This window comes from Methyloversatilis universalis EHg5, from assembly GCF_000378945.1.
In the GTDB taxonomy this organism is placed as follows: Bacteria; Pseudomonadota; Gammaproteobacteria; order Burkholderiales; family Rhodocyclaceae; genus Methyloversatilis; species Methyloversatilis universalis_A.
In genome coordinates this window covers 1,404,527-1,518,580 of record NZ_KB900539.1, presented here as the reverse complement: position 1 = coordinate 1,518,580, position 114,054 = coordinate 1,404,527, and the positions used below count along the sequence as shown (strand labels likewise).

Sequence of the window (114,054 nt, the reverse complement as noted above, 5' to 3'; positions counted from 1 at the left end):
CCTTCGTCACCGACCGTGGTCGGGTAGCCCTTCTTGTCGGTGAGCTTCTTCAGCGCGTGGAACACTTCGGCGCCCATGCGCAGCGCTTCGCGGAAGCTGGTCACGCCGACCGGCATGATCATGCATTCCTGGAAGTCCAGGCTGTTGTTGGCGTGTGCGCCGCCGTTGATCACGTTCATCATCGGCACCGGCATGGCCATGCCGCCCGAGCCGCCGAAGTAGCGGTACAGCGGCAGACCGGCCTCTTCAGCCGCCGCCTTGGCGACAGCCATCGACACCGCCAGCGTGGCGTTGGCGCCGAGGCGCGACTTGTTCTCGGTGCCGTCGAGCTCGATCAGGGTCTTGTCGATGAAGGCCTGCTCTTCGGCGTCGAGGCCGATGATGGCTTCGGAAATTTCGGTATTGACGTTCTCGACCGCGGCCAGAACGCCCTTGCCGAGGTAGCGGCCCTTGTCGCCGTCGCGCAGCTCGATGGCTTCGCGCGAACCGGTCGACGCGCCGGACGGCACGGCAGCGCGGCCCATGATGCCCGATTCGAGCAGCACGTCCGCTTCAACGGTGGGATTGCCGCGCGAATCCAGTATCTCGCGCGCGACGACATCGACGATTGCACTCATGGTCGCTCCAAGGTCCTCAGTAAATTATTGCGTTTGAATTGTTATACCGTCCTGCACCTTCACGCGAAGGCGGATTCGAGGAATCCGTGCTTCTTGGTGACGGCGTCAAGATCGCGCAGCTGGGTCAGCAGCGCTTCCATCATCGGCAGCGGCCATGCGTTGGGGCCGTCCGACATCGCTTTTTCGGGATTCGGATGGCTTTCCATGAACAGGCCTGCGATACCCACGGCCACCGCGGCTCGCGCCAGCACCGGCACGAACTCGCGCTGACCACCCGAACAGCTGCCCTGCCCGCCCGGCAGCTGCACCGAATGCGTTGCGTCAAACACCACCGGGCAATCGGTGTTGCGCATGATGGCCAGCGAACGCATGTCGGACACGAGATTGTTGTAGCCGAAGGAGGCGCCACGCTCGCACACCATGATGGTGTCGGCGCCGCCATTCGCTTCCTTCGCCTTGTCGACCACGTTCTTCATGTCGCCCGGCGCCATGAACTGGCCCTTCTTGATGTTCACCGGCTTGCCGGTGGCTGCGCAGGCGTGAATGAAGTCGGTCTGGCGGCAAAGAAAGGCCGGCGTCTGCAGCACATCGACGTACTGCGCGACGATGGGCGCCTCTTCCGCGGTGTGCACGTCGGTCAGCACCGGCACGTTCAGCTCGCGCTTCACGTCGGCCAGGATTTCCAGGCCCTTTTCCATGCCGGGACCACGGTAGCTCTTGCCCGAGCTGCGGTTGGCCTTGTCGAAGGACGACTTGTAGATGAAGGGAATGCCCAGGCGGGCGGTGATTTCCTTCAGCTTGCCGGCCGTATCGAAGGCCATGTCACGCGACTCGATCACGCAGGGGCCGGCGATCAGGAAGAAAGGCTTGTCGAGACCGACATCGAATCCGCACAGCTTCATGGTGTGTCTCCTCAGCTCGCGACCTTGCGCGACGAACGCTTCACCGCACCGCGGGCGTCCTGGCGTGCGATGGCAGCGCGGGCGAAGGCGGAGAACAGCGGATGGCCGGCGCGCGGCGTCGAGGTGAATTCGGGGTGGAACTGGCAGGCGACGAACCACGGGTGGTCCGGCAGCTCGATCATTTCGCACAGCGGATCGGTCGCGTCCTGCGAACGGCCGGACACGCGCAGACCCACCTTTTCCAGCTGGGCGAGGTACTGGTTGTTCACCTCGTAGCGGTGACGGTGCCGTTCGACAATGGTGGCCGCGCCGTAGATGTCGCGCGCCAGGCTGCCTTCCGCCAGATTGCAGTTCTGACCGCCCAGACGCATGGTGCCGCCGATGTCGGACGATTCGTCGCGGCGCTCCACCTTGCCTTCGGCGCTCAGCCATTCAGTGATCAGACCGATCACCGGGTACGGCGAATTGCGTTCGAACTCGGTGCTGTGCGCGCCGGTCAGACCGGCCACGTTGCGGGCGTACTCGACCACCGCCAGCTGCATGCCCAGACAGATGCCCAGATAGGGCACGCCGTTCTCGCGTGCAAAACGGATGGCCGCGATCTTGCCCTCGACGCCGCGGCGGCCGAAACCGCCGGGCACCAGAATGGCGTCCATCGGGTCGAGCAGCGAGCGGCCGCCGTCGCTGGCGCGCTCGATCGCTTCCGAGTCGATGTAGTGAATGTTGATGCGCGAGCGGGTGTGGATGCCGGCATGCACCAGCGCTTCCGACAGCGACTTGTAGGATTCGGTCAGATCGACATACTTGCCGACGAAGGCGATATCGACATCGCGCTCCGGGTGTTCCAGCGCGTCGATCAGTCGGGTCCAGGCGCTCAGGTCGGCCGCGCGGGCCAGAATGTTGAGCTTGTGGCAGACGATTTCGTCCAGCATCTGGTCGTGCAGCATGCCGGGGATCTTGTAGATGCTGTCAGCGTCGGTGACCGAAATGACCGCTTCCGGCTGCACATTGGTGAACAGCGCGATCTTGCGGCGCTCGTCATCCGGCACCACGCGGTCGGAGCGGCACAGCAGCACGTCCGGCTGGATGCCGATTTCGCGCAGTTCCTTGACCGAATGCTGGGTCGGCTTGGTTTTCAGTTCGCCAGCGGTGGCGATGTAGGGCACCAGCGTGAGGTGCATGAAGCAGGTGTTGCCGCGGCCTTCTTCGATGCCCATCTGGCGGATGGCTTCGAGGAAGGGCAGCGATTCGATGTCGCCTACCGTGCCGCCCACTTCGACGATGGCCACGTCAGCGCCTTCGGCGCCGCGTTTCACGTAGGCCTTGATTTCGTCGGTGATGTGCGGAATGACCTGCACCGTCTTGCCCAGATACTCGCCGCGGCGCTCCTTCTTGATCACCGCCTCGTAGATCTGGCCGGTGGTGAAGTTGTTGCGCTTGCCCATCTTGGCGCTGGTGAAGCGCTCGTAGTGGCCGAGGTCGAGATCGGTTTCGGCCCCGTCTTCGGTCACGAAGACCTCACCGTGCTGAAACGGGCTCATCGTGCCCGGATCGACGTTGATGTAGGGGTCGAGCTTGAGGTGGGTGACGCGGATGGAGCGCGATTCCAGGATCGCGCCCAGCGAGGCGGCTGCAATGCCCTTGCCGAGTGAGGACACCACACCGCCGGTGACGAATACGTACTTGGTCATGTATTGCGCTGCAGCGGGAAATGCGCAGTTTACCGGAAAAGCGGCGCACCATGAACACCGGCGTAAGCGGCGGGCGTCAGTCCGCCTCGTCTATCCAGGCCTGCTGGATCGCTTCCAGAATGCGCTCGCCGCAGCGCTTGGGATCGTCGTCAAAGCCGGGCAGCGCCATCACCCACTCCATCAGGTCGGTGAAGCGCACATAGTGCGGATCGACCTCCGGCTTCGCCTCGGTCAGGGCAATCGCGATGTCCAGCGTATCGGTCCATTTCATCGTGTGTCCCCTTACTTCCGGCCGCCGCCTTCGCCGACCATGTTGATCGTGTATTTCGGAATCTCGACCACCAGCGGCGTGCCGGCCACCAGCGCCTGACAGGACAGGCGGGAGTTCGGCTCCAGGCCCCAGGCCTTGTCGAGCATGTCCTCTTCCAGCTCCTCGGCCGGCTCAAGGCTGCCAAAGCCTTCGCGCACGACGACGTGACAGGTGGTGCAGGCACATGATTTTTCGCAGGCGTGCTCGATATCGATTTCGTGAGCCAGCAGCGCGTCGCAGATGGAGGTGCCGGGTTCAGCGTCGATCACGGCGCCATCCGGGCACAGTTCGACGTGGGGAAGAACAACGATCTGGGTCATGCGTATCTCGGTAGACAGTTCTTTTTACAGGGATTCGACGCTGCGGCCAGCCAGCGCGCGCTGGATGCTGCGGTTCATGCGGCGGGCGGCGAATTCGTCGGTGACCCGGCTCAGCGCATCCAGCGCCTTCTTGATCGCAGCGACGTCCTCACCACCGGCAGCGGTCGCGAGGTCGGCCAGCACCGCGTCAATTTCGGCGCGTTCGGCGCCGTCCAGCAGGTCACCGTCGGCGGCCAGCGCGGCACGGGTGGCTTCGCCCAGCCGCTGGGCTTCGACCCGCTGTTCGGCCAACGCACGCGCGCCCATGTCTTCGGTTGCGTGCTCGAAGCCGTCCTTCAGCATGCGTGCGACTTCGTCGTCACCGAGGCCATAGCTCGGCTTGACCTCGATGCGCGACTCGATGCCGGTGCCCAGTTCGCGGGCACTGACGCTCAGCAGGCCGTCGGCATCGACCTGGAAGCTCACGCGGATGCGCGCCGCCCCGGCCACCATGGGCGGAATGCCGCGCAGTTCGAAGCGGGCGAGCGAGCGGCAGTCGCTCACCCGTTCGCGTTCGCCCTGCACCACGTGGATGGCCATCGCGGTCTGGCCGTCCCTGAAGGTGGTGAATTCCTGGGCGCGTGCGGTCGGAATCGTGGAATTGCGCGGAATGACTTTCTCAACCAGTCCGCCCATGGTTTCCAGGCCGAGCGACAGCGGAATCACGTCCAGCAGCAGCCAGTCGTCGCCGGCAGCGCGGTTGCCCGCCAGCACATTGGCCTGGATGGCGGCACCGATGGCCACCACCTTGTCCGGATCCAGATTGGTCAGCGGTTCCTGGCCGAAAAATTCGCCCACTGCGTGCTGTACGTGCGGCATGCGGGTCGCGCCGCCCACCATCACCACGCCCTTCACGTCCTCCGGTGCCAGACCGGCGTCACGCAAGGCCTTGCGGGTGGGCACCAGCGTCTTGTCCACCAGCTTCTTCGTCATGTCGGCAAAGGCGTCTCGCGTCAGCGTGACATCGATTTCCTCGCCGCCCGACAGTTTCAGACCGATATGCACCGCGTCCTGCGCGCTGAGCACTTCCTTCGCGCGCCGCGCTTCCATATACAGCGTGCGCATGTCTTCCAGCCCGGGCGGGCCGATGCGCGAGGCCTCGATCAGCCAGCAATAGACGCGATGATCGAAATCGTCGCCGCCCAGCGCGGCATCACCGCTGGTCGCCAGCACTTCGAATACGCCGCGCGACAGCTTCAGGATGGAAATATCGAAGGTGCCGCCACCCAGGTCATACACCGCGTAAATGCCTTCGGACGCGTTGTCCAGGCCGTAGGCGATGGCGGCGGCGGTCGGTTCGTTCAGCAGGCGCAGCACGTCGAGGCCGGCCAGTTTCGCCGCGTCCTTGGTGGCCTGACGCTGGGCGTCATCGAAGTAGGCAGGCACCGTGATGACCGCGCCGGTCAGCTCGCCGCCCAGACTGGCTTCGGCGCGCACGCGCAGCGTGCGCAGGATGTCGGCCGACACCTCGACCGGGCTTTTCGCACCCTGCGCGGTGCGCAGGCGCACCATGCCCGGCGCGTCCTCGAACACATAGGACATGGATTCGACATGCGCCACGTCAGCCAGACCGCGTCCCATGAAGCGCTTGACCGACGCGACCGTATTGCGCGGATCCTGCGCCTGCGCGGCCTGCGCAGCGTGACCGACCACGGTCGTGCCATCGGCCAGGTAACGCACTACCGACGGCAGCAGCGCCCGGCCCTTTTCGTCGTTCAGCACCACCGGCACGCTGTTGCGCACGGTAGCGACCAGTGAATTCGTGGTGCCCAGGTCTATGCCCACAGCCAGCCGGTGCTGGTGCGGCGCGGTGGATTCGCCCGGTTCGGCGATCTGCAGCAGGGCCATCAGTTTTCCAGTGTTTCGTGTGCTTCGGCGATGTCCTCGCCCAGACGGGCGATGAACATCATGCGGCGCACCGTCGCAGCAGCGGCCGCGGTGTCGTGCGCCTCATCGAGTTCGTGCGCGAGCAGCGCCTCGGCTTCGCGCCGGGCCGCACGCAGATTGCGGGCAAGACTGTCGAGTGCCGCCGGGTCGCGCGCGTCACGCGCCTCGTCCAGCGCCTCGCGCCATTCCATCTGCTGCATCAGGAAGTCGGCCGGCATCGCGGTGTTGTTCTCCGCACCGACATCGACACCCGACAGTTCGAGCAGATAGCGTGCGCGGGTCAGCGGCGCACGCAGCAAGCGGTAGCCTTCGTTGATGCGGGTGGCCCACTGCATGGACAGCCGGCGCTCCTGTTCGGGGCGATGCGCGTGGCGGTCCGGGTGGGCCGCCGACTGCAGCTCGTGGTAGCGCGACTCCAGCGCCCGCTCGTCGATCGCGAAGCGGCGCGGCAGGCCGAACAGTGCGAAGTGGTCGCGGCTGAACAGGTCTGCGTCCGGCAGCGTGCCGGCAGGCTCAGACATTGAAGCTTTCGCCGCAGCCGCACTCGTCCTTCACATTGGGGTTGTTGAACTTGAACCCCTCGTTCAGGCCTTCGCGAACGAAATCCAGCTCGGTGCCTTCCAGATAGGGCAGGCTTTTCGGGTCGATAAGCACCTTGACGCCGTGACTTTCGAACACGAGATCGTCAGTCGCCATTTCGTCGGCGAATTCGAGCTTGTAGGCCATGCCCGAACAGCCGCTGGTGCGCACGCCCAGGCGCAGACCGACACCGCGGCCGCGCTTGGCGATGTAGTTGGCCACATGCCTGGCCGCCTTTTCGCTCAGAGTGACACCCATTCGCGCTCTCCTCAGTTATCCATCGCGCCACGCCCGGCCCGCCGCGCCGGCCCGGAGGCGGCGCACGCGGCAGGCGTAGCGGCTTTCATGTCAGGCTGCGTCGGCCGACGAGGTCGTGCCGTGCTTCTTGCGGTAATCCTCGACCGCCGCCTTGATCGCGTCTTCGGCCAGGATGGAGCAGTGAATCTTCACCGGCGGCAGCGCCAGTTCTTCGGCGATGGCGGTGTTCTTGATTTCCATCGCCTGGTCGAGCGTCTTGCCCTTGACCCATTCGGTCACCAGCGAGCTCGACGCGATGGCCGAGCCGCAACCGTAGGTCTTGAACTTCGCGTCCTCGATGACGCCATCCGCACCCACCTTGATCTGCAGCTTCATCACGTCGCCGCAGGCCGGTGCGCCCACCATGCCGGTACCGACGTCGCCGTCATCCTTGCCGAACGAACCGACGTTGCGCGGGTTCTCGTAGTGGTCGAGCAGTTTGTCGCTGTAGGCCATGTCTTTCTCCTTGTCTTCCTGTCTGTCCCGGATGCGCTCACCTGTTGGCGCATCCGTGGAGTGCCCTTGTTCTCAGTGGTGAGCCCACTGCACGGTGTTCAGATCGATGCCTTCCTTCACCATTTCCCACAGCGGCGACAGTTCGCGCAGCTTGCCGATCTTGCGATGGAGCAGATCGATGGTGAAGTCGACTTCCTCTTCGGTGGTGAAGCGGCCGATCGAGAAGCGGATCGAGCTGTGCGCCAGTTCATCCTCGCGACCGAGCGCGCGCAGCACGTAGGACGGCTCCAGACTGGCCGAGGTACAGGCCGAGCCGGAAGACACCGCCACTTCCTTGATCGCCATGATCAGCGACTCGCCTTCGACATAGGCGAAGCTGATGTTCAGGTTGTGCGGCACGCGCGCTTCCAGGTCACCGTTCACATAGGTCGCCTCGATGTCCTGCAGGCCCTTGAGCAGACGGTCGCGCAGCATGCGCACGCGCTCGTTCTCGGCGCCCATCTCTTCGCGGGCGATGCGGAAAGCTTCGCCCATGCCGACGATCTGGTGCGTCGCCAGCGTGCCCGAGCGCAGGCCGCGCTCATGACCGCCACCGTGCATCTGCGCTTCGAGGCGGATGCGCGGCTTGCGCCGCACGTACAGCGCGCCGATGCCCTTGGGGCCGTAGGTCTTATGCGCCGAAAAGCTCATCAGATCGACCTTGAGCTTGTCCAGGTCGATCGCCACTTTGCCGGTCGCCTGCGCCGCATCGACGTGGAAGATGATGCCTTTCTCGCGGCAGATCTCACCGATCTCGGCGATCGGCTGGATGACGCCGATCTCGTTGTTCACGAACATGATGGACACCAGCACCGTGTCCGGCCGCAGCGCGGCGCGGAAGGCATCGAGGTCGATCAGGCCGTCTTCTTTCGGATCGAGGTAGGTGGCTTCGAAACCTTCGCGCTCCAGTTCGCGGAAGGTGTCGAGCACCGCCTTGTGTTCGGTGCGCAGCGTGATGATGTGTTTGCCCTTGCCCGAGTAGAAATGGGCCGCGCCCTTGATCGCCAGATTGTTCGACTCGGTCGCACCCGAGGTCCAGACGATTTCCTTCGGGTCGGCATTGACCAGCTTGGCCACCTGTTCGCGCGCTTCCTCGACCGCGGCTTCCGCCTCCCAGCCGTAGGCATGGCTGCGCGACGCCGGGTTGCCGAACTGTTCGGTCAGCCACGGAATCATCTTGGCCGCCACACGCGGATCGACCGGCGTGGTGGCCGAATAGTCGAGGTAGATCGGGAATTTCAGCATGTCATCGGCTCCATCAGGTCCTTGTTCGTTCGGTCACGCCGCGGCCATCGCACGCAGGCCGCGGAGCTCGTCCGCCACCCGCGCCAGTGCGCCGCAAAATTCATTCACATCCTGCATCGTGGTCGAGGCGCCCACGCTCACCCGTACCGCACCGCGCGCCAGATCGGCTGCCACACCCATCGCGGTCAGCGTGCGCGACGGTTCGGGCGAGGCGCTGGAACAGGCGGCGCCGCTGGCCACTGCGAAACCGGCGCGGTCCAGCTTGCCGACCAGGGTTTCGCCATCAATGCCGGGCAGCGCGAAATAGCAGGTATTGGGCAGGCGCTCCGCACCGGCGCCGAACACGCTGCCGCCCTGCTCCGCCACGCAGCGTTCGATCAGCGCGCGCTGCGCCTGCATCGCCTCGCGACGCGCGCCGAGCGCAGCCACCGCCTCTTCGCAGGCCACGCCGAAACCGACGATGGCCGCGATGTTCTCGGTGCCTGAACGCAGGCCGCGCTCATGGCCACCACCGGCAATCAGCGGTTCCAGATCGACCCGCTTGTCCAGCACCAGCGCACCCGCACCCTGCGGGCCGCCGATCTTGTGCGCCGACAGCGTCATCGCCGCCACGCCCAGTGCGCGGAAATCCAGCGGAATCTTGCCCAGCGCCTGCACCGCATCGGTGTGCAGCCAGGCGCCCAGCCGCTTCGCCGCAGCGGCGAAGGCGGGAATGTCCTGCAGCACACCGGTTTCGTTGTTCGCGGTCATGACCGACACCAGCTGCGCGCGGGCATCCAGTGCATCCACCTGCACCCGGCCTTCGGCATCGGCCGGCAGTTCGGCCAGCGTCCAGCCGGCACGCACCAGCTGGCGGGCCGGTTCGCGCACACAGGGGTGCTCGATCGCGGACACCTGCACCAGGCCAGGCTTCATGCGGGCCGCCGCGCCCTTGACGAACAGGTTGTTCGCCTCCGAACCACCGCTGGTAAACACCACTTCGGTCGGGTGCGCACCGACCGCGGCCGCCACCTGCGCGCGCGCGTCATCGATCGCACGCCGCGCTGCACGGCCGTATTCGTGCCGGCTCGACGCATTGCCGAAGCGTGCGCCCAGCCAGGGCAGCATCGCCTCGCGCACTGCATCGAGCAGCGGCGCGCTGGCGTTGTGGTCTAGGTAAACCGGGGCAAACATGGGAATCAGACCTGAACCGACACCTGCTCGCTCGAACAGGTACGCGCAACAACGGTGTCGTGCAGCACCACCTTGTGGCTGTTGCGCGCGCGCTGCTGCACCACCAGGTCGTGCAGATGGATGGAATCCAGATAGTCATGCATGTGACGGCTGAGGTTGGACCACAGGTCGTGCGTCATGCAGCGGTGTTCGTCGTGGCAGTTTTCCTTGCCGCCACACTGGGTGGCGTCCAGCGGCTCGTCGACCGCCAGGATGATCTGCGCCACCGAAATGTCGCGCGCGTCGCGCGCAAGACAGTAGCCGCCGCCGGGGCCGCGCACGCTGGCCACCAGTTCCTGCCGGCGCAGCTTGCCGAACAGCTGTTCAAGGTAGGACAGGCTGATGCGCTGGCGCTCGGCCACGCCGGACAGCGTCACCGGGCCGTTTTCCTGGCGCAGGGCGAGGTCGAGCATCGCGGTGACGGCGAAGCGGCCCTTGGTGGTCAGTCTCATGGCGTGAACTCCCGGAAAGCGGTCGGAAACCGGCACGCAGACGCAGGCCGATTCAATTCCCGATCATTTTTGTCGACTTTATAATTCCCGACAAGTTCAGTCAACAATTCGACCGGATCCGCCCGAGGTCCACATGGGCGTGGTCGGCAATCTCTTCCTTCGCCTCGTCGTCCAGCCGGATGCCGGCGCGCTCCAGTTTCTGCAGCAGGCACTCCAGCCGGCGATCGCTTTCCAGCGCGTGATCGACCAGCGCGGTCAGCGCCTTGGACACCGGGTCTTCCATGTCGCGGGTGATGCCGTAGGCGGTGAAGCCGGCCTGTTCGGCCCGCCGACGCCGCTCTTCCTCGGCCCCGCCTCCACCCGCCTCGATGATGCGCGCCGGGTTGCCGACCGCGGTCGCACCGGCCGGCACCGGCTTCACCACCACCGCACAGGAGCCAACCTTGGCACCATCACCCACCTCGAACCCGCCGAGAATCTGCGCACCGGCGCCCACCACCACGCCGCGGCCCAGGGTCGGATGGCGCTTGGCGCCACGGTAGAGCGAGGTCCCGCCCAGCGTGACCGCCTGATAGATGGTGCATTCATCGCCCACCACCGCGGTTTCGCCGATCACCACACCCATGCCGTGGTCGATGAACACGCGCCGGCCCATGGTGGCGCCCGGGTGGATTTCGATGCCGGTCAGCACGCGGCCGATGTGCGACAGGAAACGCCCCAGCCACAGGAAGCCGCGCCGCCAGCAGGCGTTGGCCATGCGGTGGATGAACAGCGCATGGATGCCGGGATAGCAGGTGAGCACCTCGAAGGCCGAGCGCGCGGCCGGATCGCGGTCGAGCACGCTGGCGACGTCTTCGCGCAGGCGTTGGAACATCGTTTTCTTTCCTTGTGGGAAGCCGGCTACGTTGCCGGATCGTTTAAACCCGAGAATTTTAGTCGGTTTTTGTGCACCTGCGAAGGCGCCACCCCGCCCGCTCAGGCGCCGCCGCGCGGCTTGCGTCCGCCGATGGCCTTCAATGCGCCCATCAGCAGATGGAGTTCTTCCGCCTCGACGCCGGCACGACCGAACAGCCGGCGCAGCCGCGGCATCGCCCGGCCCGGATTCACCCGGTCGAGGAAGCCGGACTCGGCCATCAGGTCCTCGAACAGCGCGTACAGGCTTTCCAGCCCCTCGTGCGGCGCAAGTTCGGCCGGTGGCTCGACCGGCATCACCGCGCCGCCGACCGCCACCCGCAGTTCGTGGCACATGATCTGGGCCGCCGCCGCCACATTGAGCGAGCGGTAGGTGTCGCTGGTCGAAATGGTGACCGGCAGCGAGCACATCGCCACTTCCTCATTGGTCAGCCCGGAACTTTCGGTGCCGAACACCAGCGCGACCTCGGCGTCGCCACCGGCCAGCACGCCCGCCAGTTCGACCGCCGCCGAGCGCACGTCGCGCACCGGCAGCGCCATTTCGCGCCGGCGCGCGGTCAGCGCCGCCTGCGCCACGGTGCCGGCGAGCGCCGCCTCGATGCTGTCCACCACCACCGCGCTGTCCAGCACGTCGGTGGCGCCGGAACTCATGGCCACCGCCTCTTCGTGCGGAAAGTGCTTCGGATTGACCAGATAGAGCCGCGACAGCCCCATGACTTTCATCGCGCGCGCACAGGCGCCGATATTGCCCGGATGGGTGGTGTGCGACATGACCACGCGCACGCGGTCGAGGGAAGCGAACGGGTTCATATTAGAATGCAGGGTTTTCCTGCCGAGATGCGGGCCACAAGGTCCGCGTACAGAGACATTCATGCATCCGACGCTCACCACCGCCGTCAAGGCCGCCCGCCGCGCGGGCCAGATCATCACCCGTGCCAGCGAAGATGTGGATCTGCTGAAAGTCAGCAGCAAGCGCCAGAACGATTTCGTGACCGAGGTCGACCGTGCCGCCGAGGACGCCATCATCGGCATCCTGCGCGAGGCCTACCCGGACCACGCCATTCTAGCCGAGGAGAGCGGCGAGTCCGGTTCGAGCTCCGACTACCGCTGGATCATCGACCCGCTGGACGGCACCACCAACTTCATCCACGGCACGCCGCAGTACGCGGTGTCGATCGCGCTGGAGCACCGTGGCCAGATGCAGTCGGCGGTGGTGTTCGATCCGCTGCGCAATGAAATGTTTACCGCCAGCCGCGGCCGTGGCGCCTTCCTGAACGACCGCCGCATCCGCGTGTCGCGTCGTGCCAAGCTGGGCGAAGCGCTGATCGGCACCGGTTTCCCCTACCGCGTGTGGGACCACGTCGACGCCTACCTCGGCATGTTCAAGGACATGATGCAGAAGACCGCCGGCCTGCGCCGCCCGGGCGCTGCCGCGCTGGATCTGGCCTGGGTGGCCTGCGGCCGCTTCGACGGTTTCTTCGAGATCGGCCTGTCGCCGTGGGACATCGCCGCCGGCAGCCTGCTGGTGAGCGAAGCAGGCGGCCTGGTCGGCAACCTGCTGGGCGAAACCGGCTATATGGAAAGCGGCAATCTGGTCGCCGCCACGCCGCGCATCTACCCGGCCCTGCTGCAGACCATCGAACCCCACCTGACCGAAGCGCTGCGCGCCTGACCCGGCCCGGAGCTTCACGACGAGGATGACGAGCGCCGACCTGTCGCAGCACACCCCCATGATGCAACAGTATCTGGGGTTCAAAAGACAGCACCCCGATCTGCTGGTGTTCTACCGGATGGGGGATTTCTACGAGCTGTTCTTCGAGGACGCGATCCGCGTCGCGCGGCTGCTCGACATCACCCAGACCCACCGCGGTCAGTCCGCCGGCCAGCCCATCCCGATGGCCGGCGTGCCTTTTCACGCGGTCGAGCAGTATCTGGCCCGGCTGGTGAAGATGGGCGAGTCGGTGGTCATCGTCGAACAGGTCGGCGACCCCGCCACCTCCAAGAGCCCGGTCGAGCGCGCGATTTCGCGCATCGTCACGCCGGGCACGCTGACCGACGCCAGCCTGCTGGACGAACGCGCCGACTCGCTGCTGATGGCGCTGCACGTCGAGCGTGCCCGCGCCGGCGTGGCCTGGCTCAACCTGGCCAGCGGCGACCTGAAGCTGACCGAGGTCGCCGCCAACGTGCTTCCATCGCTGCTCGACCGGCTGCGTCCGGCCGAACTGCTGGTGGCGGACGTCGATGGCGCACCCGAAGGCAGCTGGGCGCTCACGCCGCGCAGCGCGTGGCAGTTCGACGCGACCGAAGCCACCCGCCTGCTCACCGCCCATTTCGGCAGCCGTGACCTGTCGGCCTTCGACGTGGCCGAGGTGCCGATCGCGCTGGCCGCCTGCGGCGCGCTGTTCAGCTATGCCCAGGCCACGCAGCAGCGTGCGCTGGCGCACGTGACCACGCTGGCGGTCGAGCATGACTCGAACTGGCTGCGCATGGACGCCGCCACCCGGCGCAATCTGGAACTGACCGAAACCCTGCGCGGCGAGGCCTCGCCCACGTTGCTGTCGCTGCTCGACACCTGCGCCAGTTCGATGGGCTCGCGCTGGCTGCGCCGCGCGCTGCATCATCCGCTGCGCGAACGTGCCCGCGCCGACGCGCGGCAGGAGGCGGTGGCCGCACTGCGCGACACCGACCGCGCCGACCTCGTGCACGACGCGCTGCGCGGCATCGCCGACATCGAGCGCATCGCCGCCCGCGTGGCGCTGCGCACCGCCCGGCCGCGCGACCTCTCAAGCCTGCGCGACTCGCTGACGAAACTGCCGGCCATCGCCGACGCGATTCCGCTGGACCGCGGCCTGCTCGACCAGGCGCGCGCCACGCTGGCCCAGCCACCCGCTGCCGCCGGGCTGCTGGCACAGGCGGTGATGGACGAACCGGCGGCCCAGCTGCGGGACGGCCGGGTGATCCGCGCCGGCTTCGATGCCGAACTGGACGAACTGCGCGGCCTGCAGGACAACTGCGGCGAATTCCTGCTGGCGCTGGAAGCGCGCGAACGCGAACGCACCGGCATTGCCAACCTGAAGGTCGAGTACAACCGGGTGCATGGCTTCTACATCGAAGTCACCAACGCCAACGCCGGCCGTGTGCCGGACGACTACCGCCGCCGGCAGACGCTGAAGAACGCCGAACGCTACATCACGCCCGAACTGAAGGCCTTCGAGGACCGCGCGCTGTCCGCCGCCGAGCGCGCCACTTCGCGCGAGAAATTCCTGTACGAACAGCTGCTCGACGCGCTGGCGCCGGAGCTGCCGCAGCTGGGCGACATCGCGCGCGCGCTGTCCGAACTGGACGGCCTGATCGCCTTCGCGCGCGCCGCCCAGCGCCACGACTACTGCCGCCCGCAGTTCGTGGACGAGCCGGAAATCACGATAGAGCGCGGCCGCCATCCGGTGGTCGAACAGCAGGTCGACAGCTTCATCGCCAACGACACGGTGATGCATGACGCACGCCGCATGCTGCTCATCACCGGCCCGAACATGGGCGGCAAATCGACCTATATGCGGCAGGTGGCGCTGATCGCGCTGATGGCGCACTGCGGCTGCCCGGTGCCGGCACGCGCGGCGCGGCTCGGCCCGCTGGACGCCATCCACACCCGCATCGGCGCCTCCGACGACCTGGCGTCCGGCCGCTCCACCTTCATGGTCGAAATGACCGAGGCGGCAGCCATCCTGCATGGCGCGACCGAGCGCAGCCTGGTGCTGATGGACGAAATCGGCCGCGGTACCTCGACCTTCGACGGCGTGGCGCTGGCGCAGTCCATCGCCCGCCATCTGCTGACGCGCAACCGCAGCTGGACGCTGTTCGCCACCCACTACTTCGAACTGACCCAGCTCGCCGCGACACATCCGGTGTGCGCCAACATGCATCTGGACGCGGTCGAGCACGGCAACCGCATCGTGTTCCTGCACGCGATCGAGGACGGCCCGGCTTCGCAGTCCTACGGGATCGAAGTGGCCGCGCTGGCCGGCGTGCCGGGCACGGTGATCCGCGACGCGCGGCGCGCGCTGCAGCAGCTCGAAGCCAGCCGCGTCAATGCCGGCCCGCAGGCCGACCTGTTCGCACCGCCCCCGCCGCCGCCCGAACCGGTGACGCACGCGGCGGTCGACGCCCTCGGCGCGCTCGACCCGGACAGTCTCAGTCCGCGCGAGGCGCTGGACGCGCTGTATGCGCTGAAAAAGCTGCTCTGAGGAGACCGCAATGGCTCACGCCATCATCTGGATCATCGTTGCACTGATGTTCGGCCTGTGGACGCTGATCGCCTGGACCGCCGACAGCGTGCTCGGCTGGCCGGGCTGGAGTGCGCACACGCTGGCGGAATGGCCGCTCTGGCTGGACAGCCTGCATCCGCCCACCTGGCTGGCGCCCTGGGTGCCTGAAGCCTGGCTGGACGATGCCCGCGCCTGGCTGCTGGATGCCGGCCCGGAAATCGAGGAAGCGCTGCGCGCAACACCGGACCTGCGCGACATCGCCGGCTTCATCGTATGGAGCGCCTGGGCCATCGGCACCGGCTCGCTGCTGCTGATGGGCATCGCCGGCAGCGCGGTGGTGAAGATGTTCGGACCGAAAAAGGCCACCTGAGCCGCTGCCGCCCGTCGCAGATTTCGCCTGCAATGCACGCCCGGGCAGGCCATCACGCCTGATGCGCGGCCCCTGCGCAGGCCGGGCTCATTCCCGCAAGACCCGCGCAGGCTTTCCGGCGCCTTGCAGACGTCCGGCCGCTGGGGGCAGCGAGCCGGCCGCGCAATGACACAACCCTTCCCGGACGAGCGGCCCTGCCCCGGCAATCAGGCCGGCATCAGCTTGCGGTTGCCCGCGCCCGGCAGCACCTTCAGCGCCGGACCGTTCTGCAGCACGTAGCTGCGGCTCTTCACCGTGCTGACAAAGCGCCAGTCGCAGCGGCAGGCATCCTCGGTCACCGTGACCACCATGAAGCCACGGCGGGCGGTATCGGCGTACTGCAGCGGGCCGATGATCTGGGTCAGGCCGGCGGCCACCGCCAGCGGGTTCTCGCTCGGGAAATACTCTTCCAGCCCGGGCGAGGTGACCCCCGGCGTCGCGAATTCAACGCCCACCTGGCGGCCGGCGTAATCGGCGAGATCGCTGGCCCAGGCGTTGTGCGTATCGCCGGCCAGCACCACCAGATTCCTGTCCAGTGCGCGGGCGGTGCCGAGCAGTGTCTCGCGGGCGGCGGCGTAGCCGTCCCAGGCGTCGAGGTTGTACGGGATGGCCGGCTGTGCGAGCACCGCGCGCTCCTGCGGCGTCAGCGTGGCCGGTGCGGTCTGCGCCTTCATCACCAACGCGCTGTAGGCCGAGAAGCTGATCTGGCCCAGCACCAGCGGCGCCGGAATGTTCATGCGGCCCATCAGCACCTGCTGTCCCAGCACATCCCAGGTGGTGTCCGACTGCGCCAGCTGCAGGCCCAGCCAGTCCTGCTGTTCGGCGCCCAGCAGCGTACGGTTCGGGTCGGCCATGTCGGCAGCAAAGCGGGCGGCGTCGAAACCGCTGGCGCCGAAGTAGTTCGGGTAGTCCAGCTGCAGGTCGCGGCCGATCACGCGGGTGTCCAGCATGTGCAGCGACAGCAGGCTGCCGAAACGGAAGCTGCGGTAGATGCGCTCCGGGTGCGCCGGATCGGCCACGCGGGTAGGCATCCACTCGTGGTAGGCACGGATGGCCGCGGCGCGGCGGTCAGCGAACGCACCTTCCACGCCCTCGGTGTGGTTTTCCGCGCCTTCGCGCCAGGCGTCATTGGCGATTTCGTGGTCGTCCCACACCGCGATGACCGGCAGCGCCGCGTGCAGGGCCTGCAGGTCGGCGTCGGTGCGGTACTGCGCATAGCGGGTGCGGTAGTCGCCCAGCGTCAGGATTTCGCCAGCCGGCTGGGCCAGCCGGCCCATCGCCGCCGCGTCGCCCGAGGCATAGCCGCCACGCGGGTATTCGTAGATGTAGTCGCCGAGATGGATGGCGACATCGAGGTCGCCCATCTTGGCCGCTTCGGCATACACGTTGAAGTAGCCGGCCGGGTAGTTGGAACAGGAGAACACCGCCAGCTTCACCTGGCCGACCGCGCCGGCGGCCAGCGTGCGGGTGCGGCCGACCGGCGACAGCTGGCCGTCGGCGCGGAAGCGGTAATACAGGCGGGCGGACGCCGGCAGGCCCAGCACATCGGCCTTCACCGTGTAGTCGATGTCTTCGCCGGTGAGCACGCGGCCACGCCGGATGATGCGGCTGAAGCGCTCGTCCAGCGCCACTTCCCACAGCACCGCCACGGTGCCCGGCCGGGTCGGCGACACGCGGGTCCAGATGATGACGCGGTCGGCCAGCGGGTCTCCGCTCGCCACGCCGTGCTGGAACAGGCTGTCGCCGGCGGCCAGCGCGCCAGCCGAACGCACCACGGCCGAACCGGCCAGCGCACCGGCGCCTACGGTGCGGATGAATTCGCGGCGGGAAAACAGGGGACGGGACATCGCGGACTCCGTGCAGTCATTGAACTGGCGCGGAGTGTGGTCAGTGCCGGTGACAGGTGGATGACGGATTGTTGAAGCGGCGGTCGTCCGGCCGACATGCAGACGTCACACAGGCCGCCTATCGTGCGGCGCAGTCAATGCATTCCGGAGTTCGCCATGAAGAACACCCTGCTCGCGCTGAGCGCCGCAATCGGCGCGCTGTGCACCGCCCTGCCCGCCCACGCGGTCACGCTGGAATCGGCCACGCTGAACGGCAATCTGCTGGACAGCTCGTTCAGCACGCCGTCACTGATCGCGCTGGATCTGACGATGGAGAATCACGCTTCGCTCCGCTTCACTTTCACGGTCGACGCTGGCGACATCGCGGCCGGCAGTGCGGCATTCAATTCAGTGCTGCGCGACGTGAGCGGCCTCGGCTTCGGCTCGCTGACCATCGATTACGACCGGGTCAGCCTGATCATCCCGCCCGGTTCGTTGCGGGCAAGCACGGTCGACGGTGATCTGCTGGAATCCAACCACTTCGCCGGTGCGACGGTGACCGAGTTCTATTTCGGCAATCCGTTCGAGGAAGACGGCGTGAGCGACTGGGTCATCGGCTTTGCCGGCCTGAACGCCGGCGACCGCTTCACGCTGGGCATCGCCACCACGCCCGCGGTGCCGGAACCGGACGACTGGGCCATGATGCTGGCCGGCCTGGGCATGATCGCGCTGAGCGCGGCCCGCCGAATCGGCCGCTGAAAAACCTCCGCCCATCCTGAGCACGGCGGGAAGGCTGCCACCACCGGAATCGGCGCGGCATGTCACCGGCCCGGTGGGAGCGGCGCCCTCGCTGCGATGCGGCGTTTGAACAGCGAGGGCGCCAGTCTGAAGGTCTGAATCGCGGCGAGGCGCCGCTCCCACAGCCCTGGCCCGGCCAGTCGCACCGGACCCGTGGCAGCGGCGCCTCGCCGCGATGACAGTGGTCGCAGAACCGGTCAGCCGCGCCCCAGCCACTGTTTCAGCAGATCGCGGGCCGCGACGCTGGTGCGCGTGGCGGCGGTGACCTTCGCCTGATCGGCCGACGGCGCATCCAGCCGCAGACGGAACTTCATCAGTTCGTCCCGGCGGAAAGCATGCACCTTCACCTCGTCGTCCGGCTGGCGACGCCTGAGCAGCGCATCGAGCGAAGCCGGCGTGACCCGCAGTCCGTCGAAAGCCACCAGCACGTCGCCGGCTGACAACCCCGCACGCTGGGCGGCACCGTGGTCCAGCACCTGGGTGAGCTTCACGCTGTCGCCGTCGTTCGCGGTCTTCGCGCCCAGCACCGGCACGGTTCCGGCCGCGTCGAATGACAGATCCAGTCCGACCGCGTGCAGCAGCCGCTCCAGCGGCAGGTCTTCGGTGCCCTCGGTCGCTTCGTCGAAGAAACGCTTCAGCTTGAGCCCGCTCACTGCCTCGGCCGCACGCCGTATGCCGTCCTCCGGCACGCCCTGGCCGGTCTGGCCGTAATCCGCCCACAGCCGGCGCATCACGTCGTCCAGCGTCACCGCGCCGCGGGTCTTGGTGCGCAGCGTGAGATCCAGCGCCAGCGCGACCAGCGCGCCCTTGGCGTAATAGCTCACCACTGCGTTGGGCGCGTTCTCGTCCTGCCGGTAGTACTTGATCCAGGCGTCGAAGGACGATTCGGCCACGCTCTGCTTGAGCCGTCCGCTGCCGCGCATGACCTGGGTGACGGTCTTGCCCAGCAGCTTCAGGTAATCGTCCTGGGTGATGACGCCGGAGCGCACCAGCGCCAGGTCGTCGTAATAGGAGGTGAAGCCTTCGAACGCCCACAGCAGACGGGTGTAGTTCTCGACCGTCAGGTCGTAGGGTACGAAGGCGGCCGGCTTGATGCGCTTCACGTTCCACGAGTGGAAATACTCGTGGCTGCACAGGCCGAGGAAGCCGCGGTAGGCATCGCTCATCGCGGTCGCACCGGGCGCCGGCAGGTCGTTGCGCGAGCACAGCAGCGCAGTGCTCGCGCGGTGTTCCAGTCCGCCGTAACCGTCGCCGACCGCCATCACCAGGAAGACGTAGCGCTCGAACGGTGCCGGTTCGCCGAACAGCCGGATCTGCCATTCGCACACCCGCTTCAGGTCGGCGCACAGGCGCGCGGCATCCAGATCGTGGCGGCCGGTCACCACGACTTCGTGCGGCACGCCGCAGGCCTTGAATTCGTACAGCGCGAATTCGCCCATCTCGACCGGGTGGTCGATCAGTTCGTCGTAGTCCGCCGCGCGATAGACGCCAAAACCGTGTCGCTTGGCGCCCGACTTGCCCGTACCCTCGGGCAGCGTTGTGGCCACGCGCCATTCCTTGTAGGCGCGGCCGGCCGGCGGGCGGATATCGACCTCGCAGGCCTGACCCTCATGCCCGTGCACCTTCAGGAACACGCTGCTGCCGTTGAAGAAGCCGTGCGTGGTATCGAGATGGGCGGCGCGTACCGACAGGTCCCAGGCATACACCTCGTAACGCACGCGCAGCGCGCCGTCGCAGGGCGCGGCGCGCCAGGTGTGCTTGTCCAGCTTGGTCAGCGGCACCGCGCGCACGCCGTCGCGCGCATCGATGCGCACGATGTGGCGGGCGAACTCGCGAATCATGTAGCTGCCGGGTATCCAGGCTGGCAGCGACAGCAGCTGACCGTCGGCCGCGGGCGTGTCGATGTCGATCTCGACCTCGAACAGATGGGCTTCGGGATGGATGGGCGTAATGCGGTAGCGGACGGCGCTCATGTCGGTGACGGGCGTGATGGCAGCGTGGAGACAGCCTCGATTTCACCACAGGCCGGGGGCTGCGCGTCACCGCATCCGGTCCGTCTTGTCCTACATGCGACACGGACGGCGCCGACATCGGCTGTCATGCGGAATGGCTACAGTGAGCACATGGCCATCGCGCCCCCACATCGCACAAGGAGCCTGACCATGCGACACACCACCCTGCCCCGTCCTTTCATTCTCGCTTCGGCCGCCGCACTGGGCCTGCTGCTGGCCGCCTGCAACGACACGCCGCCGCCGCAGGACGCCACGCTGGGCCAGAAGCTGGACAGCGCCATCGCCCGCACCGAACGCAAGGCGGACGAACTGGGCGCACGCGCCGAAAACGCGCTGGACAGCGCCCAGGTCCGCGCGGAACACGCCACCGCCGACGCGAAGGCCGCGGTCGAATCAGCCACTGAAAAGATGGCCGACCGGATCGACGACGCCACCATCACCGCCCATGTATCGGCGCGGCTGGCCGGTGACCCCGAACTGAGCGCGCTGAAGATCGACGTGAGCACGCACGACGGCCGGGTGACGCTGAGCGGCCCGGCACCGTCCGAAGCGGCGCGCGCCCGTGCGGCCGAACTGGCGGTATCGGTAAAGGGCGTGACCGGCATCGACAATCAGCTGAAGGTGAAGGCCGGCTGACGAAGAGCAGCAGACGAAAGGGCAGGCGGTCCTGCGGTCGGATATATAATCCCGGCTGATGAAAGGACCGTCATGCCAAACAAAAAGACTGATCAATTATTCGAAGCCAACCGCCTGTGGGCCGATCGCATGCGGGCCGACGACCCGCAGTTCTTCGAGCGCCTGGCTACGCTGCAGTCGCCGGAATATCTCTGGATAGGCTGTTCCGACAGCCGGGTGCCGGCCAACCAGATCGTCGGTCTCATTCCGGGCGAGGTGTTCGTACACCGCAACGTCGCCAATGTCGTGGTGCAGACCGACCTGAACTGCCTGTCGGTCATGCAGTACGCGGTGGACGTGCTGAAGGTGAAACACATCCTGGTGGTCGGCCATTACGGCTGCGGCGGCGTGCGCGCCGCGCTGCACGACATGCGCTTCGGTCTGATCGACAACTGGCTGCGCAACGTGCAGGACGTGCGCAACAAGCACCGCGGCCTGCTCGAAGCGGTGGCCGAGGGCGAAGTGCGCGAAGACAGGCTGTGCGAACTGAACGTGATCGAGCAGGCGATGAATGTCTGTGAAACCACGGTCATCCGCGACGCCTGGGCACGCGGCCAGGACGTGCGCGTACACGGCTGGATCTACGGCCTGAAAGACGGCCTGGTGCGCAATCTGCGCATGGAAGCCAGCGGCGAGAACGAACTGGAACAGGCTTACGACAGCGCCCTGAGTTCGCTCACCTGACGTTCGCTCACCGGCCGCCCTGACCCAGGGCGCCGGGAACCGGGTCCGGGCACCTCTGCCCGGACCCGGTTCCAGCTTTCCGGCCCGCTGCCGGTTCGACGCCCCCCTCCCCGCCGCCCGGTCACGATTCGTGTCGCAGTGCTCGATGCGCCCGCCACGCGCAGGTCTTGCCGCCTGCTCCGGCAAGCCCGGCGCAAGGCCGTTTTCCGGCCCTGACCACCGCTGAAATAGTCCGTTCGGACTATCGCCGGCTCCGCTCCCTCTTCTTATCCCTGTCAGAAACGCATCGCAGACTGCGCGCGAACGATTGGCGTGCAAACCATGGCGCCGACGTCCCCGACCACGTCCCCGCAAGGAGCTTCCATGTCTTCGATGCTGCACCCCGACAACGACCAGACGATCAACCCGTCCGGCAACGAATCCATCCGCGACGTGATGGAACAGTTCACCGGCCGCCGCAACTTCATGAAGGGTTCGCTGGCCACCGCCACCCTGGCTACGCTGGGCGGCTTCAGCATGGAATCGCTGGCCGGCGGTTACCCCGGCTACGCCGGCAGCCCGGCCCCGAGCGGCAGCATCGGCTTCACCGGCGTGCCGGCCAACGTCGTTCCGATGACCGACGGCATCACCGTGCCGGCCGGCTACACCGCCCGCGTGCTGATCGCCTGGGGTGACGCCATCGGCAAGACCGGCCCGGACGCGAACACGCACTGGGACCCGGCCACCGAAATGACCACCGCCCGCCAGCTCACCACCTGGGGCGCGCACAACGACGGCATGCACCTGTTCCCCTTCCCGGGCAACGGTGCCGGCAATCTGGCCAATGACCGCGGCCTGCTGGTGTCCAACCACGAGTACGTCGATCCGGCCCAGTTCGTGAACATCACCACGCCCTACACCGGCATCACCATGACCAAGGCCATGGTCGACGCCCAGGTGGCCGGCCACGGCGTGAGCGTGGTCGAAGTGCGCAAGGTGAATGGCGAAATGAAGGTGCAGCGTCCGTCCGCCTTCGCCCGCCGCATCACCGGCGCCACCCCGTGCAAGCTGAGCGGCCCGGCCGCCGGCCACGCGCTGGTGAAGACTGCCGCCGACCCGTCCGGCACCACCGTGCTCGGCACGCTGAACAACTGCGCCAACGGCTACACGCCGTGGGGCACCTATCTCACCTGTGAAGAGAACTTCAACGGCTACTTCGGCTCCACCACCGCCAAGCTGGCCGCCCAGCCGCTGACCGCGCACGAGAACCGCTACGGCCTGGCCGCGGTGGGCTTCGGCTACCGCTGGCACGAAGCCGATGCGCGCTTCGACTTCCGTGACACCCCGAACGAAGCGAACCGCTTCGGCTGGGTGGTCGAGATCGACCCGTGGAATCCGAACTCGGTGCCGGTCAAGCGCACCGCGCTCGGCCGCTTCAAGCACGAAAGCGCGGAAACCGTGGTCGGCGCCGACAACAAGGTCGCGGTGTACATGGGCGACGACGAGCGCAACGACTACGTCTACAAGTTCGTGTGCTCGAAGAAGCTGGACACCAAGAACCGCGCCGCCAACCGCGACCTGCTGGACGCCGGCACGCTGTATGTGGCCAAGTTCAACGCGGACGGCACCGGCAGCTGGCTGCCGCTGGTGTGGGGCCAGAACGGCCTGACGCCGGAAAACGGTTTCGCCGACCAGGGTGAAGTGCTGATCAAGACCCGTCAGGCCGCCGACCGTCTGGGCGCCACGATGATGGACCGCCCGGAGTGGATCACCCACCACCCGGTCACCCGCGAAATCTATCTGACGCTGACCAACAACAACCGTCGCGGCACCACGCCGGCCTCGTCGAACAAGGCTGACGGCACGACGGTCGCCGCGTCGGCCCGCCCGCCGGTCGACGCCGCCAACCCGCGTCGCGACAACCGTTACGGCCACATCATCCGCTGGACCGAAAACGGCAACGACGTGGCTGCCACCGGCTTCCAGTGGGACATCTTCGTCGAGTGCGGTGACAAGCTGAACGCCAACGCCCACCTGCAGGGCAACATCATCGGCGACGACCTGGGCGCCCCGGACGGCCTGTGGTTCGACAAGGACGGTCGCCTGTGGATCCAGACCGACCAGGTCGGCAACGCCACCGGCGACTTCGCCAACATCGGCGGCAACGCCATGTTCTGCGCCGACCCGGCCAGCCGCCGCATCACCCGTTTCCTGACCAGCCCGAAGAACTGCGAAGTCACCGGCATCGCCAGCACGCCGGACGGCAAGACCCTGTTCATCAACATCCAGCACCCGGGCGAAGACTGGAGCGGCAGCTTCACCGCCAACAGCACCTGGCCGGACAGCGGCTTCAACGGCCCGACCACCCAGAGCGGCAAGGCGGTGGTCAAGCCGCGCTCGGCCACCGTGGTCATCACCAAGGACGACGGCGGCGTGATCGGCAGCTGATCGCCTCCCGCGTCCTCTTAACCCTGTCTCATCCACGTCATGGGCGCGACATCGCGTCGTGCCCATGACCGCACCCTTCCGGAAAGGATTCATGATGAAACTGAAACTTGCCGCACTGACCCTGGCACTCGCCGCCGCCCTGCCGGCCCAGGCCGCGCTGACCCATAACGAAGCCGACATCACGAACGCGCTGGTGGCCGATTTCGAAAACTTCGACGGCTTCCTGACCACCGGTCCGGAAACCGTGGTGCCGGGCATCATCTACACCAGCGATGCAGGTTCGGAACTGGGCGCCTACATACGCGACCTGGGCAGCAATGGCGTGTGGGGCGTGGGCAACCACTTCGCCGCCTCCGGCGCGATCGGCGAACTGCGCTTCACCTTCGCCGACCTGACCACCGGCGCCGGTGCCTTCGTGAACCACTTCGCCTCCAGCGTGTTCCCGTTCTCGGTGGTGGTGTCGGTCTATGGCGACAACAACCAGATCCTGGAATCGCACACGCTGTCCATCGACACCGATGAATACGGCTACAACGAAGGCCAGTTCCTCGGCATCACCCGCACGACCGCCGACATCCGCTCGATCTCGTTCAAGGGCAACGGCGTGGTGGTGGACAACCTGGCGGTGTCGCAGCCGGTGCCGGAACCGGAAACCTACGCGATGCTGCTGGCCGGCCTCGGCCTGATCGGCATGGCCGCCCGCCGCCGCGGCTGATCCCCTCCGCTGCACACGCATCGGGTAAGCCCGGCCTCGGCCGGGCTTTTTTTCGCCCAGCCCGGCCGGCCTTCACCGCGACGCATCAGGCGGTCAGACGGCGGGCCAGCCTGCGCACGCCGTACAGCGGCAGCAGCGTGGCCAGGCCGGCGACACAGGCGGCCAGCCATTGAGCGGCCGGCAGCGGCGCGAAGCCGAACCAGGCGGCCGGCGCCGGCAGCACGGTCACCGCCAGCAGCGCCGCCAGCGTGCCGCCGATCACCGCGAGCGCCACCCGGTTGCGCGCCGTGCCAACGGTGCCCGGCGTGCACGCGACGAACACCAGCGCGATGCCGCTGGCCACCAGCGCGACGAATACCACGGTGCGTGCCGCCTCGGCCGGCTGGCCAGACGCGAGCAGCCCGACATGCAGCGCGACCAGCAGCAGCGACACCACCGCACCGTAGAGCAGGCTCAGCGCGAGCCTCGCCGGTGGCAGCAGCACCGCGCCGCGCGGCCGCGGCGGCTCGCGCATCAGACCGGCGTCGGCTGCGTCCGCCTCGAACACGATGGAACAGGTCGGGTCGATCACCAGTTCCAGGAAGGCGATGTGCACCGGCGCCAGCAGCACCGGCAGGCCGAACAGCACCGGTGCGCCGACCAGCGCGATGATGGGCACATGCACCGCCAGCGTGTAGATCATGGCGTGACGCAGATTGCGGAAGATGCGCCGGCCCAGCCGGATCGCCTCGACGATGGACGCGAAATCGTCCTCCACCAGCACCAGATCGGCCGCCTCGCGCGCGACGTCGGTACCGCGCCTGCCCATCGCGATGCCGATGTGGGCGGCTTTCAGCGCCGGCGCGTCATTCACGCCGTCACCGGTCATCGCCACGATGTCGCCGCGCGCCTTCAGCGCCTCGACGATGTCCAGCTTCTGCTGCGGGCTCACCCGGGCAAATACGCAGCAGGCGGCCACCTCGCGCCGGAAGGTGGCGTCGTCCATCGCCGCCAGTTCCGGGCCAGTCAGTACCCGGGCGCCGTCGATGCCGGCCTGGGCCGCGATCGCCCGCGCGGTGCGCGGGTGGTCGCCGGTGATCATGACAATGCGCACGCCGGCGGCACGGCACTCGGCCACCGCGGCCGGCACGTCGGCGCGCAGCGGATCGGCCAGACCGATCAGGCCGATGAAGCGGAAGGCGAAGTCGTGCTGGATGTCGGGCCAGGCGCTGTCGCCCGGGTGCGATGCGTGCGCCACCGCCAGCACGCGCAACCCGCGGTCGGCCAGTTCGGCCGAACGCGCGCTGACCTCGGCCAGCGCCTCCGGTGACAGGTGGCAGAGGTCGGCAATCGCTTCCGGCGCCCCCTTGGCGGCCACCTCCTGGTGGCTGCGATCCGGCGCGCGCCACAGGTGCGACATCGCCAGCAGGTCCGGCGACAGTTCGTATTCGCGCGCCAGCTGCCAGTCCGGGTGCAGGTGTTCGGTATTCGCCAGATGGTCGCCAGCCAGCCGCAGGAAGGCCTGTTCCATCGGATCGTGCGGATCGGTTTCGCTGGCCAGCACCGCGTACTCGAGCAGGCGGTGATAGGTTTCCGGCAGTGCGTCCAGCTTCACGCCGCCACCCAGCATGAGCACTTCATCGCCCACCGCGAGAGCCGCCACTTCCATCCGGTTGCGGGTCAGCGTGCCGGTCTTGTCGGTGCACAGCACCGTGGTCTGGCCCAGCGTTTCGATTGCCGCCAGCCGCCGGGTGAGCACCTTCTGCGCCGCGATGCGGCGTGCGCCGAAGGCGAGGAACACGATGAGGATGACCGGAAATTCCTGCGGCAGGATGCTCATCGCCAGCGTGATGCCGTACAGCACGCCTTCCAGCCAGCCGCCGCGCAGCGTCGCGTAAGCCACCGCCAGCAGTACGCACAGCGTGATGCCCACCACCGCCAGCCGGCGCGCCAGCCGGCCCAGTTCGCGCTGCAGCGGCGAAGGGCCGCTGACGGTACCGGCCAGCGACGTGCCGATGCGGCCCAGTTCGGTCGCCTCGCCCACCGCGCTCACCTCGACCGTGGCGCGACCGCGCACGACCAGGGTGCCGGAATACACCCGCAGCGGCTCGCCGCCCGCCACCGGCAGCTTGCTCACCGGTTCGGACTCGCCGCTCAGCATGGATTCATCCACCGCGAAGTCGTTGGCGCCCAGCACCACGCCGTCGGCCGGCACCCGGTCGCCCTCGGTCAGCAGCAACAGGTCGCCGTACACCACCTCGCGACCGGCGATGCGTTGCACCACACCGTCGCGGATCACCAGCGCGCGCGGACTGGACAGGTCACGCAGCGCCGCCAGCGCGTGCTCGGTGCGGCGCTCCTGGAAAACGGTGACCGCGATGATGAGCATGACGAAGCCGAGCAGCACCAGCGCTTCGCGGGCGTCGCCCATCAGCAGATAGATGGCGCCAGCCCCGAGCAGCAGCAGGAACATCGGCTCGCGCGCCACATCGAGCACGGTGGCCAGCAGCGTATGCGGCTTCTCGGCGGCGATCTCGTTCCAGCCGTCACGCGCGCGTCGTGTCGCGACTTCGGCCCCGCTCAGCCCGCCCTGCCCCTGCAACCCGTTCATGCGCCCCATCCGTCCGTCGGCCACTGCGTCCGCACCCCGGCGAAGTCTGGCACGAAAGCTGCGATGACACGGCCGCACCCGTCGCACGGCAGGGCAAACGGCAATAACGGACCGCTGCACAGGCAGAAGTTGCCGGCAGCGCGCGGCAAATACCGACCGACCACACGAGAGGAATACACCATGTCACGGATGGAACATGCAGCCCACCTCGGCCGCGCGGCCCCCGGCGCCAGCCTTCCGATGAGCGACGCCGACGACGAGCCCAGCCATCTCGGACAGTTCATTCCGCTGCACTATCACCACAACATGCTGCTCGACGCCAACCGCATGAGCAATTTCAAGGCGGCCATCGACGCCGTGGTGTTCAAGGGTGCGCGCGTGCTCGAACTGGGTGGCGGTACCGGCGTGCTGTCCTGCTTCGCGGCTGCCCACGCGAGCAAGGTGTATTGCGTCGAATTCAATCCGGACATGGTGGCCGAATCGCGCCGCCTGCTGGCGATGAACGCGCAGGGACACAAGGTCGAGGTGGTACACGCCGACGCCTTCGAATATCTGCCGCCGGAGCCGGTCGATGTGGTGATCTGCGAAATGATCCACGTCGGCATGCTGCGCGAGAAGCAGATCGACGTGATCGAAGCCTTCAAGACGCGCTACCGCGCGCGCTTCGGCGACCGGCTGCCGATGTTCCTGCCGACCGCCGCCCTGATGGCGGTACAGCCGCTGAACCAGGACTACGACTTCTACGGCTTCAACGCCCCCATCATCCAGTTCCAGCGCGTCGGCGCGGAACATCCGGGCGCGACCGAACTGGGGACGCCGGTGCTGTATGGCGTCATGGATTTCGACCAGACCTGCAGTCGCGACATCGCATGGGAAGGCGACATCGCGATCAGCGCCGACGGCACCGTGAACGCCCTGCGCTTCATCACGAAGAACATCCTGGCGCTGCTCGGCAACAAGGGCCGCACGCAGGACTGGCTGAACGACTATCTGGTGCTGCCGCTGGGCACGCCGGTGCAGGTGCGCGCCGGCGACCGGCTGCACGTAAGCTTCAGCTATCGCGCCGGCGGTTCGCTGCAGTCGCTGGCCCGCACCATGCGGGCACGGGTGACGGAGCGGACCTGCGACAGCGGCGCGTGAAGCGCGGCGGCGTTCAGCCGCCCAGCATCCACTTGATCACGCCCTTGGCGACGAAGCCCATCATGCCGAGCCCGAGGCCGATCAGGATGACGAAGGTGCCGAATCGGCCCGCCTTGGATTCGCGGGCCAGCTGCAGCAGGATGAACAGCATGTAGAGCATGAAGGCGGCCACGCCGAAGGTAAGACCGAATTCGGCGAACTGTTCTTCAGTGATGCCACCCATGGACGAATCCTGCTCCTGCCGTGTTCAAGAAAGAGGTCGAAAGCGCTTCAGTGCGCCCGCACCAGGTCGCGGTAGGCGTGCCAGCTGGCGTGGCCGAGCAGCGGCACCACCACCAGCATGCCGATCAGGCCGGTGGCCATGCCGAACAGCGTGAAGCCGGCAATCGCCACCCCCCACAGCGCCAGCGGCGCCGGGTTTTCCATCACCACCCGCCAGCTGGTGAGCACCGCGCCCCACACGCTGATTTCGCGGTCCAGCAGCATCGGAATCGCCACCACGCTGGACGCGAACACCGGCGCGGCCAGCAGGCCACCGAGCGCCAGCCAGGCTTCAAACAGCCAGCCCTGCTCCGCCAGCACCACCACCCGCAGGAAATCCTGCGGCGTGGACACCGGTGCCGGTGAAAATTTCCAGATCAGCGCAGCCGAGGTCATCACCCAGCCGGTGCCGGCCAGGGCCAGCAGCAGACCGAACACCACCAGCCGCCGGTCGCGCGGCTTCCATGCACGCAGCGCGGTCATCAGGTCGGCCTGCTGCCCGCGCTCCAGCGCCCGGCTGATCGCGTACAGCCCGGTCGCCACCACCGGCGCCACCAGCAGGAAGCCGGTGAACGCGCCGTTGAGCAGCCAGAACTGATCCGGAATCCGCCAGCACAGCAGCACACCGAACACGGCCACCGCCGCACCGTGCAGCAGGCCGGGCAGCGGGCAGCGCAGGAAGTCCCGCCAGCCCTCGATCAGCCAGCCTATCGGCCGGCCAAGCGGAACGGGGCGGGTGTCGAAGCGGCGGGATTCGATGATGGCGTGGCTGTCGTTCATGTCGTTCGGGGTGTCCGGGTCGATCGACGACGCGGGCGGGCGAAGCCGGTGGGCTGCCCTGTGCGTCACGGAGTATGGCGGCACGCCGCAGGCTGCATCTTGACGCAGCTCATGGGGTACGCGAGCGCGGCAAGTATCGACCAAACCCGTGCCCCCGTCACCGCGAACCTGCGAAAACGCACCAGCCGGGTGCCTTTTTCGCACCCCGATTGTGCAAAGCAACAAAACCCTCAAGCCCGCGCCAGACCGGCCGATGAGGCGGCAAACATGCCTGCCGGCGAGCGTGCCGGACAGGCGGATACAAGATTCATTACCCCGGGACCGCCGACATGAAAATCCTGCCCTGCCGCACGCCACCCCCTCGTCTCCACGCATCGCGCCCCCTGCGCTTCGAGCCGCCCTTTCAGGCGCGCTGAGGCGCCCTCACAGCTCGGACACCACGACACGACCGCAGTGCCCGCGCACGGAGCCGTCCGTACGCGGGCCGGTCGCCTGCCGCATTCCCAAAGGAGCTTCCCCATGCTCAAGAGCCACTCGATGGACCTGTCCGCCGGCGAACGCAGCTGGCTGCCGCTGGCCGGCCGCACCGGCAAGATCGCGATGCGCTGGGCCACGCTGGTGAACCGTCACCGCTACGCCGCGATCGAACAGACCTTCGAATCCTTCGCCCGCACCCGCGTGCGCATCCTGAACGACTGGGCCGAACAGCAGTGGGGCTGCCTGGAAAGCCTGTCGCGCGAACTGGCGGCCGGCTGGCCCCGCACGCCACGCGCACCGCTGCAGCATCTGCACCGGCGCGCCGCCGACTTCAGCGAACTGTTCGTGACCGACCGCGAAGGCCGGGTGCTGGCCTCGTCGGCGGACAGCCGCGAAGGCGCGCCCGCAGCCAGTGTGCGGGCACTGGCTGAAGGGCTGAAGGCGCCCTTCCTGCACGGCCCCTACAGCGATCCGGTCACGCTGACGCTGGGCCGCTCCAGTTCGCGCTTCCACGACGCGATGACCCTCATGTTCATCCAGCCTGTACGCGTCGACGGCCGCACCGTGGGCACGGTGTGCGGCCGGGTGCCGAACGACGTGCTGGGCGACCTGATACAGCGCGAGGCCGGACACATCTTCCACGAGTCCGGCGACAACTACCTGTTCATGGTGAAGCCGGAATTCGACCGCGGCATCCGGCCGGGCACCGCACTGTCGCGTTCGCGCTTCGAGGACAACGCCTTCACCCACGGCGACAACCTGAAGGACGGCGTGCGCACCGCCTACGGCACGGTGCGGGTGCAGGCGCACACCGAACTGGAACTGGTGTTCAACGACCCGGCCACCGGCCAGCTGCATCCGGGCGTGCGCGAAACGATACGCAAGGGCGAAAACCTGTTCGTCACCTACCCGGGCTATCCGGACTACCGCCACATTCCGGTCATCGGCAAGGGCGTCACCTTCCGGCTGCCGGGCTCGCCGGATACCTGGGGCATGATGTGCGAAGCCGATCTGGAAGAGGTGTACCGCTACCGCAGCCTGGGCTACCGGCTGCAGAAGCTCTACCTGCTGCTGGTCAGCGCGAGCTGGGGCAGCGCCTTCGCGCTGTCGGCGCTGGCCGGCCTGCCCGGGCTGTTCGCCTGGGCGCTGGGTCTGGTGCTGCTGGCGGCCGGCATGCCCATACTGCAGCGCGCCGGCTGCCAGCCGGTATCGGAGCGCCTGCGCGAAGCCACCCGGGTGCTGCGCAGCACCGCCGAAGGCGGCAACCTGACGCAGCGGCTGCCGCGTGAAAGCGTGCGCATCGACGAAACCACCGTGCTGGCGCAGTGGACCAACAGCCTGATCGACAATCTGGACCAGACGCTGCGGCAGATCGGCCGCACCTCGGGCGAAATCAGCGAAACCAACCGCGGCCTGCAGGCGCGCAGCGAACACGCCGGCCGGGTGTCGGACGACATGCAGCGCGCGGTCGATGACATGGTGAGCGCAGTGCACCAGCAGACGGTGGAAATCGATCAGGCCAGCACCAGCACCCAGGCCATGCGCGACGTGGTGCAGCAGGTGAGCGACAGCGCGCAGGCGCAGTTCGCGCAGATCAGCGCGCGCAGCAGCACGATACGCGGCTCGGTACTGCTGTCGACCGACACCATACGGCAGCTCGAACGGCGCACGCTGGACATCGGCAGCATCGCCACGCTGATCAAGGAAATCGCCGAACAGACCAATCTGCTGGCGCTGAACGCCGCCATCGAGGCCGCCCGCGCCGGCGAAGCCGGCCGCGGCTTCGCGGTGGTGGCGGACGAAGTGCGCAAGCTGGCCGAGCGCACCCGCGGCGCGACCACCGACATCGGTCGCATGATCGAAGGCGTGCAGTCGCAGGCCGAACAGGCGGTGCGCACGGTCGAAAGCGGCATGGCCGACATGGAAGACGGTCTGAAGCTGGCGATCGAAGCGGCGTCCGACCGGCAGGAAATCGAACAGGTGGTCGAGCGGCTGTTCGTCACCATCGGCCAGATCGCCAGCACCACCCACGCCTATGGCGATCGCATCGGTTCGATTTCGCAGGCGGTGGACGCGATGCGCGACGCCACCGTGGCTTCGGCCCGCAGCGCCGAACTGACCGGTCTGGCGACCGCCCAGCTGGAAAAGACGGTGGGGCAGTTCAACGCGAAGGCGGCCTGAGTCGGGTCGGCGGCCCGCTCGCCGCCGTGACCCGTGGGAGATTCTATGTTCGAGCGCAAGCGTTTTCGTGTTGTTTAGGGACGTAGTCGGAAGCGTTCTTCATTAGCGAGAAGGCGATCCTTGCGAGCTTTCTGGCCAGTGCGACCAGCGCCTGGGTGCGGCTGAATCCGCGCTGGAGCATGCGCTGGTAGAAGGGCTGCCAGGTACTGGATCGGCTGGCCGCCATGGCGGCGTTGTAGAGCAGGCGGCGCATCTCGGCATCGCCCTTCTTGCTGAGCACTCCGCGTGCGCGCTGGGTGCCCGATTGGCGCACGGTCACATCCAGGCCGAGGAAGGCGATGAAGGCATCGGCCCGGCCGAATGCGGCGCGGTGAAACGTGGCGCACAGACCGGCGGCGGTGAGTGCGCCGATACCTTCGACCTTGAGAATGCGCCGGTACGGGTCGCCCCAGCCGCTGGTGCCGATCAGCGCGGCGATGCGCTGTTCCAGCCGTTTGATCAGCGCCTGGATCCGCTCGGTGACGGCCCGCACCTGGCGGGCGAAGCCGGGCAGCTCCTCCATGCTCTGACGCATGCGGCCCAGGCAACGCACCAGGGTGGCGCGACGGCGCAGCAGGGCGCGCAGGTCGGTCACCGCACGGGGCGGCAGCGAGAACGGGCGCAGACGCGCCCCTTCGTGGGCGAGATAGCGGGCGATCAGCCCCGCGTCGTGCCGATCGGTCTTGGCGCGCTGGCCCAGCGTGTCGCGGTATCTGGACAGCGTGTAGCCGTCGATCAGATACACCCGATGACCGGCGCCGATGAGCAGCTCGACCAGCGCGCGGTGGTAGGTGCCGGTGGATTCGCAGGCGATGTGGCAGGCGCTCGGGGGCAAGGTGCGCAGCCAGCTGCGGATGGCCGGGGCGGTGTTGTCGATGTGCAGCACCGGCGAGCGGCCGTACTCGGCGATGTCCAGCCAGCGCTTGGAGACGTCGATGCCAAAGCGGGGGGATTCGGTCTGACTTGTCACGATGAGCACCTCCGGACTATGGTTGAAGGGCTTGTCGGGGTCACCTGGGCACAGGCTTGCAGGATATGGTCGGTACCGGGTCAGACGCGGTCCGAAGGATTCCTCATCGGTGCTCGGGGGTGAAGGCGGGACATCTCTCCCACTGTCTGTACGTGCTTGCCGTCAGATGCGGCGCTCGTCCCTCCGCCCGACAAGCGTCCACTACTACGCTTGCCGCAGATGAACATACAAGCGGCGCCCCCGCCGCGATGGGGCCGTCGAGCAGACGCTGTCTCGGTTTCAAGGCTGCAATCGCGGCGAGGCGCCGCTCCCACCGAATCTGCAAAGGCCTTCGCCGTCGTAGGCGCGGCGCCCCGCCGCGATACCGGCAGTCAGGTCTGCGACGGACCGCCCACCTCGGCCAGTCCGTCCAGTATCGGGCAGTCCGGCCGGTGGTCGCCGTGGCAGCAATGCACCAGGGTTTCCAGCGTGCGCTTCATCGCGCTCATTTCGGCGATGCGCCGATCGAGGTCGGCAATGTGCGCTTCGGCGATGCGTTTCACGTCGCCGCTGGCGCGGTCCGGCTTCTGCCACAGCGCGAGCAGACCGGCGATTTCGACCATCGAGAAACCGAGGTCGCGCGCGCGGCGGATGAAACGCAGCGTGTGCACCTCGCGCTCGCCGTACTGCCGGTAGCCGGCGTCGCTCCGCGCCACCTGCGGCAGCAGGCCAAGCGATTCGTAATGCCTGACCATCTTGGCCGACACGCCCGAGCGTGCCGCCGCCTCGCCGATGTTCATGCTTCCGCCCTCCCCGGTTTCCAGCGCCGCAGCAGCAGCGCATTGCTCACCACGCTGAAGCTGGAAAAGGCCATCGCCGCGCCGGCGATGACCGGATTCAGCAGGCCGGCAGCGGCCAGCGGTATGCCGACCACGTTGTAGGCGAAGGCCCAGAACAGGTTCTGCCGGATCTTCGCCCAGGTGCGCCGCGACACGTCCAGCGCGTCGGCCACGCGCGCCGGATCGCCCTGCATCAGCGTGATGCCGGCGGCGTGCATCGCCACGTCGGTGCCGGTGGACATCGCGATGCCGACGTCGGCCGCCGCCAGCGCCGGCGCGTCGTTGATGCCGTCGCCCACCATGGCCACCACCGCCCCGCCCTGCTTCAGTTCGGCGACCACCTCGGCCTTGTGTTCCGGCAGCACCTCGGCGCGCACGTCGTCGATGGCGAGCTGCGTCGCCACCGCCGCTGCAGCGCCGCGGTTGTCGCCACTCACCAGCACGGTGCGCACGCCGGCGGCCTGAAGCCTGCGCACCGCGTCCGCCGCGGAAGGCTTCAGCGTGTCGCCGAAGGCCAGCAGGCCGAGCAGGCGCGGTGAGTCGCCCAAGTCGGCCAGGTCGGCCAGCCAGGACACGGTGCGCCCGTCCGCCTGCAGCTGTGCCGCGCGGTCGGCGAGCGGCGACAGATCGACGCCCAGCTCTTCCATGAAGCGCGAACTGCCCAGCTTCAGCGCGCGACCCTCCACGGAGGCCGCGATGCCACGGCCGGCGACGGCGGTCAGCGCATCCGCCGGCGGTATGGTCACGCCTTCGCGCACCGCCGCTGCGGTCACCGCACGCGCCAGCGGGTGCTCGCTGCCGGCCTGCAGCGCAGCCGCCCGCGCCAGCAGTTCGCTGCGCGCACCGTCGGTCGGTTCGGCCGCCACCAGTTCCGGCCGCCCTTCGGTCAGCGTGCCGGTCTTGTCGAAGGCGACCACCGACACCCGGTGCGCGATTTCCAGCGCTTCGGCGTCCTTGATCAGGATGCCGTGGCGCGCCGCGGCGCCGGTGCCCACCATGATGGCGGTCGGCGTGGCCAGCCCGAGCGCGCACGGGCAGGCGATCACCAGCACCGCAACCGCGTTCAGCAGCGCTGTCTCGACGCCACCGCCGGCCAGCATCCAGCCGCCGAAGGTGAGCAGCGCAAGGCCGATCACCACCGGCACGAACACCGCGCTCACCCGGTCCACCAGGCGCTGTATCGGTGCCTTCTTCGCCTGCGCACTCTCGACCAGGCGCACGATGCGCGCCAGCACGGTTTCGGCGCCGATGGCCCGCGTGCGCACCACCAGCCGCCCCTCGCCATTGACCGCGCCGCCGGTCACCCGGTCGCCCACCTGCCGGGCGACCGGCAGGCTTTCGCCGGTGATCAGCGATTCGTCCACCTGGCTGGCGCCGTCCACGATGTCGCCATCCACCGGCACCCGCTCGCCCGGACGGATCACCACCTCGTCACCCACCACGATCTGCGCCAGCGGCAGTTCGACCTCGACACCGTTGCGGCGCACCCGTGCGGTATCCGGCCGCAGCGCGTTGAGCGCGCGGATGGCGTCGGTGGTCTGCCGTTTGGCGCGGGTTTCCAGCCACTTGCCGAGCAGCACCAGCGTGATGACGACGGCGGAGGCCTCGAAGTACAGATGCGGCATCGTGCCCGGGGCGGCGGTGAGCCACAGCCACAGGCTGAGGCCCCAGGCGGCAGAGGTGCCGAGCGCGACCAGCAGGTCCATGTTTCCGCTGCCGGCACGCAGCGCCTTCCAGCCGGCGACGTAGAAACGGGCGCCGAGCCAGAACTGCACCGGTGTGGCGAGCACGAACTGCAGCCCGCCGGGCAGCATCCAGTGCGCGCCCCACAGCATGCCCACCATGGGCAGCGCGAGCGGCAGAGACAGGGCGACGGCCAGCGCCACCGGCCACCACGCCGGCAAGGTGCTCACCGGCGCGCTGGCCGGCACCGACGACGGCAGCGAGGCGGTATAGCCGGCACGCGCCACGGCCGCCTGCAGTGCGGTCAGGTTGTCGGCCGCGCTGACGATGTCCGCGCTTTCGGTGGCCAGATTGACGCTGGCCGACAGCACGCCGGGCACCCTGTTCAGCGCCTTCTCGACCCGCGCCACGCAGGACGCGCAGGTCATGCCTTCGATGTTGAGCCGCAGCGCCTGCGGCTTCATCGCATAGCCGGCCTTGTCGATCGCCGCTCGCAGGGTGGCCGCGTCGACCGAGGCGTCGGCCTCGACCGTCGCACGCTCGGTCGCCAGATTGACGCTGGCGGACGCGACACCGGGCGTGCGCGCCAGCGCCTTTTCGACCCGGGTCGAGCAGGACGCGCAGGTCATGCCATCGATGCCGAAGTCCCAGCGGGTGAGCGGGCCGGTCGCTGCGGGCAGATCTGAAGTGTTCATCGGAGAATCCTTTTGCTGTCCTGTCGCTGGATGACGGAACCAGTGTCCACCTTCCCATCATGGCAAGGTCAAGCGGATATTTCAGCGACTGCGTCCCGCGCCGCAGACTGGCACGGACGCTTGACCTTCCCACCGTGGCAAGGTCCATCATCTGCTCATCCCAACCCGACACCGGAGTACAGCGATGAGCACGACCATCGAATTCACCGTTCCCGACATGACCTGCGGTCACTGCGCCGGCCGCATCAAGGCCCTGGTCGCCGGCCTCGACGCCGACGCGAAAGTCGACATCGATCTGCCGACCCACCGCGTGCGCATCGAATCGACCGTGGACGCCGACACCTACCGCGCTGCACTGGCGGAGGCGGACTACCCGCCGGCGCAAATGCATCCCGCGTGAGCAGGCGCCCGATCGCGACGGGGCGTCGCTCTCACGACATCCCGCCCGAGGTAAGCGCGCCGCCCCCGCCGCGATTCCAGCGGCGGCTCCGGAAAAGGCGGACGGCTCAGCGATAGCTGCGATACACGCTCGCGTTGCCGTCCGCCTGCACCAGCAGCACGTCGTACGGGTCCTTGCGCCCCTTGTATTCCGGGCCATCCATGCCGGGCGAGCCGACCGGCATCGCCGGCACCGCCAGGCCGAGCGCCTTCGGTTTTTCCTTCAGCAGCTTCTGCACCTCGCTCGCCGGCACATGGCCTTCCAGCAGATAGCCGTCGACCCGCGCGGTGTGGCAGGAGCCGTACTTCGCCGGCATGCCGAGCCGGGCGCGCGCCTCGTTGTTGCCGGTTTCATACACCTTGACCGCGAAGCCGTTCGCTTCGAGATGGGCCACCCAGTCCTTGCAGCAGCCGCAGGTCGGGCTTTTCCACACCTCGACCAGCGGTTTCGGCGCGGCCATCAGCGTGGCGGCGCGCGGCAGCAGTGCAGCGGTGGCGAGTGCGCCGATCAGCGCGCGACGTGTCGTGTTCATGATGCGTCCTTTCAATGGTGATCGTGCGCGCCGGCACCCGGCTTGCGCACCTGCACTTCGATGTCCTGCGGCTGCGCGAGCGGCATGCTGGAGGCGCCGTGATCGTGGCCGGCCGGCGGCGGTGCGGCCGGCGGCGCCTCGCCCACTTCGTGCGCCACCGTACCCGGCGGATGGCGGAACCAGCCGGGGTCGGTGTAATCGCCCCGCTTCTGGTCGCGCCTCACCTTGAACACCGAGAACATGCCGCCCATCTCGACCGAGCCGAAAGGCCCGTCGCCGGTCATCATCGGCGCGGTGTTCTCCGGCAACGGCATTTTCATGTCGGCCATGTCCGCCATGCCACGCTCGCCCATGGCCATGTAGCCAGGCACCAGATTCGAAATGCGCTCGGCCAGCCCGCGCTGATCGACACCGACCAGGTTGGGCACGTCGTGGCCCATGGCGTTCATCGTGTGGTGGCTCTTGTGGCAGTGAAAGGCCCAGTCGCCCTCCTCGTCCGCGATGAACTCGATCTGCCGCATCTGGCCGACGCCGATATCGGTCGTCACCTCCGGCCAGCGCGCACTCTTAGGTACCGGCCCGCCATCGGTGCCGGTCACCTCGAACTCGTGACCGTGGATGTGGATGGGGTGGTTGGTCATCGTCAGGTTGCCGATGCGGATGCGCACGCGGTCGTTCTTCCGCGCCACCAGCGGCGCGATGCCGGGGAAGATGCGGCTGTTCCACGACCACAGGTTGAAATCCAGCATGGTCATGGTTTTCGGCGTGTAGCTGCCGGGGTCGATGTCGTAGGCGTTGAGCAGGAACACATAGTCGCGGTCGACGGTCGCGATCAGCGGATGGCGGCCCTTGGGGTGAGTGACCCAGAAGCCCATCATGCCCATCGCCATCTGCGTCATTTCGTCGGCGTGCGGGTGGTACATGAAAGTGCCGGGGCGGCGCGCGACGAATTCATAGACGAAGGTCTTGCCGGGCGGGATCGCCGGCTGGGTCAGCCCGCTGACGCCATCCATGCCGTTGGGCAGGCGCTGGCCGTGCCAGTGCACGCTGGTGCGCTCGGGCAGCCGGTTGGTCACGTAAATGCGCACGCGGTCGCCTTCGACCACCTCGATGGTGGGCCCGGGCGACTGGCCGTTGTAGCCCCACAAGTGGGCCTTGAAGCCGGGCGCCATTTCGCGCACCACCGGCTCGGCCACCAGATGGAACTCCTTGACGCCGTCCTTCATGCGCCAGGGCAGCGTCCAGCCGTTCAGCGTCACCACCGGGTTGTAGGGCCGGCCGTCCGGCGGCCTGAGCGGGCCGCGCGTATCGGCGGTGGTTTCGATCACCGGCTCGGGAATCGCGGCCAGCGCGACCCGGCTCACCGTGGTGGCCGCGACGGCCGCACCGGCGATGCCGGCACTGCGGAAGAAATCTCTGCGGGAAGTCATGTCATGTCCTCAATCATGTCCGGAGGGCGACCGTGCGGCCGTAGGAGCAGCGCCCTCGCCGCGATGCGTGACGGAGCGGCGGAGGACGCTCGGTCCGGGCAATGCATCGCGGCGAGGGCGCCGCTCCCACAGAAACACGCACACGGGTCGCATCCGGATGCACTCAGTGGGCGGCGTCGGCCGCTGCAGTGGACAGCGCTGCGCCGGGGGGCGGCGCGAGATCGGGGCGACCGACCAGCGCCATGTCGAGATCGGCCTGGGCGATCCAGAAGTCGCGCAGCGCCTCGATATAGCCATTCACGCCGGCCACTTGCGCGCGCGCGTCGGCCAGCAGTTCGAACACGCCGATCAGCATGCCGTTGTAGCGCAGCAGGTTTTCGTCGGACACCCGCTTCCTGAGCGGCACCACCTCGTCGCGGTAGTGGCGGGCGATGTCGAAGGCAGTGCGGTAGCCGGTATAGGCTTCGCGCACTTCGGAGCGGGCATTGACCGCGGCCTCCGCCGCGCGCTCGACCGACTGCATGTAAATCGCCTCGGCACGCGCCACTTTCGAACCGCCCCAGTCGAACAGCGGCAGTTCGAAACTGATTTCATAGCCCTTCTTGTAGGACTCGCTGCGCCGACCTTCGAGCACGCGCGCCGGCCCGACTTCGAGCACGTCGATGAAGCGCGTGGTCTTCGTCAGCCCGAGGTTGCGCGCGGTCGCTTCGGCGTCCAGCTTCGCGATCTGCAGATCGATGCGCGAACCCATCGCCTGACGCTCGATGTCCGGCGCGTCCAGCGCTGCCGCAGGCAGGTCGGGCAGACGGTCGGGTAGCGCGAAGGCGGTCTGTTCGCCCCACAGGCCGAGCAATCGGGTCAGCCGTTCGCGGGCCGCCACCTGCGCCTGCTGCGCGCGCGCCAGATTCAGCGCGGCATCGGCGCGGAAACCCTGCTCGCGCGCTTCGGCCAGCGCGCTGTGGTTGCCGGCGGCGCGCATGCGCTTCGCCAGTTCGGCACCGGCATCCGCGGCTTCCATCACCTGTTCCATGTAGCGCAGCGTCTGTCCGGCGGCGACCGCCTGCACCCAGGCGCGGCGCACGTCCGCCGCCAGCCGCAGCACCTGCAGCGACACCGCGCGCTGGGTCTGTTCAAACACGCGCCGGTTCACCTCCACCGCCTGCGGCATGGTCAGCAGCGAAAAGATGTTGAAGGTGAGCACCTGCTCGATCTTGTAGTCGCGCACGCCGTCTTCCTTCTTGCTGGCGTGGAACATCGAGAAGGTGGGATTGGGCAGGCGGCCGGCGCGCACCAGTTCGGCCTCGCGTATGCCCAGATCGTGGAAGCCGGCCTGCAGGCCGCGGTTGTTCAGCAGCGCGATCTGCACCGCGTCTTCGACCGACAGCGGCCGGGCCAGCAGTTCGGCGACGCGGCCGGCGACCGCCTGCCGGTCTTCGTCGCTGCGCACGCGCTGCACGTCCTTGCCCAGCCGGTCGCGCGCGGTCTGCTCGACCGCGCCGAAACCGCCATCCGGGCTGAAGCTGGTGCAGCCGGCCAGCAGCGCGAGCGCCGCCGCCAGCGGCAGAAGTTTCAGCCGGCCCTGTTCAGTGCGTGTGCGCATCGCCGCCCTCCTTCGCAGTGCCCGGGCTCTGCCCGGATGTCATCGCGCCGTGTCCGCCGTGTCCGCCGTGTCCGCCGTGTCCGCCGTGTCCGCCGTGTCCGCCGTGTCCGCCGTGTCCGCCGTGGTGATCGGCGTGGTGCGGACAGTGCTGCGGTGTGGCCGCCGGGGCGGCGTGGTCATGACTGTCGCCAGCCGGTGCAGCTGCGCGGTGACCGGCGTGCGGATCGGCCACTGGCGCAGGCGTGTGCCCTGCGTGGGGGTCGGGCGCGGACGCCCCGTGATCGTGTGAGTGGCCCACCTGGCCGGCTACCGCATCGTTGGCGGCACGCCAGTCGCCGACCGGCGTGGCGGCGTCGCGGCGCGCGCTGTCCAGCGGTGAGCGGTAATGCAGCGGAGGCACTTCGGCCAGTGGGTCAGCAGGGTCGGCCGCACGCAGCGGCGCGGCCGTGAACGCTGCAGCAATCAGCAGCGTCCGGGAAAGAATCCGGTACATGATGTCCTCGCAAAGACGGATGGAAACAGCGTCCGCGCGTGGGGCGCGGACGCAGATCGTCATGCGGGGAGGTGTCTGGGCGGGCGTTCCGGGCCTTCGGTGATGAAGGCCGCGGCGGGCTGGGGCACGGGCAGCGGACGCTCGTGCAGGTGGGCTGACGCCGGCAACAGCGGCGCTGGCGAGGCAAGTGCCCCACCTATGCAGCAGGCGGCGCAGGCACTGCAGCCGTACTTGCCATGGGCCGGTGCATGATCGGCGCCGTGGGCGGGTTCGCCATCGTGGGTCGGGTGCACGGCGGGCATGGACGGATCGTGATGATGCCCTTCATCGGCGTAGGCGGACGTATCCACCTGCGTGCTGCCGTGATGGGACGGCGCACAGCGCAGCATGGATGCCGCAGCGAAGCCCTGCAGCGGCAGGGCGCACAGCAGCATCAGAATCAGCAGGAAGCGGGCCGGAGCATTCATGGCGAGCGAAGGATATCAGCGGATCACCGGTCTGCACATGACGGCGGTCAAGCGGTGCTCGGGTCCACCGTCCACCGCCGCGCGACACCGCCCTGCCCGTTGATGCTCTCCAGGTGCACAGGGAAGCCCCACAGCCGGGCGACGTGCTTGAGCACCTCGTAGGCCCCGTCGTGCAGCGGCCGGTTGTTGTGCTGGGTGTGACGCAGCATCAGCGACCGGTCGCCACGGGTGTTCACGCTCCACACCTGAATGTTGGGCTCGCGCGAGCCGAGGTCGTACTGACGCGACATCGCTTCGCGCAGATTGCGATAGCCGGATTCGTCGTGAATGGCGGACACCTCCAGCGTCGGTTCGGTGTCGTCGTCGGTGATGGCGAACAGACGGAAGGCGCGCATCACGCGCGGCGACAGATACTGGCCGATGAAGCTTTCGTCCTTGAAGTTGCGCATCGCGTGGTCCAGCGTTTCCAGCCAGCTGCTGCCGGCCATGTCCGGGAACCAGGCACGGTCCTCGTCGGTGGGCGCTTCGCAGATGCGCTTGATGTCGGTGTACATCGCGAAGCCCAGCGCGTACGGATTCATGCCGCTGTAGGCCGGGTGACCGACCGGCGGCTGATAGACGACATTGGTGTGCGACTTCAGGCACTCGATCATGATGCCGTCGTCAAGGAAGCCGTCGTCGTACATGGTGTTCAGCAGATGGTGGTGCCAGAAGGTGGCCCAGCCTTCGTTCATCACCTGGGTCTGGCGCTGCGGATAGAAGTACTGCGCCACCTTGCGCACGATGCGCACCAGTTCGCGCTGCCAGGGTTCGAGCAGCGGCGCGTTCTTCTCGATGAAGTAGAGCAGGTTTTCCTGCGGCTCGGCCGGAAAGCGCGGCGCTTCGCGCTCCGCCTCGTCGCGCCCCGGCTTGCGCGGCAGCGTGCGCCACAGCTCGTTCACCTGCTGCTGCGCGTAGGCCTCACGGTCCTTGGCGCGCGCCAGTTCCTGCGTAAGGCTGAGCTTGCTCGGCCGGCGGTAGCGGTCGACGCCGTAATTCATCAGCGCATGGCAACTGTCGAGCAGCAGTTCGACCGCGTCGATGCCGTGCCGCTCCTCGCAGGCGGCGACATAGTTCTTCGCATAGACCAGGTAGTCGATGATGGACGACGCGTCGGTCCACATCCGGAACAGGTAGTTGCCCTTGAAGAAGCTGTTGTGGCCGTAGGCGGCGTGCGCGATCACCAGCGCCTGCATGGCCATCGTGTTCTCCTCCATCAGATAGCTGATGCAGGGATTGCTGTTGATCACGATTTCGTAGGCCAGGCCCATCTGGCCGCGCCGGTAGTTCTTCTCGGTGGCGATGAATTCCTTGCCGTAGCTCCAGTGCCGGTAGTTCACCGGCATGCCCACGCTGGCGTAGGCGTCCATCATCTGTTCGGCAGTGATGATTTCCAGCTGGTTCGGGTAGGTGTCCAGGCCGAAGCGCTCGGCGGTGGCGCGGATCACGTCGTGGTACTGCTCGATCAGTTCGAATGTCCAGTCGCTGGGCGCCGGCAGGCGCGAGGCGGGACGTTCCTTCAGAGGCATCGGCGCGCGCAGCGGCGCCGGGTGGCGACGGCCACCGTACTCGTCCGGCGAAGCCGCGCGACCGTTGTTGCGGCGGTCGTAGGTATCGCTCATTTGGCAGCTCCTTCCTTCCTGAACAGATCGCGGAATACCGGGTAGATCTGGTCAACCTCGGCCGCCTTGCGGATGGCGAAGTTCGGCACCTCAACCGCCAGATCCGAATACTCGTGCCACAGGTTCTGTTCCTGTTCGACCACCTGGATGTAGGCGAAGTAGCGCACCAGCGGAAGAATCTTCTGCTCCAGGATTTCGCGGCAGCGCGGGCTGTCGTCGTGCCAGTTGTCGCCGTCGCTGGCCTGCGCGCCGTAGATGTTCCATTCGCCGCGCGGATAGCGTGCCTGGATGATTTCCTCCATCAGCACCAGCGCGCTGGACACCACGGTGCCGCCGGTTTCGGTGGCGTGGAAGAAGTCGTGCTCGTTCACCTCCTGCGCCTGCGTGTGGTGGCGGATGAACACGATTTCGATCTTCTCGTAATGCCGGGTCAGGAACAGGTGGAGCAGGATGAAGAAGCGCTTGGCCAGATCCTTGCGCGCCTCGTCCATCGAACCCGACACGTCCATCAGGCAGAACATGACCGCCTTGGCGGTGGGCACCGGCGTGCGCACCCGGCTGCGGTAGCGCAGGTCGATCGGGTCGAGGTAGGGGATGCGGTCGATGCGCGCGCGCAGCGCCGCGATGTCGGCCTCGATCTGTTCGATCTCGTGCAGCCGTGCCGGCGTGCCGGGCTGCGCGCGCAGTTCTTCCAGCAGCGCCTCCAGCCGGTGCAGTTCGCGCCGCGACTCACTGCCGAGCGCGATGCGTCGGCCGATGGCGCCACGCATCGAACGCACGACGTGCAGATTGTTCGGCGTGCCGTCGCTGGAAAAGCCGGCGCGGTGCGTCTTGTACTCGGGCGTTTCCGCCAGCGTGGTGCGGATCAGGTTGGGCAGGGCCAGGTCATCGAAGAAGACCTGCATGAACTCTTCCTTCGTGAGGTGGAAGACGAAATCGTCCTCACCCTCGCCGGAATCGCTGGCCTGCCCGGAACTGGATCCGCGCCCGCCGCCTCCGCCCTGCGGGCGTTCGATGCGGTCACCCTGCACGAAGTCCCTGTTACCCGGATGCACCATTTCGCGCTTGCCACCCTGGCCGTGACCGAACACCGGCTCGCTGATGTCGCGCTTCGGGATGTGGATGTCCTCACCCTGCGCGATGTCGCGTATGCCGCGGCCCTCGACCGCGCGCCGCACCGCCTCGCGGATCTGCTCCTTGTGGCGGCGCAGGAAGCGCTCCCGGTTGCCGATGGACTTGTTCTTGCCCGCCAGTCTGCGATCGATGATCTGCTGCAAGATGTGTCCCCTTCCCGCCGGGGCCGCATCGCCCCGGCTCATGTCAGTGCCGCACGGTCACGAACTCTTGCGCACGCGCAGGTACCACTCGCACAGCAGGCGCACCTGCTTGGGCGTGTAGCCCTTGCCCACCATGCGATTGACGAAGTCCTCGTGCTTCTTGGCGTCGTCAGCGCTGGCCTTGGCGTTGAAGCTGATGACCGGCAGCAGTTCCTCGGTGTTGGAGAACATCTTCTTCTCGATCACCGTGCGCAGCTTTTCGTAACTGGTCCACACCGGGTTCTTGCCGGCATTGTTGGCCCGCGCCCGCAGCACGAAATTCACGATCTCGTTGCGGAAGTCCTTCGGATTGGCGATGCCGGCCGGCTTCTCGATCTTTTCAAGTTCGCCGTTCAGCGACGCGCGGTCGAACACTTCGCCGGTGTCGGTATCGCGGTACTCCTGATCCTGTATCCAGTAATCGGCGTAGGTGACGTAGCGGTCGAAGATGTTCTGGCCGTATTCGCTGTAGCTTTCCAGATAGGCAGTCTGGATTTCCTTGCCGATGAATTCGGCGTAGCGCGGCGACAGGTGTTCCTTGATGAAGGCGATGTACTTCTGTTCCACGTCCTGCGGGAACTGTTCGCGCTCGATCTGCTGTTCCAGCACATACATCAGGTGCACCGGGTTGGCCGCCACTTCGGTCGAATCGAAGTTGAACACCTTGGACAGGATCTTGAACGCGAAGCGGGTCGAAATGCCGCTCATGCCCTCATCGACGCCGGCGTAGTCGCGGTACTCCTGATAGCTCTTGGCGCGCGGATCGGTGTCCTTCAGGTTCTCGCCGTCATACACCTGCATCTTCGAATACAGGCTGGAGTTCTCCGGCTCCTTGAGCCGGGTGAGCGCGGCGAACTGCGCCATCATCTTCAGCGTGCCCGGCGCGCACACCGCGTCGGCCAGCGACGAACCGCGCAGCAACTTCTCGTAGATGTGCACCTCTTCGGACACGCGCAGGCAGTACGGCACCTTCACGATGTAGATGCGGTCGAGGAAGGCTTCGTTGTTCTTGTTGTTGCGGAAGGCTTTCCACTCGCTCTCATTCGAGTGGGCCAGCACCACGCCGTCGAACGGAATCGCGCCGAAGCCCTCGGTACCCTTGAAGTTACCTTCCTGGGTCGCGGTAAGCAGCGGGTGCAGCACCTTGATCGGCGCCTTGAACATTTCGACGAATTCGAGCAGCCCCTGGTTGGCCAGGCACAGGCCACCGGAGAAGCTGTAGGCGTCCGGGTCGTCCTGCGCGAAGGTTTCGAGCTTGCGGATGTCGACCTTGCCCACCAGCGACGAAATATCCTGGTTGTTCTCGTCGCCCGGCTCGGTCTTGGCGATGCCGATCTGCTTGAGCACGCTGGGGTAGCGCTTGACCACGCGGAACCTGCGGATGTCACCGCCGAACTCCTCCAGCCGCTTGACCGCCCACGGGCTCAGGATGCGGTTGAGATAGCGGCGCGGAATGCCGTATTCCTTCTCCAGGATGTCGCCGTCCTCGGCCGGGTCGAACAGGCCCAGCGGCGATTCATTCACCGGCGACCCCTTGATCGCGTAGAAGGGCACTTCCTGCATCAGCGCCTTCAGCCGTTCGGCGATCGACGACTTGCCGCCGCCGACCGGGCCCAGCAGATAGAGGATCTGCTTCTTTTCCTCCAGCCCCTGGGCGGCGTGGCGGAAGTAGCTCACCACCTGCTCGATCGCGTCCTCCATGCCGTAGAACTCGGCGAAGGCCGGATAGATCTTGATCACCTTGTTGGCGAAGATGCGCGACAGCCGCGGATCGTTCCGGGTGTCCACCGTCTGCGGCTCACCGATCGCCTTCAGCATGCGTTCGGCCGCACTCGCGTAGGCCAGCGGGTCGCGCTTGCACTCCGCGAGATATTCCTCCAGCGAAAGTTCCTCTTCGCGGGTGCGTTCGAAACGCGCGGCGAAATGACTGACGATGTCCATGCTGATCTCCAAGTCTCCGTTGACCTTCATACAAGGTGGTCCGGAAGACCCGCGCGGTACGCGCGATTCCACCGCACCCCCACATGTTCAGCTTGGTTCACCCGCGCTCTCGATGAAAGCTCGATAAGCGGCGTGATCACCATCCTGCTCCGAAGCGTGCGCGTCGTGTCGAGACATCGGGCACAAGATGCGCAGATGCAACACTCACGCAACACATGGTCACAAGTCCGTGTCCAGTCGATATTGCGGTCGTCACCGAAGTTCCCTTCCCGCGCTCTCTGCGCATGGAATCGTTGACGTCCATGCACGACACGACGTTGACCGGATCACAGCAAGTTGTGGTCCATGCCTGCCGACGCAGCTTCACCGACCGGCGGCCGATGCGATGCGCTCTCCGCAAACCCTGCGCCGGCGCTGGCTCCGGCATGACATCGACGCGCAGGCCGCCCCCGGCCTGCGCACCGCCACGGGGCGTGCTGCACGACGCGCACCGCCAGCGCGCCCCGGTCACGCCTTACCCGGCAGCGAATGCTGAACACCGGATGTGCGGACTGCGTCGATCGGCACAGTCTTCTTCACGCGCATCGCACTGCGCGCCACAGAGATTGAAAGCGGTGACGGCACCATGTACTGTATAAAAAAACAGTTCACTCCCATGCCTGCCGTCTACGCCGAACTTCACTGCCTCAGCCACTTCAGCTTCCAGCGCGGCGCCTCGTCGCCGGAAGAACTGGTGACGCGCGCCGCAGCGCTCGGCTACGAGGCCCTGGCACTGACCGACGAATGTTCGGTGGCCGGCGTTGTGCGTGCGCATGCCGCGCTGCGTGCCCTGCCCGCGCCCCGGCCTGCTCTCATCATCGGCAGCGAGATCCGGCTGGCCGACGGCCCGAAGCTGGTGCTGCTGGCGCGCAAGCGCGCGGGCTACGGCCAGCTGTGCGAACTGATCACGCTCGGCCGGCGCGCCAGCGAAAAGGGGCGCTATCACCTGAGCCGCGCAAATCTGGACGGCGGCCTGCCCGACTGCATCGCGCTGCTGCTGCCGGACACCGCGCAGGCACTCGACCCGGCCGCGCTGCAGGCGGATGCGGAATGGCTGATGCGGCGCTTCAATGGACGCGCCTGGCTGGCAATGGAGCGACATCTGCAGGCGGACGACAGCGCGCGGCTGGCCACGCTGCAGTCGGTGTCCGCCGCCTGCGGCATTCCGTTGTGCGCAGCAGGTGACGTGCACATGCATGTGCGGGCACGCCGCCGGCTGCAGGACACGCTGACCGCGATCCGGCTGCACCGCACGCTGGCCGAATGCGACGGCGCGCTGTTCCCGAACGGCGAACGCCATCTGCGGCCGCTGCACCGGCTGGCCGCGCTGTACCCGCCGGCACTGCTGGACGCCACCGTGCAGATCGCCCGCGCATGCACGTTCTCGCTGGATGAACTGAAGTACGAATACCCGGAGGAAATCGTGCCGGCCGGCCATACACCGGCGTCCTGGCTGCGCCAGCTGGCAGAGGACGGTTATGTCGAACGCTGCCGCCAGATCCGCCGTGTGCTCCGCATGAGCGACGAAGCTTTCGCGCGCAAGGCGGACTGGCTGCGCAACAAGATCGAGGAAGAACTGGCGCTGATCGCCGCGCTGGAATACGAGCCCTATTTCCTGACCGTGTACGACATCGTGGCCTGGGCCCGCAGCCAGGACATCCTGTGCCAGGGCCGCGGTTCAGCCGCCAATTCGGCGGTGTGCTACTGCATCGGCGTGACCGAAGTCGACCCGTGGCGCGCCCACATGCTGACCGGCCGCTTCATGTCGCGCGAGCGCGCGGAGGCGCCGGACATCGACGTCGACTTCGAACACGAGCGGCGGGAAGAAGTGATCCAGTACATCTACCGCAAGTACGGCCGCGATCGCGCCGCACTGGCGGCCAGCCTTGCCTGCTACCGGCCGCGTTCGGCGCTGCGCGACGTCGGCCGCGCACTGGGTTTCAGCGACGACGCGCTGGACCGCCTCACCCGCGGCCACATGTGGTGGGACGGCGGCAGCGTGCGCGAGGACAGGCTGCGTGAGGCCGGCTTCAGCCCCGCCTCCCCGCGGGTGCAGCGGCTGATGGAACTGGCCAACGAACTGATCGGCGCACCGCGCCACCTGTCGCAGCACGTGGGCGGTTTCGTCATCGCGCGCGGCCGGCTGTCCAGTCTGGTGCCGATCGAGAACGCGCGCATGCCCGAACGCTGCGTCATCCAGTGGGACAAGGACGACCTGGAAGCGGTCGGCCTGATGAAGGTGGACGTGCTGGCGCTGGGCATGCTCACCGCGATACGGAAGGCGCTGCAGTCGCTGGAGGCTTACCAGGACCACCCGGCCGCGGAGGCCTCCGCACGCGGACGCGCTCCGCGCACGCTGGCCGACATTCCGCCGGAAGACATGGCCACCTACGACATGCTGTGCCGCGGCGCATCGGTCGGCGTGTTCCAGGTCGAATCGCGCGCGCAGATGAGCATGCTGCCGCGGCTGCGGCCGCGTCGCTATTACGACCTGGTCATCCAGGTCGCCATCGTGCGCCCGGGGCCGATACAGGGCGGCATGGTTCATCCCTACCTGCAGCGACGGCAACTGTCACCCGAAGCGATCGAATACCCGTCGGACGAACTGCGGCCGGTGCTGGAACGCACACTGGGCGTGCCCATCTTCCAGGAACAGGTGATGCAACTGGCCGTGGTCGCGGCCGGCTTTACCGAAGGCGAAGCCGACCAGATGCGGCGCTCGATGGCGGCGTGGCGGCAGAAGGGCACGCTGGAAAGATTCCAGCAGAAACTGACCGATGGACTGCTCGCCAGAGGCTACACGCAGGCATTCGCCGACCGCATCTACCAGCAGATCCAGGGGTTTTCCAGCTACGGCTTCCCGGAATCGCATTCCGCCAGTTTCGCGCTGCTGGTCTACGCCTCCTCCTGGCTCAAGTGCCATCACCCGGCCGCCTTCCTGTGCGGCCTGCTGAACAGCCAGCCCATGGGCTTCTACGCGCCGGCCCAGCTGATCGCGGACGCGCGGGCGCACGGTGTCGAGGTGTTGCCGGCCGACGTGGCCGTGAGCGGCTGGGACTGCGTGCTCGAACCGGTAGCGGCTGCCCGTGCAGGTACGCCTCACCCCAGCGTGCGCCTGGGGCTGCGCATGCTCAGGGGCGCTTCGGCCGACATCGTGCAGCGCATCGTCCAGGCGCGCGCGCAGGCGGCGTTCAACAGCGTGGACGACCTGGCCCGGCGCACCCGGCTCGACCGCGGCGCATTGCGCGTACTGGCCGCCGGCGGTGCCCTGGCCTCGCTGGCCGGTCACCGGCGGCAGGCCCACTGGCAGGCGGCGGTGCGCCGCCCGGCCGCGCTGCTGCATGATGCCGCACTGAACGAAACGCCGCTGGCGCTGCCTTCGCCGGGCGAAGGCGAGAACATCGTGGCCGACTACGCAAGCCAGGGCTTCACGCTGGGCCGGCATCCGCTGGCGCTGCTGCGCCGCCGGCTGGCGGCGGAACGTTTCATCACCGCAGCCGAACTGCGCACCCTGCCCGACCGCGCGCTCGCCCGCGCCGCCGGCATCGTGACCGGCCGTCAGCGGCCGGGCACCGCAAAAGAGGTGATGTTCGTGACCGTGGAAGACGAAACCGGGCTGGCCAACATCATCGTGCACAAGGACGTGCAGACCCGGCAGCGGCGCGAGGTGCTCGACGCCACCCTGCTCGGCATCTACGGCCAGGTGTCACGCGAGGGCGAAGTGATCCATCTGGTCGCGCGCCGTCTGGTCGACCGCTCCGCGCTGCTGGGCGATCTCGTACCGCGCAGCCGGGACTTTCACTGACGCCTGCCGCCCCCATATCACGCAGCATTCACCGAGGACCTGTCATGACCACCGCACCCTCTTTCGACGCCCTGGACCAGAACGGCATCCGCCACCGTCTCGCCGACTACCGCGGCCGCTGGCTGGCGCTCTACTTCTACCCGCGGGACGACACGCCGCACTGCACGCAGCAGGCCTGCTCGGTGCGCGACCACCGCGAGGCACTGGCCGAACACGGCATTGCGGTGCTCGGCGTATCGGCGCAGGACGGCACCGCGCACCGCGCCTTCGCCGCGAAGCACCGGCTGAACTTTCCGCTGCTGGTGGATGCCGGCCAGACCCTGGGCCGCGCCTATGGGGCGCTGGGCGATGGCGTCGGCGGCTGGCTGCGCAGCCGGCTCGGCGCCTACCGGCGCATCACCGTGCTGATCTCGCCGGATGGCCGCATCGCGAAAGTGATCGATACGCCGGACGTGCAGGACCACGCCGGCGAAATCCTGCGCAGCGTGGCCGCCGGGCAGGCGGCCACGCTGCCCGGAGAGGCGCTCAGTTCTTGATCGAGAAGTCGGCACGCGACGGCGCAGCCTTGCCGTCCTTCGCCTTGTCTTCGGTCTTGTCCGCCGCCCTGTCACCTTCGCCGGCCTTGGGCGCCAGCACGAACAGCCGGGCGTCGTCGACCTTGGCGTTGCGGCTCAGATACTCCTTCACCGCCTGCGCACGGGCCAGACCGAGCAGGCGAAGGTCTTCGTCGCTCACGTCGGTATTGGTCAGGATGAGCTTTTCCATCTCCGGCACCGGCAGGTCCTTGGCCATGCCCACCACATTGCGCGGTTTGGGGAAATCCGAGGCCTTGTACACCGCCTTCAGCAGTTCCGGGTACTCGTCCGGCGACACCGTGACACCCTCGACCGAAGTCTTGGCCCTGGCCGCCTTCGCTGCGCGCACCTTCTGGTCGAGCAGCGCACGGCGGTAGCCTTCGATGTCGGTCGCACGGTCGGTGCGGCCGGTCACTTCCAGTTTCAGCGCCGGACGATCGGCCAGCGCCTTGCCCAGCGTGTCCAGCTTGCCGCGCGCCTCATCATTCAGCACGGCGCGGCCCGGCTCGAACGCCACGTGATCGAGATCGGCGTCGGAGCCGAACAGCGAACCGAGCAGCGCAAACGGCGAGGTGACCGCCTTCACGATGAGGTTCACGATCACCTTCACCACGATGCCGCCGATCGAGAACTGCGGGTCGGACAGCGAGCCGCTGATCGGCAGATTGATGTCGATCACGCCATTGCGGTCCTTCAGCAGCGACACCGCCAGCAGCACCGGCGCCTTGATCGCGTCCGGGCTGTCCACCCGGTTGCCGAAAGTGAGCTGGTCGAGAATCACGTTGTTCTGCGCGGTCAGCTGGTCCTTGTCGATCTTGTAGGCAATGTTCACGCTCAGCTTGCCCTTCTCGATGCCGTAGCCGACGTACTTGCCCGAATACGGCGACAGCGGCGCCAGTTCAATGCCGCGCGCACTGGCCTTGATGTCGAGGAAGAGCGATTCAGCCAGCGGATTGATGCGACCGGTGATGTCGATCGGCGCCGACCCTTCGACCAGACCGCGCAGTTCCACCTCGCCGGCGGTGCCGGAGGCGGAACTGAGGCCGGACACCCGCCCGCCCAGTTCGGACAGCTGGGCGCGGTAGTTCGGCTTGATGAAGAAATCGCTGAAATCAACCCGGCCGCCCTGCATCACGACCGTCTTCACATCGATCGGCGGACGTGCCGCATTGATCATCTGCGCCAGCGCCGCGCTCTGGCTGCCCGCCGGCGCGGCGGCGCCCTTTGCGGGCACGGCCGGCGCCGGTGCCGGCTTCGCGGCAGCGACCGGTGCAGGCGTCGGCGCCGACGGGGCGGCCGCGTCCTTGCGCACCACGTCCTGCAGGTTGAGCCGGCCCTGCGGCGACACGATGATGCGAGCGAAGTAATCCGACAGCGCCACTTCGTTGATCGACAGGCCGGCCAGCAGATCGGGCTTGCGGCTGTCCAGCTTCAGCGCGATGCCGCCGGCAAACAGCGAGCGCCACTTCAGCAGATCGGCTGCACTGCTCTTTTCGGTCAGGTGGATGTTCTCGACATTGGTTTCGCCATTCCACGCCACCGTCCAGTCAGCACCCTCGGTCTTCACGCCCAGGTCGCCGCGAAGGCTGAGTGCGCCGGCCAGCAGTTCGGCATTGAGCTTCTGCGCCAGCCAGGGCTGACCCACCATCAGGTCGAGCCGGCGGGCATCCAGCTTCAGATCGGCCTGCACCGGCGACAGCGCGAAGCCGCCACGGGCGCCGAACAGCCCGCCACGGGCATCACGGAAACCGAAATCGACCTTGGATTTCTGCTTCAGGTCAGTGCCCACGTTTTCCAGCTTCAGCGCGATCCGGTCCAGTTCGATCACCGCCGGCGTGGCGAAGCCCCGGTCCTCGAAACGCACCGCGCCGTCTTTCAGATTGAAGGTGGATAGCTGGGCCACCCAGGCGGGGCCGGACGCCGTACCCGAGGACGGTTTGGCCGATGACGCCGGCGTGTCGCCGGCACGCACCAGCCCGGCCAGATCGATGCTGCCGTCGGCCAGTCGCGCGGCGCGCAGGCGGGGCTTGGTCAGATCCACGCTGTCCACCGCCACCTTGCGGGTAGACAGGTCGATGCGGGCGCCGGTGACCGAAATGTCCTCCGCCTGGGCGAAGGGCTGTTTCTCGCCGCGGCGGGTGAGCTTGAGCCGGGCGACGCCGGCGTCGGTCACGACCACCTCGCCCTGCGGTGCGCCGTCGACCAGACGCAGGCCGAAACGGGTGCCCAGACGCGCCTGCGCCTGATCGACCGAAAAGTTGATCAGGTCGGCAAAATAGGGACTGAAGCGCGGCAGGTCGACCCCGCTCACCGTCAGTTCGCCTTCGATGTCGGGTTTGGCCGCGCGCAGCTTGGCGTCGAGCGACAGCCGCACATTGCCCTCGCCCTGTGCGCCGATCACCAGCGTGGCCGGGATGTCGCCCTGCAGCGAAAAATCGCGCAGCACGATGTCCATGGGCTCGATCGCGTAGCTGAACGCCTTGGCCGGCTGCTCGTCGGTAAAGGCCACGCGCGCCTGCATCACCTCGAACAGCCCCACCTTCACGTCCGGCGGCGCAGCGGGTTTGGCCGTCGGCGCCGGCGCAGCCTCGGCCGCGCTGGCGCGCGGCCGAGGCTGCAGCGCCAGCAGATTGAGCCGGCCGTCCTTGCCGCGCGCGATCTCGAAATCCGGCTGGTCGATGCGGATGCTGGCGATGTCTATCTTGCCGGCCAGCGGCTGGATCTCGTTCAGCACCACATCGAGTGCCGGCAGCTTGAACAGCGGCTTGCCGTCACGACTGTCCAGCTCCAGATCGCGCAGCTCGACCGCGCCGTGCAGCGCGATCAGCGGATCACCGCCCTCCTTCGCCTGACGGAAGCTCAGTTCGATGTCGGTGTCGAGCGAACCCGAGGTGATGCGGAAACCCAGCGGCACCGGCGAGTACTCGTCGAAACGCGCCAGATTGAGCGCGTTGAACTCGATCTTGAGCGCGGCTTCACGCTCTTCGATGAAGGGCTTTACCTTGCCCTTGAGCGAGAACGGCGCGTCGTTGATGCGCGCCGCCAGCGACGGCTCGACGAACAGTTCGACGTCGGCCGGCAGATTGGACACGAAGGGCAGGCCGAGCCGGATGTCGCTGATCACGTGCTGGCGCGCGAAGGGCTGGTCGTCGATGTCGATGCGGCCGTCGCGCAGCTGGATGTTGTTGATAGAGAAACGCGCCGGCTCCTCGCTCGGCGGCTGGTCGAGGATTTTCTGCAGCACGTCGCTGAAGTTGAACTGCCCGTGTTCGTCCAGCCGGACCACTTTCAGCACCGGCCGGTCCACCTCGACCGAACGCACCACCGGCGCGCCCCTGAACAGCGAGGACCATTCGACATCCACCGCCACCCGGTCAAGCGTGAGCGCCTCGTCCTTGCCGTTGGCTTCGAGCAGCCGGATGCCGGACGCGCTCAGTTCCAGCGTGTAGGGGTTGATCGCGACCTCCTGCACCGTCAGCGTGCGGCCAAGGAAGGCTGAGCCGTGCTTTTCTGCCAGCGAACGCACCAGATGCGGTGCGGCGAAGGCGCCGAGCAGTCCGAACAGCACCAGACCCGCAACCAGTCCGAGCAGGGTCTTGCGCAGCGCAGGGCGGGATTTGAGCGAGGAAAGCGTCATGGCGGCGGAAATGGAAAGTGGAAGTGAATCGGCATCAAGCGGTGTCGGCAGCGGCCAGATGAGCTTCGGCAGCGGCGATCGCCTGATCGAGCACGGCGGCAAAATCCTGCAACGCGGCGTGCAGCGGTGCGGCTGACAGCAGGCCGTCGCGCAGTGCGCGTTCCAGCGCGGCGGCCTGCGCGCCGGCTCGGGCAAAGCACAGGTTCAGGCACACGCCTTTCAGCGCATGCACCTGGCGGACCAGATCGCCCTCTGAACGGGCCGGCACGCCGGCGATGAGGGCGTCGCGCAGTGCGCGCACCTCGTCCAGCGTGGTGCGCAGGATGTCGCGATACAGGTCAAGATCGCCGTCGAACTGGTCAGCCACCGCGGCCAGATCGAGCACTGGCGCAAGTGCATGCGACGCGTCGTCCTCTGCCTGCGGCGAAGGCGCGGCAACCGGCGTGGCGCGGTCGAGTGCGGCTGCGGTGTGCGCCAGCACGCCAAGCAGCGCGTGGGTGTCGATCGGCTTGGTCAGATAGGCCCGCATGCCCAGCGCCAGGCATTCGTCGCGCTCTTCGGCCACGGCATGGGCGGTCAGTCCGACGATGGGGGGCGCGGCCGCGCCAAGGCGGGCCAGGATTTCACGGGTGGCGGTCTTGCCATCCATCACCGGCATCTGGATGTCCATCAGCACCAGATCGATGCCACCGGCCGCCACGCGCTCCAGCGCCTCGCGGCCGTTGACCGCCTGTTCGGCATGCGCGCCGGCCCGGGCGACCAGGTGGGTGGCCACCGTACGGTTCACTGCAACGTCGTCAACCACCAGCACGCGCAGGTCGGCCAGCGACGCTTCGGCCACCTTGCGGGCTGCGTCGCGCACCGCGTCGATGTCCGATTCCTCCAGCCACACGTCGGCCCAGAAGGTGGCGCCGACACCCGGCTCGCCGTCGCCACCTACGGTGCCACCCATCGCTTCGGCCAGCCGTTTGCAGATGGTCAGCCCGAGCCCGGTACCGCCGTGACTGCGCACTACCGATGCGTCGGCCTGGACAAAGGGCTCGAACAGTGCGGCGACGTCTTCACCGGCAATGCCGCGGCCAGTGTCGTGCACTGTCATGCGCAGCTTCACCATGCGCTCCGCCCGCTCCTGCAGCGCGACCGCGACATCCACCCGCCCACTGGCGGTGAACTTGATCGCGTTCGATACAAAGTTGCTCAAGATCTGGGTCAGCCGGGTCGGATCGCCCGCCAGCGCGGGAGGCACATCGGGCGCCATCGAAAAAGCCAGGGCGATGCCCTTGTCCTCAGCCTGCGAAACAAAGGTGGCGCGACAGGTGTGCAGCAGGTCGGACAGCGCGAACGGGATGGTTTCCAGATCGAGCTTGCCGGCCTCTATCTTCGAGAAATCGAGGATGTCATTGACGATCATGCGCAGCTGGTCAGCGGCGATGCCGAGCTGGCGACCGTGATCGGCCATCGCACCGGTGCGCGCGTTCTCGGCCAGGATGTGGGCCAGCCCGACCACGCCATTGAGCGGGGTGCGGATTTCGTGGCTCATCGCAGCCAGGAAGGCACTCTTGGCACGACTGGCTTCGCGCGCATCCGACACGGCCTGTTCGGCCCGCGCCAGCAGCGCTTCGCGTTCCTGTTCGCGCGCCTGCAGCGACGCCGCCATGCCGTTGAACGCCCGAGCCAGCACACCCAGCTCGCGCTCCCCCTGCTCAGTCACCCGTGCATCGAGCTGACCGGACGCAATGCGCTGCGCGCCGTCGGACAGGCGGCGTATGCCGGCCGCCAGCCAGCCGCTGAGCAGCCATGAAAACAGCGCGGCCAGCCCCATGCCCAGCGCGGCCACCATGGCGGCCAGTCGCTTTGCCTTGGCGACCTCCAGCCTCGCCTGCCGGCTGTCGATGCCGATCTGCAGCTTGCCGACTTCGGCGCGACCGGCCATGACAGGGGCTTCGACCGCATACAGGTCATGCCCTTCGGCCAGCGGATCGTCCACCGCCTCGAAGGGCCGTGCCAGCGCAGTCGCATCGCCACGTGCCACCAGTTCGCGCCCGTCCTGATCGAACACGCGCACGAACACCGCCTCGTCTCGCGACACCAGATCGAGCGACACCGCCTCGACCTTGGCCAGATCGCTCGCGATCAGCGCATCCGCCACGGCCGCCGAGAACAGCGAGGACGCTGACTGCGCGCTGCGCCGTATCAGGTCGGCCTGCGCATGTTCCATCTGGCCGAGCGCACCGAAAATGGTGACCGACAGCGTGATCGCCTCGATCAGTGCGATACCGATGATGGCCTTCCAGCGGAAGGACATGCGCGCCACACGTGCAGGATTCATGCGGACGATCAACGCGCCGGCGCCGGCTCGGCCAGCAGCGCATCGAGAACGCGGATATCGAGCGCACGGATCGGGTCCCAGTCACGATCCTGCGCGCTCACCAGTCCCTTGAAACCCATCTGTTTCAACAGACTGCTCCCTTGCGGCGTCGCGGCCACCGCCTGCACGCCATCGACGAAACTGCGACCCAGCGCGTCCGGCAAGGTGGGCAGCCGGGCAAAGGCATGCGGCGGATATTCAGCCGAGCGCCAGATCACCTTCAGCCGGTCGCGCACGTCAGCGTCGATCGCCTCCAGCGTCCGCTCGATGCCGCCGCCAGCCACCGCCAGCCCGCGCGACACATTCAGATAGACCGAATCGTGCGACGCAACGAAACGCGGCTTCACGCTCACGCCGCCTTTCTTCAGTTCGGCCAGCGGAATGACAGTCGCCGCGAAAGCGGCTGGCGACGGGAACACCACTTCCCGGCCGTCAAGCTCCTGCACCGAGGTCACCGGACTGTCGCTGCGCACCACCAGCAGGCCGCGCAGCCTGCGGTCCTTTTCGCGGGCGAAAGCCTGGTAGCCGCTGGCCTGATGGAACACCACGTAGTGATAGGGATTCATGTAGGCGATGGCGTAGTCGCCCCGCGCCAGGCGCTTTTCGAATTCGGTAATGGTGGGTGCGGTGGCGAACCGGAACTCACAGCCGGTCGCGGCCGACACCTCCTTCAGCAGCGGAATCCAGCTCTGGGCCAGTTCGCTGGCCGACTGCTGCGGCACTACGCCGACGGTGAGCACGCCCTCGGCAGGGCAGGCTGCCTCCAGAACGGGGGCAAGAAGGGTCGCGCACAGCGCAACGAAATGACACAGGTGCGGACGGAAACGCATGGATTCAGGCCGGTCACGGTGAAGGAAAAACGACGGGACAACCCGTCCACCGTCGATTCTATCGCTCAAGTCGCACGCCGGTCCTGCCGATAGACATATCGATTCCTGCGACGACCCGCATCATTGCCCGCTCATGTCTGACCTCATCGGATCGGTTGCAAACCTCACCGGCTATCGTGATCGCGACCTCATCGACAGCACCTTCGTATCGGTGCTTGGAGACTGGCTGGATCCGTTCCGGCTGAGCCTCTATCGCTGCGTCGGCGACGTGGCCGATCTGCGCCTGCTGCTGCAGGCGCGCATGCGTAAAGGCGTGGGCATGGAGAGCGGCGACCCGAGCTGGACCGCACTCGACGCCCTGCCCGCGCTGTCCGGCCTGCCACATTTCGAACAGGCATTCGCCTCGGAAGAACCGCTGCTCGACCTGCCTTTCGAGAATCAGGACGGCCCCTGGCTCAACCTGTTCGCGGTGTGGGCCGGTGCGCGGCGCTTCGGCATCATCGAACTGGTGAGCGAGCAGCCGCTGCTGCCGGTACAGCTCCGGCTGGTCGAAGGTCTGCTGAAAATCTACCGCAACCAGATCAGCCTGCTCGATTACAGCGAACGCGACAGCCTGACCGGTCTGCTGAACCGGAAAACCTTCGACGAACAGTTCCTGAAGTGCCTGGACACGATGAACGCGGCCAGCGGCAGCGACACGCCACCGCCGCGCTGGTGGCTGGGCGTGGTGGACGTCGATCACTTCAAGCGGGTGAATGACAGCTACGGCCACCTGATCGGTGACGAAGTGCTGCTTCTGGTAGCGCGCATCCTGCGCACCGCCTTCCGTCACAGCGAACATCTTTACCGCTTCGGCGGCGAGGAGTTCATCGTGCTGCTGCGCGCGGACGACGACGACGAAGCGCACCTGGCTTTCGATTTCTTCCGTACCCAGCTGGCCGGCTTCGCCTTCCCGCAGGTCGGCTCCATCACCGCCAGCGTTGGCTTCACCCGGCTGCGGCCGATGGACAACGCCAGCGGTGCGGTCGATCGCGCAGACCGGGCGGTCTATCACGCGAAACGCAACGGACGGAACCAGGTGCATTCCTATGAATCGCTGCTGCTGGCAGGTGTGCTGAGTGAGGTGAACAACAGCGGCGAGATCGAACTGTTCTGAGGACGGCAGCGTTCTGAAGGAGAGCTGCTGCGCGCTGAAAATGAAAAGGGCCGCGTATGCGGCCCTTTTCATTTGCGACTGCGCTCGGTTTGAGCGTGCGCGGAATGTTGGCGGAGTGGACGGGACTCGAACCCGCGACCCCCGGCGTGACAGGCCGGTATTCTAACCAACTGAACTACCACTCCAGAATCGGTGCCGGCGCGAACGCATCCGGACTTGCAGGCCAGCATCCAGCTGGCGTCCCCACGGGGATTCGAACCCCGGTTATCGCCGTGAAAGGGCGGTGTCCTAGGCCTCTAGACGATGGGGACCTCGGGTTTTGTCGACTTTCATCGACAACAAAAAAGGCCGCTTTCGCGACCTCTTCTGTCATCACCCTGCCTTGCGGCAGCGTGACAGGTGTTGGCGGAGTGGACGGGACTCGAACCCGCGACCCCCGGCGTGACAGGCCGGTATTCTAACCAACTGAACTACCACTCCATGTTGGTGCCGGCAGACTGCTTCCGGACTTGCACACCAGCATTTAGCTGGCGTCCCCACGGGGATTCGAACCCCGGTTATCGCCGTGAAAGGGCGGTGTCCTAGGCCTCTAGACGATGGGGACCTAGTGATGAAACTCGGTGCATTTTTACTGCTTTTCTCTTTCGCGCCCAAGTCAGAAACCTTGGTGGAGGTAAGCGGGATCGAACCGCTGACCTCTTGCATGCCATGCAAGCGCTCTCCCAGCTGAGCTATACCCCCGTCGAAAGAGGAGCGCATTATAAACAGTGATCAGCGTTTGTAAAGCGGTTTCGGCGAAATTATTTTCAATCCGCGTCCGCAGGGAACAAGGAAAGAACAAATGAATACTCACATGGAATCCGTAAATCAGTCGCCGCCATCCGCAAGCACCTTGCCCGGATTCATCAGCGCATGCGGATCAAAGGCACGCTTGATGGCCCGCATCATGTCCAGCTCGACCACGCTCTTGCATTCGACCAGCAGCGAACGCTTGAGCTGGCCAATGCCGTGCTCGGCAGAGATCGAACCATTCAGCGCCCTCACCGCCTCGTAGACCACCGCGTTCGCGACCTGCGCGTCCGCCACCAGCCGCGCGTTGTCCGACGCATCGCTGAACGACAGGTTGTAATGCAGATTGCCGTCGCCGGCGTGGCCGAAGGCGACGATGCGCACACCTGGCAGCAACGCCTCAAGCCGCTCGCCGGCCACCTGCAGGAAGAGCGGTATGGCGCCCACCGGCACGCTGATGTCGTGCTTCACGCTGAAGCCCTCGATCCGCTGTGCCTCGGATATGTTTTCGCGCAGCGACCACAGTGCGGCGGCCTGAGCACCGTCCTGGGCGATTACCGCATCGCGTACCGTACCGGCTTCCATGCAGGCCGCGAGCAGCGTTTCAAGCCGTTCGCTGATCCGGTCTCCGCTGCCCGCCAGTTCCACCAGTGCGTACCAGGGCGCCGGAACCGGCAGCGGATCACGCGCTCCGGAGATGTGTTGCAGCACCATGTCGAGCGCGGTGCGCCCGACCAGTTCGAAAGCGTTCAGCGCATCGCCTGCACCGGCCTGGAGCCGATGCAGCAGTTCGATTGCACGCTGCGGGCCGTCGAGCGCCACCCAGGCCAGCGCGGTGTCGGCCGGCTCTGGCGCAAGCTTGAGCACGGCCGCGGTGATGAAGCCCAGCGTGCCTTCGGCGCCGATGAACAGATGCTTCAGGTCATAGCCGGTGTTGTCCTTGCGCAGCGCACGCAGACCGTCCCACAGCCGACCGTCGGGCAGCACGACTTCGAGGCCGAGCACCTGATCGCGCGCGTTACCATGACGCAGCACATGGACACCTCCGGCGTTGGTCGACAGATTGCCGCCGATCTGGCACGACCCTTCGGACGCCAGACTAAGCGGAAACAGCAGTCCTGCCTCACGCGCGGCCTGCTGCACGGCAGCCAGCGTGCAGCCGGCCTCGACCGTGATCGAGGCGTTGTCCGGATCGATTGCGCGGATGCGGTCCAACCGCGACAGACTCACCAGCACTTCGCGCCGTCCGGCGTGCGGTGTCGCACCGCCGCACAGGCCGGTGTTGCCGCCCTGGGGCACCATGGGCAGACGGGCTTCGTTGCAGATGTGAACCACCTGCACCAGCTCATCGACCGTCGCCGGACGCAGCACGCACAGCGCCTCGCCGCTGTAGCGGCCGCGCCAGTCGGTGAAATGCGGCGCGGTATCGACCGGATCGGTGAGCACGTGGGCGTCGCCGACCACGGCACGGAACCGGGCCAGCGCAGAATCGATCAGGCCGCTTTCCATGCCGCTGCGCCTCCGCGCTCAGTCTTCGGTGATGACTTCGGCGTACAGGTCGTGCACATCGCAGTCGGTGATGCGCACACGCACGAAGTCGCCGACCTCCAGATCCTGACCGTCAAGGATGTGCACCAGACCGTCGATATCCGGCGCATCACCCTCGGAACGCGCGACCGCACCGTCCTCGTCGACCTCATCGACCAGCACGATCATTTCGCGATCGATCTTCTCTTCCAGTCGCTGGGTGGAAATGTCTTCCTGGAATTCCATCAGGCGCTGGCGGCGCTCCTCGCGCACCTCGTCCGGCAGCGCGCCCGGCAGGTCGTTGGCGCTGGCGCCCTCGACCGGCGAATAGGCGAAACAGCCGACACGGTCGAGCCGCGCTTCGCCCAGGAAATCGAGCAGCTCCTCGAATTCCTGTTCGGTCTCGCCCGGGAAGCCGGCGATGAAGGTGCTTCGGATGGTGATGTCCGGGCAGATCGAGCGCCAGGCGCGGATGCGTTCGAGATTGTTCTCGGCGTTGGCCGGCCGCTTCATCGCCTTCAGCACGCGCGGGCTGGCGTGCTGGAAAGGCACGTCGAGGTAGGGCAGGATCTTGCCCTCGGCCATCAGCGGGATGATGTCGTCGACATGCGGGTACGGATACACGTAATGCATGCGCACCCACATATCCAGCTCGCCCAGCGCGTTCGCGAGGTCGTACAGCTTGGTACGCAGCGGCTTGCCGCCCCAGAAGCCGGTGCGGTACTTCACATCGACGCCGTAGGCGCTGGTGTCCTGCGACACGATGAGCAGTTCGCGCACGCCAGCGTCGCGCAGCGCTTCGGCTTCACGCATCACGTCGCCGATCGGCCGGCTCACCAGATCGCCGCGCATCGACGGGATGATGCAGAAGCTGCAGCGGTGGTTGCAGCCTTCGGAAATCTTCAGGTAGGCGTAGTGCGAGGGCGTGAGGCGTATGCCCTGCGGCGGCACCAGATCAGAAAACGGGTCGTGCGGCTTGGGCAGGTGGCGATGAACCGCGTCCATCACCTCTTCGGTCGCGTGCGGACCGGTCACTGCCAGCACCTGCGGATGGGCGGACAGTACCTGCTGACGCTTGGGGCCTTCGGCGCCCATGCAGCCGGTGACGATCACCTTGCCGTTCTCGGCCAGTGCTTCGCCGATCGCGTCCAGCGATTCCTCGACCGCCGCGTCGATGAAGCCACAGGTATTGACCACGACGACATCGGCATCGTCGTAGGTCGGCACGATGTCGTAGCCTTCGGAGCGCAGCCGGGTGAGGATGGACTCGGAGTCCGAAGTCGCCTTCGGACAGCCGAGTGAAACGAAGCCAACCTTGGGGGTCGGCTTCGCGGTGCTGCCAGATTCAGAAGTACGGGTCACGCCGCGTCTCCGCCGCAAAACCCGACATTTTACTTGTTTTGCGGGCCTTTATCGCCCCCCGGACCGAAACCCGGGAACTTGAAGCCGGACATCATCGAGCGGGTCTGCTGCTCGATCTGTTCCTGCATCTGCACGAACATGCGCTTGCTCTGCTCCATGTAGGCACCCATCATGCCCTGCATGGCCGGGCCCTGGAAGTTCAGGAACTGCGCCCACAGGTCCTTGCTCATCGCGTTGTTGTCACCATAGATGGTGCGCGCCTGTTCCTGCAGCTTGGACTGTACGTCGGTGAAGGCCTTGATGTTGCCTTCGAGGTACTTGCCCATCATGCCCTGCATCGCATTGCCGTAGAAGCGGATCATCTGCGACAGCAGGTCGGACGTGAACATCGGCACGCCTTCGCTCTCTTCTTCGATGATGATCTGCAGCAGGATGCTGCGGGTGAGGTCTTCGCCGGTCTTGGCGTCGACCACCTGGAACTCTGCGTTCTCCAGCACGAGTTCCTTCACATCGGACAGCGTGATGTAGGAGCTGGTGCGGGTGTCGTAAAGCCGGCGGTTGGGGTATTTCTTGATCAGGCGGTTGGTGGAACTCGTTCCCTCGCGGCTTTCGGAAGCGCTCATTGTGTGGTGTCCTCGCTCGTTTGAACTACCCCGGGGCGGTGTGCCCGCCCACTCTTTTTCGATCATACAGCAAGCAAAGGCCTTATGCGGCAGTGCCGCATAAGGCCTTGCGAACCGTCACAAAGCGATGCTGCTGTGCGATGCGACAGGAATTACTGGTAGTACAGGCCGCCGTTGATGTTCAGCGTTGCGCCAGTCACATAGCCCGCATTCTCCGAAGCGAGGTAGGACACGGCGGCGCCGATCTCTTCCGGCTTGCCCAGACGCTTCATCGGCACTGAGTCGATGATGCCCTGACGGATGTCCTCGCGGATGGCCATCACCATGTCGGTACCGATATAGCCCGGAGCGATGGCGTTCACGGTCACGCCCTTGGACGCCATTTCAGCGGCAAGCGCCTTGGTGAAGCCGACCACGCCGGCCTTGGCGGCCGAGTAGTTCGTCTGGCCGGCCTGGCCCTTGACGCCATTGACCGACGAAATGTTGATCACGCGGCCCCAGCCGCGCTCGGCCATCTTGCCGGCGACGTGATGGGTCACGTTGAACAGGCTGTCGAGGTTGGTGGTCAGCACCGCATCCCACTGCGCCTTGTCCATCTTGGCGAAGAACTTGTCGCGGGTGATGCCGGCGTTGTTCACGACCACATCGACCGGACCGATGTCCTGTTCCACCTGGTCGATCATTGCCTTGCAGGAATCGTAGTCGGACACGTCGCCCTCGGCGGCTTTCATTTCAAAGCCTTCGGCCTGCATCTTGGCCAGCCATTCGTCCTTTTGGGGGAACGCGGGCAGACAGTTCGCCACGACGGTGTAGCCGTCCTTGGCCAGTGCCTTGCAGATTGCGGTACCCAGACCGCCCATACCCCCGGTAACCAGGGCAACTCGTTTCGTCATGACTTCTCTCCCAGCCAGCTGCGTTGAAAACCTTCCACCCCCGCCGGTCGGGGTGGAAGGTGTGCGCGGACCTCCGCGCAGGCGATCAGGACATGTGCTGGCCGCCGTTGATTGCGATGTTGGCGCCGGTGACGAAGGCCGCTTCGTCCGACGCCAGATAGGCCACCAGGCCTGCGATCTCTTCCGGCTTGCCGAGACGGGAAACCGGAATCTGCGGCAGGATCTTGGTGTCCAGGATGTCCTGCGGGATGGCGGTCACCATCTTGGTGCCGATGTAGCCCGGAGAAATCGTGTTCACGGTGACGCCCGCACGCGCCACTTCCAGCGCCAGCGCCTTGGTGAAACCGTGCATGCCGGCCTTGGCGGCCGAGTAGTTGGTCTGGCCGAAGGCACCCTTGGAGCCATTGACCGACGACACATTGACCACACGGCCCCACTTGCGCTCAGTCATGCCGTCGATGACCTGCTTGGTCATGTTGAAGCAGGAGTCGAGGTTGGTACTCATCACCACGTCCCAGTCCGCCTTGGTCATTTTCTTGAAGGTCATGTCGCGGGTGATGCCGGCGTTGTTCACCAGCACGTCCACCGGGCCGACTTCCTTGGTCACCGTATCGACACACGCCTTGCAGGAGTCGAAATCCGACACGTCGCACGGGTAGGCCCGGAAGCCGTAGCCCATGTTGTTCATGGTCTGCAGCCATTCGGCTGCCTTGGTGTTGCCGGGGCTGTGGGTCGTCACCACGCGGAAACCCAGCGCGGCGAGCTTGATGCAGATCGCTTCACCCAGTCCTCCCATACCGCCCGTTACCAGTGCGACTCGCGTCATTTCCTTGTCTCCTATTTATTAGTCGAGGGTGTGTCTTCCGCAGCCCCCCTCATGAGGCTGCCATGCGTTCAGTTCGTTGCGCTGCCTTTCACATAGCGCCCGGGTGCGGGCTCGATCACCGTGTATTGCGCGTTGCCCGCTTGTGACGGGGGCGCGACCTTCTTGCCTGACTTCGCAGTCAGCCACTTGATGTAGTGCTTCCACCAGCTGCCCGGCTGTTCACTGGCATTGGCCCGCCATTCCTCGGCGGTCGAGGCGTCGCCGCCGATCCAGTGCGAGCGCTTGTCCTTGGACGCCGGATTGATCACGCCGGCCACATGGCCGCTGGCGCCCAGCACGAAGGTGGTGTCGCCGCCCAGCAGCTTGCGCACCAGATAGGCGCCGGTCCAGGGCACGATGTGATCTTCCGAAGTAGCCAGCAGATAGGCCGGCATATCCACCTTGCCCAGATCGGCCTTCACGCCCAGCATGTCCACCTTGCCCGGCACACGCAGGCTGTTTTCCAGATACAGGTTGCGCAGGTACCAGGCCAGGAAGGGGCCAGGCAGATTCGTGCTGTCGCAGTTCCAGTGCAGGATGTCGAAGGCCGGCGGAGTTTCGCCCTTCAGATAGTTGCCGACCACGTAATTCCAGATCAGGTCGTTCGGACGCAGGCTGCTGAAGGTCTGCGCCAGTTCGCGACCGGGCAGCAGGCCACCGCGGCCTATGGTCTGTTCGCGCATCGCGACCATGCCCTCGTCCACCAGGCAGCCGATTTCGCCGGCATCGGAGAAATCGAGCAGCGTGGTGAGCAGCGTGACGCTGGCCGCGGGCTTTTCACCGCGACCGCAGGCCACCGCCAGCGCCGACGCCAGCAGCGTTCCACCGACGCAGAAGCCCATGGTGTTCGGCTGCGCGTCGCCACTGATGCCGCGCACCACATCGAGTGCGGTCAGCGGGCCCAGGCGCAGATAATCGTCCCAGGTGAAGTTCGCAAGCGCCGCATCCGGATTGCGCCAGGAAATGAGGAACACCGTGATGCCCTGCTCCACCAGGAAGCGCACCAGCGAGTTCTCCGGCTGCAGGTCCATCAGGTAATACTTGTTGATGCAGGGCGGCACGATGAGCAAGGGCTTCGCGTGCACCTTGTCGGTCTTCGGCGCGTACTGGATGAGCTGTATCAGTTCGTTCTCGAACACCACAGCACCTTCGGTGACCGCCAGATTGCGGCCGACCTCGAAGGCGCCGGGCGCGGACATCGAAATCTGCCCCTGCTGCAGGTCACGCAAAAGGTTTTCCATACCGCGGCGGATGCTGTCGCCTTCGGTACGCAGCGCGGTTTCGACGAATTCGGGATTGGTGGCCGCGAAATTGGCCGGCGACAGCGCCTCGATCACCTGTTTGGACAGGTAGCGCATGCGGTCCTTCGCGCGGCCGTCAGCCACAGGTGTGGCCTCGACGCAGTCACGCACGAAGGCGGAATTGATCAGATAGGCCTGACGCAGATAGTCGAAATACGGCTTGCTCCACTCAGGCGAGCGGAAGCGGCGGTCACCCGGCTCGGCCTTGGCCACCGGCTGCACCTCTTCATCGCCCGGCTTGTGCTGGGCAAAGGCCTGCCAGAGCTTGTGCTGGCTTTCCAGCCACTGCTGCTGCAGGGCCGCAAAGCGGGCCGCCTCGGGCGCCGGGAAGGCGCTGCCGGCGGTCGGCGCGTGCACGGCCAGCGCGCTCTGCTGGCGGGACATGAAATCGCTGAAGTTCTTGCCCATGGCGGCCATCATGGCCGTCCAGTCGGGCGGGAGTGCCTCGTTGCGAGGCGGGACGGACTTTCCGGGTGCTGCCGAGTCACTGCTCATCAAACCAAACCCCGTTCGTTCTTGTCTCAGGCGCGATGCGGCGGCATCGCTCGGATCTGCGAGCATCTTGCCGTCCACGGGCACGCCGGGCGAGCATATCAGTGCCGGACGCGCACGGGCGCCTCCTCTGTTCGGCAATCGCAGTGCGAGAGATTGTTGCATCGCACAAAATCACTGTCAATCCCGGCCGCCGGATGTCCGTTCCGCGCGGTCATACCCGCCCGAAAGGCCCCGATGTACATCGTTGCGATTGCGTGGATCTATGTGGTGCTGATGATGGCCGTGACCGAACATTCGGTGGTGGCCGGTGTGATGACCGTCGTGTTCTACGGTCTGGCGCCGCTGGCACTCTTTCTGTGGCTGTTCGGCACGCCGGCGCGGCGGCGTGCACGGATGGCGCGGCCGCAGCCGGGGGAAGACGGACCTGCGGAAGACTCAGTGGCCGTGGGCGAAGCCGTCGACGAAGTGGTGAATCAGCACGATGCTGCCCACACCCAGCGAAATCAGTAGCACCTGCTGCAGCGTGGCGCCGATCTCAGCCCGCTTGTGCAGGCCCGGAATCAGATCGGCTACGGCCACATAGATCATGCTGGCCGCTGCGATGCACAACAGATAAGGCACCGCGTCACCCACCAGCGACAGCGCGAAATAGGCGCCCACCGCACCGACCAGCGTGGCCATGCTGGACAGCAGATTGAAGGCCAGCGCCCGCATGCGGCTCATGCCCGAGTGCAGCAGCACCAGATAGTCGCCCACCTCCTGCGGAATTTCGTGCGCCACGATGGCGGTGGCGGTCACGATGCCCAGCGGCACGCTCTGCGCGAACGCCGCCGCGATCAGCACGCCATCGACGAAGTTGTGAAAGGCGTCGCCGATCAGAATGAGCGAAGCGGCACGCGCGCCTTCGTTGCCGTGACCATGAGCGTGGCCATGGTGATGCCCGTGACCGTGGTGATGGGTCAGCGCCGCCTGCTCAGCCCGGTGGGCCTCTTCATGCGCCGCCTGGTGCGCCAGCTCGGCCGGGTCGTGCGCCTCGCAGCTGACTTCGTGACAGTGCCGCCACAGCACCAGCTTTTCCAGCAGGAAAAAACCCAGGATGCCGGCCAGCAGCATGGAAGTCGCCAGTTCCACGCTGCCGATTTCCTCGATCGCCTGCGGCAGTACGCCCAGCAGCGCGGCGCCGAGCAAGGCGCCGACCGAGTAGCTGATGAGCATGGGAATGCGCTGCAGATTCACCGCCATTCCGAACAGGGCAGCGGCGCAGACGCTGATCGCACCGCCGGCCAGGGAGGCGAGCACGATCCAGGCAAGGACAGACATGGGAGCGTTTGAAACTGAAAATGGACTCTTATTATCCTTGATACGACGGTTCTGCGCCCAGCTCCAACGCATCGCGCGCCAGCCAGACCAGACTGGCCATGCGGCCACACCGCCCGTCACGGCGATAGGAATGGAACAGGCCCGCCTGGCCCACCGTACACAGGCCACCGCCGTACACCGCATGCACACCGGCACGCGCCAGTTCAAGCCGCGCCAGCAGATAAATGTTGGCGTACAGCCGGTCGCCAGCCCCGGGCCTGAAGGCGGCTGCCGCGCCCGGCAGGCGTTCGAGAAACACCGCCCTCACCTCCGGCCCGACTTCGAACGCGTCCGGACCGATGGCCGGACCCAGCCAGGCCAGAATGTCGCCCGGCGCCCCGCCCATGCGCTGTACCGTGCGCGTCAGCACACCCATCGCCAGTCCGCGCCAGCCCGCGTGGGCCGCGGCCACCACCGTGCCCTGCCGGTTGCAGAACAGCACCGGCAGGCAGTCGGCGGTCATGACCGCGCACACGCTGCCTGCACGGTGCGCAACCGAGGCATCGCCGGTGCCGCAGCGTTCGCGGTCGGCATCGAGCACCTCGACGCCGTGCACCTGATCCAGCCACAGCGGTTCGGCCGGCAGATGGGCACGCAGCAGCGCCCGGTTGGCCGCCACCGCCTGCGCGTCGTCGCCGACATGGGTGGCCGGGTTGAAGCTGTCGAACGGTACGGCACTGACGCCGCCCAGACGGGTGGTGACGCAGGCGCGCACCGTCGGCGGCGCCGGCCAGTCCGGCATGATGAGCGGCAGTTCGGGCGCGCTCATGCCGCCGCCCTCAGACTGTCCAGCAGCGTGACCATGTCGGCCGGCAGCGGCACTTCCCAGCCCACCTCCTCGCCGCTGCGCGGATGCACCAGACCGAGTCGCCAGGCATGCAGGGCCTGACGGGAAAAGCGTTCGGCCACGTTACGCGGGGCATACACCTCGTCGCCGAGCAGCGAATGCCCGATGTGCGCCATATGTACCCGGATCTGATGGGTGCGGCCTGTTTCAAGCCGGCATTCGACCAGCGTGGCATCGCGCAGCCGCTCGCGCACGAAATAGTGGGTACGCGCCGGCTTGCCGCCGGCCTGCACCACCGCCATGCGGGTGCGCTGTACCGGATGACGGCCGATCGCCGCATCCACGGTGCCGTCGGCACCGACCGATCCGGCCACCACCGCGAAATAGCGGCGCGACACGGTACGCGCCTGCAGCTGGCGCACCAGATCGGTCTGGGCCTCTACGGTGCGGGCGACCACCAGCAACCCGCTGGTGTCCTTGTCCAGCCGATGCACGATGCCGGCACGCGGCACGCGGGCCAGCTCCGGCCAGCGGAACAGCAGCGCATTGAGCAGCGTGCCGTCCGGCACGCCATTGCCCGGATGCACCACCAGTCCGGCCGGCTTGTCGATCACGATCACGGTGTCGTCCTCGAACACCACGCGCAGCGGGATGTCCTGCGGCGCGTGCACCGTGTCTTCCGGCAGGCTGCCCGGATCCAGCTCCAGACGTTCGCCGCTGAAAGTGCGTCGCCGCGCGTCGCTGCATTCACGCCCGTCCACCCGCACCCTGCCCTCACGCAACCAGCCCTGCAGGCGGCTGCGCGAGTATTGCGACCACACTTTCGCCAGCACCGCATCCAGCCGCTCACCGACCACGCCCGCGGGTACCGTCGCCTGCAGGCTCTCGGGAGTCGGGTGCGGCGGCTGCTCGGCGATATAATCGTCGTCTTGCGTATCTTCCAGGGTCAGAGCGGTCATGTGGCGTAGTGTAGCGATACTGTGGGTGGCTCTGGCCGCCGGGTGCGGTCTTCTGCCGGACAAGATCGACGAGACGGCGAACTGGTCGGCGCAACGCCTGTACCAGGAAGCGAAGCAGCTCATGAGCGACGGCTCGTACGAGCAGGCGATCAAGATGTACGAAAAGCTGGAGGCCAAGTATCCGTATGGCCGCTACGCCCAGCAGGCCCAGATCGAGGTGGCGTACGCCTACTATCGTCAGGGCGAGCGCGCGCAGGCGGTGGCGGCCTGCGACCGCTTCATACGGCTGCATCCGAACCACCCCAACGTCGATTACGTGTACTACCTGCGCGGCCTGGTCCATTTCAACGAAGACCTGGGCATCATGAGCAATCTGTCGCGCCAGGATCTGACCGAGCGCGACCCCAAGGGCCTGCGCGACTCCTTCGATGCACTGAAGGAACTGGTGACCCGCTATCCGGAAAGCAAGTACGCGCCGGACGCCACCATACGGATGAACTATCTGGTCAATTCGCTGGCCGCTCACGAGGTGCATGTGGCGCGCTATTACGTCAAGCGCGGCGCCTATCTGGCGGCGGCCAACCGTGCCCAGTTCGCGGTGAGCAACTATCAGGAATCGCCGGCGGTCGAAGAAGCGCTCTACGTCCTGATGGTGGCTTACGATTCGCTCGGCCTGGTCGATCTGCGCGACGACGCAAAACGCGTGATGCAGAAGAACTATCCGAAGAGCGAATTCCTTGCCCGCGGCTTCAAGAAGCCGGGCGAGGACGACCCCTGGTGGAAGCTCTGGTAAGCATCGCCGGCTGCGTCGACGGGCTGCGCCGCGGCGCCTGAACGCCATCTTTCAGAAGGAGACGGACCATGTACAACAAGGTACTGCTCGCCTACGACGGCTCTGAATCCGGTCGCCGTGCCCTGCTCGAATGCGCGGAAATCAACGATCTGCTGCATGCGGACATCCATCTGCTTGCGGTAGCCCCGATTGCTGCCACGCTGTTCGTCGCCGAAGGTTTCGTCGCCGACGTGCCTCAGGAAGAGGAGAACGAGCGCTTCTCCGAAGTGCTGAAGGAAGGGCTGGAACAGCTGAAGGCGCGTGGCGTCACCGCCGAAGGGCATCTGGTGACCGGCGACGCGGTGCGCGAAATCGGTCGTCTGGCGAGCGAACTGAAAGTCGATCTGATCGTGATCGGGCACACCCACCATGCCTCCAGGCTGGAACGCTGGTGGAAGGGCTCGGTCGGCGCTTCGCTGGTCGAGGAAGCGCCCTGCAACATTCTCATCGTCGTCCAGCGGCCGGCATGAGCGCGGCCCGCGCGCCCTCATCCGCTTCCCGCGACAGCCAGCGCGACTGGCAGCAGTACTCGGTACTCGTCGTCGATGACGAGGAAGGCATGCGCAGCTTCATCAGCCGCGCGCTCGGCCCGCGCTGCGGGCTGGTCGAAACCGCCGGCAGCGTCGAGCACGCGCAGCAGCTGTTCGCGCGACTGCACTTCGACCTCATCATTCTCGACATTTCGCTGCCCGGCCGCAGCGGACTGGAATGGCTGAACGAGCTGCGCGATCAGGGCCATCAGTGCGATGTCATCCTGATCACCGCCTTCGCCGACATCGAAACCGCGATCAACGCGCTGCGCGCCGGCGCATCGGACTTCATCCTCAAGCCCTTCCGCATCGACCAGATGATGAACGCGGTCGGCCGCTGCTTCGACCGCGCCGGCCTGCTTCGAGAGAACTACGTGCTGCGCCGGGAAATCGCGCGCCAGACCGAGGGCGTGGAAGGCATGGTGGGTGAATCGCAGCCGGTGCGCGAACTGGCCAGCGTGCTGCGGCGCGCCGCGGCGATGCCCAGTACCGTGCTGCTGACCGGCGAATCCGGCGTCGGCAAGGAAGTAGCGGCCCGCGCGCTGCACCAGATGAGCCCGCGCGCGGTCGCGCCCTTCGTGCCGGTCAATTGTGGCGCCATCAGCGCCGAACTGATCGAGTCCGAACTGTTCGGCCACGTAAAGGGCGCCTTCACCGGCGCGCAGGACAACAATCCCGGCCTGCTGTTCTACGCCCAGGGCGGCACCCTCTTCCTGGACGAAATTTCGGAACTGCCTGCGGCCATGCAGACCAAGCTGCTGCGGGTGCTGGAAGACCGCATGATCCGCCCGGTCGGCTCGTCGCGCGAAGTGCCGGTCGATATCCGCGTGGTGGCCGCCACCAACCGCGATCTGGCCAGCGAAGTACGCGCCGGCCGTTTCCGCCAGGATCTGTTCTACCGGCTCGACGTGATGCGCGTCACCATTCCGCCGCTGCGCGAACGGCGCGAGGACGTGAAACTGCTGGTCGCCCACTTCATGGCCCAGCTGTCGTCGCGGCTGGGCGTGGCACCGATCCCGCTCGACCGCGACACCGCCGCGCGCATGGCCACGCACGACTGGCCGGGCAATATCCGCGAGCTGCGCAATCTGGTCGAACGCGCGCTCATCCTCGGTTACTTCCCGGCCGATGCCTTCGGCACGCTCACGCCGCCCCGCTCCACAGAACCGGCCGCGGCGCTGGAAGACGTCGAGCGCAAGCACATCCTCGATGTGCTCGCCGCCTGCGGCGGCAACAAGTCCGAAGCCGCCCGCCAGCTTGGCGTGTCACGCAAAACCATAGAACGCAAATGCGCGCAGTGGGGCCTCGCGGGATAGAGGCGACGCATGCGTCGCCCCCGCGAGGCGGGTTCGCCATGCAGGGCGAACCTCCGACATAAGGGGTTTAGCGACGCAGTGCGCTGCTCCGGCGACACGGGTCGGCCATGCAGGGCCGACCTCCCACCCAAGGGGTTTAGCGACGCACTGCGTCGCTCCGGCGAGGCGGGCTCGCCATGCAGGGCGAGCCTCCCACATAAGGGGTTTAGCGACGTAGTGCGTCGCCCCTGCGAGGCAGGTTCGCCATGCAGGGCGAACCTCCCACATAAGGGGTTTAGCGACTCATGCGTTGCGCCGACCGCGCCTCACGCCGCCAGGCGCTGCACCTTTTCCAGTGCTTCACGCACGGCCAGCACTGCGCGGGCGTCCAGTGCCTGCGCGCGTGCCTGGCCGGCGCACAGCGCACCGCGGAAGCCGAGGTAATCGGGGCACCGCTGCGCCAGCGCCGGGATGTGGGTCACTCGCAGCGAGCCCGCGAGCCCGCACAGCAGGCCGCGCGCGCGGGCGCGTTCGACGAAGCCGGACAGCCATTCGGTGCTGGCGACGTCCGGCAGGCTGTGGCCGGTCTTCAGCGCGGTATCGACCATGACGCCATCGAAACCGGCATCGGCAACCGCATCGACCAGTGCCAGCGGTGGCGAAAGATCAGCGAACATGACCGCAATGCGGCGGGCGCCGGCCAGCGGCGTCAGGCCGCGCAGGCAGGCACGCACGGCGGCGTAGTCGCGCCCGCCCTGCTGCCAGTTCCCGGGGAAAAGTCCGGCCTTCACGTAATCGACACCGGTCGCGGCAATGCGCGCCATCGCGCTCTGCACCGCCTGCGCGTCCGGCTCGACATTGCCGGCGGTGGCGCTGGTGAGCGTACGGCCGGCGACGAAGTCGACGACCTCGCGGATCACCTCTGCCGGCAGTGCGCCGAGCGCGCCGTCGGCCGGCTGCTTCAGGTCGATCAGATCCACCCCGGCTTCGAGCACGATGCGCGCCTCGTCGAGGTTACGCACGCTGGCCAGCATGCGGATCACGCCTGCACTCCGGCGCGGTGTGCGTCTATGCGTTCGACCAGCCAGCCCCAGGCTTCGAGTTCGGCCGGGCCGGCGGTCTTGTCGATGGCGATCTGCAGATAGGCCAGTTCGGCGTCGATCTTTTCCATCGGCAGCATGTGCAGCCGGCTCACCAGGATGGCCGCTTCGATCACTGCCGAACGTGCGCGATTGAAGCCGGGAAACACGCCGTGACTCTCTTCATGCACGGTGCGACAGTAGAGGCGCGGGCGAACTTCGTCCTCCTCGACCTCGACCAGTTCGAGTTCGCGGTGGGCCAGCGTGTTTACCAGCCGGGCGCAGCCTATCTTCTCGGCAGCCTGCACCGGCCAGTCGCGGCGACCGGTCAGCGCGCCGGCGAACACGCGCACGTCATCGGTGAAATTCACCACCGCGATGCGGGTGGCCAGCACATTGTCCAGCGTGCCGGACGGCCGGAAAGGCGCGAGCACGGTGAGGCCGCGCTCTTCGCGCACGCCCAGCGGCGTGATGTGGGTGCGGCCCTGCACGTCCACGGTGGTCAGTATGGTTTCCCAGATCATGCTTGGTCCTGTGTGTCGTCCGGCGGTGCCGGGTCAGCATCGGCTGGCCTGCGCTTCGCCTTGCGCTGCAGCGTAGTACCGGGCGCGCAATGCGCCATCAGGTCCTGCGCCTTCTTCTCGACTGCGGCGCCCCAGTCCAGTTCCTCGTCCTGCGCGTAGCGGCGGCCCAGTTGCCAGGCGATCTGCGCGCGCGCCAGTTCGACACCGAGGTAGAAGGCGTGCGCGCCGTCGTCGGCAACGTTCAGGCCCGGGTACAGCGCGAACGGGTCGGTGCCGACCTGCATGCCGTCGCGGTTGTAGATGTGCACGCCCTGCTCGCTGAGCTGAATGCGGAAGTTGGGGTCGCGCACTGTGGCGGCGATGTCGGCGATGTCCTGCGGCGAGTCCGGAAAAGGACGGCGCTGATGGGTGGTCATCAGCTCGCCGGAATAGTCGCGCGGCAGCGCGTTGTCCTCGCGCGCGGCGAACATGACGCGACGTGCGATATCCGCTTCCTTCACCGCACGGCGGGCGTGCGGGCTCACTTCGGTGGCCAGTACCGCACCGACGCGCAGTTCCGAAATGATGCCGAACAGCAGCGCGTTGATGCCGCTGGTGTCGGCGTCGGTCAGTTCGGTCAGATTGCCCACCCCCATCATGATGGGGATGTCCGGATGGGTCCGCCGCAGCTCGTGATAGCGCACGATGGACGCGGTGAAACCGAAGTGGATGGGCTCGATGATGGGGTCGGCGTAGAACGGCAGACCGCGCGCGGTCATGATGTCCGCCGCCTCGCGTAGCGAATCGAGGTCGCCCGGCGTGTCCGGGATCAGCACCGGAATGGCGTCGACCTCGTCGGCCACCCACAGCGAGCTCTTCTTCAGGCTGAGCAGATAGTCGGCGCCGGCGCGCGCGCCGCGCAGCAGGTCATCGGTGTTCAGCGAATCGATGCTCACCTGGAAGCCTTCGGCTTTCAGCGCGCGGATGCAGTCTTCCATATGCGGAAAGTCGGTGTCCGGCAGACAGCCGATATCGATCACGTCCGCGCCGTCGCGGCGGTAACGGCGCGCGGTGGCCAGCACCGCATCGACATCGACCTGGGGCGCATCGACGATTTCCGCGAAGATGAGCACGTCGTGCCGGTCGAGCACCCGCTTCTTCGCCTTGCGGCCGAAGTGCATCGGCAGGTCCTTCACCTCATCCGGGCCGCGCTGCACCGGCACGCCGTAGTGCTGCGCCAGTGCGTCGAGGTCGCCACGGCAGCGGCCGGGCACGACGATGCGGTCGGCCTGCACCTGATCGACCGGCAGGCGCCGGCGTATCAGGTCAGCGGTCATCAGGCCGGCGACATTGATACCGATGTCCAGCACCCGCGGCTCGAAGGGCAGCGGCAGCATGTCGTCCAGCACCCGGTGCAGGCTCTTGAGCGCCAGATGCCCGGTCAGGAAAAGAATGCGTTCGCCGGGGATGCGTTCGCCAGGGATGGGCTCGCCGGAGGGGACCTGCTGTTCAGCCATGTCGGTGGGGGCGGTCGCCGCAGCGCCCGCTCAGCGCTGGACCGCCGCGAGCCGCTGCCTGAGGGCGACCTGCAGTTCTTCGACGTTCTTCACCACAGTGACGCCCTCGAAACCGGACAGACGCGCGGTGTGCTCCAGGTCGATGGCACGCGGGTACAGCGTCACCCATTCGCTCGGCGATTCGGTGATCACCACCGGCTCGTTGTCGCAGGCGAACACGATGATGGGGATGCGCAGCTTGCCGGCCTGGGCAAAGATATTGCTCACCAGCGTGTCGGAAATGCCGCTGGCGCACTTGGCCACGGTATTGGACGTGGCCGGCGCGATCACCACGGTGTGGTACTGCCCCTGATAGAACAGCCCGACCGGCGCCGCACTGGCGGTGCTGTCGCGGAAGATGCGGTAGCGCTTCTTCATGTCGACCAGCGGGTAGCCATACATGTTGAGCACTTCTTCGCCGGCGCTCGACAGGAACAGGTCGATGCCGCTCAGCGTGTCAGCGAATTCCAGCGATTCCTTCAGAAAGTGGCCGGAGCCAGTCAGCCCCCAGGCGATGCGCGCATCGGGCAGGACTTCCGCTTCATCCGGAATGTCGTTCAGGCGCGGGTCAGTAGCCATCACCCGCCTGCGTATCGGTATCGATGTCCAGTCGCTTCATCTTGCGGTAAACGGTGTTGCGGCTCACCCCGAGCTCGCGGGCGAGGCCGGCGATGTTCCAGCGGTGGCGGCGCAGTTCGGCCAGCAGCGCGTCGCGCTCGGCCGACTGCAGCGGATTGAGGTGGCTGGTCGGCGACGGCGGCGGCACATCGGCGTGGCTGTCGGCCGCGGGCAGTGCGGCCACCGGCGGCGCCGGCATCGGCTCGGGCGCGTCCATCAGTTCGGCCGGCATGTCGCGCAGCGTGATTTCGCCGCCGTCGCACATGGCGACCAGCGTACGCAGCACGTAGCGCAGCTGACGGATATTGCCCGGCCAGCGGTAGCGGTCCAGCACCTGCATCGCCGCCTGGCCGAGACGCACCGGCGGATGACGGCCGGCGCCTTCCTCGTTCAGGCAGCGCTCGATCAGCGCGCGGCGGTCGGTGCGTTCGCGCAGCGGCGGCAGCGTCACTTCCATGCCGCGCAGGCGGTAGTACAGATCTTCGCGGAAGCTGCCGTCGCGCACCATGGCGCGCAGATCGCGGTGGGTGGCACACACCAGCTGCAGATCGACCGGCACCGCATTCTCGCCGCCCAGCGGCGTCACCTTGCGCTCTTCCAGCACGCGCAGCAGGCGCGCCTGAAGCTGCAGCGGCATGTCGCCGATCTCGTCCAGGAACAGCGTGCCGCCATCGGCCTGCAGCACCTTGCCGCGACGGCCGTCGCGGTTGGCGCCGGTGAAGGCGCCCTGCTTGTAGCCGAACAGTTCGGATTCGATCAGCGCTTCCGGCAGCGACGCGCAGTTGATCGCGACGAAGGGGCCGCGCGCGCGCTGGCTGGAGGCATGGAAGGCGCGTGCGAACACTTCCTTGCCGGTGCCGGTTTCGCCGGCGATCAACAGCGGAATGTCGCGGTCGAGGATGCGCATCGCGCTGTGCACATTGCCCGCCATGCGCAGATCGCCCAGATCGAGCTCGGCCAGCGCCTGGGCCGCCGAACCAGAATCGCCGCGCGCGCCGGACTGGGCGCGGTTGCGCGCAGGCTGCTGCGCCAGCAGATACCAGGTCTGGTGCTGTGGCATCGACAGCGTGAGCGGATGGAAACCGGCGCGGAAGGTGCGCGACAGCAGTTCCGGCAGCGACTGACCGAAGAACTCGGTCACTTCGCGGCCCAGCAGCGCCTCGCCGTCCGGCGACAGCAGTTCGAAGGCGGTGTGATTGGCTTCGATCACCTCGCCTTCCGGCGTCAGTGCGAGCAGACCGTCAACCGCGGTCAGCACGCGGCCGGCGTGGGCATGGAAGCGGATGATGTAGTCGGTGGCGTGACGGGCACGGAAGGCGCGGTGCTCGATCACCCGGGCCGAACGTTCGACCAGCGCACGCAGCGCGCGGGCGCCGCCCGGCGAGAGGGAACAGGCAGCCAGTATGGCGGCCACTTCGCCCACGCCGTCGTAGATCGGCGCGCCGGCGCACACCATGTCGGTGTGGCGGGCGAAAAAATGTTCTTCGCGCGAAATGACCAGCGAGTGGCGCTCGGCCAGCACGGTGCCGATGCCGTTGGTGCCCTGAACATCTTCGCTCCAGCGCGCGCCTTCCACCAGCCCGCGCAGTGAGGCCTCGCGGGCGAAGCCCGGGTGGCGCACGATGCTCACGATGACGCCTTCGGCGTCAGCCAGCACCAGCGCGGAATTCGGGTCGTCGAGCTGGCGGTGCAGGGTCTGCATTTCCGGCACCGCGCTGTCCATCACATCGCCCAGCCGGTCGCCCCGCTCGCGCCAGGCCTGAGGGGCCAGCGGCGGCGGCGCGTCCTCGGCAGCCGGATCGAGTGCCAGTTCGTGAAAGCAGCGCAGCCAGGAGCGCGCCACCAGTTCATGACCGGACGGACGCTGCGGGCGGCTGATGATGGCGTGCACCGAACGGACGTGTTCGGCCACCTGACTGGAAGACACCATGTGTTCGACCTTGGGAACCGGTACGGCGGACGTGGGGAAAAAACCGAGCAATGGTAACACCCGGCCTCCGGAGCCGGCCACCGGCGCCCGTTGCGCAGCGCGGCATGGCTGCGCCCGAAGCGGCGCGCCGGTGTCGCGGAAGACGGCCACTGTGTTCCGCCCGGGTGGCGGCTATCCGCTCCGGCGTGGGCGGATGCGCCCGCTCAGTCGTAGATGTCGGTCGACATCGCGCCCGGATTGGCGCCGGAGGCCAGCAGATGAGCCACTGCCAGACGCTGCTTGCGGAACACCGCCCAGTACAAGGCATTGAAACCCGCGCGGTCGGGCAGATTGGGGTCGAAGCCGGCGGCCAGCAGGCGGTCCAGCACCCGCAGATGGCCGAGCGAAGCAGCCAGCGACAGCGCGTGGCGCCCCTGCTCCCGTTCGGTATTCAGCCAGTCAGGCGAAGCGCGCAGCAGTTCCCCCACCGCCTCGTCGCGGTCGAGCAGCACCGCGTCGATCAGCGGCACATGGCCGTTGGCGCTCTTCGCATCGACGTCAGCGCCCGCCTTCAGCAGCAGCGCCACCACCTTGTGATGACCGGCCAGCGCGGCAGCGCCCAGCGGCGTGAAACCGGACGCGCCCTTGCGATCGGGGTCGGCACCGGCGGCCAGCAGTGCGCGCACGGTTTCAGTTTCGCCGGCGGCGGCAGCGTGGGCCAGCACGCTGTCACCCCAGGCATCGCGCACGTTCGGCGCTGCGCCGGCCTTGAGCAGTCGGTTCACCCCTGCCCAGTCACCACGGCGTGCGGCCGACAGCAGCGCGTGATCGGCGCTGCGGTAGTTGCGCGGGCCAGCATCGTCACCGGTGCGGCGGATGTCGGCGTACTCCATCGCGGTGACCGGTACCGCGGCTCGTGTCCGTACCGGTTCGGCAAAGCGGCCCTGCCATTCCTGCGGTACTTCCTGTGCGCCTGCCGGCGCCAGACACAGGGCGCCGGCCAACGGCAGCAATGAGCGGAAAAACGGGCGGATCATCAGACGTCTCCGAAGGCCTCGCGGCCGACTTCATGCGCGCGCAGCGCCGCGAGCCGGGCCACCGCCTGGGCACGGTTGGTCACGTCGAGCTTGCGCAGGATTTTCTGGATATGGTTTTTCACGGTGAGCGGGCTGATATTCAGGATCTGCCCGATCTCATGATTGGTCTTGCCTTCGCGCACCCAGTCCAGCACCTGCAGCTCACGCGCGCTCAGCGTGACCGGCGACGCGCTGCGCCCCACCACGCGCTCGCTGCCTTCGCGCCGCTCGTGTTCGGTAATGCGCAGAAGCGCCAGGTGCAGATTCGGCATCAGCAGTTCGACGCGGCGCGCGTCGAGGTCGGTCGGCGCATCCGGCATGCCCAGCAGCGCGAAGAAAGTGGACTGGTCGCCGCGTGCTTCGCGGCATCCGTGCGCCAGCGCGTGATCCACGCCGGCCACCCTCGGCAGCTGGGCCAGCGCCCGGCCACGGGCACCGCCCAGCACCAGCGGTTCGCGACCGCCGGCCTGCCAGTCGGCCACCAGTCGCGCGATCAGGCCGCCTGCCGGGTCAGTCAGGCGCGCCTCGTACTCCGGCGACAGCACCGAACGAGAAAACACCGAAGCGGTGTATTCACCACGCTCGAAGTCGCCGCAGGCGCACAGCAGCGTGTCATGCGGCAGGAAGGTCTGCAGCGAGCCCTGGGTCCACAGGAAGAACTGGAAGCGCTTCACCACCCGGATGGATGTTTCGATCGTAAACAGCAGCAGCTGCACGTCGATCTGATCCTTCGCGAGCGGGTCGGTCATGGGCGGTTCGCGCGGCGGCCTCAAGGCCGTCCTTGTTCGTGTGGAAAGCGGTGCAACAGGCAGGGCACTCGAACGCAGCGGCCCGCACGCAGGACGTGCGGGCCGCTGATTTGCAAGCGATTGTTGCAGCCGATTGTTGCAGCCGGGTGAAACCCGGCGGCCGATCAGCCCAGGCGGCGACGGGCGATGGCGCCCAGCATGCCGAGGCCGGCGAGCATCAGCGTGTAGCTTTCCGGCTCAGGCACGACCGCGATCTGGAAAGCGGTAGTGTTCGGCACCAGTGCAGCCGAGGCGCTGTTGTTCACCGTATCGATGGTCCAGTTGTTCAGATCACCCAGGGCCGCCTTCGCCGCGGCCACGCTGCTGAAAGTGCGTGTGCCGGTGTACTGGGCGAAATCGGGTTCCGACGAGGCACCCGCTTTGGCAGTCAGACGGATGGCGTTCGAAGTGCCCTCGGTCAGGCCGGTGCCGGTGAGCGAACCGTCGGCGACGAAGGTACCGTTGGTGATGGCGGCCAGGAAGGTGGCAGGCGTGGTGGCGCTGCCGCCCAGATAGGCGTAGAGGGTTTCGCCCGAGTTGGAAATACCCCAGTTGGTATTGCCGGCCACCGAAGTGCGGCTCAGCGTGCCGGCCGACGCCGACAGCGTGGTCTTGTCGTAGGCCAGAAGACGCACGACGGTACCTGCGGAGACAGCGGAAGCACCGGAGTTCCACTGGTTATAGCTCTCGCCGCTATTGAAGGCGGCACCGGTCCACTCGTTGTCAGTGAAATAGATGGTGGTGTTGGCGGCGATATCCGCCAGCGCCACGAAAGACAGGCCGTCTTCGTCGGCGTTGAACGAGGTGAAGGCGATATCGCCAGTCTGCAGTGCGGCCTGGGCGGAACCGGCGGCCAGCAGGGCGGCCAACAGCATCGAGGTGCGGATCATCGTGAATCTCCGGAATGAGAGTGGGATGAAGCACACGATACGGCGCGTTGGTGACCGGCTCTTGAAGCCCTGAACGCGTTTTCGTGGTCTGTTCGGACTACGGCACAACCGGCGTCTGTCGCTCGGACCCGCCGCTCAGCCCTGCGGTGCAGCCCTGTTCGTGCCGCCAGCGCCGGGCCATCAGCGCCGCCAGTATTTCGCTCCAGCGGCTGAACACGAAGAAATGTCCCTCGCCCGCCAGCAACCGCACGCTGGCCTGCGGAAACAGGAAAGCCAGCCGGCTGGCACAGTCGGCCGGCACGATGCGGTCGTCGCAGCCCTGCACGATCTCCACCGCACCGCCGTAGGTGTTCAGCGACAGGGACCAGTCCGACGCCGCAATCGCCAGATCGCGCACGATGGCGGCCGCGCCCTGCCGGGTGGCGCGCGGCAGGTCGTCGAAGAACATGTCGTGGATGTCGCGGCGCGCCAGTTCGGCACGGTCGGATTCGCCGACCAGATGACGCACGATGGCCAGCCAGGTCCGCGGCCACAGCGCGGCCACCAGGGCCAGCGGCTCGAACACCAGACGGGCGAGCCGCGGCATGTGCACCGCCAGCCACACCAGCCGTGCTTCCATCCGGTGCGGCAGCGGCATGCCCACATGCAGGCCGTAGCCGGGCGCCACACCGCTCACCAGTACCAGCCGTGACACCTGATCCCCGAAACGCTCGACCAGTGCACAGGCAAAGGGCGCGCCGCCTGACACACCGCCAACCGCGAAATCGCCGAGCTTCAGGTGCTCGACCAGCACGGCCATATCGGACTGCCAGTCGGTCAGGGTCCAGCCGGGAGCTGAGTCGGACAGGCCGTAGCCGGCGCGGTCGGGCACGATGAGCCGCGCGTGGCGCTCGCTGGTCAGCGCGTCGAAAGGCGGCACCTGGCGGCGCGATCCGGGCACGCCGTGGCACAGGATGACCGGGTAGCCGAACGGATCCCCGTACTCGGCCCACGCCAGTTTTCGCCCATCCGGCAGCCGTATGCTGCGCTCGTCCACGCCCGCCTCATGACATCAAGATTTGACGGGCCAGTCTGCGCCGGCCGTGTTTCAGTATCGGGACAACGCGCATTGCCGGACGAAAAAAAGCCCGCCGTGTGGCGGGCTTGAGACAGGTCCGGCCTGACCGGACGGGCACCGCGTCAGTTCGCGTCCAGGCTGCCCATCGCACGCGGCCAGGTGACGATGCCCCAAGGCAGCTTCTTGTCGGCAATGCGGCCGGTCGCCTCCAGCTTCTGGGTGTCTACCACCACCACCGCATCCGAGCGACCGCAAGCGACCAGGATCTGCGCCTCGTCCGGGGTGAAGGTGAAGTGCCAGCAGCGCTCGGCGTCCAGCGCCACATCCTTAATCTTGTCGAAGGTTTTCGCGTCGAACACCTCCAGCGCCTTGGCCCGCGCGGTGGCGACGTACAGGCGCTCACCCTTGCGGTCAAAGGCCACGCCGTAGGGCGTCTGACCGGTGGCCACGGTCTTCACCGGGGTGAGCTTGTCATCCAGCACCAGGAAGTTGTTGCCGAATTCCAGCGTGGCGACAAAGGTCTTGCCATCCGGCGACAGCTTGATGCCGCGCGGACGCGCACCGTACTTCTCGACATTGACCTTCTTCAGCAGCTTGCCGGTCCTGATGTCATGCAGCGTGAGCGTATTGTCGGCTTCGTTGGTCACCACCAGACGCTTGCCGTCGGCGGTGAATTCGATGCCCTCGGTTTCCGGACCGCCGACGATGTTGCGCAGTACCTTGCCCTTCTGCAGATCGACCACCGCAACCTTGGCCGGCTCCTTGTCGTCATCGTCGTCATCGTGGCCGCCCTCCTTGCCACCGTCCTTCTTCTCCTCCTTCTTGTCGCCCTTGGGCGGCGGGCCCAGCTTGGACGTCGGTTCGAAGGACACGAAAGCCATGTGGCCACGCACCCGGACGAATTCCGGGTTCTTGCCGATCTTGATGCGCTTGTTCACCTTGCCGCTGGCGATGTCGATCAGCGCGATGTCACCGGATTCACGCACCGCCACCACCAGGGTCTTGCCATCTTCGGTCACACCCAGGCCACGCGGCACCTTGCCGCCGACCTCGAATTCACCGGTCACTTCCATCTTCGCCAGATCGATGACGGAAATGCCGCCCTCCTGGTTGCTCACATAGGCGGTACCGGCCGCCTGCACCAGACCGGCAGTGGCCATCATCGAAAACAGGGCGGCCGAAATGAGGCCGCGGCATGCGGACTTCAGTTGCATTGGGGAATTCCTCCGTCGTTTCTTGTCGAGTGCCGGACCGGCAGCGTCGCGCAGTATAGAGAGCGGTCCGGGCCATCCGGTTCAGGATTTCCGCGAATCAGCTCCGGAAACCGGCCCGCGCGGCCACCGGGAAGGCGTCCCGGAACGGTGCGGCAGGCCGGCGGTCGGAACAAGGGAAAACATCCCGGCCGCCTGCGGCGGTAGAATGCCGGGTTTTACGCAATTCGGCCGGTACCCATCATGGAAGCAGAACGCCTCAACGCCATCGCCAATCACCTGACCGACCTGCAGTCGCGGGCCGGCGAACTGCGGAGGTATCTTTGACTACGATGCCAAGGCATCGCGGCTCGAAGAGGTAGAACGCGCGCTGGAAGACCCGACGGTCTGGAACGACACCGCGCGCGCGCAGGAACTGGGCAAGGAAAAGCACGGCCTGGAAGCGGTGGTGCGCACGCTGGAGTCGATCGACGCCCGGCTGGCGGATACCCGTGACCTGTTCGATCTCGCCCGCGAAGAAGCGGACGAGGACACCGTGGTCGCCATCGAGGCGGACAAGGAAAAGATCGAAGCCGACGTCGCCGGCCTCGAATTCCGCCGCATGTTCAACAACCCGCAGGACCCGAGCAACTGCTTCCTGGAAATCCAGGCCGGCGCCGGCGGCACCGAAGCGCAGGATTGGGCCTCGATGCTGCTGCGCATGTACGTGAAGTACTGCGAGCGCAAGGGTTTCGGCGTCGAGGTGATGGAAGAGTCGGAAGGCGAAGTGGCTGGCATCAAGAGCGCCACGCTCAAGGTGAGCGCCGAGTACGCCTACGGCACGCTGCGCACCGAAACCGGCATCCACCGGCTGGTGCGCAAGAGCCCGTTCGATTCCGGTGCGCGCCGCCACACCAGCTTTTCCAGCGTGTTCGTGTATCCGGAAGTCGACGACTCGATCGAGGTCGACATCAACCCGGCCGACCTGCGGGTCGACACCTTCCGCGCCTCGGGCGCCGGCGGTCAGCACATCAACAAGACCGACTCGGCGATCCGCATCACGCACGTGCCGACCGGCATCGTCGTGCAGTGCCAGAACGACCGCTCGCAGCACAAGAACCGCGCCGAGGCGATGGCCATGCTGAAGTCGCGGCTGTACGAAGCCGAACTGCGCAAGCGTCAGGCCGCCCAGCAGGCGCTGGAAGACACCAAGAGCGACATCGGCTGGGGTCACCAGATCCGCTCCTACGTGCTCGACCAGAGCCGGATCAAGGATCTGCGCACCAACCACGAAGTGGGCAATACGCAGGCCGTGCTTGACGGCGATCTCGACGGCTTCATCCAGGCCAGCCTGAAACAGGGCGTCTGACGGTGCGTTTCCTGCTGCGCGCCGTGCTGTCCGGCGTCGCACTGGGCGTCATCGGGTGTGCGGTCGCACTCGCCCTGCTGCTGTGGCGAGGGCTGGATCGCGCGCCGTCGATCGCGGAAGCGCCGCCGGCGCTGTCCGCCGCGTCGGTCGATGCGGCGATGCGCCGGGTCGGCGAGCTGGACCCGCGCAAGGCACGCACCCAGCGGGGCCGCATCACCCTGTCGGCGGAAGAACTGCGCGTGCTGCTGCAGATGGCCGCGCGCCGGCTGCCTGCCACCCGCGCCGAACTGGCGCTGACCGGCCGCGGCGACAGCGCGCTCGGCACCCTGCGCAGCAGCACCGCCCTGCCCGCCGGCCTGTGGCTGAACACCGAACTGCAGCTGGGCATGGATGAGGACGGTCCGGTGCTCGACCGGCTGCGCATCGGCGACCTGCCGCTGCCGCCGGCGCTGGCCCGGCGTCTGGCCGGCATGCTGCTGCCGGGCGTGCTCGAACGCATCGGCTACCACGGCGACCCGGCGCTGATCGCGCAGGCGCTGCGCGGCGCGCAGCTGAGCAGCGCCGGGCTGTCCATCGACGACCGCGCCGGCCGCGGCGCCGCGCGTGAGGGCCTGCGCGCCCTGCTGCCGCCGGGCGAACCGGAACGGCTGGCCGACTACCACGCGGCGCTGCGCCAGTCACTGACCACACCCGGCGAGCGCGGCAACAGCCTGCTGCCGCCGCTGCAGGCGCTGTTCGCCCGGGCCAGCCAGCGCGCCGCCCGCGGCGGTGACCTGCTGACCGAACAGCGCAGCGCGCTGCTGGTGCTCACGCTGCACGTGACCGGCCGCAGCCCGGCCACCCTGCTGCCGGAAGCGGCGGACTGGCCAGCCGCGCCGCGCACCGTGCTCACACTGCGCGGGCGCGAGGACATGGCGCAGCACTACCTGGGATCCGCACTGATCGCCGCCTGGGCCGGCGGCCAATGGGCGCAGGTGATCGGCCTGTCCAAGGAAATGCGCGATGCCCGTTCGGGCAGCGGCTTCTCCTTCACCGACCTGCTGGCCGACCGCGCCGGCACCCGTCTGGGCGAACGCATCGCGGCTGGCCACGCCGAACCGGCGAAACTGCTGGCCGGCGGTCTGAAGGTGGACGCGCTGCTGCCGCCGCTGGACGGGCTGGCCGAATTCATGCCGGAAGCCGAGTTCGTCCGCCGCTTCGGCGGCGTCGGCGCCCCGGGCTACCGCGCGGTGCTGGCCGACATCGACGCACGCATCGCTGCGCTGGAGCTGTACAGATGAGTACCGACAACGCCCACGCCGGCCTCGCCGATTTTCTGGCCGCCGGCACCGACGCTGATGAAGTGCCCGAGCTGGACCGCCTGCTGCGCGCCCGGCCGCTGCTGGGCGCCTTCAGCACGCTGTTCCACGGCTCGGAGGCCGAAGTGCTGATGCGCGTGATGGTGCTGGGCGAAATCGGCCGCAATGCCGACATGCCGCGCTGGTCGCCGGACAGCCTGCGCGCACGCTTCGCCTTCATCGATCCGGTCAAGCTGGAAACCGTGCTGCGCCGGCTGCGCGACCACACGCTGCTGCGCTTCGAGGACGGCCAGTACCTGCTGTCCGACATCGGCCGCAACGCCGGTGCCGCGCTCACGATGCTGCTCGAACTGTCGGGCGAGGAAGACGCCGAACTGGGCTTCCTGACCGCCCAGCTGGCCGGCCTGCAGGCGGTGGACCGCGACACCGGCGACGCGCTGCAGCAGCTGCTCGGCAAGCTGAACGACCTCACGCTGCACTTCGAGGACGCCATCGCGTCTGGCTCCGAATTCCGCATCCTGTCCGCCCGCCGGCGGCTGGCCGCCAACGCGCGCTGGCTGGACCGCGGCACCGCGCTGCTGCGCGACCTGCTGGCCGACGAGGACATCCCGTTCGAGCGCGCCAGCCTGGCCCAGCGCATCGGCCTGGCGCAGTCGCGGCTGGCGCGGGTGGACGCCTCCTTCCAGCGCGCGCTGAACAAGATCGAATCGCAGCGGGTGACGCTGGGCGGCTCGGGCATTTCGTCATCCGACGTGGCCGGCTGGCTGCGCGGGCTGGACGCCGCCGCGCTGGCCGGACTGTGCGCCGATACGCTGACGCCCTGCCCCGACCTCACGCTGCTGGCCGGCGGCCACGAACTGCTGGACCGCGCCGAACCGGCGGCCGCCAACGAACCGGTGCCGGAGGCGGCTGTCGCGGTGCTGCCGGCACCGGACGACGCGCCCATCGCGCCGGCGCCGCAGATGGAAGACCTGCGCCTGCTCGAACTGTTCGGCCAGCGCATGGCCCGCCTGACCGCCCCGTCGGCGCTCGCCGACATCGTGCCCGGCGGCAGTTTCGCCCAGGCCTCCTACCGCATGTCGCTGCTCGCCCTGCTGCGCGATGCCGACGCCGACGGCATGCGCGAAGCCGGCGAAGGCCCGATCGCCGACTTCCTGCGCATGCCGGTGGACGTGCGCTTCAGCGAACAGCTGCAGCCGGTCGAGGACGACAACGTCGCCGCCATCACGGTGGGCGAAGTCGTGCCACGGCCGGCGAATCCAATCTGAATTGACGGGAGTGACGATGGAAACCGAACTGCGCACCCTCACCGCCCGCCTGCTGGCACACCGCTCCATCCCGCGCGCCGACGCGCTGGCCCGCCGCGCACTGGTCGATGACAGCTTCCGCCACGCGCTGGACAACCGGCTGGCCTCCGCCGGCCTGCAGCTGCTCGACAACCCCTATGCCGCCCACATCGCGGTCGGCCTGGCCGAAGACATGCGCGAACCGGTGTTCGGTCAGGGCCGCGAATACGCCGCCTCGAATGTCGGCCTCACCCGCGACGAACTGGCCTGGCTGATGGTGATCTGGGCACTCATCGTGCTGCCCAAGCGCGAGCGCCAGGTAAACCGCCGCAGCCTGCACGACGACGGCCAGAACGACATGTTCGGCGCCGAAACGCCGGTCGAGCACGGCGAGGCGGTGTCCGGCGCGCTGTCGGAAGCGTCGCTGGCGGCCGACTTCGGTGCCCGTCTCGGCGGCAAGACCAAGCTCAATTTCGCGCTCGGCAAGCTGGCGCGGCTCGGCTTCATCGAACGGCGCGGCGGTCAGGTGCTGGAAGGCCCGCTGCTCGACGTGCTGCTCGACTACCGCATCCTGGCCGACCGGGTCATCCACGGCACGCTGGCCGACGTGCTGGCCGAAGCCGGCCACCGCCTGCCCGCCGCCAACGCCTTCGAACAGGCGCAGGCGGCGCATGCCGACGAGGACGGCGAAGAATGACGACGCGGCCCCTGCTCCCCTGCCCCACTCACCTGCGCTGACGCTCCACGACCATGTTCCACATCAAGCAACTCGAACTGGTGCACTGGGACTTCTGGCGCCGCTTCACGCTGCCGCTCGACGCCCAGATCATCACCATCGTCGGCCCCAACGGCTCCGGCAAGACCACGCTGCTCGACGCACTGCGCACGCTGTTCGCGCTGCGCTGTTCCGGCAAGCGCGACTACCGCCGCTACGTGCGACGCGCCGACCGCGACTTCGCCTGGATACGCGCGGTGGTGGCCAACGTACCGGGCGGCACCGGCAAGCGCCCTTTCTTCCCCTGCATCCACGACGAAGTGACGCTGGCCTGCCGCATCCGGCGCGCTGGCGGCGACTGGACGCGCGACTACGCCATCGTCGATGGCAACGTAGCAATCGAACAGCTGGAAGAGGCCGGCGACTGGGCCGGCCTGCGCGACTACCAGAACCGGCTCGCCTGGGGCGGCCTGACGCCGGCCATCGCCAAGGTGCTGTCGCTGGAACAGGGCGACACCGACAAGCTGTGCGAATACTCGCCGCGCGCGCTGCTCGATCTGGTGTTCGACGTGTTCGGCGACAAGGAGGTGCTGGACAACTACCAGGCCGCGCGCGAAGAACAGAAGAGCGCCGAGCGCGAACTGGAAAGCATCGGTCTGGACCTCGACCGGCTGCGCACCCAGGCCGAAGCCAAGCGCATGGAGGCCGACAACTACCTCGAATGGAAGCAGCACAGCGACGAGGCGCACGCGCTGGAATCGGAAATCGTGCCGCGGCTGGAGGTGGCCGAACTGACCCGTGAAACCGAGGGCGAACGCAGCGGCCTGGCGCGGCTGCGTGAAGATGTGCGGCGGCTGCGCTTCGACCACGACGCCGCCACCGCCCGGCTCGACACGGTGAAGTCGGAACGCGACGCCGCCCGCGGCGCGCTCGACGCCGCACGCACCACCGAGAAGGCCACCGAAGCCGAACAGCTGACTGCGCACGACGCGCTGCGCGACATCGAGCGCCTGCTCGACGAAGAGCGCAAGCTGCGCGACCGGGTCGCCAGCGAACACGGCGCCGATGCGCTGGCGCTGGAAGCCGAGCACGCCGACGCCGAATCGGCGGTGGCGAAACTGACCGCCGAAGAGCGCGCGCTGGTGCAGCGTTTCGAGGAAAGAACCGAAGCGCTGCGCGCCGCGCGTGAGCGCCGGGGCGCGCCCAGCGACCGCGAAGTGAGTGAATTCCGCGCCCAGCTCGACGAAGCCGGCATCGCGCACAGCGCGCTGTCCGACGTGGTCGAAGTGACCGACGCCGCCTGGCAGGCGGCACTGGAAGCGGTGCTGCGCCCGTATCGCCACCTCATCCTGCTGGAACGCGAGGACGACCGCCACGCCGCCTGGGCGCTGGGCGAACGCGCGCGCTTCCGTCACTTCATCGTGGCCGAGCGCGAGAATGCGCCGGCCGCCCGCGCCGGCTCGCTGGCCGAGGTGGTGCGCTTCGCCGCCCCGGTGCCGCGCTGGCTGTGCGACCTGCTAAACCGCATGCAGCGCGTCGACGACGCCGAAGCGGCGCGCAGCCTGCCGCGCGATGCCGAGTGGATCACCCGCGACGCGTATCACAAGGAAAGACGCGGCGCCCGCCATCTCGGCCGGCCGAGCGAATTCCACTTCGGCGAACTGGCCCGCCAGGCGCGCATCGCCCAGCTGGGCAGCGACATTTCGGCGCTCGACACGGCGCGCCGTGCGCTGAGCCCGAAACTGGACGCCGCACGCGAGAAGGTGGCCGGTCTGCGCGCGCGCCTGCTCGGCCTGCAGTCGGCCAGCCTGCTGGCCGCACGCAGCGCCGAATTCGCCGAAGCTGCGGCGGCGCTGCCGGCTGCGCGCGAACGTGGCAACGCGGCCGAGGCGGCCCGCGACAGCGCGCGCCGTGAGGTCGAACGGCTGAACGAGAACCTGCGCGGCATCGAGGTCGAATCGGACCGCCGGCGCCGGGAAATCGACGACAGCGGCCGCCGGCTGCGCGAACTGAGCCAGGAATCGGCGCCGCGCCGCGCCGACCAGGCGCGCCGGCTGCTGCGTCTGCGCAGCCGCCGGCGCGGCATGCCCGCACACTGGCTGGACCCGCAGGAACTGGCCCAGCTCACCGAACGCTATGGCGACGCCCGGGCCGCACGGCGCGAACTGGAACGCCTGCGCACGCTGCTGGCGCGCGGCGACTGGATCACCGATCCGTCGGCGCTCACGCTGCGCGAGCGGCTGCGTGACGACCTGACCAAGCGCGAACAGGACTACGCCGCCCGCCAGGGCTACTGCGCCACCGCGCAGCGCCTGACCGACGACGCGCGCTCGGCCTACATCGCCAAGCTGCGCGCCACGGTGCGCCAGTACGCGAAGAACCTGCGTGCGCTGGGCGAACTGGCCGGCGTCGGCGTGGACTGCCCGACGCCGCATCTGGACAACGACGACCTGTCGCTGGCGCAGGCCGGGCTGGACGTAAGTTTCGACTTCGACCGCAAGGGCGCGGTCGGCCTGAACGACGGCGAAGCTTCGGGCGGCCAGCAGGTGATGAAATCGCTCATCCTGCTGATCGCGCTGCTGATGGACGAAAGCCGCCCGGGCGGCTTCGTGTTCATCGACGAACCGTTCGCCCACCTGGACGTGGCCAACATCGATCGCGTCGGCCGCTTCCTCGGTGCAACCCGGGCGCAGTATCTGATCACCACCCCGGTCACCCACAACGCCAACGTGTTCGCGCCGGCCCAGCTCACGCTGGTCACCAGCAAGAAGGCGCCGGGCGAAGGCTGGGCGCCGCCGATCGGCGTGCTGAAGCGGGCGCGCTGAGCGCGGGCAGGAACGCCCGGGCCACCGCCCTGTGACAGGGCTTAACACAACGCGCCGGCGGGTCGTGAGCTATGACACGCCATGCCGGCGCGTCGTGTCCTAAGTTAGTGACCTAAGTTATATTGAACAAACGTCCACCGACCTCGTCGTACGGAGACGTCCCCGCATTCCTGTCCCGATCCGATCATGAACATCCGCCACGTCACCGTCGTTTCAGTCCTGTCCACGCTCAGTTTCCCGCTGTTCGCGGCCATCGGTCTCAACCCCACGCTGGCCGGCAGCTATGCCGCCGGCACCGGTGCCCAGGCACTGTTCGTGAAGGTGGACGACCGCTGGCAGGGCAGCACCGTGCTGTGGGACGAAGCCACCCAGAGCTACGGCGGCGGCAGCCCGATCGGCAGCTATGCCTGGGGCACCGGCGTGTGGGGCCTCGCCGACTGGAATGCGCTGATCGGCCTGCCGGCCGGACAGTCGCCGGTGCTCTCCACCTGGTCGGGTCTGGCCAGCCAGATCAATTTCGGCAACACGCTGTACAACGACCTGTACGCCGGCCAGTGGGGCAACACGGTGGCCATGCCGCAAGCCGAACTGCAGACCAACTGGCTGGCGCAGTTCACCGGCTACATCCGCATTACCGAAGCCGACGCCTATAACTTTTCGGTGCTGTACGACGACGGCTTCTTCTTCAAGCTCTACGGCTCAGACGGCAGCGTCGCGGGCATCGAGCAGGATGGCGTGAACCCGCGTGATCGCGAAGGCTTCGCCGATGACCTGCTGCTCGCGGCTGGCCTGTACCGCTTCGAACTGGGCGTGTACAACCGGCTGGAAGCGGGCGTCGTCGATCTGCGCTGGAGCCGTGGCGGCTCCACCGACTGGGCGCTGGTACCGACCGAAGCACTGGTCACGTCGCCGCTGGCCGTGCCTGAACCCGCCACCTGGGCCATGCTGGCCGGTGGCCTCGCGCTGATCGGCGCAGCGGCGCGCCGCCGCCGTTGATGCGGCGGGATCCGCTTCCCGGCACCGGACGTCGTCTGCTGCATCGGGTCGGCATTCTGGCCGGCTGGATGCTCTTCGCCTGGCTGTGGTCGCGTGTCGCTTTCGACCTGCCGGACTACAGCATGCTCGCCTGGCTGGTACTGACCACGCTGGTACTGTGCCCGGCCATCACGCTGTACTGGGTGTTGCACAACCTCGCGATCTTTCGTGCCAAGGGAGCGCGCACCCATGCGGTCGAAGCCAGCGCCCGCTACGAACAGGACTGGAACGGCCGCGAAGTGCTCGCCGACTGGCCTCTGCTGATGCAGGCCCGCATCACGGTGATCGGCGTGGTCGATGGGCGCAAGGTGTACCGCACGCTGAACCGCCGGACCGGACAGCCACCGGCGCTCGAGCGCATCTTCGCCAAAGGCTGAGCGTGCTGCCGGTACCCGAAATGGTGGCCGCCATCCAGCAGACCGGTGGCTACATGGCGGCGCTGTTCTTCTTCGCCGCCTATCCCATCGTGTCCAGCCTGGTGTGGGTCACCACCTCGCTGTTCTTCGTGTTCCGCTGGGAACGCGGCGACGACACGCCCCAGCCGCGCGACTGGGCTCCAGCGGTGACCATACTCGTACCGGCTCACAACGAAGAGGCCGTGATAGGCCGTTCGCTGGCGGCCTGCTGCAATGTCGACTATCCGGACTATGAGATCGTCGTCGTCAACGACGGATCGAGCGACTTCACGGTGCAGCGCGTGCTGCCCTTCGTGCAGTCCGGCCGCGTGCGTCTGGTCGACAAGCGGGTGAACGAAGGCAAGGCGATGGCGCTGAACGACGCGCTGCCCATGGTGCGCGGAGAGATCGTGCTCATCATGGATGCCGACGCCGAGCCGGAACCGGACATCCTGTGGCACATGGTTCCGCATTTTCGCTCCGCGCGCGTGGCGGCGGTCACCGGCAATCCAAGGGTACGCAATGTCGACACCTTCCTGGCGCGGCTGCAGGCCATCGAATTCACCTCCATCGTGAGCCTGCTGCGCCGCTCGCAGCGCATCTGGGGCCGCATCGTCACCGTGTCCGGCGTGGTGGCCGCCTTCCGCCGGAGCGCACTGTTCGCGGTCGACGGCTTTTCGCCCGACATGCCAACCGAAGACATCGAACTGACCTGGAAGCTGCAGCGACGCTTCTTCGACATCCGTTACGAACCGCGCGCCATCGTATGGATGACCGTGCCCACCCACTTCAGGGCGCTGTTCCGCCAGCGGCTGCGCTGGGCACGCGGCCTGATGGAAGTGCTGCGCCGTCATGCCGACGTGCTCACCCGCTGGCGCTACCGCCGCATGTGGCCGATGTTCATCGAATCGGTGCTGTCCATCCTGTGGGCGGTGGTGTTCATCGGCATGACCGCGCTGTGGCTGGTGTCGTGGTCGGTCGGCATTCCACCGATAGGTGCCTCGCCCTTCCCCAATCTGTGGGGCATGGTGATCGCCACGCTGTGCCTCGCCCAGCTCGCACTCGGTACGCTGATCGATCACCGCTACGACCGTGGCATCTGGCGCTATTTTCCGTACGCGGTGTTCTATCCGCTGATCTACTGGGCCTTCCTCGCCATCACCACCTGCCTGTCGCTGCGCCATCTGTTCATGAAGCCGTCGCGTCTGCCGGTGCGCTGGAACACGCCCCGGACAGGGCCTGAGGCCTGATACATTGCGCGGCATGAAAATACGCCTCCCGATCGCCACCGTCTGCGCCTGCCTGCTCGCGCTCCCGGCACAGGCGGTCCATCCGCAGCGTGAGCAGGCGCGTGCGCAGGTGGCGCAGCAGCAGTACGCACCGGCGCTCGAACTGCTGCGACCACTGGTCGCACAGTTTCCGCAGGACAGCGATCTGCTGATCGAAACCGCGCGGGTCGAAGGCTTCGCCGACCACAACGCGCAGGCCGCCGACCTTTACGAACAGGTACTCAGGGTGGCGCCACAGCGGCGCAACGACATCCTGTCCTCGCTCGCCTGGCAGTCGCTGTGGGCCGGCCGTCACGACCGTGCGATCGAGCTGTTCCGCGAACGGATGAACGAGTGGGCCACGCCGGAACAGACCGCGGACAGCCGGCGCGGCCTGATCGAGGCCCTGCGTGCCCGGCTGGCTGCGCAGACCGCGCAGGGCGACAGCGCTGCCGCGCTCGATACGCTGGACCAGCTCGACGCGGTACGCACCCGAGACGCTGACGCCTGGGCCGAACGCGCCCGCCTGCTCGGCCGACTGGACCGCAACGGCGAATCGGCCGCCGCCTGGGCCAGGGCGATCGAACTGGCGCCGGCGCGCCGCCGGGAATGGCTGTCCGCGCTCGCCTGGCAGACGCTGTGGAACAGCGATGCGCACACAGCCCGCGGCCTGTTCGCCGAAGCCCATGCTGCCGGTATCGACCTGCCGGAAACCTGGCGCGGACTGGCGCAGTCCTGCGCCGCGCTGGACCGACACCCGTGCGCCGCCGAAGCCTGGGACAGGCTGCTGCAGGCGCGCCCGGACGACCGTCAGGCGCTCGGCGGGCGGGCGCGCGCACTGCTGTGGTCTGACCGCCATGACGAAGCCGAGGCGGCCTATCGCCGTCTGCTCGCCGATCGCCCGGACGACACCGAAGCGCGCCAGGGTCTGGCCCAGGTGCTGAACTTCAGCGGCCGCCACCGCGCCGCGGTAAGCGAGTTCCGACGCATTGAGCCCTCCGGCAAGGATGACGAGGGCCGCCGCGTCGCACAGGCGCGTGCGCTGTACTGGGCCGGTTACGCCGACCAGGCCATGCCGCTGCTGGATCCGCTGCAGGACGCGGACGCACAATGGCTGCGCGACGGACGCATCGGCCGCGACACCACGCGGCGTTACGCGTCGGCCGGCCTGGACTATTCGGAAGACGCCGACCGGCTGAACATCCTGACGCCGTGGGCGCTCACCGGCTGGCGCCTGTCACCGGCCGAAAGCGCGGAAATCGGCCTGCGCCTGCCGCGCCTGAGCGGTCGTCCGGTCAATGGCGGCGCACGCACATCCATCAACGGTCAGGAACTGAGTGCCCGCTACGGCAGGCGAATCGGTGATGTCGACAGCCCACGCGGCACCTTGTGGCCCTCGCTGACCTTGGGTGCCCGTGACTACGATGGCTGGACCAGCCTGCTGTGGCGCGCCCGCGCCCGCTATGTGCCGGCAGATCTGTGGCGCATCGACGCGGAGATCGGCAATGGCGTAATCGACACCATCAGCGCATTGAACAACCGGGTCGACTATCGCGACGCTTCGCTGGGCGTGGAGTACCGCCCTACACCGCGCTGGAGCTTCTCCGGCGGGCTGGCGCGGCTCGACTTCGACGATGGCAACCAGCGCAACCGGCTCACCTGGCGTACCGACTACGCATTCAATCTGGTGCCGCGTCTGCTGGTGGGTCTTGAGGGGCAGACCTTCGATGACAGCCGGCCGTGGGACGCCGGACGCCCCAATCGCGGCTACTACAACCCGGAGCGCTACCGCGAGGCCCGGGTCTTTCTTGCGCTGTATCGCGAACACAGGCCATGGGCCTGGTATCTGAAAGGCGCCACCGGTCGCTACAGCGAGCGGGATGGCTTCGGCAGCAGTGCTTCGGGCCGCAACTACCTGGTCGAAGGCTGGATCAGCTACGACCTTGGTCCGGGCTGGGAATTGCGCGCGGCGGCCGGCATGTCGGACAGCGAAGCCGGATCGGCCAGCGGCGGCAGCGGCTACTGGCGACGTTTCGGCAGCCTGTCGATCAACGCCTGGTGGTGAAGGTCAGGCCCTGAGCGGGCCGCGGAGGCGGCTCAGCCGCGCCTGATCGCCCAGGCCAGCGCCAGCCAGCCGGCGATGAAAGCCAGTCCGCCGAACGGCGTCACCATGCCCAGCGCACGCGTACCGGTCAGCGCCATCGCGTACAGGCTGCCGCTGAACAGCAGCAGGCCGGCCAGCATCAGCCAGCCTGCCCGCATCAGCCAGGAGGCATCGCGCAGGTGCAGGGCCAGCAGGCCGATCAGCCCCAGCGCCAGCGCATGCCAGAAGTGGTACTGCACCGCGGTCTGCCACACCGCCAGCATGGGTTCGTCCAGCCGCGCCTTCAGCGCGTGGGCACCGAAGGCACCCAGTACCACGGCCAGCGCACCGGCCAGTGCGGCGAGGAAAAGGAAGCGGCGTGCGTAATCAGGCATGTGGTCGGTCCGGAAGACGGGCGTGCCGGAGCTTACCCCAGCTTTCACCCGCAACCGGCGACGGGTCTGCGTTGATGCCGGTCAGCCGGTGCGGCCGTTCATGAAATTCTTGAGCCGTCTTTCGAGACCGGTTGGAGGTCGGTCCGCGGTCGGCGGCGCAGTATTCGATCCATGCACTGCATCCGCAGTGACCGACCGGACACCTCCAAGGAGACTGACATGAGCTGGCAAACCCCGAAGGCCACCGACCTGCGTTTCGGCTTCGAAATCACCATGTACGTCGCCAACCGCTGATCACCCGCGGCTGGACGAAAAAGAGCGGGCTCCGGCCCGCTCTTTTTTTGTCCACGGCCCCCGCAGCGCGCACAACCGCCCCCTTCGCCGCCTGCGGTAAGCTTGCGGCCCCATGCCGAACACCCTCGCCGCCCCGGTCCACAGCGACCTCACGATCAAGAAGAGCCGTTTCATCGGCTGTGTCGAGACCATGCGCGACCGCGCGGCCGCACAGGCGCGCGTGATCGAGCTGTGGCGTCAGCATCCGGGGGCTACTCATGTGTGCTGGGCGCTGCTGGCCGGCGGCCAGTCGGCCGCGGTCGATGACGGCGAACCGAGCGGCACCGCTGGCCGACCGATGCTGGAAGTGCTGCGCCACCAGGACCTGGAAGGCGTGCTGGCCACCGTGGTGCGCTACTACGGCGGCGTGAATCTCGGCGCCGGCGGCCTGGTGCGGGCGTATACCGACGCGGTGGCCTCGGCACTGGCCGGTGCGGTCAAGGTGCCGCTGACCCGGCTGCGCACGCTGCGCTGCACCCTGCCCTACGCGCTGGAAGGTGCGGTCAGGCGGGAAATCGACGCTGCCCGCGCCACGCTGGTCGACGTCACCCACGACTCGGTGGTGACGATGGCGATCAGCCTGCCGGAACCCGACGCGCCCGCTTTCATCGCCCGGCTCAACGACACCGGTCAGGGGCGCATCGGCTGGATGGAATGATCCGCCTCCCGGCGCGCAGCCCGGCCCCGTCAGGTCAGGCCAGCACGCGCAGCAGCCACTGGTTGATGTCGCGGATCTCTTCCAGACTCACTTCGTGCCCGATGTCATATTCGTGCCATTCGCAGGGCACGGCAAGACTTTCCAGCACCTCGCGTGCGGCGGTGGCGCGCGGCATCACCACCACATCGTCCTGCCTGCCATGCGCCATGAACACCGGCAGATCGCGGCTGGCGTCGCTGCGCTCTGCCGCCGTCCGTTCCGCCAGCGGCAGATAGCCGGACAGCGCGATCACGCCGGCCAGCCGCTGCGGGTGACGCAAACCGGTCACCAGTGCCATCGCGCAGCCCTGGGAAAAACCCATCAGCACGATGCGCGATGCCGGCACGCCGCGTTCGATCTCGCGCGCGACCAGTGCATCCACCAGCGCCTGTGACGCGCGCACATCGGCTTCCGCCTCCTGCCCCGCGCCCGGCGCATACAGGTCGAACCAGGCGCGCATGACGTAACCGCCGTTGCGGGTGACTGGCCGTTCGGGTGCGTCCGGCAGCACGAAGCGCACCGGACCGATCTCGTCCAGCCTGAGCCGGCGCACCACCGGCACGAAGTCGTTGCCGTCGGCACCGAGGCCGTGCAGCACGATGACGGACGCACGCGGCGTCTGGTCGGCCGGACCGCTTTCCAGTTCAATCACATTGAGGGTCATGACAAGGGCCTTGCAGAAAGTTCGGGCAACACGGTACGGTGCTACTGACGGATGTGCAATCTCGCGGCCGGTACGGTCGGACCATCCACCGCCGGACTTCTGAATCAGCCCAGTCGAGTGTTCCGATGACCCCACCAGCGATCCCGGCAAACGAAACCGAACGTCTGAGCACTCTGCGCGCACTGTTGCTGCTCGACACGCCGCCCGAAGAGCGTTTCGACCGTATCGTGCAGTTCGCTGCGCAGGAGTTTGACGTGCCGATCGCCCTCATTTCACTGGTGGACGAAAACCGCCAGTGGTTCAAGTCACGCGTCGGTCTGGACGCCTGTGAAACTTCGCGTGAGGTGTCATTCTGCGGCCACGCTCTGAACATGACCACGCCACTGGTGATCGAGGATGCGCTGCTCGACGAACGCTTTTCCGACAATCCGCTGGTGACCGGTCAGCCACTCATCCGCTTCTACGCCGGCGCGCCGCTGACGCTGCCTTCCGGCCTGGTCATGGGCACGCTGTGCCTGATCGACACCCGTCCTCGTACACTGGACGCGATCGATCTGGGCATACTTGGCAGCCTGCGCGCGCTGGTGGTCGAAGAACTGGTCGCCCGGTCGGCCACCGCTCAGGGAGGCGCGTGACATGCCGAACAGCGCTACAAAGAGCACCGTGCCGGTGAGACGCCCGGTACTGCTGATGGTGGAGCCGGACTTCATGGTCCGTCGCACCATCGTGCTGACCGCCCGCGACCTGAACATTGCCGACATCCACGAAACCAGCGGCAGCGATGCCGCGCTGCCACTGCTCGAACAGGCCCACTTCGACGGCATCCTGATCTGCATTGATGAAGCCGGGCTCGATCTCATCGCCGAAGTACGCGGCGGGCACACGCGCTGCAATGCGCGCACGCCGATGGCGGTGACGATGAATACCTGCAGTGCCGCCGAGGTGACCCGGCTGCGCCAGCTGGACGTCGACAACGTGCTGCTGCGCCCGTTCAAGCTGAAGGCCCTGCTGCAGGCCCTGCAGACGCTGACCTCGACCAGCGACGCAGACAAGGCTGTGTGAGTGCGGGCATGCACGGTACAGTGCTGCACTTCCACAGGAGACCCGCAATGAAAACACTGACCGTACGCGTGACCGCCGAGCTGCAGGTGCCGGACGACTGGACCCTGGTCGACCACGCTGCCGGCATGACGGCGCTGAAGATCGGCGACCAGTTCGTCGATTTCGACATCGCCCCGCTGTCGACCCGGGACGACGACCCCGAGGCGATGTGGACCGACGAGGACGAAACGCTGACCGCCCGCGTGCTCGACTGCGTGATCGAACTGGATTCGGATCTCGACCTGAATTACCAGCAGTAAGTCCTGACCCCGGACGACTAGTCCGGCGGCGGCCCGAGATAGCGCTGGTCCGACCAGGTTGCCAGCCACTCGGGCACGAAGGCAACGAAGATGGCCACCAGCATGCCGGTCAGGAAGGCGTCGCCCCAGGCCATCAGCCAGCGTGCCACCAGCGCATGTTCGAGATCCACGCCATCGAGCAGGTGATGGATGGTTTCATAGGCCGCTCCCGCCGCGAAGATGCACAGCGCTGTGCCGATGAAGCCACGGCCCAGTACGTAGATGAAGGGATGGGGCGGCAGCCGCCGGCGCAGCAGTTCGCCCAGACCGAGCGCCAGCGTGGCCGGCATCAGGCCGACCCACACCAGTTGAGACAGCACCGCAGCAAAGCCGAGCCGGCCCATCGCCCATACCGCGAGCGCCACCAGCACCAGTTCGATCACCGCCAGCGGCCAGCCGAACATGAGCACCAGCAGGCAGGCACCTGAAAGCTGTATGGAAATGCCGGCCGGCAGCGCCTGAGGCAGTACCCACAGCAGCGACAGCAGCACCAGCGATGCCGCCCACGGCGCGGCAAGCGGCCCGGCCAGCATGCGCCACGGGCGCAGCGGCATGCTCAGGCCGAGTGCGGCCAGCACCAGACATATCTCGATCGCGAACACGCCGGCCTCCAGATCACACGGCGCGCAGTGTGGCACGCCGCAGCGCCCGGGTTCATGACGTGAAGCAAGCCGCGCGAGGCAGCGCGCCTCAGCCGGCCAGACTTTCGAGAAACTGCACCGCCACGTCGGCGCTGCGGGTGCGGCGCATTGGTGGCAGGCTGCGCCAGATCACCTTGCCATAGGGTTTGTCGACCAGCCGCGGGTCGCACACCATGAGCACGCCGTGGTCGCGCTCGTCGCGGATGAGCCGGCCGGCGCCCTGCTTCATGCTGATCACCGCGTGCGGCAGCTGGTATTCGGAAAACGCGTTGCGCCCCTGCTTCTTCAGATGCTCGATGCGGGCTGACAGCACCGGGTCGTCCGGCGGCGCGAACGGCAGCTTGTCGATGATGACCAGCTGCAGCGCGTCGCCGCGCACGTCCACGCCTTCCCAGAAACTCTGGCTGGCCACCAGCACCGCGTTGCCGGCGGCGCGGTGGCGGTCCAGCAGTTCGCTGCGCGTGGCCTGGCCCTGGATCAGCAGCGGGCGCTCCGGGTCGTAAGCCGACAGCTTGTCCTCGATCAGTTCGTGGATGCGCTTCATCGCCCGCAGCGAGGTGCACAGCACGAACACGCCGCCGCGACAGGCCTTGATCAGCGGCCAGGCCGCCTTGGCGACCGCTTCGGCATAGGTGGGCGCCGACGGTTCGGGCATGTTCTCGGGGGCATACAGCAGCGCCTGCTGCTCGTAGGCGAAGGGGCTGCCCCACTGCGCGGTTTCGGCGTCGTGCAGGCCCAGTTCGCCACAGTAGTGACCGAAATCGTTGCCCACCGACAGCGTGGCCGAAGTGAAGATCCAGGCGCGCGGGTTGTCTTCCATCTGCCGCCGGAAAATGTCGGCCACCGACAGCGGCGTGGCATTCAGCGCCAGCGCCTGGGTATAGATTTCCGCCCAGCGCACGCGGTCGGTCTTCTCGCCCGGCCGGTCTCCGGCCTGCCAGCGCTCGACCCGCGCGATCAGATCGAGCGCGCGCTGCCAGCACTTTTCCAGCCCTTCGCTGCGCGCGGCCTGGGTTTCCAGCAGGCCGGCCAGTTCGTTCAGCGCCTCCATCACGGTGGCCAGCGCCGGCGCAAAAGCCGGGCGCTCGTCGATCTGGGCCGCCGAAAGCCGCACGTTCTCTTCACGGAACACCAGGCGCAGATCGCGCACCGCCTTCACCAGCCGTTCGGCGGATTCCGGCAGCGCCTTGAAATCCTTGGCATTCACCACCGCCTCGGCGCGGGTGTCGCGCGCCAGTTCCATCATCTGCGAGGTCGATACCGACTCGCCGAAGAACAGGCTGGCGGTTTCGGCCAGCTGGTGCGCTTCATCGAACACCACCGCGTTGCAGGCGGGCAGCAGTTCGGCCACACCCTCGTCACGCAGCATCAGGTCGGCAAAGAACAGATGGTGGTTCACCACCACCACGTCGGCTTCCATTGCCTCGCGCCGCGCCGCGGTAACGAAGCATTCCTTGGCGTTCGGGCAGTCCTGGCCCAGACAGTTGTCGCGGGTAGAGGTGGCCAGCGCCCAGGCGCCGGATTCTTCCGGCACCTCGCTGCACTGCGCCTTGTCGCCGGTACTGGTCACCTTGGCCCAGCGCGCAATCGCCTGCAGGTGCGACGCCTCTTCGCGCGATCCGAGCCGGCCCTCGTGCAGCGCGCGCTCGAGGTGGTAGTGGCAGAGATAGTTGGCGCGCCCCTTCAGCAGCGCGATGCTCACCGGCACGCCGAGCGCGCCGCGCACCGTGGGCAGGTCACGGCCATAGAGCTGGTCCTGCAGCGTCTTAGTGCCGGTGGACACGATCACCTTGGCACCCGACATCAGCGCCGGCACCAGATAGGCGTAGGTCTTGCCGGTGCCGGTACCGGCCTCAACCACCAGCACGCTGCGGTCGGCGATGGCCTGCGCCACCCGCTCGGCCATTTCGGTCTGCTGGGAACGCGGAGAAAAACCGGCGATGGCGCGTGCCAGCGGGCCGTCGGGGGCAAAGGTGGCGGGAATGTCGGACACGGGAGAAAGGCAGTGCGGAGTGCGGCTGAAACCGGCCCGAAGTGTAGCGCAGGCAGCTTCCGGTCACACCCGGGGCCGACCTGCGCGGCTGCGTGTCCTATCCTGAAATCATGATTCCGGCAGGACGCCATCGCCATGCATGCATCTCCGCCTGCGCCGTCAGACTCGACCGGCACCCGCACCGAACGCGATTCCTTCGGCCCGATCGAGGTAGCGGCTGACGCGCTGTGGGGTGCCCAGACCCAGCGTTCGCTGCAGCATTTCGCGATATCGACCGAGCGCATGCCCTGCGAGCTGATACACGCGCTGGCATCGGTCAAGCGCGCGGCTGCGCTGGTCAACGGCCGCTTCGGGCTGCTGCCGGTCGAACGCATGAGCGCCATCGTCGCCGCCGCCGACGAGGTACTGGCCGGCCGGCATGACGACGCCTTTCCGCTGTCGCTGTGGCAGACCGGATCCGGCACCCAGACCCACATGAACATGAACGAGGTGCTGGCCAACCGCGGCTCGCAGCTGATGGGCGGCGGCCTCGGCGAAGCGCGCCTGCTGCACCCGAACGATGACGTGAACATGGGCCAGTCGTCGAACGACGTGTTCCCGACTGCGATGCATGTGGCGGCAGCGGTCGCGGTGCACCGGCACCTGCTGCCCGCGCTCGACGCGCTGCACGCCCGGCTGGCCGACAAGGCGGCGACCTTCGCCGGCATCGTCAAGATCGGTCGCACCCATCTGCAGGACGCGACGCCGCTGACGCTGGGGCAGGAGTTTTCCGGCTACGCTGCCCAGCTCGCACTGGCGCGCACAGGCATTGCCGCCGCGCTGCCGGCGGTGTACGCACTGGCCATCGGTGGCACCGCGGTCGGCACCGGCCTGAACACCCATCCCGAATTCGGCAACCGGGTGGCACAGAAGCTGGCCGACAGCCTCGGCCTGCCTTTCGTGCCGGCCGATAACCTTTTCGCGGCGCTGGCCGGCCATGAGCCGCTGGTGGCGCTGCACGGCGCGCTGAAAACGCTGGCGGTGGCGCTGACCAAGATTGCCAACGACATCCGCTGGCTCGCCTCCGGCCCGCGCTGCGGCCTCGGCGAACTGGCGCTGCCGGAAAACGAACCGGGCAGTTCCATCATGCCGGGCAAGGTGAACCCCACCCAGTGCGAGGCGCTCACCATGCTGTGCGCCCAGGTCATGGGCAATGATGTCGCGCTCACGGTGGGTGCCGCCGCGGGCAATTTCGAGCTGAACGTCTACAAGCCGCTGATCGCCGGCGCGGTGCTGCAGAGCATCCGTCTGCTCGCCGACGGCATGCGCAGCTTCGACGCGCACTGCGTCGCCGGCATCGAGCCGCGGCGCGAACGCATCGCCGCGCTGCTGCAGCAGTCACTGATGCTGGTGACCGCGCTGGTGCCGCACATCGGCTATGACCGCGCGGCGAAGATCGCTGCCCATGCACACGGCGCGGGCCTCACGCTGCGCGAAGCGGCGCTCGCGTCGGGCGAGGTGAGCGGCGAACAGTTCGACCTGTGGGTGCAGCCCGGCGCCATGCTGGGCGTACGCGCGCCCGGCCCGCAATGAAGTTCGCACCGGCCGGATATTCGGACCGGATGACAACCTGCCGTCAGGAGATCGCCATGGACACTACGCCGCATTCGATGGAAACGCTGTTCGCCCAGCTCGGCCTGCCGAACGATCCGCCGTCGATCGAACGCTTCATCGCCACCTGCGGCCACCTCGACAACGGCCTGCCGCTGCACGAGGCCCGCTTCTGGAACCCCGCCCAGGCCGCATTCCTGCGCGACGCGGTAACCCAGGACGCCGACTGGGCGGAAACCGTCGATGCGCTGAACACCCGCCTGCACGCGCGGCCGCGCACAGCCTGAGCGCCAATCCGTCCGTACGGATCGTGGCGTGCGCCGTTGCCCCTTCGTCATGCAGCCGGCGTAAGCTGGCCGCTCATTTCATTCCGGGAGACCGATATGGGACTTTTCGACGCACTCGCCGGGCAGGTGGCCGGCGCACTCGGCGGGCAATCCGGTGCCGGCGGCAACGCCGCGCTGCTGCAGGCCGCGATGAACCTGATCAACAGCCCGCAGATCGGCGGCCTGCAGGGGCTGATCGCCCGATTCCAGCAGGGTGGTCTGGGCGAAGTCATCGCCTCCTGGCTGGGTTCCGGCCAGAACCTGCCCATCTCCGGCGACCAGATCCAGGCCGTATTCGGCGCCGGACAGATCGGCAATGTCGCGCAGCAGATGGGCCTGTCGTCGCAGGAAGTGTCCTCCGGCCTCGTCGGCCTGCTGCCGCAGCTGGTCGACGCGCTGTCGCCGGACGGCAAGGCGCCGGAGGGCGACGCGCTGCAGACCGCGATGGGCATGCTGGGCGGACTGCTGAAGTCGTAATTCCTTCACCGGCCGTGCCCCACCGAAGGGCTCCGCGCGGCCGGTGCCCCGACCAGCCTGCAGTGACATGCGCTACCCGCGCAGCGCCTGCACCTCGCCCACCGCGGTGTGCAGGCGTGCTGCCAGCGAACGCGTCAGCTGGCCGAGCAGTGCGACCACCAGTTCGCTGTGTTCGGCGGCCAGCGCATCGAAACGGGCGCGCGGCAGTGCGAACACCTCGACATCGGTCAGCGCGAGCGCATCCATGCCGTACAGACCGCCTTCGACGAAACCCATGTCGCCAACCAGTTCGCCCGGCCCGCAGGTGGCCAGATGGTAGCTCTGGGTTTTCTTCTGGATGGGCACCGACACCCTGACCAGCCCGCGGCTGACGAAGAACAGGGCCTCGCCGTCGGCGCCGGACTTGAACACCCGTTTGCCGGACTTCACCGCGCGCGGCTCGACCGCGGCCTGCAGCGCCGCCAGAGCGGCGGGCGAACAGCCAGCCAGCGCCGGCATGTCGCGCAGCGTGAGCGCGGCGGCGGCCTGAGCGGACGCTGCGCCACTCATCTGCTGCGCCTCGACCCAGTCCAATGCCTCGTCCAGCTGGCGGAAGGCAACCGCTTTCTCGCTCGGTCTGACCACGCCGGTTTCCTTGAGGAAGCGCTTCATCTTGAGGCCGCTCGGCAGACCTTTCGGGATGTCGCAGAACACCAGATAAGCGTCGCGCTGTTCCAGCCTGTCCTTGATCTGTTCGAGCACGTGCGTGGCGGTCACGTCCAGCGACTGCACCCGCCGCATGCTGAGAATGAGGAATCTGCGGTTGCCGATCTCGGGTTCCAGCGCGCTCTGCAGCTGGCTGGCAGTGCCGAAGAACAGGCTGCCCTGCAGTTCGAACACCACCACCTCACCTTCGTCGGCGTCGCCGGCGTCGGCCGGCACCGGTGCTCCGGCGCGCCGCGAAAAGATTTCCCGGCCTTCGATGCGGCTGCGCACCACCGACGAACGGGTCTGTTCGCGAATGAACAGCAGGATGGAAAAGCCCACACCGGCGGCCGATGCGGCAACCAGATTGGTCGACAGCGCGACCAGCACCACCACCACGATGACCGCGAAATCGAGCCGGGTGTCCGGTGCGAAAAAGAAGGCCAGACCGCGGCGATCGATCATGCGCGCACCCAGCACGATCAGTATGCCGGCCAGCGCGGCCACCGGCACCCAGGCGATCAGCGGCGCGAGCACGAACAGCGCGAGCAGAGCGAAAACGCCGGCCAGCAGCGACGAGCGCCAGCTGATGGCGCCGGATGAAATATTGACCAGCGAGGGGCCCAGCGTGGCCGAACCGGCCAGCCCGCCGACCAGCGCAGACGCCAGATTGCCCACGCCCTGTCCGATCAGTTCGCGGTCCGGATCGAGCCGGACTGCGGTCATCGTTTCCACCACCAGCCCGGTCTTCAGCGTGTCGATGGACAGCAGCGCGGCCAGCGTGAGCGCCGGTGCCAGCACCTGCAGCAGTTGCTGCAGCGTGAAGCCATGCAGCAGAAAGGCGTGTCGCCGCAGCATGTCGGCCACATCGCCGTCGCCACCACCGAGTAAGCCGATCAGCATGCGGTTGCCGGCCAGCAGCCGCAGCGCGGGGTCGAACAGGCTGAGCGTGAAGTAGGCAAGAATGCCCGCCAGCAGCGCGAGGATGGCGACCGGAATCGCGCCGCGCCGCTTCGGCACCGCCACCATCACGCCGGCGGCCACCGCACCGACCAGCAGGCTGTGGCCGCTCCAGCTCAGCGGATGCAGCACGACGTCGGTCAGCGAAGCACCCGCCGGTGCCCCGAGCAGCCGGGGCAGCTGCCCGCCGATCAGGATGAGTCCGACCGCGCTCAGAAAGCCGCTCACCACCGGATAGGGCACAAACTTGATCAGCCGGCCCACGCCGGCGAAGCCGAGCACGATCTGCAGTACGCCGGCGAGGAACACGATCAGGCCGAGCTGCAGCAGCACCGTATCGGCCAGCCCCTGATGCGCCAGTTCGCCGGCGAAGGCCGCCAGCACCGCTGCGGCCGGTGCGCTCGGCGCACTGACGCCGAGCGAGCGGCCGCCGAACAACGGCGCCAGCACGCCGAGAAAGATGGCGCCGAAAATGCCGGCGATGGCGCCCTCTGCGGCCAGCGTGCCGCCGAAAGGGGCGAATACCGTGACGCCGAAGGCGATGGCCGCCGGCAGCGCGACCAGCATGGCGGAAAAACCGCCCCAGGCGTCACCGATCAAGGCCGCGCGAGTTCCGGGCGTATCGTCCTTGTGCATGGTGTCTCTTTATCGTTGTCGTGGTGCCCCGGGCGCAGAATCCTCCCCGGCGGCGCCCGCTTCGATGTTACACCGCGTCGCGCACTGCGGATTTCGCCCGCAGCCGGCACGGCCCCTTCATTTAGACTGCATGCCGCTGCCCCGCCCCAGTCACCCCATCCGATGGCATCACCGCACCCCGCCCTGACCACGCCACACCTCAAGCCTGCCATGCGCACCACTGCGCTGGCCGGTACCGTGCTGCTGTGCGGCCTGCTGGCGCTGCACCTGCTGCTGCGCGGGCCGCATTACCCCTTCATGCCGGACAGCGCGTCCTACATACAGCTCGCGCGCAGCATCGCTGACCTGGCACCCGGCGGCGCGCCGGTACCCGCCTATCAGCCCAACCCGCTGTTCCCGATCGGTTTTCCGGCGCTGCTCTCGGTACTCGCACGCATCGGCGTCGACCCGCGCGACGCCGCCCCGCTGCTGGGCAGCCTGTCATCATTGCTGGTACCGCTGCTGGTGCTGCTCACCTTTCGCCGCGCACTTGGCGACGCGACCGCACTGGCCGTCGCTTTCCTTGCCACGCTGTCGCCTGGCCTGCTGTGGCTGGCCGGATACGGCCTGACCGACCTGCCCGCCTGTGCGCTGTCGCTGGCGGCGGCAGGTTGCCTGCTGTCCGGTCGCTCGGCCAGGCACTGTCTTGCAGCCGGACTGCTGGCCGGTGCGGGCTATGCGCTGCGCAATGCGCAGCTCGCGCTGATCGGCGCGCTGGGCCTGCTCATGCTCTACCGCATGCTGGCGCACCCGGGCGGGTTCCGGCCGGCGCTGCGCGGTGCCGCACTGTTTGCCGCCGGTGCCGCACTGCCGCTGGCGCCGGTGCTGTTTTACAACGCCTGGACTTTCGGCTCGCTGCATCCCTATTCAATGGGGCCGTCCACCGTGGGCGTGCTCGACAACCTGCGCACCTATGTGCAGGAAATCATCTACGACGCCAGCGGATTCCGCGACGCCGGCGTGCAGCTGGCCTGGACGGTGCCCGGACTGCTGGTATGCCTGCTGGCCGTGGCGACTTATGTCCGCACGCTGTGTCGTGCCTGGCCCGGCATGAGCGACGAACAGCGCGAGCTGTGGGTGCTGGCGGCGGCCTATGCGGTGGCCGGTGCGGTCATCGTGATCGCCGCCCGTTCGCGCTACGAATGGGGCGAATTCATCAGCACCCGCCACACGCTTCAGATCCTGCCCTTCGCGCTGGCCGCCTGGCTGGTGGTGCCGCTGCAGACTGCGGTCGCGCGACGCCTGCGTACCGCGGCCCTGCTGCTGCTGTGCGCCAGCCACACGGTGTTCGCGCTGCGACTGGATCCTCAGCTCGATCTGCAGCAGGCGCGCGGACAGACCGCGCGCGAGGTAATCACCGCCGGTCGCCCGCTGCTGTGCGCGCCGCATGACGGAACGCAGCGGCTGTCGAACTGGGCTTACTTGTTCGAGATCGAATGCGCGGCCCCGGTACAGCAGTTCAGTCTGAAGGCGCTGGACACGCACGACGCCACCTTCAGCCAGCTGGTCGCCGGTCTGCGCAAGGCGGCCGACGGCACGCCGGCCGGCGGCGCGCTGCTGGCGATGTATCCGGGCCGGGCCTGGCTGTCGGCCGACAACCTGCGCTTCAGCACCGACGAAGTGGAGGCGATCCGCGCCGCAGGCTGGACGGTGCGTCAGGCCGACGGCCACGCCTTCATCGCGGTCCGGGAATGACGCGCCCACTGCGCGTGACGCCTGCAGCAGCTTGAGCGCTGCGCGGCGCTGCCGGATAATCCGCCGCTTACGGCGCAGCTGCGCCCCGCGGCCACTTCGGCCGGGACCGCTCCTTCCATCATGACGAGTTATCTGTTCATCCTGCTCGGCACCGCGCTGGTCAACAACGTGGTGTTCGTGCGCATCCTCGGCCTGTGCCCCTTCATGGGCGTGTCGAAGAAGCTGGAAACCGCCATCGGCATGGGTCTGGCCACGACTTTCGTGCTCACGCTGGCCTGTGGTTCGAGCTATCTCATCGACACTTACCTGCTGCGGCCTTTCGACCTCGGCTATCTGTCTACGCTGAGCTTCATCGTGGTGATCGCGGCCATCGTGCAGCTGACCGAACTGGTGATCCAGAAGACCAGCCCGCTGCTGCATCAGGTGCTGGGCATCTATCTGCCGCTGATCACCACCAACTGCGCGGTGCTGGGCATTCCGCTGCTGAATCAGGCGGCACGCCACGATCTGCTGCAGTCGCTGCTGTTCGGCTTCGGCTCGGCCGCGGGCTTCGTGCTGGCGCTGGTGCTGTTCGCCAGCATCCGTGAGCGGCTGGATGGCGCCGACATCCCGGCGCCCTTCCGCGGCAACGCGATCGCGCTGATCACCGCCGGCCTCATGAGCCTGGCCTTCATGGGTTTTGCGGGGCTGGATTCATGATCAGCGCGCTGCTCGTGATGCTGGGTCTGGCGCTGGCACTGGGCGCGGCGCTGGGCGCCGCGTCGGTGCTGTTCCGCACCCAGGGCGACCCGCTGGTCGACAAGATCGACGCCATCCTGCCGCAGACCCAGTGCGGCCAGTGCGGTTACCCGGGCTGCAAGCCCTACGCCACCGCGATTGCCGGCGGCGATGCCGACATCAATCAGTGCCCGCCCGGCGGCGACGAAGGCGTGCGCAAGCTGGCCGATCTGCTCGGCCGCGAATACAAGCCGCTGAATGCGGAACACGGCGTCGAGAAGCCGAAGTCAGTGGCGGTGATCGACGAGGCAACCTGCATCGGCTGTACGCTGTGCATACAGGCCTGCCCGGTGGACGCCATCGTCGGCGCCGCCAAACAGATGCACACCATCGTCGCCGACCTCTGTACCGGCTGCGAACTGTGCGTGGCGCCCTGCCCGGCCGACTGCATCGCCATGGTGCCGGTGGCGGACACCGTGGACACCTGGAAATGGCGCTACCCGGTATTCGACCTGAAGCCGGTCATGCACGCGCCGGCGAAGGAAGCCGCCTGATGCTGCGCCAGCTCTTCTCGTTCAACGGCGGCGTCAAGCCGGACCCGAACAAGGGTGCGTCGACCCGCGAACCGATCGCCCGGCTGCCGCTGCCGCCGCAGCTCATCATTCCGCTGCACCAGCACATCGGCGGCACGCCGCGGCCGCTGGTAAAGGCTGGCGACCGGGTGCTGCACGGCCAGCGCATCGGCGCCGCCGACGGCAATGTGTCGAGCGCGGTGCATGCGCCGACCTCCGGCACCGTGGTCGCGGTCGAGCCGCGGCTGATGCCGCACGCCTCCGGCCTGTCGGCCATGGCAGTGGTGATCGAACCGGACGGGCTGGACCTGCGCATCGAGCGCGAACCGTTCGACTGGCACGCCGCCACACCGGGCGAGGTGCGCGACCATCTGCGCGACGCCGGCGTGGTCGGCCTCGGCGGCGCGGTCTTCCCCAGCCACCTGAAGCTTTCGGCCGGCACGGCGGGCAGCACCGACACGCTGGTGATCAACGGCGCAGAGTGCGAGCCCTTCATCACCTGCGACGACATGCTGATGCGCAGCGAGGCGCTGGACATCCTGCGCGGCGCGCAGGTGATGCGGAAAATGCTGGCCGCCAGGCAGGTGCTGGTCGGCGTCGAGGACAACAAGCCGGACGCCGCCGCCGCACTGAAGGCGGCCGCCGCCGAACTGAGCGACGCCTCACTCGACATCGTCGTGGTACCGACCCGCTACCCGGCCGGCGGCGCCAAACAGCTCATTCGCGTGCTCACCGGCATCGAGGTGCCGCACGGCCGCCGCTCGACCGACTACGGCGTGCAGTGCTTCAACGTGGCCACCGCGCTGGCGGTCTGGAATGCGCTGGAGCACGGCGAACCGCTCACCCGCCGCATCGTCACCGTCGCCGGCAATGTCGAGCGGCCGCGCAATTTCGACGTCGCCATCGGCACACCGATCGGCTTCGTGTTCGAACACGCCGGCCTGAAGCCGGACACCGACACGCTCATCATGGGCGGGCCGATGATGGGTGTGCCGCTGCCCGGCGTCGAGGCACCGGTGGTGAAGGCAACCAACTGCCTGCTCGCCTCGTCGCCCGCGCTGTTCCCGCCGCCGGAACCGGAAATGCCCTGCATACGCTGCGGCGAATGCGCGCGCGCCTGCCCGGCCGACCTGCAGCCCTTCGAGCTGTACTGGCATGCACGCTCGCGCAACTTCGGCCGCGCGCAGGAATACCACCTGTTCGACTGCATCGAATGCGGCTGCTGCGCCTATGTGTGCCCGTCGCACATTCCGCTGGTCGACTACTACCGCTACGCGAAGAGCGAAATCTGGGCGCGCGAGCGCGACAAGGACGCCGCCGATTCGGCGCGCGAGCGCTTCGAGTTCCGCAACTGGCGCGCCGAGCGGGAAAAGGAAGAGAAAGCCGCACGGCTGGCCGCACGCAGCGCCGCGAAGCCGGCGGCGAAGACGGCCGACGTGGCGGACAGTGCCCCGTCGCCCGCCGATGCGCAGGCGGCTGCGCCGGCCACGACAGACCCGAAAAAGGCGCTGATCGAAGCCGCCATGGCGCGCGCCAGGGCGCAGAAGGAGGCCGCGGCGGCAAAGAACACCGATGCGCTCACGCCGGACCAGCAGGCCCAGGTCGACGCGGCGGAAGCGCGCCGCAAGCGGGCGGCCGATCTGCTGGCGGAGAAGCAGACGGCCAACGCGCCGGCCGATCCGTCGGCCGGCCAGAACGACGCCGCGCGCTGACCGGCGCCGCAGACCGACACCGACAACGATGTACAACTCTCCCTACCTCCGTCAGAACACCAGCGTGCGCCGCGTGATGGGCACGGTACTGGTCGCCATGCTGCCGGCCATCGCGGTACAGGTGTGGCTGTTCGGCCCGGCGCTGATCGCGCAGCTGGCGATCGCCAGCCTCACCGCGCTGGCCTGCGAAGCCGCCATGCTGGGGCTGCGCGGCCGGCCGGTGGCCCCTGCGCTGACCGATCTGAGCGCACTGGTCACCGCCTGGCTGATCGCGGTCTGCCTGCCGCCGCTGCTGCCCTGGTGGGCGACGATGCTGGGCACCGCCTTCGCGCTCATCATCGGCAAGCATCTGTACGGCGGCCTCGGCCAGAACCCGTTCAATCCGGCGATGCTGGCCTACGCGCTGCTCATCGTGAGCTTTCCGGCGCTGATGTCGCAGTGGCCCGGCCTGCAGGCCACCGACGCCGCGACCCAGTTCGGCTGGGTGTTCGGGGGCGAGCGCATGGTGGATGGCATCACCGGCGCCACGCCGCTGGATGCGCTGCGCACCGGCCTGCTGACCGGCGGCGACGCCACGTCGGTCATGCAGTCGCCCGCCTTCGGCCATGTCGCCGGCGCCGGCTGGGAATGGGTGGCGCTGGCCTGGGCAGCGGGCGGCCTGCTGCTGCTCGCGCTGCGCATCATCACCTGGCACATTCCGGTCGCCTTCATCGGCGCCATGGCGCTGGTGTCCGCCATCGGCTGGCTGATCGCCCCCGCGCAGTTCGCCAGCCCCGCCTTCCACCTGCTGGCGGGCGGCACCCTGATGGGCGCCTTCTTCATCGCCACCGACCCGGTGTCCGGCGCCACCACGCCGCGCGGCAAACTCATCTTCGCCGCCGGCATCGCGCTGATCGCCTGGCTGATCCGCGCCTTCGGCGCCTATCCGGACGGCATCGCCTTCGCCGTGCTGCTGATGAATATCTGCGTGCCGCTGATCGATCTGAAAACCCAGCCGCCGGTGTTCGGCCACAAGAAGGGGGACGCGCCGTGAGCGAGGCTGCAGATCGCCCGGATGCCGATACCGCCGAGCCGGCCGACGCCATCGAGGCGCCGAGCGCGGCGGGCAGCGCGTTGCGTGCGGCTGCACTGCTGGGCGTGTTCACCGTGGTATTTACCGCACTGATGGCGCTCACCCAGGACGCCACCCGCGAACCGATACGCGCCTCGGTCGAGGCCCGCCGGCTGGAACTGATCGCCCAGGTGCTGCCGCGCGCCGACTACGACAACGCGCTGCTGGAAGACACGGTCACGCTGCCAGTGCTGCCGGCGCTCGGCCTGACCGAGCCGGTCACCGTGCACCGCGCCCGGCTTGGCGGCGCGCCGGTGGCGCTGGTGTTCGAGGCGCAGGCACCCGATGGCTACAGCGGCGCGATCCGCCTGCTGATGGCACTGCGCGCCGACGGCACGCTGGCCGGCGTGCGGGTGGTGGCGCACAGGGAAACGCCGGGGCTGGGCGACTACATCGACCCGGCCAAGGACCGCGCGAACCCGAAATGGATTGCCCAGTTCGCCGGCCGCGACAGCAGCGATGGCACGCGCTGGACCGTGCGCAAGGACGGTGGCGACTTCACCTACATGACCGGCGCCACCATTTCCGCACGGGCGGTGACCCGGGCCGCCGGACGCGCCGCCGCGGCGCTGGCACCGATGAGCGACGTGCTGTTCGCGCTGCCGGCAGGCAGCTCGGCCGAAGCGGCATTCAGATGAGCCCCATGACGAGCGATCCGGACACACGACATGAACGCTGACGACCGCGCCCTTTACGGCGACATCACCCGCAAGGGCCTGTGGGAGAACAACACCGCGCTGGTGCAGCTGCTCGGGCTGTGCCCGCTGCTCGCGGTGAGCACCAGCTTCGTCAATGCGGTCAGCCTGTCGCTGGCCACCGTGCTGGTGATGGCGCTGTCCGGCGGCACCGTGGCCGCGCTGCGCACGCTGATTCCGCACGAAATCCGCATTCCGGTGTTCATCCTCATCATCGCTGCACTGGTCACCTGCCTCGACCTGGCCTTCAACGCCTGGCTGCACGACCTCTATCTGGTGCTGGGCATCTTCATTCCGCTCATCGTGACCAACTGCATCGTACTCGCCCGGGTGGAGGCCTTCGCCGCCAAGAATTCGCCGCTGGCCGCCGCCTGGGACGGCGCGGCAATGGGTATCGGCCTGCTGTGGGTGCTTGCGCTGCTGGGCAGCGTGCGCGAACTGGTGGGTGCGGGCACGCTGTTCGGCGGCATCGACATGGTCATTCCGGGCGCGCACGCACTGCAGGTGTTCGGTGAACACTACCGTGGCCTGCTGATCGCCATCCTGCCACCCGGCGCCTTCATATTCCTCGGCCTGCTGGTGGCCGCGCGCAACGCCTGGGTGACCCGCGCACAGGCGCGTGCGACCCACCCGCCTGCCGCCGCGGTGAGCGCCTGATGGCGGGGCGTGCGAGCCGGCTGACCAAGGCCGAGATACAGACGGTTTTCGAACGCTTCCGGGCGGCCAACCCGGCACCGAAGAGCGACCTCGAATACGGCTCACCCTTCCAGCTGCTGGTGGCGGTGGTGCTGTCGGCCCAGGCCACCGACAAAGGCGTGAACGTGGCCACCCGCAAGCTGTTTCCGGCCGCACCGACGCCGGAGGCCATGATCAGCCTGGGCGTGGCGGGCGTCGAGGACATCATCAAGACCATAGGCCTGTTCCGCGCCAAGGCGAAGAATGTGGTGGCGCTGTCGCACCTGCTGCTGGAAAGGCACGGCGGCGAGGTACCGAACGACCGCGCCGCACTGGAGGCGCTGCCCGGCGTCGGCCGCAAGACCGCCAATGTGGTGCTCAACATCGTGTTCGGCGAGCCGACGATGGCGGTGGACACCCACATCTTCCGCATTGCCAACCGCATCGGTCTGGCCCCGGGCAAGGACGTGCTGGCGGTCGAGCACGCGCTGCTCAAGGTGGTGCCGAAGGCATTCATGCTGCACGCCCACCACTGGCTCATCCTGCACGGGCGCTATGTGTGCACCGCGCGCAAGCCGCTGTGCGAACGCTGCAACATCGTCGATATCTGCCGCTACCGGGACAAGACGGTCGCCACCTGAGCGCCTGGCCCGCCCGGCAGTAAGCGGCGCGCCGCTGCGATGGCAGCCCTGAACCGGAGACGGTGCGTACCCGGAGGCCCGATCGCGGCGGGGGCGCCGCTCCCACAATGTCTTTGGCAACGGACTGGGCGAGTTTCCGTGGGAGCGGCGCCCCG

General features: G+C 67.5%; 100 protein-coding genes and 5 tRNA genes (1 of these 105 running past the window's edge). 43 read left to right on the top strand and 62 right to left on the bottom strand.

Going from position 1 to position 114,054, the window contains the following annotated elements; translation table 11 throughout:
* The 14 genes from eno to METUNV2_RS0106975 all read right to left on the bottom strand — a co-directional run.
* Positions 1-617, bottom strand: partial view of a phosphopyruvate hydratase gene (gene eno / locus METUNV2_RS0107040; RefSeq protein ID WP_008058612.1) — the 5' portion only. Its footprint begins 670 nt before the window's first position; the window shows 617 of its 1,287 coding nt (coding positions 1-617); its start codon is at positions 615-617; its stop codon lies off the left edge, out of view.
* Between the two features lie 59 nt (positions 618-676).
* Positions 677-1,519: a 3-deoxy-8-phosphooctulonate synthase gene (gene kdsA, locus METUNV2_RS0107035; protein WP_008058610.1), complete on the bottom strand. Its 843-nt coding sequence runs from the start codon at positions 1,517-1,519 to the stop codon at positions 677-679.
* 11 nt (positions 1,520-1,530) lie between these two features.
* Positions 1,531-3,210 carry a CTP synthase gene (locus METUNV2_RS0107030; protein ID WP_018228778.1) on the bottom strand — a complete coding sequence of 560 codons (1,680 nt, stop codon included), beginning with the start codon at positions 3,208-3,210 and terminating at the stop codon, positions 1,531-1,533.
* A 76-nt stretch (positions 3,211-3,286) separates the two neighbouring features.
* Complete coding sequence (gene iscX / locus METUNV2_RS0107025; protein WP_018228777.1) at positions 3,287-3,481, bottom strand: Fe-S cluster assembly protein IscX; 195 nt, start codon at positions 3,479-3,481, stop codon at positions 3,287-3,289.
* An 11-nt stretch (positions 3,482-3,492) separates the two neighbouring features.
* Positions 3,493-3,840: an ISC system 2Fe-2S type ferredoxin gene (gene fdx / locus METUNV2_RS0107020; RefSeq protein ID WP_026187948.1), complete on the bottom strand. Its 348-nt coding sequence runs from the start codon at positions 3,838-3,840 to the stop codon at positions 3,493-3,495.
* Positions 3,841-3,864: 24 nt separating this feature from the next.
* Positions 3,865-5,727, bottom strand: coding sequence for a Fe-S protein assembly chaperone HscA (gene hscA / locus METUNV2_RS0107015; RefSeq protein ID WP_018228775.1), 1,863 nt, complete (start codon positions 5,725-5,727; stop codon positions 3,865-3,867).
* Entirely contained in the window at positions 5,727-6,287 is a 561-nt protein-coding gene (gene hscB / locus METUNV2_RS0107010) for a Fe-S protein assembly co-chaperone HscB (protein WP_018228774.1), read from the bottom strand. The genes hscA and hscB overlap by 1 nt, the downstream gene beginning before the upstream one ends.
* The gene (gene iscA, locus METUNV2_RS0107005; protein ID WP_018228773.1) at positions 6,280-6,603 is read right to left on the bottom strand and encodes an iron-sulfur cluster assembly protein IscA; all 324 of its coding nucleotides are present in this window, start codon (positions 6,601-6,603) and stop codon (positions 6,280-6,282) included. Before iscA ends, hscB begins: the two co-directional genes overlap by 8 nt.
* Before the next feature lie 90 nt (positions 6,604-6,693).
* A complete protein-coding gene (gene iscU, locus METUNV2_RS0107000; RefSeq protein WP_018228772.1) occupies positions 6,694-7,098 on the bottom strand; it encodes a Fe-S cluster assembly scaffold IscU in 405 nt (134 codons plus the stop codon).
* A gap of 72 nt (positions 7,099-7,170) precedes the next feature.
* On the bottom strand, positions 7,171-8,382 hold the full coding sequence (locus METUNV2_RS0106995) for an IscS subfamily cysteine desulfurase (protein WP_018228771.1): 1,212 nt from the start codon (positions 8,380-8,382) through the stop codon (positions 7,171-7,173).
* Between the two features lie 33 nt (positions 8,383-8,415).
* Entirely contained in the window at positions 8,416-9,555 is a 1,140-nt protein-coding gene (locus METUNV2_RS0106990; protein WP_018228770.1) for a cysteine desulfurase family protein, read from the bottom strand.
* Positions 9,556-9,560: 5 nt separating this feature from the next.
* On the bottom strand, positions 9,561-10,046 hold the full coding sequence (iscR, locus tag METUNV2_RS0106985; RefSeq protein WP_018228769.1) for a Fe-S cluster assembly transcriptional regulator IscR: 486 nt from the start codon (positions 10,044-10,046) through the stop codon (positions 9,561-9,563).
* A gap of 100 nt (positions 10,047-10,146) precedes the next feature.
* Positions 10,147-10,920, bottom strand: a complete 774-nt coding sequence (cysE, locus tag METUNV2_RS0106980; protein WP_018228768.1) for a serine O-acetyltransferase — start codon at positions 10,918-10,920, stop codon at positions 10,147-10,149.
* 101 nt (positions 10,921-11,021) lie between these two features.
* Positions 11,022-11,768 (bottom strand): RNA methyltransferase, encoded by a 747-nt coding sequence (locus METUNV2_RS0106975; protein ID WP_018228767.1) that lies wholly within the window; start codon positions 11,766-11,768, stop codon positions 11,022-11,024.
* Positions 11,769-11,829: 61 nt separating this feature from the next.
* Between METUNV2_RS0106975 and METUNV2_RS0106970 the strand changes: the two genes are divergently transcribed.
* From METUNV2_RS0106970 to METUNV2_RS0106960, 3 genes are read left to right on the top strand one after another with little or no spacing between them, the layout of a single operon-like run.
* Positions 11,830-12,630, top strand: a complete 801-nt coding sequence (locus METUNV2_RS0106970; protein WP_018228766.1) for an inositol monophosphatase family protein — start codon at positions 11,830-11,832, stop codon at positions 12,628-12,630.
* 25 nt (positions 12,631-12,655) lie between these two features.
* The gene (gene mutS / locus METUNV2_RS0106965) at positions 12,656-15,199 is read left to right on the top strand and encodes a DNA mismatch repair protein MutS (protein ID WP_018228765.1); all 2,544 of its coding nucleotides are present in this window, start codon (positions 12,656-12,658) and stop codon (positions 15,197-15,199) included.
* Between the two features lie 10 nt (positions 15,200-15,209).
* The gene (locus METUNV2_RS0106960) at positions 15,210-15,590 is read left to right on the top strand and encodes a hypothetical protein (RefSeq protein WP_018228764.1); all 381 of its coding nucleotides are present in this window, start codon (positions 15,210-15,212) and stop codon (positions 15,588-15,590) included.
* Positions 15,591-15,796: 206 nt separating this feature from the next.
* On the opposite strand, the gene METUNV2_RS0106955 is transcribed toward METUNV2_RS0106960, so the two are convergent.
* Positions 15,797-17,476 carry an alkaline phosphatase D family protein gene (locus tag METUNV2_RS0106955; protein WP_018228763.1) on the bottom strand — a complete coding sequence of 560 codons (1,680 nt, stop codon included), beginning with the start codon at positions 17,474-17,476 and terminating at the stop codon, positions 15,797-15,799.
* Between the two features lie 156 nt (positions 17,477-17,632).
* Here METUNV2_RS0106955 and METUNV2_RS0106950 point away from each other — a divergent pair, with 156 nt between their 5' ends.
* Positions 17,633-18,214 (top strand): PEP-CTERM domain protein, encoded by a 582-nt coding sequence (locus tag METUNV2_RS0106950; RefSeq protein ID WP_018228762.1) that lies wholly within the window; start codon positions 17,633-17,635, stop codon positions 18,212-18,214.
* Between the two features lie 236 nt (positions 18,215-18,450).
* On the opposite strand, the gene METUNV2_RS0106945 is transcribed toward METUNV2_RS0106950, so the two are convergent.
* Complete coding sequence (locus tag METUNV2_RS0106945) at positions 18,451-20,226, bottom strand: M61 family metallopeptidase (protein WP_018228761.1); 1,776 nt, start codon at positions 20,224-20,226, stop codon at positions 18,451-18,453.
* Between the two features lie 189 nt (positions 20,227-20,415).
* On the opposite strand from METUNV2_RS0106945, the gene METUNV2_RS0106940 reads away from it, so the two are divergent.
* The 4 genes from METUNV2_RS0106940 (at position 20,416) to METUNV2_RS0106925 (ending at position 24,766) form a co-directional block, all read left to right on the top strand.
* Positions 20,416-20,901 (top strand): BON domain-containing protein, encoded by a 486-nt coding sequence (locus tag METUNV2_RS0106940; protein WP_018228760.1) that lies wholly within the window; start codon positions 20,416-20,418, stop codon positions 20,899-20,901.
* 72 nt (positions 20,902-20,973) lie between these two features.
* Positions 20,974-21,624: a carbonate dehydratase gene (can, locus tag METUNV2_RS0106935; protein ID WP_018228759.1), complete on the top strand. Its 651-nt coding sequence runs from the start codon at positions 20,974-20,976 to the stop codon at positions 21,622-21,624.
* Positions 21,625-21,987: 363 nt separating this feature from the next.
* Positions 21,988-24,051 (top strand): PhoX family protein, encoded by a 2,064-nt coding sequence (locus METUNV2_RS0106930; RefSeq protein ID WP_018228758.1) that lies wholly within the window; start codon positions 21,988-21,990, stop codon positions 24,049-24,051.
* Positions 24,052-24,142: 91 nt separating this feature from the next.
* On the top strand, positions 24,143-24,766 hold the full coding sequence (locus tag METUNV2_RS0106925; RefSeq protein WP_018228757.1) for a PEP-CTERM sorting domain-containing protein: 624 nt from the start codon (positions 24,143-24,145) through the stop codon (positions 24,764-24,766).
* 85 nt (positions 24,767-24,851) lie between these two features.
* On the opposite strand, the gene METUNV2_RS0106920 is transcribed toward METUNV2_RS0106925, so the two are convergent.
* The gene (locus METUNV2_RS0106920) at positions 24,852-27,356 is read right to left on the bottom strand and encodes a cation-translocating P-type ATPase (protein ID WP_018228756.1); all 2,505 of its coding nucleotides are present in this window, start codon (positions 27,354-27,356) and stop codon (positions 24,852-24,854) included.
* Positions 27,357-27,536: 180 nt separating this feature from the next.
* On the opposite strand from METUNV2_RS0106920, the gene METUNV2_RS0106915 reads away from it, so the two are divergent.
* Entirely contained in the window at positions 27,537-28,496 is a 960-nt protein-coding gene (locus METUNV2_RS0106915; RefSeq protein WP_232415633.1) for a methyltransferase domain-containing protein, read from the top strand.
* Positions 28,497-28,509: 13 nt separating this feature from the next.
* Here the strand turns inward: METUNV2_RS0106915 and METUNV2_RS0106910 are convergent, their stop codons facing one another.
* Positions 28,510-28,719 carry a DUF2788 domain-containing protein gene (locus METUNV2_RS0106910; protein WP_008058471.1) on the bottom strand — a complete coding sequence of 70 codons (210 nt, stop codon included), beginning with the start codon at positions 28,717-28,719 and terminating at the stop codon, positions 28,510-28,512.
* A 47-nt stretch (positions 28,720-28,766) separates the two neighbouring features.
* Positions 28,767-29,537, bottom strand: a complete 771-nt coding sequence (locus METUNV2_RS0106905; protein WP_018228754.1) for a DUF2189 domain-containing protein — start codon at positions 29,535-29,537, stop codon at positions 28,767-28,769.
* A 519-nt stretch (positions 29,538-30,056) separates the two neighbouring features.
* Between METUNV2_RS0106905 and METUNV2_RS0106900 the strand changes: the two genes are divergently transcribed.
* Positions 30,057-32,195 carry a methyl-accepting chemotaxis protein gene (locus METUNV2_RS0106900; protein WP_018228753.1) on the top strand — a complete coding sequence of 713 codons (2,139 nt, stop codon included), beginning with the start codon at positions 30,057-30,059 and terminating at the stop codon, positions 32,193-32,195.
* Between the two features lie 43 nt (positions 32,196-32,238).
* Here the strand turns inward: METUNV2_RS0106900 and METUNV2_RS0106895 are convergent, their stop codons facing one another.
* From METUNV2_RS0106895 to METUNV2_RS0106885, 3 genes are all read right to left on the bottom strand, one after another.
* Positions 32,239-33,213, bottom strand: coding sequence for an IS110 family transposase (locus tag METUNV2_RS0106895; RefSeq protein ID WP_018228752.1), 975 nt, complete (start codon positions 33,211-33,213; stop codon positions 32,239-32,241).
* Between the two features lie 362 nt (positions 33,214-33,575).
* Entirely contained in the window at positions 33,576-33,983 is a 408-nt protein-coding gene (gene cueR / locus METUNV2_RS0106890; protein ID WP_018228751.1) for a Cu(I)-responsive transcriptional regulator, read from the bottom strand.
* Positions 33,980-36,400 carry a heavy metal translocating P-type ATPase gene (locus METUNV2_RS0106885; protein ID WP_018228750.1) on the bottom strand — a complete coding sequence of 807 codons (2,421 nt, stop codon included), beginning with the start codon at positions 36,398-36,400 and terminating at the stop codon, positions 33,980-33,982. The genes cueR and METUNV2_RS0106885 overlap by 4 nt, the downstream gene beginning before the upstream one ends.
* Positions 36,401-36,584: 184 nt before the next feature.
* Here METUNV2_RS0106885 and METUNV2_RS0106880 point away from each other — a divergent pair, with 184 nt between their 5' ends.
* Entirely contained in the window at positions 36,585-36,800 is a 216-nt protein-coding gene (locus tag METUNV2_RS0106880) for a heavy-metal-associated domain-containing protein (protein WP_018228749.1), read from the top strand.
* Between the two features lie 106 nt (positions 36,801-36,906).
* Here METUNV2_RS0106880 and METUNV2_RS0106875 read toward each other — a convergent pair whose 3' ends face one another.
* The 8 genes from METUNV2_RS0106875 to METUNV2_RS0106840 form a co-directional block, all read right to left on the bottom strand.
* Positions 36,907-37,371 (bottom strand): DUF411 domain-containing protein, encoded by a 465-nt coding sequence (locus tag METUNV2_RS0106875; protein ID WP_018228748.1) that lies wholly within the window; start codon positions 37,369-37,371, stop codon positions 36,907-36,909.
* An 11-nt stretch (positions 37,372-37,382) separates the two neighbouring features.
* Positions 37,383-38,801 (bottom strand): multicopper oxidase family protein, encoded by a 1,419-nt coding sequence (locus METUNV2_RS0106870; RefSeq protein ID WP_018228747.1) that lies wholly within the window; start codon positions 38,799-38,801, stop codon positions 37,383-37,385.
* Positions 38,802-38,964: 163 nt separating this feature from the next.
* Positions 38,965-40,401, bottom strand: a complete 1,437-nt coding sequence (locus METUNV2_RS0106865; protein WP_018228746.1) for a TolC family protein — start codon at positions 40,399-40,401, stop codon at positions 38,965-38,967.
* Positions 40,385-40,894 (bottom strand): hypothetical protein, encoded by a 510-nt coding sequence (locus METUNV2_RS0106860; RefSeq protein ID WP_018228745.1) that lies wholly within the window; start codon positions 40,892-40,894, stop codon positions 40,385-40,387. The genes METUNV2_RS0106865 and METUNV2_RS0106860 overlap by 17 nt, the downstream gene beginning before the upstream one ends.
* A gap of 59 nt (positions 40,895-40,953) precedes the next feature.
* Entirely contained in the window at positions 40,954-41,361 is a 408-nt protein-coding gene (locus METUNV2_RS0106855) for a hypothetical protein (RefSeq protein WP_018228744.1), read from the bottom strand.
* A 47-nt stretch (positions 41,362-41,408) separates the two neighbouring features.
* Positions 41,409-43,022: a SpoVR family protein gene (locus tag METUNV2_RS0106850; protein ID WP_018228743.1), complete on the bottom strand. Its 1,614-nt coding sequence runs from the start codon at positions 43,020-43,022 to the stop codon at positions 41,409-41,411.
* The gene (locus tag METUNV2_RS0106845; protein ID WP_018228742.1) at positions 43,019-44,299 is read right to left on the bottom strand and encodes a YeaH/YhbH family protein; all 1,281 of its coding nucleotides are present in this window, start codon (positions 44,297-44,299) and stop codon (positions 43,019-43,021) included. Before METUNV2_RS0106845 ends, METUNV2_RS0106850 begins: the two co-directional genes overlap by 4 nt.
* 57 nt (positions 44,300-44,356) lie before the next feature.
* Positions 44,357-46,279 carry a PrkA family serine protein kinase gene (locus METUNV2_RS0106840; protein ID WP_026187945.1) on the bottom strand — a complete coding sequence of 641 codons (1,923 nt, stop codon included), beginning with the start codon at positions 46,277-46,279 and terminating at the stop codon, positions 44,357-44,359.
* 655 nt (positions 46,280-46,934) lie between these two features.
* On the opposite strand from METUNV2_RS0106840, the gene METUNV2_RS0106835 reads away from it, so the two are divergent.
* Both METUNV2_RS0106835 and METUNV2_RS0106830 read left to right on the top strand, forming a co-directional pair.
* Positions 46,935-50,123, top strand: coding sequence for an error-prone DNA polymerase (locus tag METUNV2_RS0106835; RefSeq protein WP_018228740.1), 3,189 nt, complete (start codon positions 46,935-46,937; stop codon positions 50,121-50,123).
* Between the two features lie 44 nt (positions 50,124-50,167).
* A complete protein-coding gene (locus METUNV2_RS0106830) occupies positions 50,168-50,659 on the top strand; it encodes a peroxiredoxin (protein ID WP_018228739.1) in 492 nt (163 codons plus the stop codon).
* On the opposite strand, the gene METUNV2_RS0106825 is transcribed toward METUNV2_RS0106830, so the two are convergent.
* Genes METUNV2_RS0106825 through METUNV2_RS0106815 form a run of 3 tightly spaced genes read right to left on the bottom strand, consistent with a single transcriptional unit; the run spans position 50,649 to position 57,533 of the window.
* The gene (locus METUNV2_RS0106825; protein ID WP_026187944.1) at positions 50,649-54,335 is read right to left on the bottom strand and encodes a DUF748 domain-containing protein; all 3,687 of its coding nucleotides are present in this window, start codon (positions 54,333-54,335) and stop codon (positions 50,649-50,651) included. The genes METUNV2_RS0106830 and METUNV2_RS0106825 overlap by 11 nt on opposite strands.
* Before the next feature lie 34 nt (positions 54,336-54,369).
* On the bottom strand, positions 54,370-56,664 hold the full coding sequence (locus METUNV2_RS0106820) for an ATP-binding protein (RefSeq protein ID WP_026187943.1): 2,295 nt from the start codon (positions 56,662-56,664) through the stop codon (positions 54,370-54,372).
* Positions 56,665-56,672: 8 nt separating this feature from the next.
* The gene (locus tag METUNV2_RS0106815) at positions 56,673-57,533 is read right to left on the bottom strand and encodes a phosphate/phosphite/phosphonate ABC transporter substrate-binding protein (protein WP_018228736.1); all 861 of its coding nucleotides are present in this window, start codon (positions 57,531-57,533) and stop codon (positions 56,673-56,675) included.
* 133 nt (positions 57,534-57,666) lie between these two features.
* On the opposite strand from METUNV2_RS0106815, the gene METUNV2_RS0106810 reads away from it, so the two are divergent.
* Positions 57,667-58,689 carry a GGDEF domain-containing protein gene (locus METUNV2_RS0106810; protein WP_018228735.1) on the top strand — a complete coding sequence of 341 codons (1,023 nt, stop codon included), beginning with the start codon at positions 57,667-57,669 and terminating at the stop codon, positions 58,687-58,689.
* A gap of 108 nt (positions 58,690-58,797) precedes the next feature.
* Here METUNV2_RS0106810 and METUNV2_RS0106805 read toward each other — a convergent pair.
* The 11 genes from METUNV2_RS0106805 to METUNV2_RS0106755 form a co-directional block, all read right to left on the bottom strand.
* Positions 58,798-58,874: transfer RNA gene (locus METUNV2_RS0106805), tRNA-Asp, on the bottom strand.
* 50 nt (positions 58,875-58,924) lie between these two features.
* Positions 58,925-59,000: transfer RNA gene (locus METUNV2_RS0106800), tRNA-Glu, on the bottom strand.
* Positions 59,001-59,092: 92 nt separating this feature from the next.
* Positions 59,093-59,169: transfer RNA gene (locus tag METUNV2_RS0106795), tRNA-Asp, on the bottom strand.
* A gap of 48 nt (positions 59,170-59,217) precedes the next feature.
* Positions 59,218-59,293: transfer RNA gene (locus METUNV2_RS0106790), tRNA-Glu, on the bottom strand.
* 61 nt (positions 59,294-59,354) lie between these two features.
* Positions 59,355-59,430 (bottom strand) — tRNA-Ala (locus METUNV2_RS0106785).
* 126 nt (positions 59,431-59,556) lie between these two features.
* Positions 59,557-60,987: an FAD-binding oxidoreductase gene (locus tag METUNV2_RS0106780; RefSeq protein WP_018228734.1), complete on the bottom strand. Its 1,431-nt coding sequence runs from the start codon at positions 60,985-60,987 to the stop codon at positions 59,557-59,559.
* Between the two features lie 18 nt (positions 60,988-61,005).
* Positions 61,006-62,367: a 30S ribosomal protein S12 methylthiotransferase RimO gene (gene rimO, locus METUNV2_RS0106775; RefSeq protein ID WP_018228733.1), complete on the bottom strand. Its 1,362-nt coding sequence runs from the start codon at positions 62,365-62,367 to the stop codon at positions 61,006-61,008.
* Positions 62,368-62,396: 29 nt separating this feature from the next.
* Positions 62,397-62,990 (bottom strand): polyhydroxyalkanoate synthesis repressor PhaR, encoded by a 594-nt coding sequence (phaR, locus tag METUNV2_RS0106770; RefSeq protein WP_018228732.1) that lies wholly within the window; start codon positions 62,988-62,990, stop codon positions 62,397-62,399.
* A gap of 152 nt (positions 62,991-63,142) precedes the next feature.
* Entirely contained in the window at positions 63,143-63,883 is a 741-nt protein-coding gene (locus METUNV2_RS0106765) for a beta-ketoacyl-ACP reductase (RefSeq protein WP_026187941.1), read from the bottom strand.
* 85 nt (positions 63,884-63,968) lie between these two features.
* On the bottom strand, positions 63,969-64,709 hold the full coding sequence (gene phbB / locus METUNV2_RS0106760; protein WP_026187940.1) for an acetoacetyl-CoA reductase: 741 nt from the start codon (positions 64,707-64,709) through the stop codon (positions 63,969-63,971).
* A 68-nt stretch (positions 64,710-64,777) separates the two neighbouring features.
* Entirely contained in the window at positions 64,778-66,457 is a 1,680-nt protein-coding gene (locus METUNV2_RS0106755; protein ID WP_018228729.1) for a PHA/PHB synthase family protein, read from the bottom strand.
* A 321-nt stretch (positions 66,458-66,778) separates the two neighbouring features.
* On the opposite strand from METUNV2_RS0106755, the gene METUNV2_RS0106750 reads away from it, so the two are divergent.
* Complete coding sequence (locus METUNV2_RS0106750) at positions 66,779-67,054, top strand: hypothetical protein (RefSeq protein WP_018228728.1); 276 nt, start codon at positions 66,779-66,781, stop codon at positions 67,052-67,054.
* Here the strand turns inward: METUNV2_RS0106750 and METUNV2_RS0106745 are convergent.
* From METUNV2_RS0106745 to rluD, 3 genes are read right to left on the bottom strand one after another with little or no spacing between them, the layout of a single operon-like run.
* A complete protein-coding gene (locus METUNV2_RS0106745) occupies positions 66,980-67,864 on the bottom strand; it encodes a ZIP family metal transporter (protein WP_018228727.1) in 885 nt (294 codons plus the stop codon). The genes METUNV2_RS0106750 and METUNV2_RS0106745 overlap by 75 nt on opposite strands.
* A gap of 31 nt (positions 67,865-67,895) precedes the next feature.
* A complete protein-coding gene (gene pgeF, locus METUNV2_RS0106740; RefSeq protein WP_018228726.1) occupies positions 67,896-68,672 on the bottom strand; it encodes a peptidoglycan editing factor PgeF in 777 nt (258 codons plus the stop codon).
* On the bottom strand, positions 68,669-69,649 hold the full coding sequence (rluD, locus tag METUNV2_RS0106735; RefSeq protein WP_018228725.1) for a 23S rRNA pseudouridine(1911/1915/1917) synthase RluD: 981 nt from the start codon (positions 69,647-69,649) through the stop codon (positions 68,669-68,671). The genes pgeF and rluD overlap by 4 nt, the downstream gene beginning before the upstream one ends.
* Here rluD and METUNV2_RS0106730 point away from each other — a divergent pair.
* From METUNV2_RS0106730 to METUNV2_RS0106720, 3 genes are all read left to right on the top strand, one after another.
* Positions 69,648-70,442: an outer membrane protein assembly factor BamD gene (locus METUNV2_RS0106730; RefSeq protein WP_026187939.1), complete on the top strand. Its 795-nt coding sequence runs from the start codon at positions 69,648-69,650 to the stop codon at positions 70,440-70,442. The two genes, rluD and METUNV2_RS0106730, sit on opposite strands and share 2 nt — an antisense overlap.
* 68 nt (positions 70,443-70,510) lie before the next feature.
* Complete coding sequence (locus METUNV2_RS0106725; protein WP_018228723.1) at positions 70,511-70,951, top strand: universal stress protein; 441 nt, start codon at positions 70,511-70,513, stop codon at positions 70,949-70,951.
* Positions 70,948-72,327 (top strand): sigma-54-dependent transcriptional regulator, encoded by a 1,380-nt coding sequence (locus METUNV2_RS0106720; RefSeq protein WP_018228722.1) that lies wholly within the window; start codon positions 70,948-70,950, stop codon positions 72,325-72,327. The genes METUNV2_RS0106725 and METUNV2_RS0106720 overlap by 4 nt, the downstream gene beginning before the upstream one ends.
* 305 nt (positions 72,328-72,632) lie before the next feature.
* On the opposite strand, the gene METUNV2_RS0106715 is transcribed toward METUNV2_RS0106720, so the two are convergent.
* The 10 genes from METUNV2_RS0106715 to METUNV2_RS0106670 all read right to left on the bottom strand — a co-directional run bounded on the left by METUNV2_RS0106715 (position 72,633) and on the right by METUNV2_RS0106670 (position 82,996).
* Positions 72,633-73,340, bottom strand: a complete 708-nt coding sequence (locus tag METUNV2_RS0106715; RefSeq protein WP_036271181.1) for a (5-formylfuran-3-yl)methyl phosphate synthase — start codon at positions 73,338-73,340, stop codon at positions 72,633-72,635.
* Between the two features lie 5 nt (positions 73,341-73,345).
* A complete protein-coding gene (locus tag METUNV2_RS0106710; RefSeq protein ID WP_018228720.1) occupies positions 73,346-73,909 on the bottom strand; it encodes a DUF447 domain-containing protein in 564 nt (187 codons plus the stop codon).
* Positions 73,906-75,405, bottom strand: coding sequence for a DUF6513 domain-containing protein (locus tag METUNV2_RS0106705; protein ID WP_018228719.1), 1,500 nt, complete (start codon positions 75,403-75,405; stop codon positions 73,906-73,908). Before METUNV2_RS0106705 ends, METUNV2_RS0106710 begins: the two co-directional genes overlap by 4 nt.
* A gap of 30 nt (positions 75,406-75,435) precedes the next feature.
* Positions 75,436-76,023, bottom strand: a complete 588-nt coding sequence (locus tag METUNV2_RS0106700; protein WP_018228718.1) for a flavoprotein — start codon at positions 76,021-76,023, stop codon at positions 75,436-75,438.
* On the bottom strand, positions 76,013-77,992 hold the full coding sequence (locus METUNV2_RS0106695; protein ID WP_026187937.1) for a sigma-54-dependent Fis family transcriptional regulator: 1,980 nt from the start codon (positions 77,990-77,992) through the stop codon (positions 76,013-76,015). The genes METUNV2_RS0106700 and METUNV2_RS0106695 overlap by 11 nt, the downstream gene beginning before the upstream one ends.
* 203 nt (positions 77,993-78,195) lie before the next feature.
* A complete protein-coding gene (locus METUNV2_RS0106690) occupies positions 78,196-79,008 on the bottom strand; it encodes an ankyrin repeat domain-containing protein (RefSeq protein ID WP_018228716.1) in 813 nt (270 codons plus the stop codon).
* The gene (gene epsA / locus METUNV2_RS0106685) at positions 79,008-79,796 is read right to left on the bottom strand and encodes an XrtB/PEP-CTERM-associated transcriptional regulator EpsA (protein ID WP_018228715.1); all 789 of its coding nucleotides are present in this window, start codon (positions 79,794-79,796) and stop codon (positions 79,008-79,010) included. Before epsA ends, METUNV2_RS0106690 begins: the two co-directional genes overlap by 1 nt.
* Before the next feature lie 164 nt (positions 79,797-79,960).
* Positions 79,961-80,725, bottom strand: a complete 765-nt coding sequence (locus tag METUNV2_RS0106680) for a PEP-CTERM sorting domain-containing protein (protein ID WP_018228714.1) — start codon at positions 80,723-80,725, stop codon at positions 79,961-79,963.
* Positions 80,726-80,822: 97 nt separating this feature from the next.
* Positions 80,823-81,761: an alpha/beta fold hydrolase gene (locus METUNV2_RS0106675; RefSeq protein WP_018228713.1), complete on the bottom strand. Its 939-nt coding sequence runs from the start codon at positions 81,759-81,761 to the stop codon at positions 80,823-80,825.
* Positions 81,762-81,904: 143 nt separating this feature from the next.
* Positions 81,905-82,996, bottom strand: a complete 1,092-nt coding sequence (locus METUNV2_RS0106670) for a YVTN family beta-propeller repeat protein (protein WP_018228712.1) — start codon at positions 82,994-82,996, stop codon at positions 81,905-81,907.
* Positions 82,997-83,236: 240 nt separating this feature from the next.
* On the opposite strand from METUNV2_RS0106670, the gene prfB reads away from it, so the two are divergent.
* The 9 genes from prfB (at position 83,237) to METUNV2_RS0106620 (ending at position 95,228) form a co-directional block, all read left to right on the top strand.
* Positions 83,237-84,341 (top strand): peptide chain release factor 2 gene (gene prfB, locus METUNV2_RS0106660; protein WP_157281328.1). Its coding sequence is split into 2 segments (ribosomal slippage): positions 83,237-83,317 and positions 83,319-84,341, totalling 1,104 coding nucleotides; the frame shifts between segments, so codons are not numbered across the junction.
* A 2-nt stretch (positions 84,342-84,343) separates the two neighbouring features.
* Entirely contained in the window at positions 84,344-85,621 is a 1,278-nt protein-coding gene (locus METUNV2_RS0106655) for a hypothetical protein (RefSeq protein ID WP_018228710.1), read from the top strand.
* A complete protein-coding gene (locus tag METUNV2_RS0106650; RefSeq protein WP_018228709.1) occupies positions 85,618-86,907 on the top strand; it encodes a hypothetical protein in 1,290 nt (429 codons plus the stop codon). The genes METUNV2_RS0106655 and METUNV2_RS0106650 overlap by 4 nt, the downstream gene beginning before the upstream one ends.
* A gap of 16 nt (positions 86,908-86,923) precedes the next feature.
* A complete protein-coding gene (locus tag METUNV2_RS0106645) occupies positions 86,924-87,622 on the top strand; it encodes a hypothetical protein (RefSeq protein ID WP_018228708.1) in 699 nt (232 codons plus the stop codon).
* Between the two features lie 53 nt (positions 87,623-87,675).
* A complete protein-coding gene (locus METUNV2_RS0106640) occupies positions 87,676-90,465 on the top strand; it encodes an AAA family ATPase (RefSeq protein ID WP_018228707.1) in 2,790 nt (929 codons plus the stop codon).
* A gap of 186 nt (positions 90,466-90,651) precedes the next feature.
* Entirely contained in the window at positions 90,652-91,461 is an 810-nt protein-coding gene (locus tag METUNV2_RS0106635) for a PEPxxWA-CTERM sorting domain-containing protein (protein ID WP_018228706.1), read from the top strand.
* Positions 91,461-91,877 (top strand): hypothetical protein, encoded by a 417-nt coding sequence (locus METUNV2_RS0106630; RefSeq protein ID WP_018228705.1) that lies wholly within the window; start codon positions 91,461-91,463, stop codon positions 91,875-91,877. The genes METUNV2_RS0106635 and METUNV2_RS0106630 overlap by 1 nt, the downstream gene beginning before the upstream one ends.
* A gap of 2 nt (positions 91,878-91,879) precedes the next feature.
* Positions 91,880-93,145, top strand: coding sequence for a glycosyltransferase (locus tag METUNV2_RS0106625; RefSeq protein ID WP_232415632.1), 1,266 nt, complete (start codon positions 91,880-91,882; stop codon positions 93,143-93,145).
* A 13-nt stretch (positions 93,146-93,158) separates the two neighbouring features.
* Positions 93,159-95,228 carry a tetratricopeptide repeat protein gene (locus METUNV2_RS0106620; protein WP_018228703.1) on the top strand — a complete coding sequence of 690 codons (2,070 nt, stop codon included), beginning with the start codon at positions 93,159-93,161 and terminating at the stop codon, positions 95,226-95,228.
* A gap of 32 nt (positions 95,229-95,260) precedes the next feature.
* On the opposite strand, the gene METUNV2_RS0106615 is transcribed toward METUNV2_RS0106620, so the two are convergent.
* Positions 95,261-95,641, bottom strand: coding sequence for a DUF423 domain-containing protein (locus METUNV2_RS0106615; protein ID WP_018228702.1), 381 nt, complete (start codon positions 95,639-95,641; stop codon positions 95,261-95,263).
* Positions 95,642-95,860: 219 nt separating this feature from the next.
* On the opposite strand from METUNV2_RS0106615, the gene pqqA reads away from it, so the two are divergent.
* Positions 95,861-95,935, top strand: a complete 75-nt coding sequence (gene pqqA / locus METUNV2_RS20205; protein WP_081618566.1) for a pyrroloquinoline quinone precursor peptide PqqA — start codon at positions 95,861-95,863, stop codon at positions 95,933-95,935.
* Between the two features lie 112 nt (positions 95,936-96,047).
* On the top strand, positions 96,048-96,632 hold the full coding sequence (locus METUNV2_RS0106605) for an IMPACT family protein (protein ID WP_018228700.1): 585 nt from the start codon (positions 96,048-96,050) through the stop codon (positions 96,630-96,632).
* 34 nt (positions 96,633-96,666) lie between these two features.
* Here METUNV2_RS0106605 and METUNV2_RS0106600 read toward each other — a convergent pair whose 3' ends face one another.
* Positions 96,667-97,335, bottom strand: coding sequence for an alpha/beta hydrolase (locus METUNV2_RS0106600; RefSeq protein WP_018228699.1), 669 nt, complete (start codon positions 97,333-97,335; stop codon positions 96,667-96,669).
* Between the two features lie 125 nt (positions 97,336-97,460).
* On the opposite strand from METUNV2_RS0106600, the gene METUNV2_RS18975 reads away from it, so the two are divergent.
* From METUNV2_RS18975 to METUNV2_RS0106585, 3 genes are read left to right on the top strand one after another with little or no spacing between them, the layout of a single operon-like run.
* Complete coding sequence (locus METUNV2_RS18975) at positions 97,461-97,970, top strand: GAF domain-containing protein (protein ID WP_018228698.1); 510 nt, start codon at positions 97,461-97,463, stop codon at positions 97,968-97,970.
* 34 nt (positions 97,971-98,004) lie between these two features.
* Positions 98,005-98,397 carry a DNA-binding response regulator gene (locus METUNV2_RS0106590; RefSeq protein ID WP_232415630.1) on the top strand — a complete coding sequence of 131 codons (393 nt, stop codon included), beginning with the start codon at positions 98,005-98,007 and terminating at the stop codon, positions 98,395-98,397.
* Between the two features lie 47 nt (positions 98,398-98,444).
* Positions 98,445-98,696 (top strand): hypothetical protein, encoded by a 252-nt coding sequence (locus METUNV2_RS0106585; protein ID WP_018228696.1) that lies wholly within the window; start codon positions 98,445-98,447, stop codon positions 98,694-98,696.
* A 17-nt stretch (positions 98,697-98,713) separates the two neighbouring features.
* On the opposite strand, the gene METUNV2_RS0106580 is transcribed toward METUNV2_RS0106585, so the two are convergent.
* A complete protein-coding gene (locus METUNV2_RS0106580) occupies positions 98,714-99,337 on the bottom strand; it encodes a hypothetical protein (protein WP_018228695.1) in 624 nt (207 codons plus the stop codon).
* A gap of 88 nt (positions 99,338-99,425) precedes the next feature.
* A complete protein-coding gene (locus tag METUNV2_RS0106575) occupies positions 99,426-101,369 on the bottom strand; it encodes an ATP-dependent DNA helicase (protein WP_018228694.1) in 1,944 nt (647 codons plus the stop codon).
* Positions 101,370-101,504: 135 nt separating this feature from the next.
* Here METUNV2_RS0106575 and fumC point away from each other — a divergent pair, with 135 nt between their 5' ends.
* The 3 genes from fumC to METUNV2_RS0106560 all read left to right on the top strand — a co-directional run bounded on the left by fumC (position 101,505) and on the right by METUNV2_RS0106560 (position 103,762).
* Positions 101,505-102,941, top strand: a complete 1,437-nt coding sequence (fumC, locus tag METUNV2_RS0106570) for a class II fumarate hydratase (RefSeq protein WP_018228693.1) — start codon at positions 101,505-101,507, stop codon at positions 102,939-102,941.
* A gap of 56 nt (positions 102,942-102,997) precedes the next feature.
* Positions 102,998-103,246, top strand: coding sequence for a DUF2789 domain-containing protein (locus METUNV2_RS0106565; RefSeq protein ID WP_026187933.1), 249 nt, complete (start codon positions 102,998-103,000; stop codon positions 103,244-103,246).
* Positions 103,247-103,342: 96 nt separating this feature from the next.
* On the top strand, positions 103,343-103,762 hold the full coding sequence (locus tag METUNV2_RS0106560; protein WP_018228691.1) for a YidB family protein: 420 nt from the start codon (positions 103,343-103,345) through the stop codon (positions 103,760-103,762).
* Positions 103,763-103,834: 72 nt separating this feature from the next.
* On the opposite strand, the gene METUNV2_RS0106555 is transcribed toward METUNV2_RS0106560, so the two are convergent.
* Positions 103,835-106,042, bottom strand: a complete 2,208-nt coding sequence (locus METUNV2_RS0106555) for a SulP family inorganic anion transporter (protein WP_051081893.1) — start codon at positions 106,040-106,042, stop codon at positions 103,835-103,837.
* A 210-nt stretch (positions 106,043-106,252) separates the two neighbouring features.
* Between METUNV2_RS0106555 and METUNV2_RS0106550 the strand changes: the two genes are divergently transcribed.
* From METUNV2_RS0106550 to nth, 8 genes are all read left to right on the top strand, one after another.
* Positions 106,253-107,776: a hypothetical protein gene (locus tag METUNV2_RS0106550; protein WP_018228689.1), complete on the top strand. Its 1,524-nt coding sequence runs from the start codon at positions 106,253-106,255 to the stop codon at positions 107,774-107,776.
* A gap of 120 nt (positions 107,777-107,896) precedes the next feature.
* Complete coding sequence (gene rsxA, locus METUNV2_RS0106545; protein ID WP_018228688.1) at positions 107,897-108,475, top strand: electron transport complex subunit RsxA; 579 nt, start codon at positions 107,897-107,899, stop codon at positions 108,473-108,475.
* Positions 108,472-109,047, top strand: coding sequence for an electron transport complex subunit RsxB (gene rsxB, locus METUNV2_RS0106540; protein WP_018228687.1), 576 nt, complete (start codon positions 108,472-108,474; stop codon positions 109,045-109,047). The genes rsxA and rsxB overlap by 4 nt, the downstream gene beginning before the upstream one ends.
* Entirely contained in the window at positions 109,047-110,777 is a 1,731-nt protein-coding gene (rsxC, locus tag METUNV2_RS0106535) for an electron transport complex subunit RsxC (protein ID WP_018228686.1), read from the top strand. Before rsxB ends, rsxC begins: the two co-directional genes overlap by 1 nt.
* A 28-nt stretch (positions 110,778-110,805) precedes the next feature.
* Positions 110,806-111,810 (top strand): RnfABCDGE type electron transport complex subunit D, encoded by a 1,005-nt coding sequence (locus METUNV2_RS0106530; RefSeq protein WP_018228685.1) that lies wholly within the window; start codon positions 110,806-110,808, stop codon positions 111,808-111,810.
* Positions 111,807-112,526 (top strand): RnfABCDGE type electron transport complex subunit G, encoded by a 720-nt coding sequence (locus METUNV2_RS0106525; RefSeq protein ID WP_018228684.1) that lies wholly within the window; start codon positions 111,807-111,809, stop codon positions 112,524-112,526. The genes METUNV2_RS0106530 and METUNV2_RS0106525 overlap by 4 nt, the downstream gene beginning before the upstream one ends.
* 30 nt (positions 112,527-112,556) lie before the next feature.
* Positions 112,557-113,240, top strand: coding sequence for an electron transport complex subunit RsxE (gene rsxE, locus METUNV2_RS0106520; protein ID WP_018228683.1), 684 nt, complete (start codon positions 112,557-112,559; stop codon positions 113,238-113,240).
* A complete protein-coding gene (gene nth / locus METUNV2_RS0106515) occupies positions 113,240-113,899 on the top strand; it encodes an endonuclease III (protein WP_018228682.1) in 660 nt (219 codons plus the stop codon). Before rsxE ends, nth begins: the two co-directional genes overlap by 1 nt.
* Positions 113,900-114,054: the final 155 nt, after the last annotated feature.

Bases quoted from the DNA above. Each gene is read 5' to 3' on its own strand.
- kdsA (WP_008058610.1), bottom strand. From the start codon at position 1,519: ATGAAGCTGTGCGGATTCGATGTCGGTCTCGACAAGCCTTTCTTCCTG.
- METUNV2_RS0106995 (WP_018228771.1), bottom strand. From the start codon at position 8,382: ATGCTGAAATTCCCGATCTACCTCGACTATTCGGCCACCACGCCGGTC.
- METUNV2_RS0106680 (WP_018228714.1), bottom strand. From the start codon at position 80,725: ATGATCCGCACCTCGATGCTGTTGGCCGCCCTGCTGGCCGCCGGTTCC.
- phbB (WP_026187940.1), bottom strand. From the start codon at position 64,709: ATGACGCGAGTCGCACTGGTAACGGGCGGTATGGGAGGACTGGGTGAA.
- METUNV2_RS0106900 (WP_018228753.1), top strand. From the start codon at position 30,057: ATGCTCAAGAGCCACTCGATGGACCTGTCCGCCGGCGAACGCAGCTGG.
- METUNV2_RS0106565 (WP_026187933.1), top strand. From the start codon at position 102,998: ATGGACACTACGCCGCATTCGATGGAAACGCTGTTCGCCCAGCTCGGC.
- METUNV2_RS0106555 (WP_051081893.1), bottom strand. From the start codon at position 106,042: ATGCACAAGGACGATACGCCCGGAACTCGCGCGGCCTTGATCGGTGAC.
- METUNV2_RS0106705 (WP_018228719.1), bottom strand. From the start codon at position 75,405: ATGGCTGAACAGCAGGTCCCCTCCGGCGAGCCCATCCCTGGCGAACGC.
- METUNV2_RS0106865 (WP_018228746.1), bottom strand. From the start codon at position 40,401: ATGCGCACACGCACTGAACAGGGCCGGCTGAAACTTCTGCCGCTGGCG.
- METUNV2_RS0106970 (WP_018228766.1), top strand. From the start codon at position 11,830: ATGCATCCGACGCTCACCACCGCCGTCAAGGCCGCCCGCCGCGCGGGC.
- iscA (WP_018228773.1), bottom strand. From the start codon at position 6,603: ATGGGTGTCACTCTGAGCGAAAAGGCGGCCAGGCATGTGGCCAACTAC.
- METUNV2_RS0106645 (WP_018228708.1), top strand. From the start codon at position 86,924: ATGGAAACCGAACTGCGCACCCTCACCGCCCGCCTGCTGGCACACCGC.
- METUNV2_RS0106920 (WP_018228756.1), bottom strand. From the start codon at position 27,356: ATGAACGGGTTGCAGGGGCAGGGCGGGCTGAGCGGGGCCGAAGTCGCG.
- METUNV2_RS0106860 (WP_018228745.1), bottom strand. From the start codon at position 40,894: ATGTACCGGATTCTTTCCCGGACGCTGCTGATTGCTGCAGCGTTCACG.
- METUNV2_RS0106815 (WP_018228736.1), bottom strand. From the start codon at position 57,533: ATGCGTTTCCGTCCGCACCTGTGTCATTTCGTTGCGCTGTGCGCGACC.
- METUNV2_RS0106960 (WP_018228764.1), top strand. From the start codon at position 15,210: ATGGCTCACGCCATCATCTGGATCATCGTTGCACTGATGTTCGGCCTG.
- cysE (WP_018228768.1), bottom strand. From the start codon at position 10,920: ATGTTCCAACGCCTGCGCGAAGACGTCGCCAGCGTGCTCGACCGCGAT.
- METUNV2_RS0106730 (WP_026187939.1), top strand. From the start codon at position 69,648: ATGTGGCGTAGTGTAGCGATACTGTGGGTGGCTCTGGCCGCCGGGTGC.
- rsxB (WP_018228687.1), top strand. From the start codon at position 108,472: ATGATCAGCGCGCTGCTCGTGATGCTGGGTCTGGCGCTGGCACTGGGC.
- METUNV2_RS0106630 (WP_018228705.1), top strand. From the start codon at position 91,461: ATGCGGCGGGATCCGCTTCCCGGCACCGGACGTCGTCTGCTGCATCGG.
- METUNV2_RS0106810 (WP_018228735.1), top strand. From the start codon at position 57,667: ATGTCTGACCTCATCGGATCGGTTGCAAACCTCACCGGCTATCGTGAT.
- METUNV2_RS18975 (WP_018228698.1), top strand. From the start codon at position 97,461: ATGACCCCACCAGCGATCCCGGCAAACGAAACCGAACGTCTGAGCACT.
- METUNV2_RS0106820 (WP_026187943.1), bottom strand. From the start codon at position 56,664: ATGAATCCTGCACGTGTGGCGCGCATGTCCTTCCGCTGGAAGGCCATC.
- METUNV2_RS0106940 (WP_018228760.1), top strand. From the start codon at position 20,416: ATGCGACACACCACCCTGCCCCGTCCTTTCATTCTCGCTTCGGCCGCC.
- METUNV2_RS0106945 (WP_018228761.1), bottom strand. From the start codon at position 20,226: ATGAGCGCCGTCCGCTACCGCATTACGCCCATCCATCCCGAAGCCCAT.
- METUNV2_RS0106690 (WP_018228716.1), bottom strand. From the start codon at position 79,008: ATGATCCGCCCGTTTTTCCGCTCATTGCTGCCGTTGGCCGGCGCCCTG.
- METUNV2_RS0106530 (WP_018228685.1), top strand. From the start codon at position 110,806: ATGTACAACTCTCCCTACCTCCGTCAGAACACCAGCGTGCGCCGCGTG.
- METUNV2_RS0106650 (WP_018228709.1), top strand. From the start codon at position 85,618: ATGAGTACCGACAACGCCCACGCCGGCCTCGCCGATTTTCTGGCCGCC.
- METUNV2_RS0106950 (WP_018228762.1), top strand. From the start codon at position 17,633: ATGAAGAACACCCTGCTCGCGCTGAGCGCCGCAATCGGCGCGCTGTGC.
- METUNV2_RS0106755 (WP_018228729.1), bottom strand. From the start codon at position 66,457: ATGGGCAAGAACTTCAGCGATTTCATGTCCCGCCAGCAGAGCGCGCTG.
- METUNV2_RS0106605 (WP_018228700.1), top strand. From the start codon at position 96,048: ATGCCGAACACCCTCGCCGCCCCGGTCCACAGCGACCTCACGATCAAG.
- METUNV2_RS0106550 (WP_018228689.1), top strand. From the start codon at position 106,253: ATGCGCACCACTGCGCTGGCCGGTACCGTGCTGCTGTGCGGCCTGCTG.
- epsA (WP_018228715.1), bottom strand. From the start codon at position 79,796: ATGACCGACCCGCTCGCGAAGGATCAGATCGACGTGCAGCTGCTGCTG.
- METUNV2_RS0106955 (WP_018228763.1), bottom strand. From the start codon at position 17,476: ATGTCCCGTCCCCTGTTTTCCCGCCGCGAATTCATCCGCACCGTAGGC.
- rsxC (WP_018228686.1), top strand. From the start codon at position 109,047: ATGCTGCGCCAGCTCTTCTCGTTCAACGGCGGCGTCAAGCCGGACCCG.
- METUNV2_RS0106765 (WP_026187941.1), bottom strand. From the start codon at position 63,883: ATGACGAAACGAGTTGCCCTGGTTACCGGGGGTATGGGCGGTCTGGGT.
- METUNV2_RS0106695 (WP_026187937.1), bottom strand. From the start codon at position 77,992: ATGGTGTCTTCCAGTCAGGTGGCCGAACACGTCCGTTCGGTGCACGCC.
- iscU (WP_018228772.1), bottom strand. From the start codon at position 7,098: ATGGCCTACAGCGACAAACTGCTCGACCACTACGAGAACCCGCGCAAC.
- METUNV2_RS0106835 (WP_018228740.1), top strand. From the start codon at position 46,935: ATGCCTGCCGTCTACGCCGAACTTCACTGCCTCAGCCACTTCAGCTTC.
- METUNV2_RS0106930 (WP_018228758.1), top strand. From the start codon at position 21,988: ATGTCTTCGATGCTGCACCCCGACAACGACCAGACGATCAACCCGTCC.
- hscA (WP_018228775.1), bottom strand. From the start codon at position 5,727: ATGGCCCTGCTGCAGATCGCCGAACCGGGCGAATCCACCGCGCCGCAC.
- METUNV2_RS0106850 (WP_018228743.1), bottom strand. From the start codon at position 43,022: ATGAGCGATACCTACGACCGCCGCAACAACGGTCGCGCGGCTTCGCCG.
- mutS (WP_018228765.1), top strand. From the start codon at position 12,656: ATGACGAGCGCCGACCTGTCGCAGCACACCCCCATGATGCAACAGTAT.
- METUNV2_RS0106635 (WP_018228706.1), top strand. From the start codon at position 90,652: ATGAACATCCGCCACGTCACCGTCGTTTCAGTCCTGTCCACGCTCAGT.
- METUNV2_RS0106875 (WP_018228748.1), bottom strand. From the start codon at position 37,371: ATGAACACGACACGTCGCGCGCTGATCGGCGCACTCGCCACCGCTGCA.
- METUNV2_RS0106925 (WP_018228757.1), top strand. From the start codon at position 24,143: ATGATGAAACTGAAACTTGCCGCACTGACCCTGGCACTCGCCGCCGCC.
- fdx (WP_026187948.1), bottom strand. From the start codon at position 3,840: ATGACCCAGATCGTTGTTCTTCCCCACGTCGAACTGTGCCCGGATGGC.
- can (WP_018228759.1), top strand. From the start codon at position 20,974: ATGCCAAACAAAAAGACTGATCAATTATTCGAAGCCAACCGCCTGTGG.
- METUNV2_RS0106670 (WP_018228712.1), bottom strand. From the start codon at position 82,996: ATGCAACTGAAGTCCGCATGCCGCGGCCTCATTTCGGCCGCCCTGTTT.
- rluD (WP_018228725.1), bottom strand. From the start codon at position 69,649: ATGACCGCTCTGACCCTGGAAGATACGCAAGACGACGATTATATCGCC.
- METUNV2_RS0106885 (WP_018228750.1), bottom strand. From the start codon at position 36,400: ATGAACACTTCAGATCTGCCCGCAGCGACCGGCCCGCTCACCCGCTGG.
- METUNV2_RS0106825 (WP_026187944.1), bottom strand. From the start codon at position 54,335: ATGACGCTTTCCTCGCTCAAATCCCGCCCTGCGCTGCGCAAGACCCTG.
- METUNV2_RS0106720 (WP_018228722.1), top strand. From the start codon at position 70,948: ATGAGCGCGGCCCGCGCGCCCTCATCCGCTTCCCGCGACAGCCAGCGC.
- METUNV2_RS0106905 (WP_018228754.1), bottom strand. From the start codon at position 29,537: ATGAACGACAGCCACGCCATCATCGAATCCCGCCGCTTCGACACCCGC.
- phaR (WP_018228732.1), bottom strand. From the start codon at position 62,990: ATGAGCGCTTCCGAAAGCCGCGAGGGAACGAGTTCCACCAACCGCCTG.
- METUNV2_RS0106710 (WP_018228720.1), bottom strand. From the start codon at position 73,909: ATGATCTGGGAAACCATACTGACCACCGTGGACGTGCAGGGCCGCACC.
- nth (WP_018228682.1), top strand. From the start codon at position 113,240: ATGGCGGGGCGTGCGAGCCGGCTGACCAAGGCCGAGATACAGACGGTT.
- METUNV2_RS0106910 (WP_008058471.1), bottom strand. From the start codon at position 28,719: ATGGGTGGCATCACTGAAGAACAGTTCGCCGAATTCGGTCTTACCTTC.
- METUNV2_RS0106830 (WP_018228739.1), top strand. From the start codon at position 50,168: ATGACCACCGCACCCTCTTTCGACGCCCTGGACCAGAACGGCATCCGC.
- hscB (WP_018228774.1), bottom strand. From the start codon at position 6,287: ATGTCTGAGCCTGCCGGCACGCTGCCGGACGCAGACCTGTTCAGCCGC.
- METUNV2_RS0106725 (WP_018228723.1), top strand. From the start codon at position 70,511: ATGTACAACAAGGTACTGCTCGCCTACGACGGCTCTGAATCCGGTCGC.
- rsxE (WP_018228683.1), top strand. From the start codon at position 112,557: ATGAACGCTGACGACCGCGCCCTTTACGGCGACATCACCCGCAAGGGC.
- METUNV2_RS0106780 (WP_018228734.1), bottom strand. From the start codon at position 60,987: ATGGAAAGCGGCCTGATCGATTCTGCGCTGGCCCGGTTCCGTGCCGTG.
- METUNV2_RS0106840 (WP_026187945.1), bottom strand. From the start codon at position 46,279: ATGGACATCGTCAGTCATTTCGCCGCGCGTTTCGAACGCACCCGCGAA.
- METUNV2_RS0106620 (WP_018228703.1), top strand. From the start codon at position 93,159: ATGAAAATACGCCTCCCGATCGCCACCGTCTGCGCCTGCCTGCTCGCG.
- METUNV2_RS0106880 (WP_018228749.1), top strand. From the start codon at position 36,585: ATGAGCACGACCATCGAATTCACCGTTCCCGACATGACCTGCGGTCAC.
- fumC (WP_018228693.1), top strand. From the start codon at position 101,505: ATGCATGCATCTCCGCCTGCGCCGTCAGACTCGACCGGCACCCGCACC.
- METUNV2_RS0106990 (WP_018228770.1), bottom strand. From the start codon at position 9,555: ATGTTTGCCCCGGTTTACCTAGACCACAACGCCAGCGCGCCGCTGCTC.
- METUNV2_RS0106615 (WP_018228702.1), bottom strand. From the start codon at position 95,641: ATGCCTGATTACGCACGCCGCTTCCTTTTCCTCGCCGCACTGGCCGGT.
- METUNV2_RS0106915 (WP_232415633.1), top strand. From the start codon at position 27,537: ATGTCACGGATGGAACATGCAGCCCACCTCGGCCGCGCGGCCCCCGGC.
- iscX (WP_018228777.1), bottom strand. From the start codon at position 3,481: ATGAAATGGACCGATACGCTGGACATCGCGATTGCCCTGACCGAGGCG.
- METUNV2_RS0106855 (WP_018228744.1), bottom strand. From the start codon at position 41,361: ATGAATGCTCCGGCCCGCTTCCTGCTGATTCTGATGCTGCTGTGCGCC.
- METUNV2_RS0106600 (WP_018228699.1), bottom strand. From the start codon at position 97,335: ATGACCCTCAATGTGATTGAACTGGAAAGCGGTCCGGCCGACCAGACG.
- METUNV2_RS0106745 (WP_018228727.1), bottom strand. From the start codon at position 67,864: ATGTCTGTCCTTGCCTGGATCGTGCTCGCCTCCCTGGCCGGCGGTGCG.
- cueR (WP_018228751.1), bottom strand. From the start codon at position 33,983: ATGAACATCGGCGAGGCGGCGGCACGCTCGGGCGTGTCGGCCAAGATG.
- METUNV2_RS0107030 (WP_018228778.1), bottom strand. From the start codon at position 3,210: ATGACCAAGTACGTATTCGTCACCGGCGGTGTGGTGTCCTCACTCGGC.
- METUNV2_RS0106870 (WP_018228747.1), bottom strand. From the start codon at position 38,801: ATGACTTCCCGCAGAGATTTCTTCCGCAGTGCCGGCATCGCCGGTGCG.
- METUNV2_RS0106560 (WP_018228691.1), top strand. From the start codon at position 103,343: ATGGGACTTTTCGACGCACTCGCCGGGCAGGTGGCCGGCGCACTCGGC.
- METUNV2_RS0106750 (WP_018228728.1), top strand. From the start codon at position 66,779: ATGTACATCGTTGCGATTGCGTGGATCTATGTGGTGCTGATGATGGCC.
- rsxA (WP_018228688.1), top strand. From the start codon at position 107,897: ATGACGAGTTATCTGTTCATCCTGCTCGGCACCGCGCTGGTCAACAAC.
- METUNV2_RS0106700 (WP_018228718.1), bottom strand. From the start codon at position 76,023: ATGGCTACTGACCCGCGCCTGAACGACATTCCGGATGAAGCGGAAGTC.
- iscR (WP_018228769.1), bottom strand. From the start codon at position 10,046: ATGAGACTGACCACCAAGGGCCGCTTCGCCGTCACCGCGATGCTCGAC.
- METUNV2_RS0106640 (WP_018228707.1), top strand. From the start codon at position 87,676: ATGTTCCACATCAAGCAACTCGAACTGGTGCACTGGGACTTCTGGCGC.
- pgeF (WP_018228726.1), bottom strand. From the start codon at position 68,672: ATGAGCGCGCCCGAACTGCCGCTCATCATGCCGGACTGGCCGGCGCCG.
- METUNV2_RS0106975 (WP_018228767.1), bottom strand. From the start codon at position 11,768: ATGAACCCGTTCGCTTCCCTCGACCGCGTGCGCGTGGTCATGTCGCAC.
- METUNV2_RS0106585 (WP_018228696.1), top strand. From the start codon at position 98,445: ATGAAAACACTGACCGTACGCGTGACCGCCGAGCTGCAGGTGCCGGAC.
- METUNV2_RS0106715 (WP_036271181.1), bottom strand. From the start codon at position 73,340: ATGCTGGCCAGCGTGCGTAACCTCGACGAGGCGCGCATCGTGCTCGAA.